Annotated in this window: 109 protein-coding genes, 4 tRNA genes and 1 pseudogene (2 of these 114 cut by a window edge); 56 read left to right on the top strand and 58 right to left on the bottom strand. The window is 41.0% G+C overall.

Annotated features, from left to right (window positions below):
- Both QDI94_RS08595 and QDI94_RS08590 read left to right on the top strand, forming a co-directional pair.
- Positions 1-670 carry the 3' end of a restriction endonuclease subunit S domain-containing protein gene (locus QDI94_RS08595; protein WP_278868319.1) on the top strand. It extends 806 nt beyond the left edge of the window, so the window shows 670 of its 1,476 coding nt (coding positions 807-1,476); its start codon lies beyond the left edge, outside the window; it ends in the stop codon at positions 668-670.
- Positions 671-680: 10 nt separating this feature from the next.
- Positions 681-1,478 (top strand): hypothetical protein, encoded by a 798-nt coding sequence (locus tag QDI94_RS08590; RefSeq protein ID WP_278868318.1) that lies wholly within the window; start codon positions 681-683, stop codon positions 1,476-1,478.
- 46 nt (positions 1,479-1,524) lie between these two features.
- On the opposite strand, the gene QDI94_RS08585 is transcribed toward QDI94_RS08590, so the two are convergent.
- Positions 1,525-1,767, bottom strand: a complete 243-nt coding sequence (locus QDI94_RS08585; RefSeq protein ID WP_278868317.1) for a helix-turn-helix domain-containing protein — start codon at positions 1,765-1,767, stop codon at positions 1,525-1,527.
- Positions 1,768-1,893: 126 nt separating this feature from the next.
- On the opposite strand from QDI94_RS08585, the gene QDI94_RS08580 reads away from it, so the two are divergent.
- Together QDI94_RS08580 and QDI94_RS09865 are read left to right on the top strand one after the other, a co-directional pair.
- Complete coding sequence (locus QDI94_RS08580; RefSeq protein ID WP_101029712.1) at positions 1,894-2,361, top strand: hypothetical protein; 468 nt, start codon at positions 1,894-1,896, stop codon at positions 2,359-2,361.
- A gap of 93 nt (positions 2,362-2,454) precedes the next feature.
- Positions 2,455-2,694 (top strand): helix-turn-helix domain-containing protein, encoded by a 240-nt coding sequence (locus tag QDI94_RS09865; protein WP_341460967.1) that lies wholly within the window; start codon positions 2,455-2,457, stop codon positions 2,692-2,694.
- A 69-nt stretch (positions 2,695-2,763) separates the two neighbouring features.
- On the opposite strand, the gene QDI94_RS08575 is transcribed toward QDI94_RS09865, so the two are convergent.
- The 10 genes from QDI94_RS08575 to QDI94_RS08530 all read right to left on the bottom strand — a co-directional run bounded on the left by QDI94_RS08575 (position 2,764) and on the right by QDI94_RS08530 (position 13,789).
- Positions 2,764-3,879 (bottom strand): hypothetical protein, encoded by a 1,116-nt coding sequence (locus QDI94_RS08575; protein WP_278868316.1) that lies wholly within the window; start codon positions 3,877-3,879, stop codon positions 2,764-2,766.
- Entirely contained in the window at positions 3,869-5,341 is a 1,473-nt protein-coding gene (locus tag QDI94_RS08570) for a hypothetical protein (protein ID WP_278868315.1), read from the bottom strand. The genes QDI94_RS08575 and QDI94_RS08570 overlap by 11 nt, the downstream gene beginning before the upstream one ends.
- 221 nt (positions 5,342-5,562) lie before the next feature.
- Positions 5,563-5,913: a TnpV protein gene (locus QDI94_RS08565; RefSeq protein ID WP_278868314.1), complete on the bottom strand. Its 351-nt coding sequence runs from the start codon at positions 5,911-5,913 to the stop codon at positions 5,563-5,565.
- Between the two features lie 2 nt (positions 5,914-5,915).
- On the bottom strand, positions 5,916-6,083 hold the full coding sequence (locus QDI94_RS08560) for a hypothetical protein (RefSeq protein WP_278868313.1): 168 nt from the start codon (positions 6,081-6,083) through the stop codon (positions 5,916-5,918).
- A 935-nt stretch (positions 6,084-7,018) separates the two neighbouring features.
- Positions 7,019-8,275, bottom strand: a complete 1,257-nt coding sequence (glyA, locus tag QDI94_RS08555; protein ID WP_278868312.1) for a serine hydroxymethyltransferase — start codon at positions 8,273-8,275, stop codon at positions 7,019-7,021.
- Positions 8,276-8,333: 58 nt separating this feature from the next.
- Positions 8,334-9,326: a tRNA dihydrouridine synthase DusB gene (dusB, locus tag QDI94_RS08550; RefSeq protein ID WP_278868311.1), complete on the bottom strand. Its 993-nt coding sequence runs from the start codon at positions 9,324-9,326 to the stop codon at positions 8,334-8,336.
- A 9-nt stretch (positions 9,327-9,335) separates the two neighbouring features.
- The gene (locus QDI94_RS08545) at positions 9,336-9,857 is read right to left on the bottom strand and encodes a hypothetical protein (RefSeq protein ID WP_278868310.1); all 522 of its coding nucleotides are present in this window, start codon (positions 9,855-9,857) and stop codon (positions 9,336-9,338) included.
- 175 nt (positions 9,858-10,032) lie between these two features.
- Positions 10,033-10,434 (bottom strand): MmcQ/YjbR family DNA-binding protein, encoded by a 402-nt coding sequence (locus QDI94_RS08540; RefSeq protein WP_278868309.1) that lies wholly within the window; start codon positions 10,432-10,434, stop codon positions 10,033-10,035.
- Positions 10,435-10,535: 101 nt separating this feature from the next.
- Entirely contained in the window at positions 10,536-11,612 is a 1,077-nt protein-coding gene (locus tag QDI94_RS08535) for a 6-phosphofructokinase (protein ID WP_101029703.1), read from the bottom strand.
- On the bottom strand, positions 11,609-13,789 hold the full coding sequence (locus tag QDI94_RS08530) for an RNA degradosome polyphosphate kinase (protein WP_101029702.1): 2,181 nt from the start codon (positions 13,787-13,789) through the stop codon (positions 11,609-11,611). Before QDI94_RS08530 ends, QDI94_RS08535 begins: the two co-directional genes overlap by 4 nt.
- Positions 13,790-14,115: 326 nt before the next feature.
- On the opposite strand from QDI94_RS08530, the gene QDI94_RS08525 reads away from it, so the two are divergent.
- The 3 genes from QDI94_RS08525 (at position 14,116) to QDI94_RS08515 (ending at position 18,793) form a co-directional block, all read left to right on the top strand.
- Positions 14,116-15,471, top strand: a complete 1,356-nt coding sequence (locus tag QDI94_RS08525; RefSeq protein ID WP_101029701.1) for a sodium-dependent transporter — start codon at positions 14,116-14,118, stop codon at positions 15,469-15,471.
- Between the two features lie 195 nt (positions 15,472-15,666).
- A complete protein-coding gene (gene metG / locus QDI94_RS08520; RefSeq protein ID WP_278868307.1) occupies positions 15,667-17,613 on the top strand; it encodes a methionine--tRNA ligase in 1,947 nt (648 codons plus the stop codon).
- 406 nt (positions 17,614-18,019) lie between these two features.
- Positions 18,020-18,793: a TatD family hydrolase gene (locus QDI94_RS08515; protein WP_278868306.1), complete on the top strand. Its 774-nt coding sequence runs from the start codon at positions 18,020-18,022 to the stop codon at positions 18,791-18,793.
- A 208-nt stretch (positions 18,794-19,001) separates the two neighbouring features.
- Here the strand turns inward: QDI94_RS08515 and QDI94_RS08510 are convergent, their stop codons facing one another.
- Genes QDI94_RS08510 through QDI94_RS08500 form a run of 3 tightly spaced genes read right to left on the bottom strand, consistent with a single transcriptional unit; the run spans position 19,002 to position 21,155 of the window.
- On the bottom strand, positions 19,002-19,832 hold the full coding sequence (locus QDI94_RS08510; protein ID WP_278474578.1) for a hypothetical protein: 831 nt from the start codon (positions 19,830-19,832) through the stop codon (positions 19,002-19,004).
- 1 nt (position 19,833) lies between these two features.
- On the bottom strand, positions 19,834-20,559 hold the full coding sequence (locus QDI94_RS08505; RefSeq protein WP_278868305.1) for a class D sortase: 726 nt from the start codon (positions 20,557-20,559) through the stop codon (positions 19,834-19,836).
- A gap of 5 nt (positions 20,560-20,564) precedes the next feature.
- Positions 20,565-21,155, bottom strand: a complete 591-nt coding sequence (locus QDI94_RS08500; protein WP_278474581.1) for a hypothetical protein — start codon at positions 21,153-21,155, stop codon at positions 20,565-20,567.
- A gap of 839 nt (positions 21,156-21,994) precedes the next feature.
- Here QDI94_RS08500 and QDI94_RS08495 point away from each other — a divergent pair.
- The 18 genes and pseudogenes from QDI94_RS08495 to QDI94_RS08415 all read left to right on the top strand — a co-directional run bounded on the left by QDI94_RS08495 (position 21,995) and on the right by QDI94_RS08415 (position 39,385).
- Positions 21,995-22,717 carry a YveK family protein gene (locus tag QDI94_RS08495; RefSeq protein ID WP_101029695.1) on the top strand — a complete coding sequence of 241 codons (723 nt, stop codon included), beginning with the start codon at positions 21,995-21,997 and terminating at the stop codon, positions 22,715-22,717.
- Positions 22,718-22,738: 21 nt separating this feature from the next.
- Positions 22,739-23,452: a CpsD/CapB family tyrosine-protein kinase gene (locus QDI94_RS08490; RefSeq protein ID WP_101029694.1), complete on the top strand. Its 714-nt coding sequence runs from the start codon at positions 22,739-22,741 to the stop codon at positions 23,450-23,452.
- Positions 23,453-23,510: 58 nt separating this feature from the next.
- Positions 23,511-24,185, top strand: coding sequence for a sugar transferase (locus QDI94_RS08485; protein WP_278474247.1), 675 nt, complete (start codon positions 23,511-23,513; stop codon positions 24,183-24,185).
- 12 nt (positions 24,186-24,197) lie between these two features.
- On the top strand, positions 24,198-24,974 hold the full coding sequence (gene rfbF, locus QDI94_RS08480; RefSeq protein WP_101029692.1) for a glucose-1-phosphate cytidylyltransferase: 777 nt from the start codon (positions 24,198-24,200) through the stop codon (positions 24,972-24,974).
- Entirely contained in the window at positions 24,974-26,029 is a 1,056-nt protein-coding gene (rfbG, locus tag QDI94_RS08475) for a CDP-glucose 4,6-dehydratase (protein ID WP_187128358.1), read from the top strand. The genes rfbF and rfbG overlap by 1 nt, the downstream gene beginning before the upstream one ends.
- Positions 26,030-26,062: 33 nt before the next feature.
- The gene (locus QDI94_RS08470) at positions 26,063-26,983 is read left to right on the top strand and encodes an NAD-dependent epimerase/dehydratase family protein (protein WP_178586287.1); all 921 of its coding nucleotides are present in this window, start codon (positions 26,063-26,065) and stop codon (positions 26,981-26,983) included.
- A 91-nt stretch (positions 26,984-27,074) separates the two neighbouring features.
- Positions 27,075-27,647, top strand: a complete 573-nt coding sequence (gene rfbC / locus QDI94_RS08465; RefSeq protein ID WP_101029689.1) for a dTDP-4-dehydrorhamnose 3,5-epimerase — start codon at positions 27,075-27,077, stop codon at positions 27,645-27,647.
- 36 nt (positions 27,648-27,683) lie between these two features.
- Positions 27,684-28,694, top strand: a complete 1,011-nt coding sequence (locus QDI94_RS08460; RefSeq protein ID WP_278868304.1) for a glycosyltransferase family 8 protein — start codon at positions 27,684-27,686, stop codon at positions 28,692-28,694.
- Complete coding sequence (locus tag QDI94_RS08455; RefSeq protein ID WP_278868303.1) at positions 28,694-29,947, top strand: glycosyltransferase family 4 protein; 1,254 nt, start codon at positions 28,694-28,696, stop codon at positions 29,945-29,947. The genes QDI94_RS08460 and QDI94_RS08455 overlap by 1 nt, the downstream gene beginning before the upstream one ends.
- Positions 29,944-30,429, top strand: coding sequence for an acyltransferase (locus tag QDI94_RS08450; RefSeq protein WP_178586291.1), 486 nt, complete (start codon positions 29,944-29,946; stop codon positions 30,427-30,429). Before QDI94_RS08455 ends, QDI94_RS08450 begins: the two co-directional genes overlap by 4 nt.
- 2 nt (positions 30,430-30,431) lie before the next feature.
- Positions 30,432-31,550: a polysaccharide pyruvyl transferase family protein gene (locus QDI94_RS08445; RefSeq protein ID WP_101029685.1), complete on the top strand. Its 1,119-nt coding sequence runs from the start codon at positions 30,432-30,434 to the stop codon at positions 31,548-31,550.
- A gap of 14 nt (positions 31,551-31,564) precedes the next feature.
- Positions 31,565-32,716 carry a Coenzyme F420 hydrogenase/dehydrogenase, beta subunit C-terminal domain gene (locus QDI94_RS08440; protein ID WP_341460972.1) on the top strand — a complete coding sequence of 384 codons (1,152 nt, stop codon included), beginning with the start codon at positions 31,565-31,567 and terminating at the stop codon, positions 32,714-32,716.
- A gap of 20 nt (positions 32,717-32,736) precedes the next feature.
- Positions 32,737-33,873 carry a glycosyltransferase gene (locus QDI94_RS08435; RefSeq protein WP_278868299.1) on the top strand — a complete coding sequence of 379 codons (1,137 nt, stop codon included), beginning with the start codon at positions 32,737-32,739 and terminating at the stop codon, positions 33,871-33,873.
- Positions 33,874-33,892: 19 nt separating this feature from the next.
- A complete protein-coding gene (locus tag QDI94_RS08430; RefSeq protein WP_278868297.1) occupies positions 33,893-36,238 on the top strand; it encodes a polysaccharide pyruvyl transferase family protein in 2,346 nt (781 codons plus the stop codon).
- 13 nt (positions 36,239-36,251) lie between these two features.
- Positions 36,252-37,475 (top strand): O-antigen ligase family protein, encoded by a 1,224-nt coding sequence (locus tag QDI94_RS08425; RefSeq protein WP_278868295.1) that lies wholly within the window; start codon positions 36,252-36,254, stop codon positions 37,473-37,475.
- A 15-nt stretch (positions 37,476-37,490) separates the two neighbouring features.
- The gene (locus QDI94_RS08420; protein ID WP_278868293.1) at positions 37,491-38,891 is read left to right on the top strand and encodes a lipopolysaccharide biosynthesis protein; all 1,401 of its coding nucleotides are present in this window, start codon (positions 37,491-37,493) and stop codon (positions 38,889-38,891) included.
- Positions 38,892-38,988: 97 nt separating this feature from the next.
- A pseudogene (locus QDI94_RS09915) lies at positions 38,989-39,129 on the top strand (hypothetical protein); the annotation flags it as partial.
- 73 nt (positions 39,130-39,202) lie between these two features.
- Positions 39,203-39,385, top strand: a complete 183-nt coding sequence (locus QDI94_RS08415) for a hypothetical protein (protein ID WP_278868291.1) — start codon at positions 39,203-39,205, stop codon at positions 39,383-39,385.
- A gap of 151 nt (positions 39,386-39,536) precedes the next feature.
- Here the strand turns inward: QDI94_RS08415 and QDI94_RS08410 are convergent, their stop codons facing one another.
- From QDI94_RS08410 to QDI94_RS08380, 7 genes are all read right to left on the bottom strand, one after another.
- Positions 39,537-41,684 carry a hypothetical protein gene (locus tag QDI94_RS08410; RefSeq protein WP_278868289.1) on the bottom strand — a complete coding sequence of 716 codons (2,148 nt, stop codon included), beginning with the start codon at positions 41,682-41,684 and terminating at the stop codon, positions 39,537-39,539.
- 389 nt (positions 41,685-42,073) lie between these two features.
- Positions 42,074-42,721 carry a ribulose-phosphate 3-epimerase gene (rpe, locus tag QDI94_RS08405; protein ID WP_101029677.1) on the bottom strand — a complete coding sequence of 216 codons (648 nt, stop codon included), beginning with the start codon at positions 42,719-42,721 and terminating at the stop codon, positions 42,074-42,076.
- Positions 42,722-42,735: 14 nt separating this feature from the next.
- Complete coding sequence (locus QDI94_RS08400) at positions 42,736-45,399, bottom strand: hypothetical protein (RefSeq protein WP_278868287.1); 2,664 nt, start codon at positions 45,397-45,399, stop codon at positions 42,736-42,738.
- Positions 45,400-45,696: 297 nt separating this feature from the next.
- Positions 45,697-46,455 carry a 23S rRNA (guanosine(2251)-2'-O)-methyltransferase RlmB gene (rlmB, locus tag QDI94_RS08395; protein ID WP_101029675.1) on the bottom strand — a complete coding sequence of 253 codons (759 nt, stop codon included), beginning with the start codon at positions 46,453-46,455 and terminating at the stop codon, positions 45,697-45,699.
- 118 nt (positions 46,456-46,573) lie between these two features.
- Positions 46,574-47,155, bottom strand: a complete 582-nt coding sequence (locus QDI94_RS08390; protein WP_278868284.1) for a DUF6512 family protein — start codon at positions 47,153-47,155, stop codon at positions 46,574-46,576.
- A gap of 442 nt (positions 47,156-47,597) precedes the next feature.
- Positions 47,598-48,293: a bis(5'-nucleosyl)-tetraphosphatase gene (locus tag QDI94_RS08385; protein WP_278868282.1), complete on the bottom strand. Its 696-nt coding sequence runs from the start codon at positions 48,291-48,293 to the stop codon at positions 47,598-47,600.
- Between the two features lie 37 nt (positions 48,294-48,330).
- Complete coding sequence (locus QDI94_RS08380) at positions 48,331-49,632, bottom strand: DHHW family protein (RefSeq protein ID WP_278868280.1); 1,302 nt, start codon at positions 49,630-49,632, stop codon at positions 48,331-48,333.
- A gap of 349 nt (positions 49,633-49,981) precedes the next feature.
- Between QDI94_RS08380 and QDI94_RS08375 the strand changes: the two genes are divergently transcribed.
- From QDI94_RS08375 to QDI94_RS08365, 3 genes are read left to right on the top strand one after another with little or no spacing between them, the layout of a single operon-like run.
- Complete coding sequence (locus QDI94_RS08375) at positions 49,982-51,166, top strand: aminotransferase-like domain-containing protein (protein WP_278868279.1); 1,185 nt, start codon at positions 49,982-49,984, stop codon at positions 51,164-51,166.
- A gap of 15 nt (positions 51,167-51,181) precedes the next feature.
- Complete coding sequence (gene trpS / locus QDI94_RS08370) at positions 51,182-52,180, top strand: tryptophan--tRNA ligase (protein WP_278868277.1); 999 nt, start codon at positions 51,182-51,184, stop codon at positions 52,178-52,180.
- An 18-nt stretch (positions 52,181-52,198) separates the two neighbouring features.
- Positions 52,199-53,401: a hypothetical protein gene (locus QDI94_RS08365; RefSeq protein ID WP_278868275.1), complete on the top strand. Its 1,203-nt coding sequence runs from the start codon at positions 52,199-52,201 to the stop codon at positions 53,399-53,401.
- A 77-nt stretch (positions 53,402-53,478) separates the two neighbouring features.
- Here the strand turns inward: QDI94_RS08365 and QDI94_RS08360 are convergent, their stop codons facing one another.
- The 3 genes from QDI94_RS08360 to QDI94_RS08350 all read right to left on the bottom strand — a co-directional run bounded on the left by QDI94_RS08360 (position 53,479) and on the right by QDI94_RS08350 (position 57,137).
- Positions 53,479-54,810 carry an MATE family efflux transporter gene (locus tag QDI94_RS08360; RefSeq protein WP_278868273.1) on the bottom strand — a complete coding sequence of 444 codons (1,332 nt, stop codon included), beginning with the start codon at positions 54,808-54,810 and terminating at the stop codon, positions 53,479-53,481.
- A 164-nt stretch (positions 54,811-54,974) separates the two neighbouring features.
- Positions 54,975-56,768 carry a DUF885 domain-containing protein gene (locus tag QDI94_RS08355; RefSeq protein WP_278868272.1) on the bottom strand — a complete coding sequence of 598 codons (1,794 nt, stop codon included), beginning with the start codon at positions 56,766-56,768 and terminating at the stop codon, positions 54,975-54,977.
- Positions 56,769-56,990: 222 nt separating this feature from the next.
- Entirely contained in the window at positions 56,991-57,137 is a 147-nt protein-coding gene (locus QDI94_RS08350) for a DNA cytosine methyltransferase (protein WP_341458205.1), read from the bottom strand.
- Positions 57,138-57,430: 293 nt separating this feature from the next.
- Here QDI94_RS08350 and QDI94_RS08345 point away from each other — a divergent pair, with 293 nt between their 5' ends.
- A complete protein-coding gene (locus QDI94_RS08345; RefSeq protein WP_278419031.1) occupies positions 57,431-58,915 on the top strand; it encodes a uracil-xanthine permease family protein in 1,485 nt (494 codons plus the stop codon).
- A gap of 296 nt (positions 58,916-59,211) precedes the next feature.
- Here the strand turns inward: QDI94_RS08345 and ilvB are convergent, their stop codons facing one another.
- The 3 genes from ilvB to QDI94_RS08330 all read right to left on the bottom strand — a co-directional run bounded on the left by ilvB (position 59,212) and on the right by QDI94_RS08330 (position 62,735).
- A complete protein-coding gene (gene ilvB / locus QDI94_RS08340) occupies positions 59,212-60,879 on the bottom strand; it encodes a biosynthetic-type acetolactate synthase large subunit (protein WP_278868271.1) in 1,668 nt (555 codons plus the stop codon).
- Between the two features lie 160 nt (positions 60,880-61,039).
- Entirely contained in the window at positions 61,040-61,735 is a 696-nt protein-coding gene (locus tag QDI94_RS08335; RefSeq protein WP_046432355.1) for a 5'-methylthioadenosine/adenosylhomocysteine nucleosidase, read from the bottom strand.
- Positions 61,736-62,006: 271 nt separating this feature from the next.
- Positions 62,007-62,735 carry a 16S rRNA (uracil(1498)-N(3))-methyltransferase gene (locus QDI94_RS08330; protein ID WP_278868268.1) on the bottom strand — a complete coding sequence of 243 codons (729 nt, stop codon included), beginning with the start codon at positions 62,733-62,735 and terminating at the stop codon, positions 62,007-62,009.
- A 139-nt stretch (positions 62,736-62,874) separates the two neighbouring features.
- On the opposite strand from QDI94_RS08330, the gene QDI94_RS08325 reads away from it, so the two are divergent.
- The 7 genes from QDI94_RS08325 (at position 62,875) to QDI94_RS08295 (ending at position 72,130) form a co-directional block, all read left to right on the top strand.
- On the top strand, positions 62,875-63,420 hold the full coding sequence (locus QDI94_RS08325) for a CinA family protein (protein WP_015522981.1): 546 nt from the start codon (positions 62,875-62,877) through the stop codon (positions 63,418-63,420).
- A 141-nt stretch (positions 63,421-63,561) separates the two neighbouring features.
- Positions 63,562-65,049 carry a 4-alpha-glucanotransferase gene (malQ, locus tag QDI94_RS08320; protein WP_015522980.1) on the top strand — a complete coding sequence of 496 codons (1,488 nt, stop codon included), beginning with the start codon at positions 63,562-63,564 and terminating at the stop codon, positions 65,047-65,049.
- Positions 65,050-65,053: 4 nt separating this feature from the next.
- The gene (locus QDI94_RS08315; RefSeq protein ID WP_015522979.1) at positions 65,054-67,420 is read left to right on the top strand and encodes a glycogen/starch/alpha-glucan phosphorylase; all 2,367 of its coding nucleotides are present in this window, start codon (positions 65,054-65,056) and stop codon (positions 67,418-67,420) included.
- Positions 67,421-67,710: 290 nt separating this feature from the next.
- Positions 67,711-68,571, top strand: coding sequence for a methylenetetrahydrofolate reductase [NAD(P)H] (gene metF / locus QDI94_RS08310; RefSeq protein ID WP_278475380.1), 861 nt, complete (start codon positions 67,711-67,713; stop codon positions 68,569-68,571).
- Positions 68,568-69,212, top strand: a complete 645-nt coding sequence (locus QDI94_RS08305) for a vitamin B12 dependent-methionine synthase activation domain-containing protein (protein ID WP_015523117.1) — start codon at positions 68,568-68,570, stop codon at positions 69,210-69,212. The genes metF and QDI94_RS08305 overlap by 4 nt, the downstream gene beginning before the upstream one ends.
- Positions 69,190-71,604: a homocysteine S-methyltransferase family protein gene (locus QDI94_RS08300; protein ID WP_412567491.1), complete on the top strand. Its 2,415-nt coding sequence runs from the start codon at positions 69,190-69,192 to the stop codon at positions 71,602-71,604. The genes QDI94_RS08305 and QDI94_RS08300 overlap by 23 nt, the downstream gene beginning before the upstream one ends.
- Before the next feature lie 109 nt (positions 71,605-71,713).
- A complete protein-coding gene (locus tag QDI94_RS08295) occupies positions 71,714-72,130 on the top strand; it encodes an MJ0042-type zinc finger domain-containing protein (protein WP_278475378.1) in 417 nt (138 codons plus the stop codon).
- Between the two features lie 314 nt (positions 72,131-72,444).
- Here the strand turns inward: QDI94_RS08295 and QDI94_RS08290 are convergent, their stop codons facing one another.
- The 6 genes from QDI94_RS08290 to QDI94_RS08265 form a co-directional block, all read right to left on the bottom strand.
- Positions 72,445-73,449, bottom strand: coding sequence for a GGGtGRT protein (locus tag QDI94_RS08290; RefSeq protein ID WP_015523101.1), 1,005 nt, complete (start codon positions 73,447-73,449; stop codon positions 72,445-72,447).
- 21 nt (positions 73,450-73,470) lie between these two features.
- Complete coding sequence (locus tag QDI94_RS08285; RefSeq protein ID WP_015523100.1) at positions 73,471-74,163, bottom strand: iron-sulfur cluster assembly scaffold protein; 693 nt, start codon at positions 74,161-74,163, stop codon at positions 73,471-73,473.
- A gap of 213 nt (positions 74,164-74,376) precedes the next feature.
- Complete coding sequence (locus QDI94_RS08280; RefSeq protein WP_015523099.1) at positions 74,377-74,571, bottom strand: helix-turn-helix transcriptional regulator; 195 nt, start codon at positions 74,569-74,571, stop codon at positions 74,377-74,379.
- Complete coding sequence (locus QDI94_RS08275) at positions 74,568-75,089, bottom strand: hypothetical protein (RefSeq protein ID WP_278868262.1); 522 nt, start codon at positions 75,087-75,089, stop codon at positions 74,568-74,570. The genes QDI94_RS08280 and QDI94_RS08275 overlap by 4 nt, the downstream gene beginning before the upstream one ends.
- Before the next feature lie 295 nt (positions 75,090-75,384).
- Positions 75,385-75,582, bottom strand: coding sequence for a hypothetical protein (locus tag QDI94_RS08270; RefSeq protein ID WP_015523097.1), 198 nt, complete (start codon positions 75,580-75,582; stop codon positions 75,385-75,387).
- Between the two features lie 721 nt (positions 75,583-76,303).
- A tRNA-Thr gene (locus QDI94_RS08265) sits at positions 76,304-76,379 on the bottom strand.
- 446 nt (positions 76,380-76,825) lie between these two features.
- Between QDI94_RS08265 and rimP the strand changes: the two genes are divergently transcribed.
- From rimP to truB, 8 genes are all read left to right on the top strand, one after another.
- Positions 76,826-77,305, top strand: a complete 480-nt coding sequence (rimP, locus tag QDI94_RS08260) for a ribosome maturation factor RimP (RefSeq protein WP_015523094.1) — start codon at positions 76,826-76,828, stop codon at positions 77,303-77,305.
- A gap of 85 nt (positions 77,306-77,390) precedes the next feature.
- Entirely contained in the window at positions 77,391-78,551 is a 1,161-nt protein-coding gene (gene nusA / locus QDI94_RS08255) for a transcription termination factor NusA (protein ID WP_278868259.1), read from the top strand.
- A 24-nt stretch (positions 78,552-78,575) separates the two neighbouring features.
- A complete protein-coding gene (gene rnpM / locus QDI94_RS08250) occupies positions 78,576-78,884 on the top strand; it encodes an RNase P modulator RnpM (RefSeq protein WP_015523092.1) in 309 nt (102 codons plus the stop codon).
- 15 nt (positions 78,885-78,899) lie between these two features.
- Entirely contained in the window at positions 78,900-79,232 is a 333-nt protein-coding gene (locus QDI94_RS08245; RefSeq protein ID WP_278419364.1) for a L7Ae/L30e/S12e/Gadd45 family ribosomal protein, read from the top strand.
- Positions 79,219-81,582, top strand: a complete 2,364-nt coding sequence (gene infB / locus QDI94_RS08240) for a translation initiation factor IF-2 (RefSeq protein ID WP_101029652.1) — start codon at positions 79,219-79,221, stop codon at positions 81,580-81,582. The genes QDI94_RS08245 and infB overlap by 14 nt, the downstream gene beginning before the upstream one ends.
- A gap of 212 nt (positions 81,583-81,794) precedes the next feature.
- Positions 81,795-82,172, top strand: coding sequence for a 30S ribosome-binding factor RbfA (gene rbfA, locus QDI94_RS08235; RefSeq protein ID WP_101029651.1), 378 nt, complete (start codon positions 81,795-81,797; stop codon positions 82,170-82,172).
- Positions 82,156-83,097, top strand: coding sequence for a DHH family phosphoesterase (locus QDI94_RS08230; protein ID WP_278868256.1), 942 nt, complete (start codon positions 82,156-82,158; stop codon positions 83,095-83,097). The genes rbfA and QDI94_RS08230 overlap by 17 nt, the downstream gene beginning before the upstream one ends.
- Positions 83,094-84,011: a tRNA pseudouridine(55) synthase TruB gene (truB, locus tag QDI94_RS08225; RefSeq protein ID WP_278868254.1), complete on the top strand. Its 918-nt coding sequence runs from the start codon at positions 83,094-83,096 to the stop codon at positions 84,009-84,011. The genes QDI94_RS08230 and truB overlap by 4 nt, the downstream gene beginning before the upstream one ends.
- A gap of 185 nt (positions 84,012-84,196) precedes the next feature.
- Here truB and QDI94_RS08220 read toward each other — a convergent pair whose 3' ends face one another.
- From QDI94_RS08220 to QDI94_RS08205, 4 genes are all read right to left on the bottom strand, one after another.
- A complete protein-coding gene (locus tag QDI94_RS08220; protein ID WP_278868253.1) occupies positions 84,197-85,249 on the bottom strand; it encodes a leucine-rich repeat protein in 1,053 nt (350 codons plus the stop codon).
- Positions 85,250-85,325: 76 nt separating this feature from the next.
- On the bottom strand, positions 85,326-86,150 hold the full coding sequence (locus QDI94_RS08215; RefSeq protein ID WP_278476006.1) for an Mrp/NBP35 family ATP-binding protein: 825 nt from the start codon (positions 86,148-86,150) through the stop codon (positions 85,326-85,328).
- Positions 86,151-86,210: 60 nt separating this feature from the next.
- Positions 86,211-87,032, bottom strand: a complete 822-nt coding sequence (locus QDI94_RS08210) for a hypothetical protein (RefSeq protein ID WP_278868250.1) — start codon at positions 87,030-87,032, stop codon at positions 86,211-86,213.
- A gap of 223 nt (positions 87,033-87,255) precedes the next feature.
- On the bottom strand, positions 87,256-87,834 hold the full coding sequence (locus QDI94_RS08205; protein ID WP_278419357.1) for a hypothetical protein: 579 nt from the start codon (positions 87,832-87,834) through the stop codon (positions 87,256-87,258).
- A 257-nt stretch (positions 87,835-88,091) separates the two neighbouring features.
- Between QDI94_RS08205 and QDI94_RS08200 the strand changes: the two genes are divergently transcribed.
- From QDI94_RS08200 to QDI94_RS08185, 4 genes are read left to right on the top strand one after another with little or no spacing between them, the layout of a single operon-like run.
- Entirely contained in the window at positions 88,092-88,511 is a 420-nt protein-coding gene (locus tag QDI94_RS08200) for a helix-turn-helix domain-containing protein (protein ID WP_242958630.1), read from the top strand.
- A gap of 42 nt (positions 88,512-88,553) precedes the next feature.
- Complete coding sequence (locus QDI94_RS08195) at positions 88,554-89,282, top strand: ABC transporter ATP-binding protein (protein ID WP_278868248.1); 729 nt, start codon at positions 88,554-88,556, stop codon at positions 89,280-89,282.
- On the top strand, positions 89,282-90,028 hold the full coding sequence (locus tag QDI94_RS08190) for an ABC transporter permease (RefSeq protein WP_278868247.1): 747 nt from the start codon (positions 89,282-89,284) through the stop codon (positions 90,026-90,028). The genes QDI94_RS08195 and QDI94_RS08190 overlap by 1 nt, the downstream gene beginning before the upstream one ends.
- Positions 90,029-90,031: 3 nt before the next feature.
- A complete protein-coding gene (locus QDI94_RS08185) occupies positions 90,032-90,799 on the top strand; it encodes a heparan-alpha-glucosaminide N-acetyltransferase (RefSeq protein ID WP_278868725.1) in 768 nt (255 codons plus the stop codon).
- An 815-nt stretch (positions 90,800-91,614) separates the two neighbouring features.
- On the opposite strand, the gene QDI94_RS08180 is transcribed toward QDI94_RS08185, so the two are convergent.
- Positions 91,615-92,763 carry a tyrosine-type recombinase/integrase gene (locus tag QDI94_RS08180; RefSeq protein WP_278868245.1) on the bottom strand — a complete coding sequence of 383 codons (1,149 nt, stop codon included), beginning with the start codon at positions 92,761-92,763 and terminating at the stop codon, positions 91,615-91,617.
- A gap of 23 nt (positions 92,764-92,786) precedes the next feature.
- A complete protein-coding gene (locus QDI94_RS08175; RefSeq protein WP_278868243.1) occupies positions 92,787-93,302 on the bottom strand; it encodes a helix-turn-helix domain-containing protein in 516 nt (171 codons plus the stop codon).
- Between the two features lie 313 nt (positions 93,303-93,615).
- On the opposite strand from QDI94_RS08175, the gene QDI94_RS08170 reads away from it, so the two are divergent.
- The 5 genes from QDI94_RS08170 to QDI94_RS08150 all read left to right on the top strand — a co-directional run bounded on the left by QDI94_RS08170 (position 93,616) and on the right by QDI94_RS08150 (position 95,790).
- Positions 93,616-94,110 carry a hypothetical protein gene (locus tag QDI94_RS08170; RefSeq protein WP_278868241.1) on the top strand — a complete coding sequence of 165 codons (495 nt, stop codon included), beginning with the start codon at positions 93,616-93,618 and terminating at the stop codon, positions 94,108-94,110.
- Between the two features lie 145 nt (positions 94,111-94,255).
- A complete protein-coding gene (locus QDI94_RS08165) occupies positions 94,256-94,549 on the top strand; it encodes a hypothetical protein (RefSeq protein ID WP_278868239.1) in 294 nt (97 codons plus the stop codon).
- The gene (locus tag QDI94_RS08160; RefSeq protein WP_278868237.1) at positions 94,549-94,908 is read left to right on the top strand and encodes a hypothetical protein; all 360 of its coding nucleotides are present in this window, start codon (positions 94,549-94,551) and stop codon (positions 94,906-94,908) included. Before QDI94_RS08165 ends, QDI94_RS08160 begins: the two co-directional genes overlap by 1 nt.
- Before the next feature lie 38 nt (positions 94,909-94,946).
- Entirely contained in the window at positions 94,947-95,105 is a 159-nt protein-coding gene (locus QDI94_RS08155) for a hypothetical protein (protein ID WP_278868236.1), read from the top strand.
- Between the two features lie 4 nt (positions 95,106-95,109).
- On the top strand, positions 95,110-95,790 hold the full coding sequence (locus QDI94_RS08150) for a hypothetical protein (RefSeq protein ID WP_278868235.1): 681 nt from the start codon (positions 95,110-95,112) through the stop codon (positions 95,788-95,790).
- Positions 95,791-96,198: 408 nt separating this feature from the next.
- Here the strand turns inward: QDI94_RS08150 and QDI94_RS08145 are convergent, their stop codons facing one another.
- The 8 genes from QDI94_RS08145 to QDI94_RS08110 form a co-directional block, all read right to left on the bottom strand.
- Positions 96,199-96,861, bottom strand: a complete 663-nt coding sequence (locus QDI94_RS08145; protein ID WP_278868234.1) for an MAE_28990/MAE_18760 family HEPN-like nuclease — start codon at positions 96,859-96,861, stop codon at positions 96,199-96,201.
- The gene (locus QDI94_RS08140; protein WP_215639279.1) at positions 96,858-97,958 is read right to left on the bottom strand and encodes a DUF262 domain-containing protein; all 1,101 of its coding nucleotides are present in this window, start codon (positions 97,956-97,958) and stop codon (positions 96,858-96,860) included. The genes QDI94_RS08145 and QDI94_RS08140 overlap by 4 nt, the downstream gene beginning before the upstream one ends.
- A gap of 28 nt (positions 97,959-97,986) precedes the next feature.
- Positions 97,987-99,609: an Eco57I restriction-modification methylase domain-containing protein gene (locus QDI94_RS08135; RefSeq protein ID WP_215639278.1), complete on the bottom strand. Its 1,623-nt coding sequence runs from the start codon at positions 99,607-99,609 to the stop codon at positions 97,987-97,989.
- A gap of 11 nt (positions 99,610-99,620) precedes the next feature.
- Positions 99,621-102,611, bottom strand: coding sequence for an Eco57I restriction-modification methylase domain-containing protein (locus QDI94_RS08130; RefSeq protein ID WP_278868233.1), 2,991 nt, complete (start codon positions 102,609-102,611; stop codon positions 99,621-99,623).
- 110 nt (positions 102,612-102,721) lie between these two features.
- Positions 102,722-103,099, bottom strand: coding sequence for a TnpV protein (locus QDI94_RS08125; RefSeq protein ID WP_215639276.1), 378 nt, complete (start codon positions 103,097-103,099; stop codon positions 102,722-102,724).
- A 24-nt stretch (positions 103,100-103,123) separates the two neighbouring features.
- Positions 103,124-104,257 carry a plasmid recombination protein gene (locus QDI94_RS08120; RefSeq protein ID WP_215639303.1) on the bottom strand — a complete coding sequence of 378 codons (1,134 nt, stop codon included), beginning with the start codon at positions 104,255-104,257 and terminating at the stop codon, positions 103,124-103,126.
- 221 nt (positions 104,258-104,478) lie between these two features.
- Positions 104,479-105,567 (bottom strand): helicase RepA family protein, encoded by a 1,089-nt coding sequence (locus tag QDI94_RS08115; protein WP_215639275.1) that lies wholly within the window; start codon positions 105,565-105,567, stop codon positions 104,479-104,481.
- A gap of 15 nt (positions 105,568-105,582) precedes the next feature.
- Complete coding sequence (locus QDI94_RS08110; protein ID WP_215639274.1) at positions 105,583-105,819, bottom strand: hypothetical protein; 237 nt, start codon at positions 105,817-105,819, stop codon at positions 105,583-105,585.
- A gap of 168 nt (positions 105,820-105,987) precedes the next feature.
- Here QDI94_RS08110 and QDI94_RS08105 point away from each other — a divergent pair, with 168 nt between their 5' ends.
- Both QDI94_RS08105 and QDI94_RS08100 read left to right on the top strand, forming a co-directional pair.
- Positions 105,988-106,596 (top strand): helix-turn-helix domain-containing protein, encoded by a 609-nt coding sequence (locus QDI94_RS08105; RefSeq protein ID WP_215639273.1) that lies wholly within the window; start codon positions 105,988-105,990, stop codon positions 106,594-106,596.
- Between the two features lie 42 nt (positions 106,597-106,638).
- On the top strand, positions 106,639-107,691 hold the full coding sequence (locus QDI94_RS08100; RefSeq protein WP_215639272.1) for a tyrosine-type recombinase/integrase: 1,053 nt from the start codon (positions 106,639-106,641) through the stop codon (positions 107,689-107,691).
- A gap of 197 nt (positions 107,692-107,888) precedes the next feature.
- Here the strand turns inward: QDI94_RS08100 and rpsI are convergent, their stop codons facing one another.
- Both rpsI and rplM read right to left on the bottom strand, forming a co-directional pair.
- Positions 107,889-108,290 (bottom strand): 30S ribosomal protein S9, encoded by a 402-nt coding sequence (rpsI, locus tag QDI94_RS08095; RefSeq protein ID WP_015522999.1) that lies wholly within the window; start codon positions 108,288-108,290, stop codon positions 107,889-107,891.
- Between the two features lie 19 nt (positions 108,291-108,309).
- The gene (gene rplM / locus QDI94_RS08090; RefSeq protein ID WP_015523000.1) at positions 108,310-108,738 is read right to left on the bottom strand and encodes a 50S ribosomal protein L13; all 429 of its coding nucleotides are present in this window, start codon (positions 108,736-108,738) and stop codon (positions 108,310-108,312) included.
- Positions 108,739-109,056: 318 nt separating this feature from the next.
- Between rplM and QDI94_RS08085 the strand changes: the two genes are divergently transcribed.
- Positions 109,057-109,470, top strand: coding sequence for an adenine nucleotide alpha hydrolase family protein (locus QDI94_RS08085; protein ID WP_278475272.1), 414 nt, complete (start codon positions 109,057-109,059; stop codon positions 109,468-109,470).
- 270 nt (positions 109,471-109,740) lie between these two features.
- Here the strand turns inward: QDI94_RS08085 and QDI94_RS08080 are convergent, their stop codons facing one another.
- From QDI94_RS08080 to hydG, 9 genes are all read right to left on the bottom strand, one after another.
- Positions 109,741-110,265 (bottom strand): GNAT family N-acetyltransferase, encoded by a 525-nt coding sequence (locus tag QDI94_RS08080; RefSeq protein ID WP_215639261.1) that lies wholly within the window; start codon positions 110,263-110,265, stop codon positions 109,741-109,743.
- A complete protein-coding gene (locus tag QDI94_RS08075; RefSeq protein WP_021883900.1) occupies positions 110,247-110,408 on the bottom strand; it encodes a hypothetical protein in 162 nt (53 codons plus the stop codon). The genes QDI94_RS08080 and QDI94_RS08075 overlap by 19 nt, the downstream gene beginning before the upstream one ends.
- A 245-nt stretch (positions 110,409-110,653) precedes the next feature.
- Positions 110,654-110,741: transfer RNA gene (locus QDI94_RS08070), tRNA-Leu, on the bottom strand.
- 9 nt (positions 110,742-110,750) lie between these two features.
- Positions 110,751-110,825: transfer RNA gene (locus QDI94_RS08065), tRNA-Glu, on the bottom strand.
- A gap of 5 nt (positions 110,826-110,830) precedes the next feature.
- Positions 110,831-110,907 (bottom strand) — tRNA-Met (locus QDI94_RS08060).
- 182 nt (positions 110,908-111,089) lie between these two features.
- A complete protein-coding gene (locus QDI94_RS08055; protein ID WP_015523003.1) occupies positions 111,090-112,040 on the bottom strand; it encodes an ROK family protein in 951 nt (316 codons plus the stop codon).
- 55 nt (positions 112,041-112,095) lie between these two features.
- Positions 112,096-113,574, bottom strand: coding sequence for an IMP dehydrogenase (gene guaB, locus QDI94_RS08050; protein WP_181980540.1), 1,479 nt, complete (start codon positions 113,572-113,574; stop codon positions 112,096-112,098).
- A gap of 90 nt (positions 113,575-113,664) precedes the next feature.
- Complete coding sequence (hydF, locus tag QDI94_RS08045) at positions 113,665-114,861, bottom strand: [FeFe] hydrogenase H-cluster maturation GTPase HydF (RefSeq protein ID WP_278868225.1); 1,197 nt, start codon at positions 114,859-114,861, stop codon at positions 113,665-113,667.
- An 11-nt stretch (positions 114,862-114,872) separates the two neighbouring features.
- Positions 114,873-115,343, bottom strand: the final stretch of a protein-coding gene (gene hydG / locus QDI94_RS08040; protein WP_278868223.1) for a [FeFe] hydrogenase H-cluster radical SAM maturase HydG. It continues 957 nt past the right edge of the window; 471 of the gene's 1,428 nt are visible here — the last part of the coding sequence; its start codon lies off the right edge, out of view — the gene reads right to left on this strand; it ends in the stop codon at positions 114,873-114,875.

Here is a 115,343-nt window from a genome sequence, read left to right as displayed (position 1 = left end):
CGTTAAACTGAGTAATTTAGCCGGTCGTGTAGACGCTTCTTATCACTTACCTATCGTGGATGCGATTGTTAATCATCTACGCAAATATGCCGAAGAAGTTACAACAGTTGGTGATGAACGAATTAGTTCTGATATTATTCTTCCGGGCAGATTCAAAAGAGTTTATGTTGATGAGGGATTTGGTAGAGTGTTTATTGGCGGAAAACAGTTATGGGAGTTGGATCCAACTAACAAGAAATACCTGTCATTAACTCATCACGGCGATCGTATTTCCAAACAGTTGGAATTACACGAGAATATGACACTCATAACTTGTAGCGGTACCATTGGCAAGGTTGCGCTTGTTGGAAAGCATTGGGAAAATTGGACTGCAAATCAGCATATTATCAGAGTTGTGCCTGCTGATTTAAATATTGCAGGATATCTTAATATCTTTCTATCATCTGATTACGGAAATGTTTTAATTAGACGATTTACATATGGCTCTGTAGTAGACGAAATAGATAATAACCACGTTAGTCAAATTGCTATTCCTTTGCTCAAAAACAAAGATGTACAAAAACAAATCAATGATTTTGCTCTGGAAGCGAATCAGAAACGCTATAAAGCTTACAAATTAGAACAGCAAGCTCTTGATATAATGGACAATGAAGTGATTTTTGCAAAGTGAGGTGTATAAAATGCCCGGCTATAAAGATTGGATCGAACAAGCAGATATAAAAGTTGATTACTATTCAGCATTTATGAAGGCTTGGATAGCATTTAATGCCTGGTATAATTTCAGCGGTGAAATCCCATTGGGTACTGATAGAAAATGTATTGAGTATATCATTGAACACACCAACCGCTTTAAGACATACATAAATAATCTTTTGGCTAATACCGGCACAGAAAGTGATTCATTTAAAAGTAGCTTAGCCAAACTACACGAATCATTATTGGCGTCTTCGATAACTTCTCAAGAATACTTTGGTGTAGCTCAGATTATCTCATTTGCAGAAGTGCCAATAAAGAACACTAATAATCTGCACCAGTTTGATTACTATACTTATCACTATGTATGTAAGAGAGAGCACGGAAAACTAATAACTATTATTCAAAAATTGTCAGATCAGAGTGAAGTGTTTCGATATGAACAAGTAGGCTTTGATGAAAAGGAATTATCACAACAATCATCTTATAATTCATTAACCTTTACACAAAAACAAACTGTTCTTAGTTGCTACAGACAGTTAATTCCTTATCATAGGAAAAATGTCTTATGCATACATCCTAACCCAAACAACTCAAATGTTATAAAAATAGGCAATTATGATTTTATTAAAGATATTGAAGAGATAAGCAGAGCTATCATTACCGTATTGTATATGCTTCGCTGTTGCCTTGCACACGGCGATTTTACTCCGGATGCTCTTTCCCAAAATGTATATAGATATGCTTATGAAGTATTATTAGCCCCATTGAAAAAGTTAAAATAACACAACAAGCGTGTAAGCAGAATCAACTCCTGCTTACACGCTCATTTCATTTTATCTCTTGTTCAGTTTCATCAAACAGCGGACTGTCAAAGAATTGTCGAACGGTGATTTCAAAACCGTCGCAGAGTTTCTTGATCGACACCACGCCCGGATTCTGGCTCTTTTGGTTGAGCATACTGTAGATGGTTGACGGCGAAACGCCTGAAATATTTGCAAGGGCATTGACAGCAATGTTTCTCTCACGGCACAGCTCCAAAATGCGCTGCGCAACAGCTTCTTTTGTTCTCATAGCCTTCTCCTTTGCGATTTATCGTAATTCAATTCTACAAAAATGTGCGATAAATCGTGTGGGATATATCGCAATTATAAAGATTATGTGTTATAATTTACGATATATCCCACAAAGGAGATTATTATGTTTTCAGTTTATACGGTTTGCTTTTTCGGGCATCGTCAGATAGATGATTTTAGGATAGTTGAACAAAGGATTGAACGGCTAATAGATAAGTTGCTTAATGAACACGAATATGTCGAATTTCTCGTCGGACGTGACGGCGAGTTTGACCAACTTGTTACCTCTGCAATTCGACGTTGCAGAAAGCACTTGGATACAGCCAACTGCTCTGTCACTTGGGTTATGCCTTATCTGAAATCGGATTATATCAAGAACAGGAAATGCTATGATAACTACTACGATTCTGTTGAGGTCTGCGAGCAATCCGCTAATGCTCACCCGAAATCTGCTATTCAAATCCGAAACAGAGCAATGGTTGACCGTTCCGATTTGTGCGTTTTCTGCGTTACGCATAAGAGCGGCGGTGCTTATCAAACGCTTCGATACGCAAAAAAGTCAAGTTCAAATATCGTCAATCTTTTTGAATGATTCTACTTTTCGGTTACAGTTTTGTATTTCTGTATGAAGAAAGTTTGTGTTTAACCATTATGCTGTTATCATATATGATAATAAATCAGTGAGGTGATTTATATCAAAGTAAGTGATGATGTTGTTAAAAAGCGTCAAGCGATAATATCAAATATAGTTGAAATAAGGCTCGAAAAAGGGCTTTCTCAAACGCAATTGGCTAAACTCACCGGTATACACCGATCAAATATCTGTCGAATTGAAAGCGGACGTCAAAATATTTCGATTGATACTTTGATAAGAATATTTGATGCACTTGGCAAAAGTATTTTGATTGAAGTAATAGACAAATGAGATATGCTTTGCTATTCTGATAAGCAAAAAGCTGATGTAATCCAATACGGACTGCATCAGCTAAATTAATCACTCACATATATCGTATTTGTGATTCAACGCATCCATAACAACATCAATTAAATCAGATTTGACATCCTTCTTTTTAATATCTAGTTGTTTCAGCCAATCTTTATTCTTTTTGATTGACTTCCTTAACAGTTTTTTATCTCTCTCATTTAGATCAATTTTATATAACAAATTGCAAAGACATACTACCAGTTTTTTAGTATTATCATCTTTTGATTCTTTCAGTGGTTTTTCTCTCCAAGAAAGATATGCATTATAATCTTCTTCCGTATATTTTGCCTGTATTCCTATAATTGGGTTAACCAACAATTGAGTTGCTGACGACATTAAATTAACATATGCGCCCAACTCATACTGTTGTGCTTCTGTCATATTATTATAATCCAAGCCAAAAGAATTGATTCTATCAGTTGCTTTATGTAATTTTCCTGTTTCATCATCTATACGAACAATTCTCTCGTTTATCTCAACAATAGCTAAATCAAATGATTTGGTATCTCGCTCGCTAATCAGTGTAAAAATATCATTTAAATGATTTTTGTCAACTACCCTTTTCCAAATTAACAATCCGCTTGCAACAAGCGATGCAGCAGCTATTGCCCATCCAATTGGTCCTGCTAAAGCTAAAATTGCTTCACCGGCAGCCATTCCGCCACCACCTGCTGCAATAGCGCCACCGCCTAGCCAAGCTAAAGCTGCATTCGTTGCTGCGGCGCCACTCAAAGATGAAATAGCTGTTCCTGTAGAAGCTACACCAAATGTTGTTGCTACTCCCATAGCAGCTGTAGGTCCCAATGCAACAACTGCAACACCGAGTCCTGCACCGGCTACACCTACACTGGCTTGTTTTACCTGAGCTGCATTATAATCCTTTTCGATTTTTTCAGCCTGCTGCTTCCAATTTAGTCTAATCTTTTTGAGTTCATCATATTCTAACTTTTTATCCGAAGGAACATTTCTTATTCTATCAAATGCCTCTTGAATACCACTCAACTCAATATACAAGTTATTAGTGTATTTTCCTAACTCATCTATCCGTTCATTAGTTTTTTTAATAGCCTCTTCAGTTGTTTGTTGCGCAAGTTCTAGTTTTGACTGTTTTCTCTTATTCTTCATCTTTCATCACCATAAAATAATTATCAATATCTTCTTTTGTTTTTAAAATCTCACCATCCGGCACATTTCTCTTTTTTGCTAACTTGACAGACTTTTCAAATGCTTGCATATATAAATCACTATACTCAAAATCATCAACGAAGCTTAGCAAACTACTATCATCATATATTTCCGATAAAAGCTTTAATCCGTCAATATAATAATTAATTATTTCAGCTTTTCTTTCTAACAGATATGCTTCGTTTTCCAAACCTGATTTCTTTATTGTTCTTGTCATTTCACCATATAAAGAAATAGTAAGACGACCAATTCCAACAATATTTAATCGAAGGAAAAACTCTACCACATTAAAATAGCCGCCACCTGTGATAACTCCACGAATCACGGCATCACCTGCATCTATTAGACAAAATGTTCCGTGTGCAACTGTCAGCATTCGTTTTACCGTCACATTCGAAAACGGTTCACAAGTTTTCCAAAGAAGCGAAAAAGATCGTTCTTCTGCTTTAGTGGTCGAAATATACTTAACAAATCTGCGAATTGAATACATTAAGCGCACCATCAATTCATTTATAAGCACTGGAATTCCTTGTGTAGTTTGAAAACGTGAATCAAATCCTTTTTCGTATATTTGCAAAGCAAGATCGTTGACTGACTTATCAAATTCTGAGACAGGAATTTTCAGTTTTGTTTTGATTGCAATTATATCATTTGTCCAACACCATAACGGTGAGGGTATTCCCATTCCCCTGCCTTTGCTTCCGGAGGAACCTGATATATCAGATAATAAATGTCCCATCCAATTAGCAAATCCGCAAAACAACTTGCTAATATTGCTATTACCACGCAATTCAAAATTTCCGTCTGCTTCTTGTAATGAAATCAATTGTCCTTCCGAAACAAAATGGGATGTGTTAGCAAATTGATCAAGAATTGAAAAAAACAATCCTAATAAACTCGGATTATGAGCTAATGACTTAAAGTGATGGTTTCTCGGGCTTAGATTAAATATTTCACTTGCCGCATCACCAGCACCCCTTTGATCATATGGTATCTTAAACTTCTTCTCAAGGAACTTTATTGCTGATGAAGCAGAAGAATTATCTTTAGAATCCCAACCACACAATTTAGCAAAATCCCTTGTTCTATTTTCAATCCATTTGTCAGTAATATTGCCAAGTGGGGACTCACCCGGTTTTCCTACCAGAAACACGTCGATAACGCCACAAATCACGCCGCTCGATGCTGCCAATGCGTAATCAAGCTTATCACATTCAGGAGTCAAATTATTGACTGTTTCTATAGTTTCAGAAATAAATCTTTTGGTCTCCTGTAATTCCATTTCTGCATTCGATAAAGCATCAAATATTCTTGACAAAAAATCATATTTATTATCATCCACGGATAAATCCATTTCTACGTATATATCTTTTGCTTTATCTATAGTATTGTTATCATTCATAATATGCAAGACCTTATTATATAAAATTATCAAGTGCCAATATATAAAGTATTATACGTTAATTCAAAACGTCTTTCAATACGTTTGTTATCTTTTAATCATCTTTTCTATGGAAAGATAATTTATCCTTTTACCGACACAACATTAGGCTATAATGTTATACGGTATTGGCATATAGAAAAGCTGATGTAATTCAATTAAGAACTACATCAGCCTTCGTGTTAGTTATAGATTATTTCTGCATTGACGACTTCTCTCGCTCTTTGAGTGACATTGTTCATCTTGCGTACCCATCGTATTTGATTGGTGGCTTTTAACTGTTCGGTGCAGCTTTCCTCTTTTGCGAAAGCCTTTACAAGCTCGTCGTACATCTTCTGCGCCTGTTCATCAATGTCGGCAAGATATTCATTCAGTTTACATTTTGTGAGCAGGTTGGTGTAAAGAATCGGGCGGCTTCGTTTGATATAGCGAAGGCGTTGTTGTCCCCACAAACCGATTGGTCGCTTATCCTGTTCGGGCAGTGTTAAGTTCGGCAGCAAATAATCTCCTTGACGTGTATATGTAATCTCCATTATTAGACCTCCTTAATCTTGATTTTAGCTTTAGTGAACTTGATTATGAGTTCATCTATGATGTCGGTGTACTTACCTCGTGAAATGAGATCGTTTCTCAAATCAATCAGGCTGTTGATAACGGCTCTGCGTTCCTCTGATGTGAGGTAAATATGATATTTATCTCTCATAATTCAAACTCCGGTTTCAGAAAAAATTCAGCGGGCAATTCTTCTACCATTTTTCTACCAAAATTATACCAAAATGATTTTACATTATCATTTAAACTGTTATGCAGGGGTATCTGATTTCCAATCCAAAAACAGAATATAAAACTATATAACAGTGTGGGTGATTAAATAACATTTGATTAAATCCCCATTCCGCTTCAAGTCCTTCTGCCCCTGCCAATCAAAAACGGCTTAAACACTGCGTTTAAGCCGTTTTTTGATACATTTATAGTGTAGCAATATATTATGGCTTATAAAACATAGGAAATTGAGTATAATTTAAATTTCGCCTACTGAATTATTGTAATATTATTTATGATTAGGAGTTCAATTTATGATTTTTAAAACTTACGCACTTTTCTTGACAAAGGCGGACAAAAACGCTGTACCATAGAACTGCTTTTTTGCACAAATTGGGTCACATCTATTTACAACGCAGATGTCCGTTTTCATAAATGCATACACTGCCTCCGCAATAAGGGCACCGGACTGTCTGCGTTGATCTTAAGCTCTCCAGAAACAGTACGCTTTTATCTTTATTAGGGCTGATTCCTATATGTGTTCCTTTAAATCCTTGATTTTCAAATTCAACTTTGATATCATCTAAAGAGAGCATAGGTTTCTCTCCTCCATTGTTTGTTTCTTCAAATACAATTTTGGAGCTTCCTATGCTCTTTTTCAATATTTATTTTTGATTATCCCACATTTTTCCGTGATGGGGGAATTTTATACTCATATGCTTTAGCATAATAAAATCCGTGCAAAAGGCACATAACCGTCATCGTTCTCGGTTATGTGCCTTCCTGTTTTTGTAAGGCTGTTTTTTTCACAGCCACATAATTTTTATTAAAATCCGCAGAAAAACGGTTACGGTATTACTGCGCTATTGAAAAAAATTACTCGTAGAGCGGATATTTTTTGCAGATTTCTTCAACGCCTGCTCTAACCTTTTCCTTGCTGTTTTCATAGTCGTTAAGAACGAGGGTGATGTACTCGGCAATCTTGTCCATATCTTCCTCGTTAAGACCTCTTGTAGTAACAGCGGCAGTACCGATTCTTACACCGCTTGTTACGAACGGTGAACGGGGTTCGCCCGGAATTGTGTTCTTATTTACTGTGATGTAGCAATCGTCAAGACGAGCCTCAAGCTCCTTGCCGGTTACATCTGTGTCACGGAGATCCATAAGAAGAACGTGGTTGTCCGTACCGCCTGAAACAAGCTTGTTGCCTCTTTTGAGAAGTCCGTCTGCAAGAGCCTTACAGTTAGAAACAATCTTTTTGCCGTACTCCTTGAACTCAGGCTTTAATGCCTCGCCGAAGCAAACAGCCTTTGCGGCGATGATGTGCATAAGAGGACCGCCCTGTGTACCGGGGAAGATAGCCTTGTCAATCTGCTTTGCAAATTCTTCACGGCAGAGGATAAGACCGCCGCGAGGACCACGGAGAGTTTTGTGTGTTGTTGTTGTAACGAACTCACAATACGGAACAGGGTTCGGATGAACACCTGCGGCAACAAGACCTGCGATGTGAGCCATATCAACCATAAGATATGCACCTACTGCGTCGGCAATCTCACGGAGCTTTGCAAAATCGATGATTCTTGGGTAAGCAGACGCACCTGCAACAATCATCTTAGGCTTGCATTCCTTTGCAATTTCAAGAACCTTATCATAATCAATTCTGTGCGTTACGGGATCAACACCGTATGGAACAAAATTGAAGTATTTACCTGAAATATTAACAGGTGAACCGTGTGTAAGGTGACCGCCTTCGTTAAGGTTCATACCCATTACCGTATCACCGGGATTAAGCATTGCAAAATATACCGCTGTGTTAGCCTGAGCGCCTGAGTGAGGCTGAACATTTGCATGTTCGGCACCAAAAAGCTCACACGCACGCTGACGGGCAATTTCTTCAACTACATCAACGCACTGACAACCGCCGTAGTATCTCTTTCCCGGATAACCCTCGGCATATTTGTTTGTGAGCAGGCTGCCCATTGCAGCCATAACTGCCGGAGAAACGATGTTTTCACTTGCGATAAGTTCAAGGTTTCTGCGCTGTCTTTTAAGCTCGTCTGTCATTGCGTTACCGATTGCGGGATCGTACTCGTTGAGGTAATCAAGAGTAGCGATATTTGTTTTTTCACTCATTGTTACATTCCCCTTATATTTTTATTTTAGAATACTGTGTATCCTGTTTAAATTTATGTCATTGCAACGAAAGGGCTTTTTGCCTTAATTCGTACAAATCATCAAGCGTTTTAATTTTTCCTGCTTCGTTTCTCAAAGCTGCCGCACCCTTTATGCCCTTGAAATAGCCGACTACAAGCTTTCTTGCCTGAAGCATTGCCATATGCTCACCCTTGTATTCAACCATTTTGCCGATATGTTCAATCATTACACCGAGCCTTTCTTCAAGGTCGGGAGTGTGAATTTTAACATTCGGGTTTTCAAGGTATGCGTTAATCTGCGAGAAAATCCACGGATTCCCGAGCGTTGCCCTGCCGATCATAACAAGGTCACAGCTCGTGATGTCCATAACCTCCTTTGCCTTTTCGGCACTGTCGATGTCGCCGTTTGCTATTACTGGAACGCTGACGGATTCTCTTACAGCCCTTATGATACCGTAATCAACGGGAGGCTTGTAATACTGCTGTCTTGTTCTGCCGTGAACGGTGATTGCCGCCGCACCTGCCGATTCGCAGATTTTTGCAACTTCAACGGCATTTACGCTGTCATCGTCCCAACCCTTGCGGATTTTTACGGTTACGGGGGTGTCGGTAACGGCTGTCACAGCCTTGACGATTTCTCCGCAAAGCCAAGGATTTTTCATCAATGCACTTCCGCTGCCGTTTGAGCTTATCTTCGGAGCGGGGCATCCCATATTGATGTCAATTATATCGGGTTTGTTTTCAAGTGCGTGCTTTGCGGCATTAGCCATACATTTCGGGTCATCACCGAAAATCTGAATTCCGCAAGGACGCTCCAAGTCTGAAATTTCCATCAGCTCCTCGCTCTTTTTACTGTTGAAAGAAAGCGCCTTTGAGCTGACCATTTCGCTTACGCAGTATGCCGCACCGAATCTTACGCAAAGCTCACGGTAAGCCCTGTCGCTTACACCTGCCATAGGAGCAAGAACTGCGTGGGATTTCAGCGAAACGCCGCCGATGTTGAGATTGTTCATATTTTTATTTTTACACATTTAATGCTGTTACCTTATTCTTTTTCTTGCACCGACTTTTGTGCTGATCATCACAACCGCAATTACAACTATCCCAAGACCTACGCAAATCCACGAAACAATTCCCGCCGTGTAGCTTGTGGAATACTTTTTTTCGCTGACTGTTTTTGCGATTGTCGGCGCCTGAAATTCCGTTGAATCGGTCGCCTGAGTTTCAACATACTGATTCTGATACTGCGTTTCTTCCTGTACCGGAGCTTCTGTTGTTTCAGGCTGAACATACTCAGTTGTGGGTTCTTCCGTTTCGGGCGCAACATACTCGGTCGTAGGCGCTTCGGTATACACAGGCTCGGTATAAATCGGCTCTGTGTATTGCGGTTCGGTTTCATCGGGAACATACTCCGTCACAACAGGCTCTGGCTGTGAGTCGGGAACCTGCGGATCGTCCTCTCCTACCGCAAAGGCTGTTATTGAACAAACCGACAGTGCAAGAACCGCAAGCAAGGTCGGAAGTATTCTTTTCCTAAAAATTTTCTTAAAATCTGACTTCATATTTAATACCCCGTTCGTTTTGCGTGGCACACATTTTCATACATATACTACGATTATAGCAAAAGCAAGCGTTCATTGCAAGATTTCAGACAATTTTTCTGCACACATTTAATGCTCAAACAACAAAAAGTCGGAAAACCGATTGCAAAACCGATTTTCCGACTTGATTATTATGTCAAATTTTTGAGCGTTTTTTAGCCTTTGGCATAACAAGGCTGTAGCTTTCGTCAATCAGCGGAAAGATTTCTTCCTTGCTCACAGAGCCGTCAAGCAAAATACTTATCCACTTGTCCTTGTTCATATGATAGGCAGGCAGAAATCCGTTTTTTAATCTGAGTGAGCCGACAAGAATCGGGTCGCACTTGACATTCATCACATCAATAAAGCCCTCACCGTCAAGCCCTAAAATCTGCCTTTTGACACGCATAACTATTGCGTACCATTTGCCCGACATCATATTCCGCAGAACCGCATTATCGGGACTGTTCTCCCACGGATATTCGGGTTCTGTTCCGTATGTGCTAAGGGCATAGTTTAAAATTACATCTCTGTTAATAGAATTATCATCGTATGCCATTAAGCCTTAACTCCTGTTTTTTCTTGATAAGTAAAATATATTCCTGCATTGTGATTTCATTTTTATCATAACAAAGGCATATGTCAACCAAAAGGTGAAAATCATTCGCCAAAGCTGATGCCCATTTTTCTTGCTGTTTCAACAACCTCGCTGTCTTTCGGAACGCTCTTGAGCTTGCCTGCGATGTCCTTAAGAGGAACGGCAACTACCTTATTATTTACAAGGGCAACCATTTTGCCGTAGTCTTTATTGATAATAAGCTCTGCGGCTTTAACGCCGAAACGAGTTGAAATCACTCGGTCATAGGCATCGGGACTGCCGCCTCTCTGGAAGTGACCCGGTACTGTAACCCTTGTTTCCTGACCTGTTGCCTCCTCAATATCGTGGGCAATCTGATAGGAAATTGACGGATATTTCATCTCTGCAACAGCAGCTTTTCTCTGCTTTTTAGGCAAAGCTGCAATTTCTTTTGAAATTGCACCCTCGGCAACTGCAAGAATTGAAAAGTTCTTACCGCCTGCGGTTCTTGACTTGATTGTCTTTACAACCGAGTTGATGTCGTACGGAATTTCGGGGATAAGGATAATATCCGCACCGCCTGCAATACCTGCATAAAGGGTGAGCCAGCCAACCTTATGTCCCATAACCTCAATAATGAAAACTCTGCCGTGAGATGTTGCGGTTGAATGGATACAGTCGATTACATTTGTTGCAATGTCAACGGCACTCTGAAAGCCGAATGTCTTGTCTGTACCCCAAAGGTCGTTGTCGATTGTCTTAGGAAGTGAAACCACATTGAGTCCCTCTTCACGAAGAAGATTTGCGGTTTTTTGAGTTCCGTTGCCACCGAGTACAACAAGACAGTCAAGACCAAGCTTTTTGTAGTTCTTCTTCATAGCCTCAACCTTGTCAACGCTGTTCTCGTCAACAACACGCATAAGCTTGAACGGCTGTCTTGATGTGCCGAGAATCGTACCGCCCATTGTGAGAATACCCGAAAAATTCTCGGGTTTCATCTTTCTTGTTTCGCCGTAGATAAGACCTCTGTAGCCGTCAATAATGCCGATGATTTCAACATCATTGCCAAGCTGATTATAAAGTGTTTTTGCAACGGCACGGATTGTTGCGTTAAGTCCCTGACAATCACCGCCGCTTGTTAAAATGCCTACTCTTTTCATTGTTCGGAGTCCTCCTTTTTCACTTCAACGGGTACAATCGGAGTTCCGACAGTGCTCGCATATGTTTTTTTCATTGCCTGCTTTTGAGCCTTTAACGCAAGCTTTGAAAAGAATTTCTGACAATTCATCTTATGCTTGCCGCGCTTGTCAACAGACTTATATACACCTGTTGAAAGCTGTTGGCGTGCATTTACGGTATCCTTAAATGAAACCGTGATAACCTCCTGCACACGCTTTTTGATATCCTCGTCCTCAACAGGGAACACAAGCTCAACTCGTCTGTCGAGGTTTCTCGGCATCCAGTCGGCACTTCCCATATAATAAAGCGGATTTGAATTGTTTTCAAATATGAATATTCGGCTATGCTCCAAAAGCTGACCGACAATTGAAACTACTCTGATGTTCTCGCTGAATCCATGGACTCCCGGAACAAGACAGCAGATACCTCTTACGATGAGGTCAATTTTTACGCCTGCATTTGACGCATCGTACAAAAGGCTGATGATTTCAGGATCAACAAGCGAGTTCACCTTTGCGGTAATTTTGGCCGGAAGTCCGAGCTTTGCGTTCTCGGTTTCCTGAATAATCATAGCCTCAAAGAACGGACGCATTCCGTGAGGTGCAACGATAAATTTGTTGTATTCAGGCGGAGTTGAGTAACCTGTCAATACATTAAAGAGTGATGATGCGTCAACACCGTATTCTTCACGGCAGGTGAACATACCGATATCGGTATAGAATCTCGCCGTACTGTCGTTATAGTTACCCGTACCCATATGCAAATATCTTCTGATTCCGTCCTTGTCTTTTCTTACTACAAGACAGATTTTGCAGTGAGTTTTAAGTCCTGTAAGACCGTAAATTACATGACAGCCCGCCTTTTCAAGCTTTGTTGCCCACTGAATGTTGTTTTCCTCGTCAAATCTCGCCTTGAGTTCAACAAGAACAGTTACCTGCTTGCCGTTTTCAGCCGCCTTGATAAGAGCCGCAACAATCGGTGAATTTCCGCTGACACGGTACAAGGTTTGCTTGATGGCAAGAACATTCGGATCGGTTGCCGCCTTTTTGACAAAATCAACCACAACATCAAAGCTTTCATAAGGATGATGCACAAGTCTGTCCTTTTCACGGATAGCCTCAAAAATATCGTCATAACCGCAGAATTCCGCAGGCGGATTTACGGGAACGATTGGTTCAAAGCACATATCCTCACAGCCCTTAATATGAGCAAATTTTGAAAGGAATGTAAGGTCAAGAGGACCTCTCTGAAAGTAGATTTCACGCTCCGTAACATCGAGAGCGTCAACAAGAAATTCACGAATTTCTCGGTTGCATTTCTTGCCGAATTCAAGACGAACAGGTTCTCCTCTCTTACGCTTTCTGATTGACTTTTTAATTTCAGCCATAAGATCCTCGGTATCCTCGTCAATGTCAAGGTCGGAATCTCGGGTGATTCTGAAAGGATCGTACTGCTTAATGTTGTAAAGCTCAAAAAGCTCGCCGAGGTGCATTGCGATTATTTTTTCAAGCAGAATAAACGCTCTGCCCTCGTGAGTCGGAAGCTCAAGAAATCTCGGAAGAATTGACGGAACCTGAACCAATGCGAAAAATTCTTCATTCTCGGCATTTGTAAGGCGAACAGCAATGTTAAGGCTTTTGTTTGCAAGCATCGGAAACGGACGGCTTGTATCGACAGCCATAGGCGTCAATACGGGGAAAACTACTTTTTCAAAGTATTCCTCAACAAACGCTTTCTGGTCGCCGTCAAGCTCGTCAGCCTCTTTGAACACAATGCCTGCCGAACGAAGTGACGGAATTATTGAACGGTTGTAACAGCTGTACTGCTTTTTGGCAAACTCGTGAATTTTTTCAACAAGTCCGTCCATAACCTCTGTAGGAGTCATGCCCGATGCGTCACGGCTTGTTCTGCCGTGATGAATCTGGTCAAGCACACCTGCAACACGAACCATAAAAAATTCGTCAAGGTTCGACGCCGTAATTGAAAGGAAGTTGCATCTTTCCATAATTGGGTTGGTCTTTTTGAACGCCTCTTCAAGCACTCTTGCATTAAAGTCAACCCAGCTTAATTCTCTGTTAGTATAAGGCATCTTTTGCCATTTTGACATAAGCTTTGCTTTTTCGGATGCTTTTTTATTGTTGTTTTTTGAATTTGACATATAATTCACCACCATAAAAACTGATATATAACCCAATTTAATATATCTGATTAAGTATAAAATACGAAACGGATTATTTCAAGCGAATTGCACTAAATTTTACCTTTGGCAACGCATTCTTTACATATATTTTACAATAACACAAATAAAATTGATTTGCAATAGATTTGACAAAATTCGCAAAGATAAAACCAAAATTTTCTTTTTGCAAAATATTCAAAAAATCTCAAAAAATATTGTTTTAATCTCTGTATTATGTTATACTTGCGTTGATTGTTTTATTTACAGATTTTAAAAAATTCTAAAGAAAATGAGAGGTAATTATCATGAGTAAAAAAAGAGGAAGCTTTTCCGGCGGACTCGGATTTGTATTTGCCGCTGCGGGAAGTGCAGTAGGCTTGGGAAATCTCTGGAGATTTCCGTATTATGCAGCTAAGTACGGCGGCGGAACATTTATCTTTATCTACATAATCCTTGCGCTTACATTCGGCTTTTCACTTTTGACTGCCGAAATCGCAATTGGCAGAAAAACAAAGCTAAGTCCGATTCTCGCCTACAAAAAGCTATGCAGCAAATTTTCGTTTTTAGGCTACCTTGCAACGCTTGTTCCTATAATCATTATTCCGTACTACTGCGTTATCGGCGGTTGGGTTACAAAATATATGTGCGTTTATGCACAGGGACTTGTTGCCCCTGCGGCACAGGACAACTTTTTCTCGGACTTTATTTCCGACCCGTTGTCACCCATTGTGTTTTTCTTAATATTTATGCTGTTGAGTGCAGTGGTAATTATGCTCGGAGTAAACAAGGGCATTGAGCGACTGAGCAAATTTTTGATGCCTGTTCTGCTTGTTCTGACAGTCGGAATTTCAATCTACACACTCACGCTCCCGAACGCAATGGAGGGTGTTTCGTACTACCTCATTCCCGATTTCAGCAAACTGTCAATTTGGACATTTGCGGCAGCACTCGGTCAGCTGTTCTTCTCAATGAGCATTGCAATGGGAATTATGGTAACCTACGGTTCATACACAAAGGATGAGGTAAACCTCACAAAGTCGGTTAACCAGATTGAGATTTTCGACACAGCCGTTGCACTTCTCGCAGGTCTTATGGTAGTTCCTGCGGTTTATGTATTCAGCGGTGAAGAAGGTCTTGGTGCAAGCGGTCCCGGACTTATGTTCATCACACTTCCAAAGGTATTCAACGAAATGCCTGCCGGCGTAATCATAGGATTTTTGTTCTTTATTCTTGTATTCTTTGCAGCTATCACAAGCTCAATCTCCGTAATGGAAGCAATTGTTTCTTCGCTTATGGACAAGTTCAAGCTCACACGAATCAAGTCCTGTCTTATCGTTATAGGCATCTGCCTTATTATGGGTATTCCGTCGTCACTCGGCAACGGTATATGGTCAAATGTTAAGATTCTCGGAATGGACTTCCTTACATTCTTTGACTTCTTGAGCAACAGCATTATTATGCCGATTGTCGCACTTTGCACTTGTATTCTCATCGGCTGGGTTATCAAGCCAAAGACTATTGCAGACGAAGTCACAAGGAACGGCGAGCGTTTCAGCAGAAGGGCTTTGTTTGATGTTATGATTAAATATATAGCTCCAATCTGCCTTGTGTTCATCTTAATTTCCTACACACTTGCGCAGTTCGGCATTATTTCACTTTAACCCGACACTTTAACACGATTATTTATGAATTCAGGCAGTAATATCACCGAAATGAATCATAAGTAATTGTCTTTAAATTAAGCATACAACAATTAACTATTCTCCGTTTATCCCATAAACTCTTGAAATTATATGCAATAATTGGTATAATTACAGTTACAGCTCATTTGCTGAATTTTAGGGAGGACAAATACTATGTGTCAGAAAAAACCATTTTACATTACAACACCTATTTATTATCCGTCAGGCAATCCCCACATCGGTCATTGCTACACCACCGTTGCGTGCGATTCTATCGCCCGTTACAGACGAATGCAGGGATACGATGTTATGTTCCTTACGGGTACGGATGAACACGGTCTTAAAATTGAACAGAAGGCTGCCGAAAAGGGTGTTACTCCCAAAGAGTATGTTGACGAAATTGTAAAAACCTTTAAGGGCTTATGGAAATTTATGAACATAAGCTATGACAGATATATCCGCACAACAGACGATTACCACATTGAAACAGTTCAGAAGATTTTCAAGGAGCTGTATGACAAGGGCTACATCTACAAGGGCGAATACAAGGGCAAATACTGCACCCCCTGTGAAAGCTTCTGGACAGAAAGTCAGCTTATTGACGGCAAATGTCCCGAATGCGGACGAGAGGTTACAGAGGCAAAGGAAGAGGCATACTTCTTTAAGATGTCACCTTTTGCCGACAGAATTGAAAAGCTCCTCACGGAGACAGACTATTTACAGCCAAAGACAAGAGCGGTTGAGCTTGTAAACAACTTTATCAAGCCGGGACTTGAAGACCTTTGCGTATCGAGAACAACCTTCAAATGGGGCATTCCGGTTACATTTGACGAAAAGCATATTGTTTATGTTTGGATTGACGCACTTTCAAACTATATCTCCGCTCTCGGCTACAAGAATGAAAAATTTGACGAATTTGACAAATACTGGCCTGCCGATGTTCATATGGTAGCAAAGGACATCATGCGTTTTCACGCTATCATCTGGCCTGCAATGCTTATGGCTCTTGACCTTCCGCTTCCAAAGCATCTTGCCGTTCACGGCTGGATTACTTTCAACGGACAGAAGATGTCAAAGTCACTCGGCAATGTTGTTGATCCGTTTGTACTCGGCGAGCGTTACGGCGCTGACGCAATCCGTTACCACATTTTGCGTGAAATGGCTCTCGGTGCAGACAGCTCGTTTTCAAACGAAATTATGATTAACCGTATCAATTCCGACCTTGCAAACGGTCTTGGCAACCTTGTTTCAAGAACAGTTGCAATGGTTCAGAAATATTTTGGCGGCACACTTCCCACAGAGCGCGAGAGCGGCGAATTTGACGATGACCTTATCGAAACCGCAACATCGCTCCGTGCAAAGGTTGACGATTTCATGGACAAGACTCAGCTCCAGAACGCACTTGCCGAAATATTCAAGCTTGTTTCCCGTGCAAATAAATACATTGACGAAACCGCTCCGTGGGTTATTGCCAAGGACGAAACAAAGAAAGCAAGACTCGCAACGGTTCTCTACAACCTTCTTGAGGCAATCCGTATTGCCTGCACCCTCCTTTCGGCATTTATGCCAACAACAATGCCAAAGGCTCTTGAGCAGATCGGTGCTTGTGAAAAATGTGCCGGCTACGAAAACTGCGACAAGTTCGGTGTACTTCCTGCTGATGTCACGGTTCACAAGGGAGATGCACTCTTCCCACGAATTGATGTTGAAAAGGAAATTGAAGAACTCAACAGCATTATCAAGAACAACGAGGGTGAAAGTGAAGAAACAAAGGCACTCCGTGAAGAGCTTGAGGGTGTTGCACAGATTGGCATTGATGATTTTGCAAAGGTTGACCTCCGTGTGTGCGAGGTTAAGACCTGCGAACCCGTTAAAAAGAGCAAAAAGCTTTTGCAGTTCACAATTTTTGACGGTGTAAAGGACAGGACCGTTGTCAGCGGTATTGCAAACTACTATAAGCCCGAAGAGCTTATTGGCAAGAAGATTATTCTTGTTCAGAACCTCAAACCTGCAAAGCTTTGCGGTGTTGAAAGCTGCGGTATGATTCTTTCTGCAGTTCACGGCGATGATTTAAAGGTTGTCTTTGTTGACGATATGCCTGTCGGCTCAAAAATCTGTTGATTTATGTTCGTGTAGACAGTTTAATAAATTAAAAACTATCAATGCCCGAGCGTAACTGTAGGAGCGGATGTCATCTGCTCGCACGGCGAGCCGCCGGCAGCGTGTCGCTGCACCCAATTCGTGAAGACAGTTTGCAATATAAAAATATATTATGCCCGCACGGCGAGCCGCCGTTCCCCTTTCGTGTAGACAGTTTGATAAATTAAAAACTATTTATGCCCGAGCGTAACTGTAGGGGCGGATATTATCCGCCCGCAAGCAACGGCAGAAATCATATGATAAATAAAACTGTATAAATGTGAAAAGTTAATTTTTACTGAAAACTGAAATTGAATTTTCACCTATATAAAACCATTATTTAATGTGGGCGGTCAATGACCGCCCATACTTTTAGGGAGATACACCGATGTCACTTTACAACAACATTTTCGATGCGCACGCACATTATGACGACAAATGGTTTGACGATGACCGTTTTGAACTTTTGGAAAACATTCACACAAAGGGTGTGTGCGGAATTGTCAACAATGCGGTTGACCTTGAAACGGCAAAAACCTGCATTGAATATGCCGAAAAATATGATTTTATGTATGCCGCAGTCGGATTTCATCCCGAAAATCTCGAAAATATTCCGGATAATTATCTTGAACAGCTTGCACAGCTTTCAAAACATAAAAAGGTTGTCGCAATCGGCGAAACAGGGCTTGATTATCATTGGAACATTCCGAAAGACTTGCAAAAGCGTGTTTTTGAGGAACAGATCAGGCTTTCTCTTGACCTTGAAATGCCGCTTATAGTTCACGATCGTGAGGCTCACGGTGATGTGTACGATCTTCTGAGAAAATACAAACCAAATGCGCTGGTTCATTGCTTTTCTGGTAGTGTTGAGCTTATGCGTGAGGCGGTTCGCATGGGAATGTACATCAGCCTTGGCGGTGTTGTTACATTCAAAAATGCCCGTCACAGCCTTGAGGTCGCTTCGGAAATTCCGCTTGACAGGCTTCTGCTTGAAACCGACGCTCCGTATATGGCGCCCGTGCCGTTCCGCGGCAAGCGTTGCGACAGCTCTATGATTGTCTATGCCGCTGAAAAAATCGCATCTCTGCGTAATATAAGCATCTCAGAGCTTCTGCAAATCACCTGCGACAATGCAAAACGATTTTACAATATTGACGATTGATTCATAAAAAACACGGTCGGAATCCTCGTTTGGAAATCCGATCGTGTTATTTTTTCATTATTTTAGTAGTGGCGAACCGTGTTTGCCACTACTAACAGACAACTACTTTTATATAAAAAACGGTCGGGAAGACAGTGTTTTGCATTTGCAAACTATCTTCTCGACCGTAATTTTACATTTTCAATTTTTAATTTTCCATTTACTTACATCATTCTTCACTTGCGTGTTTGCGCATATTCTTGTGCAGGAAGAAAAGTCCGATAGAAATTATAAGAAAGACTGCCGAACAGATTGCAAGTGCGATAAGCACGCTGTTCATACTCTGAACAAAGAGGTTGTAGAAAGCTCTTGATTCAATATTGATTTTGCTCACATAGCCTGTTGAAAACAAAACAGCAGGGATAATTCCCACCGTAATAAATGTTCCGGATGTTGCGTAACAGATATATCTGACCGCCCTGTGCTTCCAACGGTTTGCAAAGATGATAATCACACAAAGGATTGCGGCAAAAACTACCAGACCGCCTATTAGAAGCGGCATCATATCTTTCAAGGTCGTGAGATACGGCGAAAGCATTGAAAACATCGGTATTCTGAGATTCGCCTCATAAACAGACGCAGCTTTATTTATAAGATATTCCCTGCTGTCACTGCTTGCAACCTTAACATTATTTTTCTTTATGTAGCTGTCAAGCTCTGAATTAAAACGCTGACGAAAGGCAACCGTGCTGATTTTTGCCGAGCCGCCGTTATAATAGCTTTCAAGGTAATCCTCTGTATCGTCATGAATTGTTACAGTTTCAACCACATTACCAAAAAAGCTTTCTTCAAGACCCGAAGCGTAACCGAGGTCAACAAGCTCTCTTGTTATTTCGTCCTTTTTGTCGGTAAAATAATTGGTTGTGTTCATATTGTCGAGAATATATGAGGGATTCAGAATCGTGGCTTCAAGCATCACCGAAATTGAAAGCAGAAGCAACACAAATGACAAAACAAACGAAAGCAAGCAGAAAACAATACCTCTTATCTTAGAATGCATATCAGTTGCCCCCCTTATCTATCTGGGTTCCCGACACAAGCTTTGCATACACGAAAAATCTTTTTGATGTGAGTCCCAATTCATCAAAGGGATAACAGGTGTACATTATCAGATTTTCGTAATCAGCAGAAAGGTCGTAGGCGCTGCTGTCGTTAGCACTTTTTACGGCTGTATCGGTAATTTCATACACATAGTTACCGTAGCTTGTCTTAATTTCAACCCTTTGACCAACCTGAGCATTTTTCAAACCGTTAAAATAGATATTGTTATGACCTGCAACAAGAATTGTTCCTCCGTAACCGGGTACAAAACTGCCTGCGTAAATGCCTACGCCGTTTCTCAAAGCAACATCACCGTCGCCAAAAAACAGATTTGCATCAACATTGCAGTCACTTATTATGAGTTCACCGAACAGATTGCCATAACCTGGGTACTGAACGGAATCTTTTTTTACATATGATTTTTCCTTACCGTCAGAATCTTTCTTGGTCACGGTAGGAACAGTTGCGTTTTCTGACACGGGCACAAAAATATTATCGTACTCTGTCGAATAATCCTTTTCATTATCCGAAAAGAACATACCCATAGCCGAAATTATCGGAGAAAATGACGGAACAAACGCCAAATACAGCACCAGATATGTTACCAGACAAAATATAATGGGAAGAATTATAAAACCCTTCCCATTCTTTGATCTATGACCGTGTCTGACTTTTTTATCAGACATTTAAATCAAGCTCTTTCTTTCTTAGTTTTTACAAGGTAGAAAGCTCCGCCTGCTACCATAATGAGTGCTACTGCAGAAACTGCTGCAACACCGCTGAAATCAGCTGCAACACCTGTTGTCTTGATTGCGCTGCCGTCTTTAACCTGTCCAACCTTTGAAAGAGTAGGAACAGCTGAGAATGCAACCTTGCCGTTTGCGTCATAAATTGTAAGAGTCTTTGTTGATGTGTCATATGACATTGTCATACCAAGAACACCTACGCCCTCCTTACCGTAAGCAAGAAGTGTCTGCTTCTGAGCAAATGTGAGATCTGCGATGTTAGATGCGCCTGAGTTCTCAAGGAAGCTCTCGCCCTTCTTGAGTACAGCGAGAATCTGTGATGACTCATCTGCTGTCATGTCAATTGTGTTAAAGTAGTTCTCAGCCTGGTTTACAAACTCGCTCGGAATAACCATCTCTGAGCCGTTCATCTTAACAGATGTTTTGAGTTCGTCAAGAACAGCCTGCTCACTGTCATTGATGCCTGCTGCAAAAGCAGTGAAAGCCGTTGCTGCAACAAGGATGAGTGCTACTAACATTGCTGATAATTTTTTCATAGTTCATACCACCTTGTATTATATTTTGTTTTCATCAGCAAGAAGCTTTACGGATTCATCGGCACAATACGCATCTGCAAGCCAAAAGCCGCAGGGAGTACAATGGAAAACTTCACCATCTAACTTCTTTGTACAGTATTATACACCACACCTCGGATTTTGTAAAGTGTTTTGTTATAAATATTTGTTATATTTTAAGAAACGACAATCCTGTTGTCAAAATAGATGATTTCATTGTGCATTATGTCGTTCCGATTGTGCATTATGCCGTTCCGAATCAATTAAATACTTTGTCACACCATGTCGGTTTCGTCTGGACTTTGTATTTTTATCCGTCTTTGCACATCATTTTTGCATAAAATATACATACTGGTTTGTAAATTACTCCTTGAACAAATATCCGTGCAGCGGCTCTGCCTGCATATTTACAGTAATTGCTTTCTTATCATGACATATTGTGACATATTAATATATGAGTAGAAATTTTATCGGTTATTTACCTTATTTTTGTTTATTTTTTTAGCGAATTTAGCTGAAATTGTCTTTAAAACTGCTTTTTCGTGTGCTTATTAACCATTTTCAGACGAATAGTTATATATTTTATGTAAGTTTTGTACATACAGAAAATTTGTCCAACCCGAAAATCCGCAAAATAAACTAATTTTTTCCTATAATAGATTCCTTTGTCATATTGATTTTTTTACTGATTTCACATATAATGGAAGTGTCATGTTTTAAAGATTTTTGTGCTTTTGTACCGTTTTCGCCTGTAACACTTTTGTTTCGGCTGCGGCATTGTCTTGCCATATGTGAGCAAAAGCCGGGAGGAGTATTATTTAATGGAAATATCATTTAAGGACATAACGAGAATAATAAAGAAAAACTTGGTTTTTATTGCAGTGCTTTCTCTTTTGTGCGCTACAGTATCTTTCTTTATTACTACCTTTTTTATTCCGAAAACCTACACCTCAAGTGTAAAGCTATATGTTGAAACCAACTACAAGAGCCAGTCGGCATACGAGGATTACCAGAGTGTAAACTATGCAAAAAATCTTGTGCTTACATATATTGAGCTTCTTGATTCAAACTCATTCTACAATCAGATTTCCGAAGCGCTCAACGAAAAGTACACAGCGTCACAGCTTAAATCTATGATTAAGTTCGAGAGCATTGAAGATACCGAGGTATTTAAGGCTCTTGTAAATTCGAGCAGTCCTACCGAATCAAAAAGAATAGGCGACGCAATTGCGAAGATTGCACCAAAGACGATTGCAAATGTAAAGGACAACGCAAAACTTAAAATTGTTGACAAGGCAACTCTTCCAAAAGCTCCTGCTTCACCGAGTGTATCCAAAAATGTGATTATCGCATTTGCGGCAGGTCTTATCATTGCTTTGATTGTTTCATTCGTCCGTGACTTCCTTGATGTCAAAATCAAGTACAACGAAGAGATGACAACCGTTCTTGACCTTCCGCTGCTTGCCGCTATTCCCGACTTTGAATATTTTTCGAATCAAAAGGCAGCCGAAAAGAAGTACGGCAACTATGAATCGGGTTATTAATGTTAAAGGAGTGAAGCTGCAATGAAAAAGACTAAAATAGATCGTTCAATTGACACCGAGGCACTCGGCTTTCAGGTTCGTGAATCATACAAAACAGCCAGAACAAACATCGCATACTCAATCTTTAAAAAGGGCTGCAAAAAGGTAGCGTTTACCTCGTCAACAAAGGGCGAGGGCAAAACGGTAACATCAATCAATGTTGCGTCTGCACTTGCTCAGCAGGTTGGCACAAAGGTTATCGTTGTTGAATGTGACCTTCGCCGTCCGAGAGTCAACACCGCACTCAAAATCTCACCTACCCCCGGCATTACAAATTACCTTAACGAGGAATGTTCTCTTAAAGAGGTCACCAAGGATACAAAGATTGAAAACCTCAAGGCTATTACCTACGGAGCTATTCCGCCAAACCCGTCGGAGCTTCTTGCAAGTGAAGCTATGGCAGAGCTTATAAAAACCCTTGAAAAGGATTATGACTATATTATTTTTGACACACCGCCAATCGGCGTTGTTATTGACGCTCTTCCCATTATGAAGGCATCTGACGGTGTTGTTATTGTTGCAAGAAACAATTCAACGACATACCCCGAGCTTGAAAGGACGGTTGAGGTTATTAAAAGAACCGACGCAAAAATTCTCGGTGTTATTCTTAACCGTGTAAAGCCTCACGAAACCCGCAAGGGCAAGGGCTACTACTCAAGATACGGCGGATATTACAAAACAGAAACAAAAGACTGATAACAAGCCGCCTGCGTAAGCATAAACTAACAGGCTCGTCCTGTCCACGGAGGGGAAAATGGAATCCGCAAAAAGCAAAAGTATAAATAAAATTGCGTCACCAAGCGGACACGCAATTAAAAAAAAGCCTGTTTATGATTTTTTCAAACGGATTTTTGACATTGTATGTTCACTCGTCGCTTTAATAATCCTTTCACCTGTATTTCTCATTCTGGCAATTCTTGTTAAAGCAACAAGCGAAGGACCTGTATTCTTTGTTCACCAGCGTGTAGGAAAAGGCGGAAAAACCTTAAATATATATAAATTCAGAAGTATGGTGACAAATGCCGAGGAGCTTATCAGGCAGTTCACTCCCGAGCAGAAGGCTGAGTATGAAAGAAATTTCAAGCTTGAAAACGATCCCAGAGTCACAAGGGTCGGCAAATTTATGAGAAAAACAAGCCTTGACGAGCTTCCTCAGCTTTTCAATATTTTAAAAGGCGATATCTCTGTTGTGGGACCAAGACCCGTTATGGAGGTTGAAACTGAAATTTACGGCAACTACCGTGATATGCTTTTGAGCGTTAAGCCGGGGCTTACGGGTTTCTGGGCGGCAAACGGCAGAAGCTGTACTACATACACACGCAGAAGAGCAATGGAAATTTGCTATATCAAAAACCGCTCTGTCTGCTTTGACCTGAAAATCATTCTCAAAACTATCACCTCTGTTTTCAAGGGTGAGGGTGCTGTTTAAGGAGGCAGAGTTTTGAAAGCTGTTATACTTGCGGGAGGGTACGGAACAAGAATTTCCGAGGAATCCCAGTTCAAACCTAAACCAATGATTGAAATCGGCGGAATGCCGATTATGTGGCACATTATGAAGCTGTACACTCACTACGGCATAAACGAGTTCATCATCTGTGCAGGTTACAAACAGCATGTAATCAAGGAATGGTTTGCCGACTATTTTCTTCACACATCCGACATCACCTTTGATTTTACTCAGGATGATAAGATTATTGTACATAACAAAAGAGCCGAAAAATGGAAGGTTACTGTTGTTGACACAGGTCTTGACACGATGACAGGCGGCAGACTTAAAAGGGTTCGCAATTTTATCGGAGATGAGCCGTTTTTTATGACCTATGGCGACGGTGTTTCCGATATTGACATAAACGCTCTGCTCGATTTTCACAAAAAACACGGTAAGCTTGCAACTATGTCAGCCGTAAAGCCCGAAAGCAGGTTCGGTGTGCTTGATTTGTCGGAGGACAGCAAAGTCAGGGCGTTCCGTGAAAAGAGCGATATCGACTCAGGCTGGATTAACGCAGGCTTTATGGTGCTTGACCCAAGGGTTCTTGACTATATAAAGGACGACACAATAATGTTTGAACGCGAGCCTATGGAACAGCTTGCGGGAGAGGGTCAGCTTATGTGCTTCAAGCACAACGGTTTTTGGCAATGTATGGACACATTGCGTGACAAGGAAAGACTTGAAAAACTATGGAACGAATGCAAAGCTCCGTGGAAAGTGTGGTCATAATGACGCTTGATTTTTATAAAGGTAAAAAAGTGTTCGTTACGGGACACACGGGATTCAAGGGCAGCTGGCTGTGCAGACTGCTTGCGAATGCAGGCGCAGAGGTAACGGGTTATTCACTTAATCCGCCGACCTCACCGTCACTTTTTGAAATTGCAGATATTGAAAGCGATGTGAAATCGGTTATCGGAGATATCCGCAATTTTGACTCTCTGAAAAAGGCATTTGATGAGGCACAGCCTGAGATTGTACTTCATCTTGCAGCTCAGCCGATTGTGCGCGACAGCTACAAAATGCCTGCGTACACATATGAAACAAATGTTATGGGAACGGTAAATATTCTTGAGTGCGTAAGGCAGTCAAGCTGTGTAAAATCGTTTCTCAATGTAACAACCGACAAGGTTTATGAAAACAGGGAATGGCAGTGGGGATACCGTGAAAACGAACCGCTTGACGGCTTTGATCCGTATTCAAACAGCAAAAGCTGCTCGGAACTTGTAACCCACAGCTACAAAAATTCTTTCTTTGCAGACGGAAGAACGGCAATTTCCACAGCGAGGGCAGGCAATGTTATCGGCGGCGGAGATTTTGCAAACGACAGAATCATTCCCGACTGCGTGAGAGCCTTGGAAAAGGGCGAGGATATTATTGTAAGGAATCCGTTTTCAACAAGACCGTATCAGCATGTTCTCGAACCGCTTTTTGCCTATCTTATGATTGCAAGGGCGCAGTACGGTGATATTAAGCTTGCCGACTGCTATAATGTTGGTCCCGATGAATGCGACTGCGTAACGACAGGCGAACTCGTTGATTTGTTTGTAAAGTATGCGGGAAATATAAAATGGGTCAACAAAAGTGAAAAGAATGCAGTCCACGAGGCAAGCTTTCTCAAGCTCGACTGTTCAAAGCTAAAGGCTGTTTTTGGCTGGAAACCCCATTGGCATGTTGATGAAGCAGTGAAGAAAACGGTTGAATGGTCGCGCTGTTATATGAACGGCGGTGATGTTCGCCGCTGTATGGACGAACAAATAAACGATTTTCTTAAAAGCAGAATCTAAGACTCCTGCGGATGATATAAAAGAGGTTAATTTATGAAAAAAGCAATTGTAACAGGCTCAAACGGCTTTGTCGGTTCAAATGTCTGCAAAAGACTTTGTGCCAAGGGTGTAAAGGTTTTTGCAGTTGTAAAAGACGAAAACGAAAAAATTGAAAATATAAAAGACCTTAACGGCATTGAAATCGTGTATTGCGAGCTTGATGAGATTGAAACCTTGGCTGACAGAATTTCCGACAGAGATATTGATGTTTTCTACCACTTTGCATGGGTAGGTTCGGCAGGACCGCTCAGATGTGATGAAAATGTTCAGCTTAAAAATGCACTCTGGACAGCAAGAGCGCTCAGAACGGCAGACGGTATGCAGTGTAAAAAATTTGTCAATGCCGGTTCTATTATGGAAAAGGAAACCTACACCGCTGTTTACACTCAGGAAAGCAAGCCGGGACTTCCGTACATTTACGGTGCAGGCAAGCTGATTGCAAGGGCAATTTGCAAGCCGATTGCAAACAGCCTTTCAATTGACCTCTGTTGGGCAGTTATTACAAACGCGTACGGCGTCGGTGAGCTTTCGCCCCGTTTTGTCAATTCTACAATCCGCAAAATTATTGCAGGCGAACCGCTGCAGTTTACTGCCGCAACACAGAACTATGACTTCATCTATATTGACGATGTTGCAAGAGCGTTTGAGGCAATCGGAGAATACGGCAAAGCAAATAAAGAATATACTATCGGCAGCGGAAACGCAAAACCGCTCAAGGAATTTATCCTTGAAATGCAGCAGGAGCTTGCCCCCGAAGCAAAGCCGATTTTCGGCGATGTTCCTTTTACGGGAGTAAATATGCCGCTTGAGGCATTTGATACAGCCGATATTGAAGCCGACTGTTATTTCAAGCCCGAAATCTCATTTGCAGAAGGCACAAGAATGACTATGGACTGGATTAAGTCGGTTGACTAAGAAAATACAGAGGGCGAAATGTAACTTTCGCCCTTTCTATGTGTAAAGGGTACTGCTTACATAGAAAAACATTATAAAAGGGAGAATAACGATGATTCAGAAGTTTGAATTTTGTAATACAGATTTTGAAGGCGCGTATCTTATCAAGCCGTTTTGTGCAACAGATGTAAGAGGTGCATTTATAAAGGATTATTCAAAGGAAGTTTTCGAGGCAAACGGACTTGAACACAACCTTGCGGAGGTTTTCTACACAGTATCTCACAAGGGCGTAATTCGTGCGCTTCATTTTCAGAGAGTTCACGAACAGGCAAAGCTGGTACGGTGCATTAAAGGCAAGGTTTTTGATGTTATCGTTGACCTCCGCCCCGAATCACCTACATTCAAAAAATGGCAGGGCTTCTGTCTTTCCGAAGAAAATATGAATGAACTCTATGTTCCCGAACATTTTGCACACGGCTATCTTGTGCTTGAACCGTCTGTTGTTTCATACAAATGCGGTGAAAAATTCTACGGCGAATATGATGACGGCATTATGTACAACGATCCAGATTTGGGAGTTGAATGGCCGTTTGATGAAATCGGCGGTATTGAAAATCTTATTATTGCCGACAAAGATAAAAATCTTCAGACTTTTAAGGAATACGAGGATAAGTATCTTAAGTAATTTTTATGTTACGACTACTTTTTCACGGAGGGTAAAATGAACATAGTATATTCAAGCTCCGACAGCTATGCCCCTATTGCCGGTGTGTCAATAATGTCACTCTTACACAACAATACCGATGCCGATGAAATCAACATTTATATGATTGACAACAATATCTCAGATGAAAACAAAAAGAGATTTGAGAATATGGTTGACAAATTCGGCAGAAATATTGTTTTTATTCCCCGCCCTGATCTTAACAAAATGTCAGGTGTTGATATAGAAGTCGGAAGATGGAACATCAGCACATTTTTCAGACTGTTTCTCTGCACGATACTGCCTGATAATCTCGACCGCTGTATTTATCTTGACTGTGACACGGTTGTGCGTCACTCTTTGAGAGAATTTTGGGAAACAGATCTGGAAGATAAGATCGTTGCGGCAGTTGACGATTGCCGAAGTGACCGTTATAAAACCGAACTGAATCTTCCGTGCGACAGCACTTATACAAATAACGGTGTTTTGCTGATTGACCTTAAAAGCTGGAGAGAGATGAATGTGGAAAAAGACTTTCTCGATTTTATTATTGCTCACAACGGCAACATCACCTATGTTGATCAAGGGGTTCTTAACGGTGTTCTTGCCAAAAAGAATCTTGTAAAGGTTATCCATACCAAATACGACGCTATGACTGTTTTCTTTGATTTTAATTTTAAAGATCTTATGAAGGTGCGTCGTCCCGAGCATCATCTGAGTGAAGAAGAATACATTGAGGCGGTAACCGATCCTTATATAATTCACTACACCTCGTGTTTCCTTTCGGGAACACGCCCGTGGAACGAAAATAACAATCATCCCTTTGTCGGGGATTATCTCAAATATAAATCAATGTCACCGTGGAAAGATTTTCCGCAATATCCCGATGTCAGAAAGAAATCCAAAAAAATGATGACGAGTGTATGCAATGCCATGCCGAAAAGAATGATGATTGCAGGTATCTCACTTGTTCACTCAAAGTTGTACCCAATGGTACGCTCACTTAAAGGAAAAAGGCGGGGCCGATAATGAAAATTCTGCTTGTTAATAAATACCACTATGTAAAAGGCGGAAGTGAAACCTACTATTTCGGTCTTGCAAAACTTCTTGAGGAACACGGTAACGAGGTTATTTATTTTGCAATGCAGGACGAAAAAAATTACGCTTGTCCGCAATCCGAATATTTCTCAAAAAATGTTGATTTCAATAAAAGTATGTCTGCCGTTCAAAAATTAAGTGCGGGTTTTCATGCACTCTACTCATTTGACGCTAAAAAAAAGATTGAGAAACTTATCAAAGATGAAAAACCCGACATTGTACATATCAATCTTGTTCACCGTCACATAACGCTCTCAATACTCAATGCTATTCAAAAGTTCAATATACCCGTTGTGCTGACTGCACATGATTTAAACTGTGTGTGTCCGACACACACCATGCTCTGTGACGGAAAGGTTTGCGACCGTTGCGTAAGGGAACACAGTTATAAACCGGCAATCGAACAAAAATGTGTAAAGAATTCGGCTATGCAAACATATCTTGCTGTATTTGAAGCGAAAAATTACGAGCGGATGCATATGTACGATAAGATAGATTTCTATATTTGTCCTTCCGATTTCTACCGCAGACAATTTGTTGAATCACACATAACCAAAAATCCAATCGTTCATTGGGTAAATTTTTTGCCGTCAGGTACTCAATATCACCTTTGTAAGGATATTGACGATTACTTTCTGTTTTTCGGCAGATTATCAGTTGAAAAGGGGCTTATGTCGCTTGTAAAAGCTTATCATAAGGGAAATTTTGAAAACAAGTTGTATCTTGTGGGTGACGGTCCTCTTAGGAAAGAGCTTGAAACCTATGTAAAAGAAAACAATTTGACCGACAAGGTTATCTTTACAGGTTTTCAGAGCGGTGACGAATTAAAGAAGTATGTTGAACACGCAAAGTGTGTAATCCTGCCGAGTGAATGGTATGAAAACGGTCCGTATTCAATTCTTGAGGCAATTGCGGTCGGCAAGCCTGCAATCGTAAGCAATTACGGAGGACTTCCGGAAATTGTTGATGACGGCATTACGGGTTTTATCTGTGAACCCAATAATCCTGACAGCCTTTGTGAATGTCTGAAGAAAATGAACAGTCTCTCGGATGACGAATACAGCAGAATGTCAGAGTCTGCACTTAAAAAAGCCAAAGACAGCTGCGACTGCGAAGCATACTATAATAAGCTTATGAAATGCTACAAGGAACTGATAAAGGCTAAGGGCGGTAATAAAATATGATCTTATTAAAAATATACTGGCGAACAAAAGCCGCAATAAAAAAACTATGCTTTAAAATTATGTTTGGAAAGAGATTTTCGGTCGGAAAAAATACGACCTTTCGCAAAAATTTCGGCCTTTACCTTGAAAAAGGTGCATCAATAAAAATCGGACATGATTGTTTCTTCAACCGTGGCTGTTCCGTTAATTGCCTCGAAAGTGTCGAAATCGGCAATCATACCATTTTCGGAGAAAATGTTAAAATTTATGACCAGAATCATAAATTCAGGGACAGAACTAAGCTTATCCGTGAACAGGGATATTCAACAGGTCGTGTAAAAATCGGAAACAACTGTTGGATTTGCACCAATGCAGTCATTCTCAAAGGCGTTGAAATCGGGGATAACAGCGTTATCGGTGCAGGTTGTGTTATTCATCATGACATTCCCGCAAATTCTGTTGTAAAAAGCAACGGCGGTATTACTATTGAAAGTTTGGACTGATTATGGACAATAAAAAAACAGTTGCATATCTGACAAGACACACAGTTTCAAACTACGGCTCTGTTTTGCAGGCATATGCAACACAAACAGCACTCGAAAAACTCGGCTGTAATGCTGTATGCATTAATTATTACAGAACCGATGAAAAAACAGAGAATATAGTTGATACGAGGCTTAAAAGCGTAAGTGCAAAATGGAATAAAAACGCACTCACCAGACTTTTTTTTAAGGCGACCCAAAAGCCCGTCTATAAATTTGCTGACAAACGCTTTGAAGAATACAGAAAAATTGTCAAGGTAACGGACAAAGAATATAACAGCGAAGCAGAGCTTAAAAGCGATATTCCAAAAGCTGACATATATATGACAGGAAGTGATCAGGTGTGGAATACCGTTGTCTGTGGAGAAATTGATCCTGTTTACTTTCTGTCCTTTTTGCCAAAAAAAGTAAAAAAGATTGCATATGCCGCAAGTTTTGGCGGTGCGAGTGTTGAAGAAAAAAACAAAACAAGAATAAAAAGTTGGCTTAAAGAATACAACAAAATCACTATCCGTGAAAACAGCGGAATTAAAATTGCATCAGAACTGGGAATTCACGCAGAGCAGGTTCTTGATCCGACATTTTTGCTTGATAAAAACGAATGGGAAAAGCTTATTCCGAATCGCAAATGCGATGAAAAGTATGTGCTTGTATATCAGCTTCACCCAAATAAGCAGTTTGATGCATACGCAAAAGAGTTTGCAAAGAGAAAAGGGTTAAAACTTTACAGGGTAAGCCATTGTTTTCATCATATTGTCCGCAGCGGAAAATTTATCTGTTGTCCGCCTGTCGGTGAATTTTTATGGTATATAAAGAATGCAGAATACTTTCTTACCGATTCATTTCACGGTACAGCTTTTTCGATAGGACTTAACACTCAATTTGCAGATGTTCTGCCCAAGAGCTACAGCGAAAGAATTTCGAGTATTCTGGAACTGATAGGATATGAGAATCGAATTTTAAAGAGCTATGATGACTTTAAAATTGCAGAGGAAAAAATTGATTTTAATAGGGTAAACGAGATAATCTCAACCGAAAGAAAAAAATCGTTTGATATTCTGAAGGATATGATAGGTGATTAATTGTGAACAATATAATGCAACTTGGAAAAAGCTGCTGCGGTTGCTCCGGATGTGAGCAGATATGCCCTAAAAATTGTATATCTATGAAACCGGATTCCGAAGGATTTTTATATCCCGAGGTTGATGAAAGTATCTGCATTGAATGCGGAATTTGTATTAAACATTGCCCTATTTTGACCGATGTATCAAGATGCAATATTCCAAAAGTATATGCTGCAAAATACAAAGACCGTGGAAGTACATTCAAAAGTACTTCCGGCGGACTTTTTATACCTATCGCAAAATCCGTTCTATCTATGGGCGGTGTTGTTTTCGGCTGTGCATATGATGAAAACCTTGTTGCAAAACATATTAAGGTTGAAACCGAAGATGAGCTTTACCGACTGCAAAGTTCCAAATATGTTCAAAGCGACACAAGAGGAATTTATAAACAGGTTAAAACCGAACTTGAGAACGGCAAAGAAGTTCTTTTCAGCGGCACAGGCTGTCAAGCAGCGGGACTGCGTTCTTTTCTCGGCAAAGATTATGGTAATCTGCTGATTACAGATATTGTATGTCACGGTGTGCCGAGCCCAAAACTTTTCAAAAATTATATTGACTATATGGGCAAAAAGCTCGGCGGCACATTAACCTCATATAACTTTAGAAGCAAAGAAAAGCGTGGTTGGGATCTGTACTATAAAGCTGAAAACGGTCAAAAAAGCAAATCTGATTATGGCTTTTTTGACCCATACTACAGTGCTTTTCTGTACTGTAAAACCTACCGCGAAAGTTGTTACGAATGTAAATTTGCCAACAAAAATCGCGTAAGTGACATTACCCTTGCCGACTACTGGGGAATACAAAAATTTCATCCCGAATTTTTTGATGAAAACGGTGTTTCCCTCGTCCTTGTAAATACCGAGAAGGGCAAAAAATACCTTGAAAAGATAAAAGACAAGCTTGAAATAATTGAGTCTGATTATAACAAAGCCTCTGTTATGAACGCAAATCTTGTACATCCCTCAAAACGACCAAGTTGCAGGGATTCAATTTATGACGGTTTTGACTGCGGCAACTTTGAAACATATGCCAAAACTAAGCTTGCTTTTAAAATAAATCCAAAAACCAAAATCAAAAAAATGATTCCTCTCGGAGTAAAAAGGTTTCTGAGAAAATTACGCTGATAAAGGAAGGAAAACCGATAATGAGGGTACTGCAAATTGCTGTTGGAATAAACGGCGGAGGTGTCGGCGCTGTATTATTAAACTACTACAGCCATATGGATCATAATGATGTAAAATTTGATATTGTCATTGATGATCTTCCATCGGTAAAAAACGGCAGTCTTAATGAAGCCACTTTTAAACAGATGGGTTGCAATATTTTTCGTGTCACACCAAAATCAGTTAATCTGAGAGAAAATATCCGACAGGTAAGCGAGATAATGAAAAACGGCAACTATGATGTGTTACATTCTAATATGGAGGAATGGTCGGCACTGTACTGTTGTATAGCAAAAAAATACGGTATAAATACACGCATTGCTCATGCACATCTTGCGTATGTAAACACACCGAGCCTGATTAAAAAAATGTACAACCGTGTTTTGAAAACAGGTTTAAAACACTATGCGACTGATTTTTTTGCTTGCAGTCGTGATGCGGGAAAATACCTTTTTGGTGATTCTATTCTTAAAAAAGATAATTTTAAGGTTCTTCCAAACGCAATAGAAACAAACAAATACATTTATAATTGCGAAACAAGGAACAGAATAAGAAAAGAATTTGGAATCAGCAATAATACATTTGTGGTAGGATTTGTCGGAAGATTATATTATCAAAAAAACCCCGAGCGTATGATCAGAATTTTTAATGAAATCTGCAAAAAGCACACTGATTCTCAACTTGTCATTGTAGGTGATTATAAAAGCTATTCCAAATTCTCAGAACTTACGGATTATGCTAAAAAAAACGGCATTTACAACCAAATCATCTACACAGGTCTGCGTCAGGATGTACCCGATGTTATGCAGGCATTTGACGCATTTGTTCTTCCCTCTCGTTACGAAGGTTTCGGAATAGTATACATAGAAGCGCAAACCGCCGGTCTTATGACATTCGGAACAGCAAAGGTAGTACCCGAAGAAGTCAACTGCACAAAACTTATGAACTTTATTGATTCAAAGAAAACTGACAAAGAATGGGCAGAAATTATTCTGAATAAAAGCTTAAACTATACAAGGGAAGATCTGTCAACTGAAATTCGAAATTGTGGTTTTGAAATAGCCGTTGAAGCAAAGAAATTGCAAAGATTTTATATTGAAAAAGCAAGCAAATATTAACTACCGGAGGCGGTATAAAATGATAGGTCTGGCAACTCCATACAAAACTCAAAATTACGGTACAAAATTGCAGGCCTATGCCATGCAAACAATTTTTTCTGAAATAGGATACGACACTGAAATTATCAACTATACACATATTTCAAGTAAAAAAGACAAAATTCTAACTCTGCTTTCACCCAAGAAGCTCAGAGAAAAAGCCAAGTATAAAAAAGCAACAAAAAAAGCTGTCAGCAATGCCGTTTATGCGGAGTGCATTTCTCTCAGAAACAACCAATTTAATAAATTTGTCAACAACAATCTGCATACAACGCGTAACTTTGTAAATCTTGATTCATTGAGGGAATATTCTAAAAGATACGATGCGGTTATATGCGGAAGCGATCAGATATGGCTGCCTGTACATATAAGACAGAATTATTATACACTTTCATTTGTTCCTGAGGGAACACGGAAAATTGCCTATGCCCCAAGTTTTGGCATAAGCACTGTTGAAAATTCTGACAAAAAACTCTACCAAAATTCAATCAATAATTTTGACTTTCTCTCATGCAGAGAAGAAAGCGGTTGCAAGCTCGTACATAATCTTACCGGTCGTGATGCTCAGCTTGTTCTTGATCCTACCCTTATGGTAAACAAAAAAAGTTGGGATAAGATGAGCGGTGACACACCAATCGTGGATGGAAAATATATATTCTGCTATTTTCTTGGACAGAACCCTGAACACAGAAAGGCTGTAAGGAAACTTTCTGAACAGACAGGCTTTAAAGTTGTTTGTATTCCGTATATTGAAGGATATACGGAAAGTGATGATAATTATGCAGATATTTCACTATATGATATAGGACCCGACGGTTTTATCAACTTGATAAAGAATGCTCAGTTTGTATGTACGGATTCATTTCACGGCAGTGTTTTTTCAACTATATTTGAGCGTCAGTATTTTGTTTTTGAGCGTTTTGCAAGCGGAATGAAAGGCTCAACCAACACCCGACTTGAATCACTTTTAAAAAGTCTTAAGCTTGAGTACAGACACATAAAATGCAGTGATATTTTACCGGATTGGGACAAAAAGATTGCTAAATCTATTGACTATAATAAAACCAATGCACTTCTTGACAATCTCAAAAACGAGTCATTCAACTACATTTTAAAAGCACTTGACGGAATCCCCCCGAAAAAATCAAAGCATATTGAATTATTTGACAAGTATGATTGTTGCGGATGTTCTGCATGTGCAGATAAGTGTCCAACAAACAGTATTTCTATGAAGCCCGATAAAGAAGGATTTTTATATCCTGAAATTGACGAATCAAAATGCGTAGAATGTTCGGCCTGCCTTAAAGTCTGCCCAATAAAGCAGTTTCGCAAAGGCGAAAATGATTTTACTGCTTTTGCCGCTAAAAGTAACGACAAAGAAATCAGACACGAAAGCACATCAGGCGGTATATTTACCCACCTTGCAAAAGCAATCATATCAAATGGCGGTGTAGTTGTAGGAGCTGCATTTGACGAAGAATTTAATGTAAAACACATTGTAATCGAAAATGATAAAGACATAAAAAAAATCAGCGGTTCAAAATATGTGCAAAGCAGTACTCAAGGCATCTATAAAAAAATCAAAGAACTTCTTAATACAGGGAAAACAGTTATGTTTTCCGGCACGCCTTGTCAAATAAGAGCATTGAAAAGCTATCTTGACAAAAATTACGATAATCTTATTTTGATAGATCTTTTCTGCCATGGAGTACCTTCTCCCAAAATATGGCAAAGGTATCTTGAATTTATAAATCCTGAAAAAAAATGTATACAATCTGTTTCATTCAGAGATAAACGAATCAGTTGGGAAGACTATTCGCTAACCGTCAAATATGATGAAACTGAAAAAAGTACATTTTGGAAAGATGACAGCTATGCCCGTGGATTTGGTTTTTCATTATTTAACCGTCCGTCATGCAGCAAATGCCGTCTTAAATCATTCCCGAGAGTAAGCGACATTACTCTTGGCGACTTGTGGCTTATCGGACAGATTTTCCCTGATTTTGATGACCACAAAGGAACTTCTTTTGTTATTCTAAACAGTGATAAAGGCTGTAAGCTTTTTGAAAAAATAAAGAATGAAATAACATTCAAAGAAATTCCAAAAGATATGCTCAATCTCACCTACCCTGTAATGGGTTCTCCAACCAAAGCACATCAGAATCGAAGCAAGTTTTTTGAACAGCTTGACACAATCCCATTTGATGTACTTGTTAAAAGATACGCAACAATAGACAGAAAACGGGAGTATAAAATAAAACGAAATAAAATTCTTAATAAAATTGGAGTTCTTCCATTACTTAAAAAGATAAAAAGAAAATTATGACGGGAGAGTACTGATGAAAAAACTAATGAATCAAAACTGGTTTATCGCCATAGTATTTATGGTTCTGTATAAACCTGCAATATTTTCACAAATGCCTCAATATCAGACATTTGATAAAATTTCAAATGTGCTGAAGGTACTCATCATTGCCGTCCTTCTGGTGTGGTTTTGCCTCTTTTATCAAAAATTTTCAATGTACTTTGTAATATTTTTGTTTTTTGAAGTTTGGAGGATACTGGCAACGATTTATTGTGACGGAAACTATTCTTCCTTGTTTCTGACAATATTCAATTCTCTTGCAATTGTATTAGTTGTTGAAATGGGACTAAAAACTGACCCTGATGCACTGCTTGACGGTGCGACCTTTGTTTTGGGAATATTCGTGTTAATTAACTTTATCACTGTACTTTTGTTTCCACAAGGAATGTATGAGTTTAACACATTCACAAATAACTACTTCCTTGGTTATAGAAATAATTCGATTATGCTTATTTTTCCTGCAATGATTTTTTCGGTTGTTCGATCCCTCAGATTATATGACAGACTGACTGTGTCTTCTTTTCTAATTTGCGTCATATCAACCGCAACAGTAATATTAGCATTTTCCGCAACCAGTGTTATCGGTATTATGATATTTATACTGTTCCTTTTTCTGGCTCTCATCAACTGGATGCCAAAATTTCTTAACATTGTTACTTATATTGTGATAAATATCATTTACTTCTTTGGAGTAATTATCCTGCGAGTACAGGAAGCATTTTCGTTTATAATTGTTAATGTGCTTGGAAGGGATCTATCTTTCACAGGTCGCACCAACATATGGGACAGTGCTCTTGAGGCATTTTATAAATCACCTATTTTCGGTGTCGGAGAAATCGATAATCAGGCTTCAAGAGATCTAATAGGCGCTACACATGCCCATAACTATTACCTGAATCTTTTGTACAAAAGCGGAGTCCCCGGATTTCTGCTTTTCTTTACCATACTTATTATTTGTGGTATTGCATTATACAAAAATCGCAAAAACGGCAAGATTCCGTTTGTTGTGTCAGGTGCTCTTTGTGCATTTATGATTATGCTTCAAAGCGAGGCTTATTACAACATATACTACTTCTTTTCAATTCTCACCTTATCAACTTTTATATCGTATGCTCTTCCCAAAAGAGATAGTGACGGTAACTTTATATATAAAAATAACAAACGAATTAAATCCAAAAAAGCAACGATTAAATTTTAGGGATGTGATTCATACTTGAACAATACAAGTAAGAAAAACGATAAAAATATAAAGGCAAGTGCTTTTTATATGGTTGGCAACCTATTTAACAAAGCTCTTGCATTTTTTACCATACCAATATTTACAAGACTTCTTACAACTTCTGAGTACGGAATTGCTCAAACCTATTTGTCATGGGTCAGCATATTAACTCTTATTGTCGGACTTTCACTAGGTAACTCAATCCGAACAGCATATGTTGATTTTCACGATGACATTGAAGGTTATATGTCATCAATTTTTGGTCTGTCATTACTCAGTTTTCTTGTATCATCAGCTTTAATCATTGCCGGAATGTTTATTTTTGGTAACATTGATATAATTCTCGTCATATGCTGTCTTATACAGTCATATTTTCAATTTGTAGCAACTGCTATGACAACAAAATATATGATGAAAGTTGACTATATAAGAAAAACTCTTTTGCTGGCACTTCCAAATTTGACGATTCAGGTTATTGCAATATTCACCATTATGAATATGCACGGCGATAAAAAATACTTCGGATATATTATCCCATACGCCGCAGTATATATGGTGGTCGGAATATATTTTGTAATTTCGTCATTTATCCGAGGAAAAAAGCCTTTAAACAAATTATATTGGAAATATGCACTCACATATTCCCTGCCACTTATATTCCATGGTCTTTCACTTGTTCTTCTGTCAAGTTCCGACAGAATTATGATTACAAACCTGTATAACTCATCTGAAGCCGGAGTTTATAGTCTGATTTATAATTTAAGTATGGTTGCCATGGCAGTCACCGCATCTCTTGAGGCTGTGTGGGTCCCGTGGTTCACCCGAAAACTTTTGACAGGTGAGAAATCAACCATTAACAAAAACATCACAAAATACCTTGAAATTGCCCTTGTAGTCATGCTGTGCCTTATGTTTGTTGCTCCGGAAATAGTAAAAATTATGGCGACAAAACAGTACTACAGTGGTATATATATGATTCCCCCTCTTGTATTTGCCTCCTATGAGATGTATATGTACACTGTATATGTAAATGTAGAATACTACTATAAGTCAACAAAATACATTGCGTTTAACACCATCGTTGCCGCAATCACAAACATTGTGCTTAATTTCATTTTTGTTCCCTTATACGGAGGAATGGCAGCCTGCTTTACTACGGTGATCTCCTATATGGTTTCATTCTTAATGCACTCAAAGCATTCACGCAAGCTTGACAGAGAATTGTTTCCCCTTAAACAGTTTGCAGTTCCAACCTTAATTTTTATTATTGCAATCATTATTGCCTATCTTTTGATGGAGTTTTGGATAGTACGATGGATAATTGCAATTGTTGGATTTATCTTTTATGCGGCATATGCACTTTTAACAAAGAGGTTTTCAAACTTTCTAAAATAATAGATCATAAGCGAATAAATTCTTTTTCTACATTAACCACCAATGGCTTTATTGAATCCTGCAACAATAAAATCAAAGTGAACGATAATCCTGCTGAATGAATGCGTTCTTTGCGCGGGCAAAATCACACAGAAACATCGCGCTGAAGAGTAAACTCGGCAAGGCGGTCAATTATCTGATTGAGAAAGAACCGTATCTGAGAAGGAACATCGAAGACGGCAGACTGCAAATTGACCACAACCGTGCCGAACTAAAACAACAAAAACAAGTGATTAGTATTTCAGCCACCGTGAATTTACACGGTGGCTGTTTTGACTGTTACATTCTCAAAAGAAATGCTTACAGCAGCAGAAATTTCAAGCGTTTCCGTAACCGCATCTTACATATGTTTTCCAACAAACATATCAGTTCTGCAACAAAACAAGCGACAGCTTAATTCGCCGCCGCTTGTAATTCTCATATATTCTGTTTTTTCGGGTTACCCCAACTATTGACATTGAGACTTCGTTGGCAACTACCTCTCAGTGAACTTTCAACTTAGAGCATTGATATATAATCCGCCATACTAATAAAAGATCCGATGTCACCAAAGACATCGGATCTTCTTTTATGCACTAATATTTGTTATCAATTGCAATTTAGCAATTATTTCTCACCGAGATTCCAATAGCCAAGGAACATACCGTAACCATCAGTACTAGAACCTGTTACCTTTGAGTCGCATACAACAAATGTTTCACCATTGTGGTCTGCTGTTGTAAATGTACCCTTATTGTATGTTGCGCTATAACTACCGCTCTTAGCATTTAATACATTGTATCCGGGTGAAAGGAGCGTTCTGAAATTACCTTTACTGTTGCAGAATACAACATTCTTAGCATTATCAATTGCCTCAATCTGATCACTGTTAAGTGTTACCGAGTATACAGAATACTTACCACCTACGAGAGCCTTAGTTTTTAACGATGGAGTATACTTATCGGCTGTCTTCTTCATTTCAATCTTAGTAAGATCAGCCGGTGAATTACTTGAACCATACGCAAGATATACTCCCTTGTCCATTGCTGTCTTGCCCTTTACAGGTGCCGGGAATACGCAGTAGAGTGTTGCTGTGCTTTCTACGATTTTAACTTCTGATGTTGACCAATATCCTGTGAATGTGCCGTAACCCTCAATACTTGAACCGGTGCTAATACCGTCACAGATTACAAATGTGTTCTTTGCTCTGTCGGCAAGCTTAGCTTTTGTTTTTGTGTATTCTGATGAATACTCTTTTCCGGCAGGAGCTTTCATTACGCTGTACTTGCCGTTGATGTAAGTTCTGTATGTACCTGAAGCATTCTCAAAGATTACATATGTTGATGCATCAATTGCAGCCACCTGATCCTCTGTAAGAGTCACAGTATATACCGGATATGTACCTGATACAAGCTGACTAGTCTTTGAATCTACATCTGCATATGTGCTTGTTCTTGTCATCTTAATCTTATTGAATGAACCAATCTTGTAATCATTGCTGTATCCAATATATACACCCTGATTCCAACAGTTCTTCCACTTTGTTGATGCCGGTGCCACTGCGTATACTGTAGTACACTTTGTCCAGTATCCTGTATATGTGCCGTAACCGTCTATGCTTGTTCCTGTTGTTACTTCACCATTCATAATGAATGTGCAATCATTAAGATTTGCAAGAGATGTTTTAGCTGTGTTGTAATCTGCACTATATGTTCCTGTCGGAGCTTTAAGAAGATTGTACTTTGAACTTACATAAGTCTTGTATGTATTCGATTTGTTTACAAGTACTACATAAATTGCCTTGCTAACAGCCTCTGCCTGCTCTTTTGAAAGTGTTACAGTGTAGAGAGAATATGTACCTGCTGTAAGCTTGTCTGTCTTTAAATCAGGTGTAAGGAAATCTGTTGTCTTTGTAAGCTGAATCTTTGTAAATGTGTTAATGGCATACTTATTGCTGTATGCAAGATAGATACCGTCATCCCAACATTTCGGGCTGGATACTGTCTTTGGTACAACAAAGTTAAGTGTCGTTTCACCAACCGGCTTTGTCGGCTCTGTTGCAGGCTGAGTCGGCTGTGTTGCAGGCTGAGTCGGCTTTGTTGCGGGAGCTGTTGTGGGCTGTGTTACAGTTGTAGGCTGTGTTGCTGTTGTGGGCTGAGGAGCTGTTGTTGGCTCTTCGCCCTGAACGAGAACTGCCTCAGCAGTAAATACAGCGCCGTCTGCCTTTTCGCTGCCATACTTATTGATATATGTGATATCAACATCCTTACCGTTAAAAAGATCTTCATATGAGTCAGCCATTGTACCTGTAAGAACCTCAACATCGAGGTCAACTGTTGTGTCGCCGCTGCCTACAACATCAAATGTGAATGTACAATAAACACTCTTCTGTTTGAAGTTGTAAAGATCAAGGCTTGAGCAGTTGAAGAGCACTTCATTCTTAAGAGTTTTGTTCCAAACGATTGTGTCCTTGAATACAGGGAAATCAGTGTTTCTTGTGTTTGTTGAAGCAAGCTTAAGTACAGAGCTGTCATATGAGAGTGTGCCCTGTGTGTTAAGAATCATATTCTTAGCCTGAAGATTGTATGTAACAACAACCTGTTTTGTATTTGCATTATACTCATACGAAACAGGATCTGTTACATTTGATGTAACACTGATTTTGTTTGTAGAAGTTTTTTCGGCAGCACTTGCAGAAAATGGGAGGGCGGTGAACATACACAGCACCATCATAACCGCAAGAACCACAGAAAGCTTTTTCTGGATTTTTTTCATGCTAATTACTCCTTAAAAATAAAATATACTTGTGTCACAAATTGTGACTAACTTCCAAACCTCGGTATTTCAATCGTTCCGAATTACCGAGCTCAATTAAAATTATAGCACAATGTTGTCGTTCATACAACAAAAGTGTTATTCTTTTAACGAAAATTTTTCGCCTTAAAATATGTGCAAAATAACGGTACATTTGCTATTATGCACAAATTTAATGTCTGATTATTGTGAACATCGTCTTCTTTTCGTTTCACAGTAAAGAAATAACCGATAATAATACTATATTTATCAGCAATTGTTTTGTAAGAAAAAGTCTGTGTCAAGAGCAATTTCGGTGCGGACAGTATTGCTGTCGGCAATTTAATCCGATTGTCCGTTTTATAAAAGCGTCAAAAAGTTTTAAACAGTTCAATTGCCTTTGCCGGATCTGCGGCTCTGAAAACAGCCGTTCCCGCAACGCACACATCAACGCCTGCGTCGGCAGCCTGTTCAATTGTATCTCTTCCGATTCCCCCGTCAGCCTCAATCAGGATATTGTCCAGACCTCTGCGGTGACATTCTCTCTTGATTTCCTTAACTTTCGGCATCATATTCGGCATAAAGCTTTGACCGCCGAATCCGGGTTCAACTGTCATAACAAGTACGACGTCAAGCTTTTCAAGATACGGGAACACTGTCCATGCAGGAGTGTTTGGCTTTAGCACAAGCCCCGGCTTTACTCCTCTTGACTTGATTTTATCAATCGTACTGTCAATATCGGAATCACACTCAACATGAAATGTGATGATATCAGCGCCTGCGTCGGCAAAATCATCAATATACTTAAGCGGCTCACTTATCATAAGATGAACATCAAACGGACGGTTTGAAAGCTTTCTTACCGCCTTGATAATCGGTGCGCCGAAGGTTATGTTGGGAACAAAGTGACCGTCCATAACATCAAGGTGCATCCAATCTGCACCGGCCTGATCCATTCTTTCTATTTCTTCACCCATTTTTGAAAAGTCACAAGATAAAAGTGACGGAGCTATTTTCATACTTTACATCCTTTCTACGGTTTTTGAAGTGCGGGGGCAAACACAGCGGCGGCACCCCAGAACAACGCATAAATCAAGACTTCAAGCGAACCCATAACGCTCACCCCGGCATACAGCGAAAGGGTTGACGCCACAAGCAATCCGAGAATTACGGCAATCAGCTGAATTATAATTGAAAGAGAAATATTATGCTTAATCTTCACACAGCCTGTTACGGCTCGGGCAAGCGAAGCGGCCTTGCCGTTTGTAATGAGGTAGGAACGGGAGGTTTCCTCAACCGTATCCTCCGCCTCCTTGAGAACATTTCCGAGTCCTGTCGGAAGCACCTTGATACTGCGGTAGAACAAATCGTAAAGATTTGCAATAAGGTCATTTGTAACATTATAATCGGTTGTTCTGATAAGAAAACTGACGCCGTTGGTTTCGGCTCTTTGCATTTCAGCCTTAAGCTGAGGGTCAGCGGTATATTTTGTAACGAACATTGCAACGAGTCTGCCCGCTCTCGAAAGATATGTAACCTGTCTGCCCTGAGAAGTATATTTCTCCTCGTATTCAATATTAGGAACTTCAACGCTGTATTTTTCCATAAGGGTGCGTGAGCCGACAAGGATTCTCTCACTGTTAATCCAGCCGACAAGACCGATTTCGTCCTCGTACAGCACACTTTCAACCTCGGGAAGAGTTTCGTTTGTTTCGGCAACAACCGAATCAAATGCATTTGCAATTGGGTTCTGAGCTTCTTTAAGAATTGCTATGCCGCACAAAAGCGACTCGTCAATTGCGTACTCCTCAAAGGTTTTAATTCCCTCAAGTGAGATTGACTCAGCAGGAAACAGCTCGGTTGCATCTATCATAACTGCAGTGCTGTCGCAGAACTGCTTTACCGACGGATAGCCCGAAAGCATTGCACCGTAAGAAAGCAAAGTTTTGCAAAGCTTTCTCACAGGCGCATTTACCGACAAAAGCGTTGCCACCGGAACAGATACCGCCGCTACAAGCGCAAATGCGTTCAACGCGTCTGCAAACGACATTTTAACAATACCGTATATAATCGCGATTATCACTGACGCAACCGTTGTTATCGGGGCAAGCTTTGACGCCAGATCCTCACTCGGGTCGGGCGCATAAGATATTTTCAGAAAGTTTGCCGGAAATTTGGTCTTATGCTGATAGGCAATAATGGGACGGTCGGCGGCGGTGCCGCTCATCATCTGTCTTGCAACAGATTCATTATTATAAATTTTTGAAGCATACTTCTGACCCTTTGACGACACAAAGCGGAAATTGTCCTTTACACGAAGAACCATCAGAAGCTTGCCGACATTGTTCGCAAAAAAAGCAATCAACGGAATTACCGTGTAATAATTTACATAGAAGCCGTTTAAATCGCCTAGGCAGAAAAACGACACTATTATCTGAATCATTCCTGCCGCACCGGCAACTGCAACAGCCGTGTCTGAATTGCCCTTTACACGGACAAGCGGTGAAAGTCCGCTCAGCATTGCAACACGGTTAAGCACAAGTGACGCCGCCATAAGAACAAACAGCAAAATTGCATATGCCGCAGGCGCAAACGGTATTGCGGAACAGATTCCACTCGGGAAAAGTCTTGTCACAACCGTAAGCACAACAACTATAGCCGCAATAATTCCCGAAAGCAGACTTCTCATAAACAGCTTTTTTATATTATGGTTAAGCTCATAAAATATGCTTCTTTCGTCCTCTTCGCCCGTATAATCCTCAACAGGCTCGGCATTTTCGTCTTTGACGGTATCGCTGTCATCCGACTCATCCTTTGAGAAAATTCCTACAAGTGCAGAAATCACTTTTTCGCCCAAAGGACGGCTGTCCTTGTGATTTTGCTCGGCAGGGGCAGCTCCTTCATCGGCAACAGCTGTTTCGGGACGAAGCACATGAGCAATTACCGAAGGATTTTTGGAACGGACATATTCCTCATACTCGTTAGCTACGGCATCGGAAAATCTGCCTGCCTTGACATTGAGAATGTTCCTCGGTTCATCGGGACGGTAAACAGGAACCTTTGCAACCACCTTGCGCGGCGGCTTTTCGGGGGGTTGAAGCTGATGGACAGGAGTATTAAGCGCCTCGGCGGAGTCCTCTTTTTTTTCTTCCTTTTTTTCAGTCTTACCGTCGGGAATATCAATATCAATTGTATGGTAGCTTTTGATTTCGGCATCCTCGCGAAACTGCTCAACCTCGCCGAGTACTTCACCCGAAAACTCTGTGTTTTCATCATATTCGGGGGTGAGGGTCACTATCTTATTTTCTTCCTCTGCGGCTTTTTTCTTTGCCTCTTCGTACTCACGCTTAGCCTTTTCGGCTCTTTCTGCCGCCTTTTTTTCGGCTTCTGCTTTGAGCTGTTCGGGAGTTACAAGTTCATCGTCATTTCCGTCCATTATCAGCTCTGCCTGCATCGTGGCGGCTGTTTTATCTCCGACTATTGAATTTGAGGTGTCGGGTTCGGACTCATCGAGCGGACTTACATTTTTCAATCTTGGCTTTTTATCTGCATTGCTGAAAATTTCCTCAACCTTTGGTTTTACACGGTACTTTTCAGCCGTTTGCTCCATTCGCTCCTGATCGGCAAGATAGTGGGTTTCTTCGAGTATGCTCTCAATTTCAAGCTCTTTGAGCCTGTCCTTATCCATATCAGCCAAAGCATTCACTCCTTTTTATTTTAGTTCGAGTAGATAGTTTAGATTTATCTGAAACTATGCCGCCCGAGCTGTACTCTCTGTTTTTACAATCTTTGACATTTAAACACACAACTTTGATAACATCAAATGATTTTATTTAAACATTAAATTTCTTCAAAACGGGCGGATAATATCCGCCCCTACAGAATCGTGCAAACAGTTGCAATTTTACGCTCGGGCATAATATGCTTTTTCGCTTTGCAAACTGTCTTCCCGACCTCAATTTTCCATTTTCAATTTTCAACTTTCAATTTGACATCAGCGGTTTTTCATCGCTTTGTACATCAAAATTCCTGCGGCAACCGACGCGTTGAGGGAATTTATCTGACCTTTCATCGGCAACGACACGATTACATCACACTTTTCACGAACAAGCCTTGAAATGCCCTTGCCCTCGTTGCCGATAACAATTGCGCACGCACCCGAAAAATCACACTTGTCATAATCCGTGCCGTCCATATCTGCGCCGTAGACCCACACGCCTTTTTCTTTGAGTTCATCAAGCGTAACTGCGATATTGGTCACCCTTGCAACACGCATATATTCAATTGCCCCTGCCGACGCCTTGGCAACCGTGTAGCTTAAGCCGGCACTTCTGCGTTTGGGAATAATAATTCCGTGAACTCCGGCACATTCCGCAGTTCTTATTATTGCACCGAGGTTGTGAGGGTCTTCAACCTCATCAAGCACAACAACAAACGGTGCTTCGCCTCTGCTTTCGGCATATTCAAGGATATCTTCAACCGTTGAATAATCCTTTGCCGCCGCAAATGCGACAATGCCCTGATGAGTTGCTCCGCCGCTGACATAGTCAAGCTTTGTGCGGTCAACTTCTTTAACGGGTATTTTTTTGTCACGGGCTTTTGCAAGTATTCCCACAATCGCACCGCTCTTTTCGCCCCTTGCAACAAGAATTTTGTCAATCGGGCGGTTGCTGCGAACAGCCTCGCTTACAGGATTTCGTCCTGCAATTACATCGGGCTTTTGCTCTGTATTTTCAATTTTTTCGTTTTTCATCATAAATCAGCCTTGTTAAGATTTTTCGTGTCCGCATCGGACACACTCTTTCATTTTCTTTATAGCGTTAATTATAACACAAAACAAAAAATTGTAAAATACCTTTTATCTTAAAAAATCAAACTCTGTACAATGTATCAAGAGCAATCGCTCCGGAGTCGATGTATTCGGGAATAATGCCGTACATTCCCATAGCCGTATCCTCAAAAATCACCATATGCGGCGGAAACACCGTAAAGCTGCAGTACACGGCAATCAACAGCAGAGTCAAAAATATACACGGCACAAACAGACATTCCGTTTTTTTATCTCCATACTCAAGCCATGTACCGAATGCAAACGCACACAGGCACGCTGTAACCGCACAGATAAACCTTGGCAGATTTGCGTTTTCAATTCCGAGGGCATAGATTAAGAGATATGACAAAATACAAAACGCACCGACAAGCCAAATTGATATCATTCGCGACACGGCAAAGCGGTGGAATCCCGACCTTTTGCCCACAGCCTCAACAAGACTCCAAATAAAATATGACAGCATTACAACCTTGGTCTGTTCCCACATACTGTTGTTTACCGAGCCGAAGAAAATCCCAAGCAAAGCGCCGTTTGTGAGCGAATACAGATTTTTAAACAAAATTATCATCAGCGGCACAACGATAATTCCCCATATCTGCATTTTTACGGTTTCTTTTTTCATAAAACACACCTCGCCGTTGTATTCTATGAGCCGCAATTGTCAAATATTACCCTTTAAGGTTTTCAAAAACAGTAATCCCTGTTATTTCTGTTTGCAAATTTGCGATTTATTTTTCCAAATCGGCACATTTACATTCTGTATAATTCAACATTTTCAACAACAATGTGGAAAACTATGTTGAAAGTGTTAAAAGTCGTGTTATGAAAAGCTGATATTACACGAAGTTTACAAACCTGTAACTTTTAACATCCAAAAACCGAGTTTTCCACATTTCTCATAAAGAAATTTAACATTACAGCTCTATTACTAACTGTATAATATGTGTGTCAAGGGTTATTTTTTATGTTTTTTCAACATTTTTATTCCACAGAAAATACCCGTAAAAATCAAAAAACAGGTACACAGCCGTGTACCTGCAAATTTCAAGGTTATTTATCAATTTTTAGTTTCTGAGCAGATGAATAGCCGTTTCGGCTTTATCAATAATTCTCAAATCGTTATCGTATGAGCACATTTTCCGTGCCTGCTGCAAGTCAACCCAAATATAACTGTCAATTTCCTCTTCCTGAATCGTCACATTATCCGTAAATGCCTGTGCAAGAAAAAAGACAACTCTTTTGCGGATTTTGCCGAAAGGACAGTACTCGCTGATTTCACGAAAGTCCTTTTCAATCACAACATCAAGCCCTGTTTCCTCTTTAATTTCACGGATAGCTGTCTGATGTTCGTTTTCGCCCTCTTCGATATGCCCCTTCGGAAAGCTCCAATACCTGCCGTTGCTGTTCTTTACAAGCAAAATTTTCGTATTCTGTCTGCTCTTATAAAAGATAACAGCGCCGCAGGACTTTTCGTAAAGGCAAACAATGCTTTTCAGCTTAATATTTTTCAGCCTTGAAAGCACCTGTCGAAGCTCCGGTTCGTAAAACACCTCGCCGAACTGTGAAACAATCGGGCGCTCGCCGTCCAAACCGTCAAATTCAGCCACCGCAACAACAACGCCTTCAAAATACTCTGTAACAGGCTTGTGCGAAATGACATACGCACTCCTGCTCGTCACAGAGCCGGAGGTAATCTGTGCCGAATAAAGCCTGTCACTGATTTTTCCGAAAACATTCACTTTTACATTGTCCGCTATCATCGGCATACACCTCCTTTTCTGCGATAAATTTGAACTGTCAGTTAAAAAGATTGCTCATACTGTCAAGCTGAACCTGAGTATTTGCACTCATTACGCCGTTAATAAACAGCACCTCGTTAATACCGTTCGTTTTGCAGTAATTAACAAGATTTTGATTGAAATATCTAAAATCGACAACATGAACCTCTTCATAGTTATTTGTAAGATACGGAACAAGGGCGTTGCCGTAGCTTTCTTTTACAACGGCAATTTTCTTGCCTGCCTCAGCATTTTCAGAGCCGGACTTGAGAACGGTAAGAGCGTTGTCGCCCATAATAAACACACCGTAGGTATTTGCACCGCCTTCTGCGGCTTCATAGTAAGGGCTGTCATAGCTTGCCGAAGAACCGTCGGCCTGAGTAATATCCATTGTCACATTGTATGGTAGTTTCCAGTAACTTACCGTGTCGCTGTCAAGTCCGTCTGCCGAGTTTGTAAACGAGCCGGTAAAGCCGTTAATCTTCTGTTCCTCACAGTCGTCAAGTGAAAGAACAGGCAAATCATTTGTATTGGCAAACGCTGTGTAGGCATAGTAAGAACCAAGACCTGTCCAGTGATGATCGCTCTTGAAGTAGATGTAATCCGTGTTATGTTCTGCAAGACGGTTGTAGCAGTTAATCGGAGTCACCTTGTCCGAAAGAGCCGCATAAGCAGCCTTGATGTTGTCTGCCTGTGAGGTTGACGGAGCGTCGCTGTCCTTAAGTCTTTGCGGAAGCCCCATTTCCGTATGGTTGGGAACAATCATATCGTAAACCTTTACGGAACTGCCGAACTTGTCGGCAAAGCCGTTGATTGTCTTCGCATAGTTCTGCGCTCTTGCGTTATCGCTTGAGAACAGTTCATAGCCGGTCTTGTTCCACACATAAATGCTATAGGCAAGAGTACCGTTAGTATTGTCGTCCTTTATGTTAGGCGTCATAAAATAGGTTGGCGAAAGCTCATCTGCGGCGCCGCCGGATTTATCGGCGGTTGTTGCAGTCTGAACGGCAGGTGCTGTTGTTCCGACTGTTCCTGTCGGAATTTTTGAAAGCGAGTCGTCCTTTGAACAGCCCTTTATAATAGATGACAAAATCAATATGATAACAAGCAAAATTACAATTGCGCTTGTAACAATGATAATTCTGTTTCTTGTTCTTCTCTTATTTTTTCTTCTGACAGGTCTTCTTGAGGAACGCTGAGAAGACGGCCTTGCGGCATAGCTTGCAGGACGGCGCTGCTGTCTGCGGCGATATTCGCGGCTGTCTATGCTGTCATCAAAATTATCAAGATCAAAATAATCGTAATCGTTTCGTCTGCTCATAGTGTTCTCTCCCAACTCTCCCGAATGAAGAATAATTATATAAAGCTGCCGGTTACTCACGGCAAATATTGTATTTAAGTCTGCCTCAGCCACGCTTTGGATGCACAAGGACATTATCACTTAGATTATACAACAGAAAGTCATTAAAAACAATACAAAAAGCACAAAAAATACAATTTTCGAGGAGGATAATTCTCTCACATCAAAAAATCCTTTAAAAAAGTTTATCGGAACAAATAAAACAAAATTGCAAATATGCCGTTAAATTTCTTGAATATATAGGCAATTCGTGATAAAATTGTGTGGTATGAAGTTTTTAAAGCCTTATCATTTTAAAAGGAGATACACTATGGAATACAAATTTTCCGACAGGGTTTCAAACCTCAAGCCGAGTGCAATAAGAGAAATCTTTAAATATGCGGCTGACCCAAGCGTTGTTTCGCTTTCGGCAGGCAACCCTTCTCCCGATGCTTTTCCGACAAAGGAGATTGCGGAAATATCGGCAAAGGTTCTTGCGGAAGACCCTATTTCGGTTTTGCAGTACAGCGTTTCGGAGGGTTACGCGCCGCTGAGAAAGCACCTTGCGGAATATATGAAAAAAGAGCATAACACAGGCTCTGACAATGACGACATTCTCATCACAACAGGCGCACAGCAGATTATGGATTTATGCTCAAAGGCTCTTGTGAATGAGGGCGAGGTTGTAATCTGTGAGGCACCGTCATTCATCGGTTCACTCAACACATTCAGAAGCTATAACGCAAAGCTCGTGGGCGTTCCGGTTGAGCCTGACGGTATGAGTACCGAAAAGCTTGAAGAGGCTTTAAAAGCCAATCCGAACGCAAAGCTTATTTACACAATTCCGAATTTTCAAAATCCTTCGGGTGTTACAATGAGCCTTGAAAAGCGTAAGAAAGTTTATGAGCTTGCCAAAAAATACGGTGTTCTCATCATTGAGGACAACCCGTACGGCGATTTGCGTTACAGCGGCGAATATGTTCCGAACATAAAAAGCCTTGATACTGACGGCATTGTAATCTATGCAGGCTCGTTCTCAAAGGTAATTTCACCGGGTATGCGTGTTGCCTACACAATTGCACCAAAGCCGATTTTCCAAAAGCTTGTTGTGTGCAAGCAGGGCAACGATGTTCACACTAATATTTGGTCGCAGTATGTATGCGATGAATTTATCACAAAGTACGACTTCAACGCTCACCTTGCAAGGCTGCGTGAAATCTACACAAAGAAAGCAAGCTTCTGTATGGAGCTTCTTGACAAATACTGCGCACCGAAAATAACCTATCATAAAATTGACGGCGGTCTTTTCATATGGTGCGACCTGCCCGAGGATATTGATATGCCGAAATTCTGCAGGGAACTCGTTCTCAAAAAGGTTTGCGTAGTTCCGGGCAACGCATTTTTAACTGACGAAAACGAAACCTGTCACAGTTTCAGAATAAACTTTTCAACACCGACTGACGAACAGCTTGAAAGAGGAATTAAAATCCTCGGCGAGTATGCAAACAGTCTTTAATCATGGAGAACAATTATGGAAAATCAGACAAAAAAAGAGGTTGTATTCAGCGCAATACAGCCCAGCGGAACAATTACACTCGGCAACTATCTCGGTGCGGTTCGCAACTGGGTTACAATGCAGAACGAATACGACTGTATTTACGCTCTTGCAGACCTGCACACAATCACGGTAAGACAGACTCCTGCCGTTATGCGCAAAAACATAATTGACGCTTATGCTTCAATTATGGCTTGCGGCATTGATGTTGAAAAAAGTCTTTTCTTCATTCAGAGTCATGTCCACACCCACGCAGAGCTTGCATGGGCGCTCAGCTGCTACACTCAGTTCGGTGAGCTTTCAAGAATGACCCAGTTCAAGGACAAGTCCGCAAAGCACGCCGACAACATCAACGCAGGTCTTTTCACATATCCCGTACTTATGGCTGCCGACATTCTTCTCTATCAGGCTGACAAAGTGCCTGTCGGTGCAGACCAGAAACAGCACATTGAGATTACAAGAAACATTGCGGAGCGTTTTAACGGTCTTTACGGCAATGTGTTCAAGATTCCGGACGGTTTCATTCCGAAGAACGGCGCAAGGGTTATGAGTCTTCAGGACCCGACAAGAAAGATGAGCAAGTCCGATGAAAATGTAAACGGCTGTGTACATCTTCTTGATGCACCCGAGGTTATAATGAAGAAGTTCAAGAGAGCCATTACGGACAGCGAGGCAAAGGTTCGCTATGCTGAGGGCAAAGACGGCGTAAATAACCTTATGGCAATTTACAGCGCAGTTACAGGTCTTTCATACGAGCAGATTGAAAGGGATTTTGACGGCAAGGGCTACGGCGACTTCAAGACTGCGGTAGGCGAGGCAGTTGTTGAAGAACTCCGTCCGATTCGCGAACGCTACGAAAAGCTTGTTGCAGACAAGGCATACCTTGAAAGCTGCTACAGAAAAGCCGATGAAATCGCTCTTAAAATCAGCAGCCGCACAATGGGCAAGGTTATGAAGAAAATCGGATTTATTTAATCGGGAGAAGTTATATTAATGACAAAAATCGAAAGTAAGGCAATCGGCTTTATCAAGAAATATATTCTTTTATTCCTGCTCGGTGCAATTACAATTTTGGCTGTTTTTATCAGAATTTGCGGAATGGATTTTCAAAGCGATGATTTTAACAGCTTTCTGAATCCTTGGTGGGGCATTATCAAGTATAATGATTTTACGGGGCTTGCAGCTCAGGTGGGCAACTACAACATTCCGTATCAAGTCATAATCTATCTTATGACACTTTTGCCGCTAAATGCTCTGTATGCGTACAAAATCGTATCAATAATATTCGATTTTGTACTTGCAATTTCAACCGCAATGCTTGTTTATTCGTTTGCAAAGAATAACCGACGGCTCAAAGCGATACTCACCTACTCAGCCGTACTTCTTTCGGCAACCGTTATTTTTAACTCATCGTTTTGGGCGCAATGCGATTCAATTTACACCTCGTTTATAATCCTTGCAATCCTGTTTTTGCACAAAGACAAGCCGATTGCATCGTTTGTGTTCATCGGCATTGCGTTTGCATTCAAGCTGCAAACCGTATTCATCATCCCTGTTCTGCTTTATTACTGGATTTCGACAAAGAAAATTTCAATTCTGCATTTCTTTATAATTCCTGCGGTTGATGTGATAATGTGCCTGCCTGCAATTATTATGGGTAGACCGTTTATCGATATTATCACAATCTACGCTGAACAGACCGACTACGGAAAGCTTATTCAGATGAACTGTCCGAACTTTTATGCACTCATATGTGACGGAAACGATATGACATATTATTATCTGTTCAAGCAGTTTTCGGTCTTTCTCACAATTGCCGTACTCGGAATTATGATGTGCATTATCATCTATAAAAAGGTTGATTTGAAGAACATTGAAGTTTTTCTTCTGACAACAGCGTGGACTGTATTCACCTGCATTATGTTCCTTTCGTCAATGCACGAACGCTACGGTTATCTGCTTGACATTATTTTAATTGTCTATGCGGCGGTAAGTGCAAAGCATTTGTGGATTCCGATTGTGTCAACGCTTATAAGCCTGAGAGGCTACTGTTACTACCTGTTCTCCTATGAGCTTGTAAGCCTCAAGGTGACCGCAATCATCTGCACCGCACTTTATGTTTATATAACATTCCTGCTCGTAAAAACAATTTTCAGAGCAAAATCATCTGATAATGTTTTTGCAAAAACAATTTAAAATTAAACATATTTTAAATAACAAACAACCGCCAAAATCCATTATATCGGGTTTTGGCGGTTGTTATTTTTATTTATTCAATGATTTTTAATTTTTGCAAATACAACAGCAACAAGAAATGTGACAAATTCTGTAATTGGGAACGCAAGCCATATGCCTGTCATTTGAACAGTGCTGTTTAAAAGCCAAATTACGGGGACTAACAGCACGCCCTGTCGCAACAGTTGAACTACAACGCCGGGCATAATACTGTCTGTTGCCTGTTCATAGGTTGCAATCATTGCAGAAAAGCCGCTGAACACAAATCCGAGTGACATAATTCTCATTGCCAGCACTCCAAAAGCACACATTTCTTCCGATGCCGAAAACAAAAACAATATCTCTTTCGGGAAAATCAGCACCAAGAGCATACCGACAATCATCATAACAGTCGCGATAATTGTTCCGCTCTTATTTGCTTGTTTAAGGCGACCGTACTCTTTTGCTCTGTAATTAAACCGCATTATAGGCAAACAGCCTTGAATTAGTCCGTTCACCGTCATAAAAATCAACTGCTGAACCTTGAAATATGCTCCGAAAAATGCAACCGCCGTGTCCGAATATCGCACCAAAAACATATTTGCAAAATTCACGGTGAATGCTCCCAACGCATTCATAACAAACGAGGGCAATCCGTAGGAAAATATCAGCTTTATCATCTGCGGTTCAAGGCAGTTTTTAAACGCCGGTTTAACCTTTTGTTTTGTAAGAAACAGCTGTATCAACGCAATGATTGTTGAAACAACATAGCCTAAAACCGTGGCAACTGCAGCTCCGACCACACCCATTTTCGGAAACGGACCTATGCCGAAAATGAGCAAAGGGTCAAACACAAAATTGAATACAACACCTGCAATTTGAAACCACATCGGAGCAATCATATTGCCTGTTGCCTGAAGTATTTTTTGAATTACAATATGCACCATATTTGGTATCTGCATAAAAACGCAGACGCTCATATACGCAATTCCGTATTCAAAAATCTCTTTGTTTTGCGTAAAAGCCGAATAATAGGGATTTATTATGAAAAGCGAAAGGAAATTTATCAGCACTCCGACAACTACCGAAATTACCACTCCGAGAGCCGCTGCAGAATTTGCCTTTTGCTGATTTTTCTGTCCCAAATAACCTGCAATCAAAACATTAACACCCACACCTATCCACACGGACAACGCATTCATAAGCGTTGTAATCGGGAATGCAAGCGATACTGCCGCAAGTGCCTGTTCATTTATCCCCGCAACAAACATACTGTCAACAAGGTTGTATGAATACTGAAAGAACATTGAAATCAGCGGCGGTGCCGACATTTGAATTATAAGTTTGTTGACAGGTTCATAAGCCATTTTGTTTTCCGTTTTAACGCCCATATTAACACCCCTTGCGTAAAATAAAAATCGCCATACACCCATAATGAGTGTATGGCGAAAATAAGAATCACATCTTAGAAAAATCCATACCAATTTATATTTATCATATCAATGAGTTAATTATATCATACCTGTAAAAAATATTCAAGATTATCACCAAAAATTTACTTTTTGCTTTCAAGCCACATATCAAGGGCTTTTTCATAGACATCAATGCTTGTGATTCCGAGATTCATAATGAAGGTGTGATAATCCTTTGCGTCAAAGCTTGAGCCAAGCTCGCTTTCGGCTGTTTCACGCATATCAATCATCTTGAGGTATCCTACGGTATAGGGGAGAAAATAACCCGGATTTGAACGGGCAAGGTCATACGCCTCTTTTGTTGCGGCTGTAACACTCTCATCGTCAGCCGAACCGAGTGCCGTTGACATATACTCCTTGACTTTTTCATAATCCCAGCCGTTGTAGTTCACACCGACATCGACCATGGAGTAAAGAATATAGCCGAGAATATCATTTGCGTAGATAAGTTTCTTAATGCCTTCGCTTGTATCAAGGTAATCAAGCGTACATTTCGAGGCATACTGCGCCCAACCCTCGGTTGCGCCCATAAAGCTTAAAATCTTGCGTACATTCGGGATATCCTTGTTTGCATTTGATGCGGTAAGCTGATAAAGATGACCCGGATAGCCTTCATGGGCAAGGGTTGTGTACACCTTAGTCATACCCTTATTTGCAAAGTCGGGGTTGATTTTGATGATATTAACGCTTGTATCGTCAATTCGTCCCTGAACATAGTACGCTACCACATTGTCGCTCTTTGCGGAATCGCTCATATAATCTGCCGTGTAAGAGGTTGTAACGGGAGTCGGAAAGTCCTCCTCGATATTCTCAATCAAAAATTCAAGCACCTCGTCGGCATCCTTAAAGTCGGGATTGTAGTCCTGAAATTTGCTCAAGTCATCCTGTGAAACATTGCTCATGCTCATTCCGACCTTTGTAAAGCTGTTTGTAAGATATGAAGTAAGCTCTTTCGGAGTCATACTGCTGCTTGTTTTGTCCCTGACAATTGCCTCATAATATTTTTTGCCGATTTTGCCATAACCGCAAAGACCTTCTTCGTTTTTGCCTGATTTTTTGAGACTTTCAAGTGCTGAATTTGCTGATTTCAAAGCAGGAATGTAGTATTCTTCAAAATACTTTTTGTTGGTTTCGACAACAGTATTTTTCTCGGAATTGCTAAGACCGAGTGACTTTATTCTCGACTCGAACTCATCAACAAGCACGGACTTGTCGTTCTTGATATGCTTTTCACACTCATCAATTGACTGCTTCGCAATTTCTTCTGTCATAAAGTAGCCGTCCTCAGCCTGTTTCTTTGTGAACGCAATGCACTCGTCCATATAGCGTTTTGTATCCTTCAAAACAGCGAGGTAGAGGTCTGTATCGTCCTTTTCATAGAAAGTAAACTCTGACAAAGTTGTAAAGAGGCTTGCAACAATTCCCGACTGCGGTGCAAAAATGCTCTGCAATTCTGTTGTTCCCTCATATGAAAGCTGAATTTCAAAGTAGCTTGCAAGTGTGTCATAGGTTTGCTTTTGAGAGGAAGTAAGTCCCGAACGGTCAAACTCCTCCAAATCCTTTTTTGCCTGTTTCAGCTCATCAAAGGATTCCTTTGTATCTTCATCGGACACATGACCGAGGGTATAGTCCTCCTCGTCATATTTCAGACCGTAGTCCGACGGATTTGAAATGTCAAAATGTGCGGTAAGAGCGTCATCCTCAAGTTCTTCCGAAAACAAATCGTCACAATATTTATCAAACTGAATTTGTGCATCCGTTTTGGTTGGTTCTGTGTCAGAGTCAAAGTCACAGGCACAGACAGAAAACGCCATAACGGCACACAGCATAACAGCAAGCATACCCTTGAGCGACTTTTTATTTATAATTTTATTCATTTTATCCTCCGTAAAAGTTATTGTTTACCAAAGTATAACATATTATCGTGCTGTTATTCAATGATTATTTTTCTTTTTGTTCTTTTTCACAGTGACTGCGGCAGTCGTTGCCGTTCTGTTTTCAATAATTGTTGAAAACTATGTTGAAAATGTGTATAATAATCAGCCCTGCTCAATTGTATTTTTGTAAATTGTAACCATTTGTAATTATTTGTAATTTTTTCAGATAACCAAGTCTGCGGCATCTTTATTTAATTCAACAAGTCCTAAGGTATTAAATCCCGCTTTTGATATTCCCAAAGCAAGTCCGCCTGCACCTGCGAACAATTCAATTGCAGAAAAGTTTTTGTTTTTTTCTTTATAATTCACTTCAATAATATCTCCTGAAACATAGTTGTTCAAAACAATGTAATGAATATTACAGGTATTAAAAATACAACTAATATTACAAATTATTTTACTTATGCATTTAAAAGCAGTATTCATTATATCAAAAATTCATCCGAAAAGCAATGACAGAAAAGCGGATAAGGATGTAAACAGAGAGAAGAAATTCGTTTTTGTAAAAATAAGTTATTGCTTTTATATCTGTGTAAAGGTATAATTAACAGGAATGGGTTTTTACAGATTTTAAACCCGAAAATGAGAAAGAGGGAATTCTAATGGACAAAAACAACGGCGCAATTTATGATGCCCGCAAGCTCGGAAAACCGAAGATGATAATTCTCGGTGTTCAGCATATGTTTGCAATGTTCGGCGCAACAATCCTTGTTCCGATTTTAACGGGACTTGACATTTCAACAACTTTGCTTATGGCAGGTTTGGGAACACTTTTGTTCCACTGCATTACAAAGTTTAAAGTACCTGCCTTCCTCGGCTCGTCATTTGCTTTTTTGGGCGGCTATGCCGCAATCAAGGCGCTTTCACCCAATGACCCTAACAGTATGCTCCCGTATGCGTGCCTTGGCGTTGCGTGTGCAGGTCTTATCTACTTCATCCTTGCCGCAGTTATCAAGGCGGTGGGCATTGAAAAGGTAATGAGATTTTTTCCGCCTGTTGTAACTGGACCTATCATCATTGCAATCGGTCTTGGACTTGCTCCGTCGGCTGTTTCAAACTGCACAACAAACTGGTTCTTGGCTGTAGTTGCTCTTGCTGTAATTGTTGTTTTCAACATCTGGGGCAAGGGAATGGCTAAAATCATTCCGATTATCCTCGGTTTGCTTATCTCCTACGGCACAGGTCTTGTGCTTTACTTCATTTCACAGGCAAATCCTGACCTTATTCAGAATGTTCCGTGGCTTTTCTCGGGCGGTGCTGATGCAAACGGTGTTTATCAGCCGATTTTCGACTTTACAAGCCTGAACACAATTTGTGACAACATCTCAAAAGGTCACATTTTCGGCAGTGAGGGACTTATCGGAATTCCGATTCACTGGGATAAAACGGTATTCGGCGGTATTGATTACTCAAACGGTGCGCTTATCGCATCTTCAATCATTGCCATTGTTCCGATTGCTTTTGCTACAATGATGGAGCATATCGGCGATATTTGCGCCATCAGTTCAACAACAGGCAATAACTACATCAAAGATCCGGGACTCCACAGAACTCTTGTCGGTGACGGTCTTGCAACAACACTTGCATCACTTTTCGGCGGTCCTGCAAACACAACATACGGTGAAAACACAGGCGTTCTCGCTCTTACGAGAGTTTATGACCCGAGAGTAATAAGAATTGCCGCTTACTTTGCCGTTGCAGTATCATTCTTCCCGATTGTTTCGGTAATTATCGGTTCAATTCCAAGCTGTATCATCGGCGGTATTTCGTTTGTTCTTTACGGTATGATTTCTGCTATCGGCGTCAGAAATGTTGTTGAAAACAAGGTTGACTTCACAAAGAGCCGTAACCTTATCGTTGCCGCAGTTATTCTTGTTTGTGCGCTCGGTCTTTCAAGCAACACGGTAAGCTTTGCAATCGGCAGTGCTGAAATAACACTTTCACCGCTTGCAGTTGCTTCAATCGCAGGTATCGTTCTCAACGCAGTTTTCCCCGGTAAGGATTATAAGTTTGATACGGAAGATGTTGCCGATGCCGTAAATTTTGAAAAAGAAGTTAAACCAAAAGAGAAGAAAGAAAAGAAGTAATTTTACTTTAATAGTCGTAACAGAAAACAGCCGTAAAAATACGGCTGTTTTTTTACGCTTTGTTTAAAGCTATGTATTCAAAGTTGAACGCCGCTACTGAATGGCATAAAAAAACAGGGTACTCGAACGAGTACCCTATATATGTTTAATTATTAAGTTAGCAGTGTTCGGAAATATGCAGATGTTATTTAATCAAACTACCTACACGAACAAGGAACAGCAGTTTGCCGTGCTCGGGAACTGAAAGCTGTTCCAAACACAAACTGCCTACACGAACATGCCACGGGGCAGCCCCGTTACATTTCGGTGATGATTTCGTTGATTGTCTTTCCCGGAGGAATCATCGGGAGAACATTTGCATCGGGACTGATGCGACAGTCAACAACAACGGGCTTGTTCATCTCAAAAGCCTTTGTGAGAATCGGCTTGATTTCCTCGGGCTTTGTGATTCTTAAACCGTCAACGCCGAAAGCGTTTGCAAGCTTTACAAAGTCGGTTGCTCTGTGCGGATCGGTCTGTGAAAAACGACTGCCGTAGAAAAGCTTCTGCCACTGACGAACCATACCGAGAACCGTGTTGTTCATAACAACTACAACAATGGGGAGTTCATAGGACTTCATTGTTACGAGTTCGTTTAAGTTCATGTGGAAACTGCCGTCACCTGTGATGAGGCAAACCCTGTCATTGGGACGGGCACACTGTGCACCGATTGCGGCACCCATGCCGTAACCCATAGTACCCATACCGCCTGATGTGAGGAGCGTTCTGCTTTCCATAATCTTGCTGAACTGTGCAACCCACATTTGGTGCTGACCTACATCTGTTGCGATGATGTCCGACGGACACTTGATTTCGTTGATTACATCAAGAACCTGCTGTGGGAGCGGAAGGTCGCACTCGGGAAGCTTTTTATCATCAAAATGATGCTTCCATTCTTCAATCTTTGCGAGCCAGTCGGGATGATCCTGTCGGTCAAGACCGATTGTGAGTGCAATGAGAATTTCTTTTATATCGCCGAGAATGTACTCGTCAACCTTTACATTCTTGTTGATTTCTTTTTCGTCAATTTCAAGCTGGACAATTTTTGCCTGTTCGCCGAACCTTTCACGGTCGCCTGCAACACGGTCGGAGAATCTTGCACCGCACGCAATCATAAGGTCACATTCGGCTGTTGCCATACCTGTTTCGTAACCGCCGTGCATACCGATGTTGCCGACGCAGAGCGGGTGGTCGGCAGGAATACAGCCGAGTCCCATAAGTGAACAGCAAACCGGAGCGTCAATAAGCTCTGCAAATGCTTTAAATTCTTCGCTCGCATCTGCGCTTATGATACCGCCGCCTGCGTAAATCATAGGACGCTTTGCATTCTTAATCATTTCCTGAACAACACGAATTTTTTCGGGATTCTTAATTTCAAATATCTTCGGTCTTTCGGGGATTGTCTGTACAAATTCCGTCTTGTTGGCTGTAACATCCTTAGGAACATCAACAAGAACAGGACCTTTTCTGCCGTGCTGTGCAAGTGCAAATGCCTTGCGTATCGTGTCGGCAAGATCCTCAACCTTTTCAACAAGGAAGCTTGCCTTTGTAACAGGCTTTACGATGTTTACAATGTCAACTTCCTGAAAGCTGTCTCTGCCAAGCTGATCGGTTGTTACATTGCCTGTAATTGCAACAAGCGGAATGCTGTCGATATTGGCTGTGGCAAGACCTGTTACGATGTTTGTTGCACCGGGACCCGATGTTGTCATAACAACGCCTGTTTTGCCTGTTGCTCTTGCGTAACCGTCAGCCGCATGAGAAGCGCCCTGTTCGTGTGCTGTGAGAATGTGACGGATTTTGTCGCTGTATTTATAGAGTGCGTCATATGTGTTGAGCGCCGCACCGCCCGGATAACCGAAAACCGTGTCAACACCCTGTTCAAGAAGACACTCGCAAATGATTTCTGCACCTGTAAGCTGCATATAAATCTCTCCCTTATATATGTAGTGTTATTCCATAAAATAATGCTACCTTTTATTTTATCCAAATGTGATTATATTGTCAATAGAAATCGAAAAAGACAACTCATTACAAAAGAAAAAACGAGAAACAAAAGCATTCCCCGTTTTGAGTCTGTCATAATTATTCATTTTTGAGATATTCACATATTGCGCCTACGGTTTTTTTGCTTGCAAGTTTGCAGAATTTTTCATAGTCAACACCCTTGTTTTCGTCAAGGTCATCGGAGATTGCCCTGATGATTCCGTAAGGAGTTTTGAGTGCGTAGCAAACATAACCGATTGCCGCACCCTCCATTTCACAGACAAGAGCACCAAATGTGTCGGCAATTCTTTTGCGTTTTTTGCGGTCGGAAACGAATATGTCGCCGCTTGCGATAATGCCCTGCTCAACCTTGGTGTCGGGGAGTGTCCTGCACGCCTGCGTGAGCTTTTCAACTACTGTTTTGTCGCAGTCAAAAAAGATCTTTGTACCGTCGGGAAATGAAACCTCGCCCTGTCTGTCACCGAGAGCAGTTGTGTTCATATCGTGCTGAACGGATTTTGTTGCAACAACAATATCTCCGATTGATACAAGAGGGGAGAGTGAACCGCCCACACCGCTGTTGATTACAACATCGGGATTGAACTTTTCAATAAGCACAACGGCACACATGGCGGCATTGACCTTGCCGACTCCGCAGACTACAACGGCTATGTCCTTGCCGTTAAGAGTACCTGTGGTGAATTTCATTCCTGCGATTTCTTCGGTTTGTGTGTTCTGAGAAAGGGCGATAATTCCGTCGGCCTCAATCTGCATGGCACATATAATTCCTGTCATAAATTTTCCTCCGATTTTGGTGTTGAAATGTAGCGGCGTTCAGCGAACGCCAATCGTTTTGGTTGCAAAACCAAAACGAACAAGCGATAAATTTATGTTGTATCATTGTCGGTTAAAAATCATTTGTAATGTCGAACCGATTTTGTAATCGGTTCGATTGGCGGTCACTGACCGCCGCTACTGTTTGCATAAATCCATACAATATTGTGCTCGGGTGACAATTGTTATTATATATAAAACTGTCTTCACGAGAGGGGTACGAGGCACTCACCTAAAAATTGTCGGTTTCGTACATAATAATGGATAGGGCGGCGAGGGGGGCGGTTTCTGCACGGAGAATTCGTTTGCCGAGGGTTGCCGCCTGACCGCCGATTGCGGTTACGCTGTCAACCTCCGATTGTTCAAATCCGCCTTCACTGCCGATGAACATTCCGACGGTTTTAGGCTTTGTGCCATTCAGAATTTTTCTGACGGATTCTCCGCCCATTTCGTAAAAAAATACGGTCTTTTCGTTCTGCTTTGTCTGTTCTGCCGCCTCTTTAAACGAAATGCACGGAGTTACTTCGGGGATAATGCCCCTGCGACTCTGCATTGCCGCCTGAAGAGCAATTTTCTGCCAGCGTTCACACTTCTTTTTCAGCGACTTTTCATCGGGACGGGAAACACATCTTGCCGAAATCATCGGCACAATTCTGCTGATTCCGAGTTCCGTGCATTTCTGAACGATGAAATCCATTTTATCACCCTTTGGCAGAGCCTGATAGAGGGTTACAAAAACATCGGGTTCGTTTTCACACGGCTTTTGTGAGATGATGTCAACCGTGACTTCACCCTGTGTGATGAGCGAAATTTTACATTCATACTGCGTTTTGTTCGGAGAAACAAGGGTGATGTCATCGCCTGTACGCATACGCAGCACCTTAGAAATATGCTTTGCGTTTTCTCCGACAAGGGTGTAGTTGTTGCCGAATATATTTTTTTCGGTAAAAAACCAAGCCATAAAATTACCTCTTTTTTAAGCGTTTTTGCGTGAGCGCTTTCCTTTTCTATTTAATATATCAAAAAATAAAAATAATTGCAATATTCATATGCCGGTGCTAAAATATGGATATACGAAAAATTTTCGGAGATGATTATTAATGATAACTCTGACAGATACAGATGTGGTTCGGCTTTTGAGAAAAAACAATCTCAATTCCGACACGCTCCAGGAAAATGTTGTTGCAAAGCTCCGCGAAAAGGGCGTAAAGCTTGCAACCGCAGAAAGCTGTACGGGCGGTCTTTTAAGCGAAAGAATTACCGCAGTAAGCGGTGCAAGCGAGGTATTTGATTTTGGCGTATGCACATATGCAAATGAAATGAAACATAAGGTGCTTGGAGTTTCAAACGAAACGCTGTCTGTGCTTGGCGCAGTTTCGGCTGAAACTGCAATGCAGATGGCAGAGGGTGCAAGAAATGTTTCGGGTGCGGATTTAGCCGTAAGTACAACGGGAATTGCAGGTCCTACGGGCGGAACTCCCGAAAAGCCTGTCGGTCTTGTTTATTGCGGAATCAGCACAAAAGACAAAAGTTATGCAATAAAGCTTATGCTTGGCGGCAGTATTAACATGGTAAATTCAAGAGGCTATATAAGAAAACTAACTTCTGACGCTGTTTTACTGACTATTTTGAGTATATTGCAATAACTTGTCGTTGTTAAAAAAATAACTTGTAAAAATTTAGATTATGTGCTAAAATTATCTTGATACTGTGGGTTCAGGGGCGAATTGCGCCCGAATTCGCAGATTTAAAAAATTTAACAGTCCGTCAGAATGGAGTTGATTTTTATGGCTAGAAGCGCAGGTGTTCTCCTTTCGATTACTTCGCTTCCATCCCCCTACGGTATCGGCACCATCGGCAAAGAGGCTCGCAAGTTTGCTGACTTTCTGAAAAAATCAGGTCAGACAATCTGGCAGATTCTCCCCGTTGGACCGACAAGTTACGGTGATTCACCGTATCAGTCTTTTTCAACCTATGCAGGCAATCCTTACCTCATTGACCTTGACACTCTTTGTGAAGAAGGTCTTTTGACTAAGGAAGAGGTCATGAGCCGTGACTGGGGCTCAGATGACGCCGAGGTTGACTATGAGAAAATCTACAACAACCGTTTTGAAGTTTTGAAGATTGCTTACGATAACTTCAAAAAGGGTGACCAGAAGGCATTTACATCCTTCAAGCGTAAAAACAGTTCATGGCTCAAAAACTATGCACTTTATATGGCAGTTAAAAAGAGCTTTGACATGGTTTCCTGGACAGAATGGCCGGATGAGGAAATCAAAATGCGTGATGAGGCTGCCGTGAAGCGTTATGAACGCAAGCTCAAGGATGATGTTGATTTCTGGAAGTTTGTACAGTTCAAATTCTATGAGCAGTGGGAATCCTTCCGTGCGTATGTAAACGGTCTCGGCATCAAGATTTTGGGCGATATGCCAATCTATGTTGCCATGGACAGCGCAGACACATGGGCAAATCCCGAGCTGTTTCAGCTTTATGACGACGGTGATCCTATCGCAGTTGCAGGCTGTCCGCCGGATTACTTCTCGGCAACAGGTCAGCTTTGGGGCAATCCTCTCTATGATTGGGATTACCTTGAGGCTACCGACTATGAGTGGTGGTTTGAGCGTATCAAAGCCGCATCAAAGCTTTATGACATCACCCGTATTGACCATTTCAGAGCTTTTGCAAGCTACTATTCAATTCCTTATCCTGCCGAAAACGCAATCAACGGTGAATGGGTTGAAGGTCCGCGCATTAAGTTCTTTAATATGATGGAAGAGGCACTCGGCAAGATTGATATTGTTGCCGAAGACCTCGGAACACTCACTCCCGATGTAACCGAGCTTATGGAGCAGACAGGCTATCCGGGAATGAAGGTTCTTGAATTCGCTTTCGACAGTGGTGAAGAGAACGACTATCTTCCCCATAAATACACCGAAAACTGTGTTGTTTACACAGGTACTCACGATAACGATACTGTTATGGGCTGGCTTGAAACAGCTAAACCCGAGGACGTTAACTATGCAAGAAGTTATTGTCAGATGCCTGATGACGAACCGTTCAACTGGGGACTCATCCGTGTTGCTTATGAAAGCAAGGCAGATACAGCAATCGTACCAATGCAGGACATTCTCGGCCTTGGCAAGGAGGCAAGAATGAACATTCCGTCAACACTCGGCGGAAACTGGGTATGGAGACTCGATGGCGCAGCTCTTACTGATGAGCTTGCAGATAAATTAAAAACTATGTCTGAAAAAAGCGGACGACTGGAGGACTAAACAAATGGGTAATATTATGGAAAAGCTTGAACTCACAGCTCAGTCTATGTACTGCAAAAAGATTGAAGAGCTCACACCCGCTGAGCTTCACTACTCACTCGGCAAAGCAGTAATGGGCGAAATCGCAGGCAACTGGGAAGCAAGCAAGATTAAACATGACAGCGAACGCAGAGCTTACTATTTCTCTGCAGAATTCCTCATGGGCAGAATGATGTACAACAACCTCTACTGTCTCGGCATTCTTGAAGATGTTACAAAGCTCCTCAAAAAGAAGGGTATTGACATCAATGTATTTGAGGATATCGATGATGCTGCTCTCGGTAACGGCGGTCTCGGCAGACTTGCCGCTTGTTTCCTCGACAGTGCTGCTACACAGGAAGTACCGCTTGACGGCTACGGAATCCGTTACAAGTACGGCCTTTTCAAGCAGCTTATCGAAAACGGTTATCAGGTTGAAACAGCTGATAACTGGCAGAGATTTGAAGATCCGTGGTGCAACCGTGTTGAAGATGAGGCTGTTACAGTATCATTCAAGGGTCAGACAGTTAAGGCTGTTCCTTACGATATGGCTGTTATCGGCTGTAAGACAACAAACATCAACACACTTCGTCTTTGGCAGGCTGAGGCAGTAAACGATTTTGATTTTACTGCTTTCAACAACACAGAATACAACAATGCCGTTCAGGAAAAGAACGATGCCGAAAACATCACAAAGGTTCTTTATCCTAACGATAACAAGTATGAGGGCAAGGTTCTCAGACTTAAACAGCAGTATTTCTTCTGTTCTGCATCACTTCAGGACATTATGCGCCGTTATAAGAAGAAGCACGGCAATGATTTCAGCTTCTTTGCTAAGGAAAACACAATTCAGCTTAACGATACACATCCTGTATCATGTGTTCCCGAGCTTGTAAGACTTCTTATGAACGAAGGCTTCAACTTTGACGACGCTTTTGAAATTGCAAGAAAGACATTTAACTATACAAACCACACAGTTCTCGGCGAGGCTCTCGAGAAGTGGCCTGCTGACCTTATGACACAGGTTATTCCTGAGATTTATCACATTATCTGCCTTATCGCCAACAAGTGCCAGGAAGAGCTTACTGCTAAGGGCGTGCATGAGGATACAAAGGCTAAGATGCGCATTATCGACGGTAATGTTGTTCATATGGCAAGACTTGCAACATACGCATCAACATATGTAAACGGTGTTGCTGAGCTTCACACAGAAATCCTCAAGGCTGATGTACTCAAAGAGTGGTATCAGGTATATCCCGAGAGATTCCAGAACAAGACAAACGGTATTACACAGCGCCGTTGGCTCGGCCTTTGCAACCCTGAGCTTTCTGCTCTTATCACAGAGAAGGTTGGCTCAGATGCATGGCTTACAGACCTTTCACTTCTTGAAAAGCTCAATGACTGCATTGACACAAGAACAATCACAAAGTTCAACAATATCAAGAAGAAGAAGAAACAGCAGCTCGCAGACTACATCAAGAAGATGGACGGCTACGATGTAAATCCCGATTCAATCTATGATATTCAGGTTAAGAGACTTCACGAGTACAAGAGACAGCTCCTCAACGCTTTCTCAATCATGACAATCTACTTCAGATTGAAGGATAAGAAGCTTAAAAACTGGACTCCTACAACATTTATCTTCGGTGCAAAGGCTGCTCCGGGTTATGCAAGAGCAAAGGCAATCATCAAGTACATCAACGAGATTGCTAAGCTTGTAAACAACGATCCCGAAACAAAGGATCTCCTTCAGGTTTACTTCATTTCTAACTACAATGTATCTTACGCTGAGAAGATTGTTGTTGCTGCTGACCTTTCTGAGCAGACATCAACAGCAGGTCTTGAGGCATCGGGTACAGGTAACATGAAGTTCATGCTCAACGGTGCTCCTACACTCGGTACACTTGACGGCGCTAATGTTGAAATCGCTGAGTGCGCAGGAATTGAGAACGAGTACATCTTCGGCGCAAAGGTCGAGGATATCGAGAGAATGAAGAAGGAAGGCTATCATCCAAAGGCTCTTTATGACGCTAATCCGGAAATTAAGAGAGTTGTTGATACTCTTATTGACGGCACATTTGATGACGGCGGCGCTCAGGGCGAAGGCAGCTTCAAGGAGCTTCATGATTCACTCCTTAAGGATTCTTCATGGCAGAAGGCTGATAACTACTTCCTCATCTATGACCTTCCCGATTATGTTGATACAAAGATCAGAGCTAACACAGAGTATGCTAACCGTAAGGAATTCGGTAAGAAGTGCCTTATCAACATTGCAAATGCAGGTAAGTTCTCATCTGACCGTACAATCCTCCAGTATGCTAAGGAAATCTGGCACACATCTTACAAGAAGTAATTTGTTAAAAGGTTTTACTTTAAATATTTGTGCGTAAAACATCCGAGGGGCTGTTGCAGAATGCAAAATTCTGTAACAGCCCCTTTATTGTTAAGGCTTATAAATGTGAACTCACCCGAAAAAACTGCGAATATAACTTTTATTTATACTGCAACCCCCGAAAAAATGATAGCACCAAAGGACAAACTCTGACAAAACAGTATTGTGTGCTAAATTTATTTGTGTTATAATTAACGCAGTTTAACGGTTGTTAATCAATTTTAACAAGTACTTACCGAGGTGTTTTATATATGAAAATCAGCAGTCTGTTTAACAGCGGAAAAACAGTTTTTTCTTTTGAAGTATTTCCGCCTAAAAAGACCTCTCCGATTGAATCGGTTTACGGCAGGCTTGAAGAAATTTCGGCTTTAAAGCCTGACTTCATCAGCGTAACATACAGCGCAGGCGGCAGCGGTTCAAAGAGCCGTACCTGCGAAATCGCAACAAAAATCAAGAGAGATTTCGGAGTTGAATCCGTGGCACACCTCACCTGCATTAACAGCACAAAGGCTGATATTGACCGCAACCTTGCGCTTTTTAAAGATAACGGCATTGAGAATATTCTTGCACTCCGCGGTGACAGGGTTGAAGGTGTTGAACCGCAGAAGGATTTCACTTATGCAAGCGATTTGTGCAGATATATTGCGTCACAGGGTGATTTTGACATTGCCGGTGCTTGTTATCCCGAGGTTCACAGCGAGGCAACCGATGAGGTTGAGGACATTCACAACCTTCGCAAAAAGGTTGAGTCGGGTGCAAGCCACCTTATTTCTCAGCTTTTCTTTGACAACTCCGTTTACTATCGTTTTCTTGAAAGAGCGAAGATTGCAGGCGTGAATGTTCCGATTGAGGCAGGTATTATGCCTGTAACAAGCAAAAGTCAGATTGAAAGAATGGTTTCAATGTGCGGTGCAAGCCTTCCTGCAAAATTTGCAAAGATTATGCAGAAGTATGATACAAGACCAGAGGCTTTGCGTGACGCAGGCATTGCATATGCGGTTGACCAGATTGTTGACCTTATCGCACACGGTGTTGACGGCATCCACCTCTACACAATGAACAACCCGTATGTTGCAAGAAAAATTACGGAGGCGGTGTCAAGTCTTTTATGATAACGCTTGACAGATTAAACCGCAAAGAGGCTATACGCTACCTCGGCGGTGCAGGAATCAGCCTTAATTACCGCATGGATGTGCTGATGGATGAATGCGAAAAAGAAATATTGAAAACAGCAGAACCGAGATTTCTCTATGTTGAACGCAAAGCTCCGTTTGACGATATTTTACTCGGCAATGATATAAAAAAGCACCTTGAGGGCTGCCATACAGCCGTTATGATGTGTGCGACAATCGGTTCGGAAATTGACAAGCTTATCCGTATAAGTCAGATTTCCGATATGGCAAGGGCGGTTGTGCTTGACAGCTTTGCAAGCGTTGCCGTTGAACAGGTGTGTCAAAAGGTTGACGAAATCCTTGCCGAAAAATACAGCGGAAAGTATATGACCTTCCGTTTCAGCCCCGGCTACGGGGACTATCCTATTGAGATGCAGAAGGAGTATCTGAGAATACTTGACGCTCCGAGAAAAATAGGTCTTACAACAGGCGACAGTTGTCTGCTTGTGCCGTCAAAGTCGGTTACGGCGGTTCTCGGAATTTCAGACAATCCGATTGAACGAAGAAAACGAGGGTGTGCAATTTGCAGTATGAAAGGCAAATGTCGCTTCAGAAGAAATGGGGAACATTGTGGTGTTTAAGAATTTTTCAAACTTTAGTGAATATCTCAACCAAAAGAATTTTATTCTGCTTGACGGTGCAACAGGAACTCTCATTCAGAAAAGCGGTGTAAAGTACGACCATGTGCCTGAGGTTCTGAACATTACTCACCCCGAGCTTATCGAGAGCTTTCACAGGAGGTATATTGATGCCGGATCTGACATTGTGTACGCAAACACCTTCGGTGCAAATGCCTACAAGCTTCAGGACAGCGGTTACAGCGTTGAAGAAATCATCGGCGCCGGTGTTAAGATTGCAAGAAAAGCCGTTGAGGGTACAGACACCCTCGTTGCCCTTGATATCGGTCCGATAGGTCAGTTGCTTGAACCTGCCGGTTCAATGAAATTTGACGAAGCTTATGAGTATTACAAACAGCAGATTCTTGCCGGTAAAGATGCCGATGTCATAGTTTTTGAAACAATGACCGACCTTTACGAGCTTAAAGCCGCAGTCCTTGCCGCAAAGGAAAACTGCGACAAACCTATCCTCACAACAATGACCTTTGAGAGAAACGGACGAACATTTACGGGTGTATCCCCTGCCTGTGCGGCTGTCACTCTTACGGGACTCGGTGTTGACGCTCTCGGTGTCAACTGTTCACTCGGTCCGGATGAGCTTGAACCCGTTGTTTCCGAGATGTCGAAATACACAAATCTTCCCCTTGTAATCAAGGCTAACGCAGGTTTGCCCGATCCTAACAGCAACGAGTACAACATTATGCCCGATAAATTTGCCGAGTGCGTTTGTTCACTCCTCAAATACGGTGTTAAGATTATCGGCGGATGCTGCGGAACGAATCCCGATTATATTGCAAAAATTAAGTCGGAGGTTGCCGACAGAGAATATCAGCCTCAGACAAAAAGCGTTGACACAACCGTTTGCAGTTCAACGACGGTTGTCGAAATCAACGGTCCGAGAATTATCGGCGAAAGAATTAACCCCACAGGTAAAAAGCTGTTCAAGCAGGCGCTTGTTGAAAATAATATTGACTATATTCTCACTCAGGCTCTCAGTCAGGTTCAGGGCGGTGCGGAAATTCTTGATGTCAATGTAGGTCATCCCGAAATTGACGAAAAAAAGATGATGGTGCGTGTTCTCAAGGCTATTCAGAGTGTGTGTGATGTTCCGCTCCAGATTGACTCCACAAAGCCCGAGGTTATTGAGGCAGGACTCCGCTACTACAACGGCAAACCGATTCTGAACTCCGTAAACGGTGAGGAACAGAGCCTTGCAACGGTTCTTCCTCTTGTCAAAAAATACGGTGCGTCTGTTGTCGGACTTGCACTTGACGAAAACGGTATCCCGAAAACCGCCGAGGGCAGATTTGAGATTGCAAAACGAATTGTTGAAAGAGCCGAGGCTGTCGGCATTGACAGAAAAGATGTATATATCGATTGTCTTACTCTTACGGTTTCCGCAGAACAGGCGGCTTGCCGTCAGACTCTTGAGGCCTTGCACAGAGTAAAAACAGAGCTTGGCTGTAAAACCTGTCTCGGTGTATCAAACATTTCGTTCGGACTTCCGAACCGTGAGCTTGTCAACAGAACTTTCCTTACAATGGCTATGGAACAGGGACTTGATTTGCCGATTATCAACCCAAATGTTGAGTCGATGACAGGCGCTGTAAGAGCATTCCGTGTGCTTAACGGCATTGACAAGAACTCGCTTGAATTTATCAACGCATATAACGACGCTGTTCCTGCCGCTCCCGTTAAAAAGGCAGACAGCAATGTTGATATTTTTGCGGCTGTTTATAACGGACTTAAAAACGAAGGTGCAGCCGCAACCGCAAAGCTTCTTGAAACAACCGATGCAATGCAGGTTGTAAACGAAATGCTTATCCCTGCACTTGACAGGGTGGGCGAAGATTTTGAAAAGAATAAAATCTTCCTTCCACAGCTTATCCAAAGCGCAAACACAGCTCAGGAGTGCTTTGATGTAATTAAAAAGCACCTTACAAAGACAAGCGGAACTCCCGTAAGCAAGGGCAAAATTATTGTGGCAACCGTAAAGGGTGACATTCACGATATCGGCAAGAACATTGTAAAGGTTCTTCTTGATAACTACGGCTACACAGTTGTTGACCTCGGTCGTGATGTTGATCCTCAGCTTATTGTTGATACTGCCGTTGAACAGAATATTACAATGATAGGACTTTCAGCTCTTATGACAACAACTCTCAAGAGTATGGAAGACACAATAAGGCTTGTAAGAGAATGTAAGGAACTTCAGAATCCCGATGGCTCAAGCAAATGCACAATATTTGTCGGCGGTGCGGTTCTTACAAAGGACTACGCTATGAAAATCGGCGCTGACTACTACTGCCGTGACGCAAAAGAAAGCGTTGACACGGCAAAGCTCGTTCTCGGCTGATTTAGTGACATATATCGTCAAATGTTTATTGAATGTATGCCCTGCCTGTGATAAAATGGTGGAAGGATGATTTTTGTAATTACCGCTTTTTGCGGAAAGGATGAACTTTATGCGAGGATTATTTAACAGATTCGCCAATTTTATGCAGGGCAGATACGGCACGGATAAGCTCAACAATACACTCTGGGTGCTGTTGCTCATACTTTGGTTCGTGAATATTTTTGTGTGGAACCGTGTTGCAAGATACATCATTGACGGAATAATGCTCTTGATTATCGTGCTTATCTGTTTTCGTATGTTCTCACGCAACATTGTTGCAAGAAGTGCCGAAAACAGAAAATTTCTTCCGATTTACAATGCGGTAACAGGTTGGTTCAAACTGACCTTCAAGAAAATTCGTGACCGCAAGGACTACCGTTATATCAAGTGTCCCGTGTGCAAGGCGCAGCTTCGTGTCCGCAACAAAAAAGGCAATCACACTGTTCGCTGTCCGAAATGCGGAAGTGAATTTAACAAAAAAATATGACCGCAGTTTTCAATACAATTTCAAACAAAATTCACACAGTTTTCATATTTAGGTTGTTTAATATAGGTGTACTCAGAAAGACGGATCCGCAACCGTCAGAGTATAATTGTTCTACCCTCCTCAATACGGGTCTATTCAGAGACTCGTAATTGTACCCCTCATTTTTTAAAGAACATAAGAAAACACCGGGTTGCCGCAAGCCTGGTGTTTTCGTCGTTTAAGAACAAATCACTTGCTGTCTGTGCAGGCACGCAAAAAATCAGGGACCGACTCAAAGAGCCGATCCCTTTTTAATTTATTGAAAAGATTGGTAATTACTTGTTAACAGCTTCATAAACTGCAACTGCGCAAGCAACTGTAGCACCAACCATCGGGTTGTTACCCATACCGATAAGGCCCATCATTTCAACATGAGCAGGAACAGAAGATGAACCTGCGAACTGAGCGTCACCGTGCATTCTGCCCATTGAGTCTGTAAGACCGTATGAAGCAGGACCTGCACCCATGTTATCGGGGTGAAGTGTACGGCCTGTACCGCCGCCTGATGCAACCGAGAAATACTTAACGCCGTTCTCATTTGCCCACTTCTTGTATGTACCTGCAACGAGGTGCTGGAAACGAGTCGGGTTAGTAGAGTTACCTGTGATAGATACACCTACATTTTCATGCTGCATGATTGCAACACCTTCACGAACATCGTCAGCGCCGTAGCAGCGAACTGCAGCTCTTTCACCGTCTGAGAAAGCTCTCTCTTCAACGATTTTAAGCTCTGATGTGAAATAGTCAAACTGAGTCTTTACATATGTAAAGCCGTTGATTCTTGAAATAATGTAAGCAGCATCCTTGCCAAGACCGTTAAGGATAACACGGAGCGGCTCTTTTCTTGCTTTGTTAGCGTTACGAGCGATACCGATAGCACCCTCTGCTGCTGCAAAGCTTTCGTGACCTGCGAGGAATGCAAAGCACTTTGTTTCATCTCTGAGGAGCATTGCGCCGAGGTTACCGTGACCACGGCCAACATTTCTCTGCTCAGCTACTGAGCCGGGAATACAGAAAGCCTCAAGACCGATACCGATAGCTTCTGCTGCCTCTGAAGCAGTCTTTGCGCCCTTCTTAACTGCAACTGCACAACCGAGTGTGTAAGCCCAGCCTGCGTTTTCAAATGCGATCGGCTGAACGCCCTTTACGATGTCATAGGGATCAAAACCGAGATCGTTACAAATTTTTCTTGCCTCTTCAAGATTTGCAATACCGTATTCGGCAAGGCACTTCTCAATTTTAGGCATTCTTCTTTCCATACCTTCAAATGTTACTGCCATTATGGTGTCCTCCTTACCGAATTATTCTTCACGAGGGTCAATGTACTTAGCTGCGCCGTCAAAACGACCGTACTGACCGATGTTGTTCTTGTATGCTTCGTTTGGCTCAACGCCGTGACGAATGTCCTCAAGCATTTTGCCGAGCTTTACGAACTGATAGCCGATAACTTCATCGTTCTCGTCAAGTGCTGTCTTGAGAACATAGCCTTCAGCCATTTCCATGTAACGAACGCCCTTAGCGTTTGTGCTGTACATTGTACCAACCTGGCTGCGAAGACCCTTACCGAGATCCTCCATACCTGCGCCGATCGGAAGACCGCCCTCTGAGAAAGCTGTCTGGCTTCTGCCGTAAACGAGCTGCTCGAAGATGTTCTTCATAGCTGTGTTGATAGCGTCACAAACGAGGTCTGTGTTAAGACACTCAAGGAGTGTTTTGTTAGGAAGAATTTCTGCTGCCATAGCTGCAGAGTGAGTCATACCCGAACAACCGATTGTTTCAACAAGAGCCTCTTCAACGATACCGTCTTTAACATTAAGTGTAAGCTTGCAGGCACCCTGCTGAGGAGCACACCAGCCAATGCCGTGTGAAAGACCTGAAATGTCTTTAATGTCATAAGATTTTACCCATTTGCCCTCTTCGGGAATAGGTGCAGGACCGTGCTTAGGTCCCTTTGCTACAGTGCACATATTTTCAACTTCTTTTGAATAAATCATGTGTACTTCTCCTTTCAATAAATTGTATGAGTCCGAAATCCTCAAACACCTATATTATACGGCTTAACCCGACATTTTTCAAGCATTTTTCGTTAATTTTTACAATTCCCCCACATTGTAATACTCCCCGTGGCAATTTGCCGTTTGATTTTTTAGCGGTAAAAACAAAAACGGCAACAGCGAAATAAATCACCGATTGCCGTTAAAGTTTGCTTATTCTTCCCAAAACAATTCGTCAAGGGTTTTGTCAAGCGCTTTACATATTGCTATGCAAAGGTTAATTGTGGGATTGTAGTCGCCCTTTTCAATTGCGCTTATTGTCTGTCTTGACACCTTTACAAGTTCCGCAAGCTGTTGCTGTGACAAATCCTTTGCGGCACGGGCGCTTTTTAATCTTAAATTCTTCATTCTTCAGCTGCCTTTTTGTCAATTATTGCTTTGATGACAACCATCAAAAAAATACTTATTGTCCAAATCGTTACAATGATAGGAATAATGTCAAGATTCGCTATTCCGTTTGTAACAAAGGTTTTGTTGTCGAAAGCAATTCCCAAACATTCTGCTCCCGCAACAAATGCCAAAGAGCCTAAAAGACTCTTTCTGCCTTTATTCGATGTGAAATATGCGTCATTGAAAATGCTTATTCCAACGAATACGGCAGTTGAAAGAAACAGTCCTATGAACATTTGAACGCTGAGTTCAGCCCAATTAATCTCCAAAACATTAACTAAAGCGCAGGCAATTATGTACCCGATAAGCACAAAAAATGCCGATTTATAAGCCTTGCCCCGTGCAAGAACCTGTCGTTCATCGTATTCTGTGTAAGTGTTCTTTTTCCTTTTAATGTTTGCGATAATGAGCGTTACGATAACTATGGCAATAAAACCGCAACAAAAACCAAACACCCAATAGTATTTTTCTCCCATAATAACATCTCCCAAATAAATCAGACAATTTGCAGATTTATTCGTCCAACCGATAATCCGCAAATAATATTAAAAAATTTTATGTGTTTAGATGTGAATACTTAAAAAATCCACAATGCGTACAAAAAGCTTTCTGTACCATTATAGTACATTAAAAGCTACTTATTGTCAAGTATATTTTACATAATCTCAAAAATACTTTCATTTGGCTGTTTTGGAAAATTAAATCCGTTAAGAAACCTGTCAACTAAAACAAAACAAGACAAACCCATATTTCAGAGCTTGCCTTGTGGAATTACTCACCGTCACGCTGTATTGTTTCATTAATAGCACGATTAACAAAGCCGTTCACGCTTTCGCCGTTCTTTTCTGCGTGGGCTTTGATAATATCCTTTCGACCTTTCGGCACAGCAACATTGATACGGTCATATGCTTTAGCGTTATATCGGTTGTTTGCCTCAATTCTTGCCCTACTGTTCTTATTTTCTGCCATTTCTTCACCGCCTAAAATCTATTGACATCAAATTGTTGTTGTTGTATAATATAGGTGAAAAGGAACGGCTTTAGCTGTTTCGCTTGCAACTAGATTAAATTTTTCAACTTAACCGTCTTGTGCTGCTACACAGGGCGGTTATTTCTTTATATTCTTAATGACTTCATTAAAAGCCACGAAAACAATTGCGAGAACAAATAAGTATGTAATCTCTGCCATTGGAATACACCCCCTTTCGCAAGGGAGTCGAAACAGCCGCCACCGTTCCTTTACAAATATTATTATAACATACCTCTTTACACTTAACAAGTACCAATATGCACAAATTATACGCTTAAACATTGTAGTATAATATAGTCACAGGATAAGGAAAGGGGAAAGCGATAATCAGTATGACCGCAACGCAATTGCAATATATGCAAGATAGATTGTACAAGAATAATATTAATCAGTTTGGATTTGGCAACGGTATTGTTTTCTAAACAACAATAAAAGGTATCGGTCTTTTTAACCAATACCTTTTTATGGAGCTGATAACTATTCTGTGCATTGCGAGAGTACATACCTCGCTTGTTGTTTGCGGTGCAAATTCTGAACACTCATCAACGCTACGCCCTAAAAACGCTTTACTAAAGCGTTTTCTAAACGGGCTTTCGAATCCCTTATCTTAATCTGAAACAACAATAAAAAGGTATCGGTCTTTTTAACCAATACCTTTTTATGGAGCTGATAACGGGATTCGAACCCGTGACCTCGTCCTTACCAAGGACGCACTCTGCCTACTGAGCTATATCAGCATATTTAATTGTAAAGTTGCAACCTTTATAATGTTAATCTCGCAAAATTTCGGACATTAACAGCCAAATCATTGCTGTAAAAAACAGTAAAAATACGGCAATAACAAAATCAAAAACTAATTTTAATTTTTTACACGGTTGCAAAACCACGGTGATTATATCACAAAAACATCGTGATGTAAAGTGCCCACGAAGTATAATAACACATTTGCACGGTGATTTCAAATGTTTTTTTAAACTTTTTTGTAAAAAATACGAAAAGATTTGAAAAACACTTGATTATAAGCCGTTTTGGTGCTATAATTTTCTTGTAAATAATGAAAGCTAAAGGAGTGGGCAACAAACCCGCTCCTTATTTATTAGTTTTCACTTTGTTCCTCGGTGCGGTTTATCTGTCTGCAATATTTCGCACAGGGTATTTTTGCAGACAGGAAGGCAGTGAATTTATGGCAAAAAGCAAAGGCGGTGTAACCGTATCAAAAGTATGGGAGCTTTGTCAGCCGATTGTTGAAGGCTTCGGACTTTCACTTTGGGATGTGCGTTATGTCAAGGAAGGTGCAGACCGTTTTCTGCGTGTTTACATTGACAAGCCCGAAGGCATTGACATTAACGATTGCGAAAATGTTTCCCGTGCAATCAACGGACCTCTTGATGAGCTTGATCCGATTGAAGAGGCGTACTGTCTTGAGGTCTGCTCTCCCGGAATTGAGCGTGAGCTTATCCGTGACGAACATTTTATGCAGTTCATCGGTGCGGATATTATGGTTAAGATGCTCCGCCCCATTGACGGCATAGGCAGAGAATTTAAAGGGGTTTTAAAGGATTATTCCGACGGTAAGGTCACAATTGAGGATCATAGCGGTGAGAATGAAATCACAATCAGCAAAAAGGACGCCGCATGGATTAAGCTTGACGATTTTGATTAAAAATTGCAGTTTGAACACTACGGATACACATAACAGCATAACAATTTGTATATAACCGAAAAATAAGAAAAGGATGATTTGGAAAATGACTAACAAAGATTTATTTGAGGCATTGAGAACATTTGAAAAGGAAAAGGGCATTCCTATGGACTATATGCTTCAGAACATTGAAAAGGCAATTTCCGTTGCCTGCAAGAACTACTACGGCGGCAATGAAAATGTTGTATTCAAGGTTGATCCGGAAAAGAACAGCTTTGACGCAAAGCTTGTCAAAACAGTAGTTGACGAGGTTTTTGATCCTAACTTTGAGGTTACTGTTGAGGAGGCTCAGCAGATTAACAAGAGAAAGAAATTTGTTGTAGGCGATGAGATTGAAATTCCGATTGATCCCAAGCACCTCGGCTGGACATCTGTTTCTTCTGCAAGAAATGTTATCCGTCAGGGCATTCGTCAGGGCGAAAAGGGTCAGTCCCTTATTGAGTTTCAGAACAAGCTCGGCGAGATTGTTACGGCAACTGTTGAAAGAATCGATCCTAAGTCAGGCGTTGCAACAATTAAAATCGGCAAGAGCGAGGCTACTCTGCCAAAGAGCGAACAGCTCGGACATGACGACCTTAAAGAAGGCGACCACATTAAGGTTTACATTGCAGATGTCAAGGACAACGAAAGAGGTCCTCACGCAATCATCTCAAGAACTCATCCCGGTCTTGTAAAGCGTTTGTTTGAGCAGGAGGTTCCTGAAATCTATGACGGCGTTGTTGAAATAAAGTCAATCTCCCGTGAGGCAGGTAGTCGTACAAAGATGGCTGTTTACAGCTCAAATCCCGATGTTGACGCAATCGGTTCATGTATCGGCAACAAGGGCAGTCGTGTAAACAAAATTGTTGAGGAGCTTGGCGGTGAGAAAATCGACATTGTTCTTTACAGCGAAGATCCCGAAAAGTATATTTCAGCGGCTCTCTCTCCTGCAAGCGTTTGCAAGGTTGAAATTACGGATGAAGAAACAAAGAGCTGCCGTGTAACAGTTCCCGACGGTCAGCTTTCACTTGCTATCGGCAACAAGGGACAGAATGCCCGTCTTGCCGCAAGACTTACAGGCTGGAGAATTGACATCCGCCCCGAAAGCGGTTTCTACGGCGAGGATGAGGACGATGAACCAAAGACAGAAGAAAAGTCCGAAGATGTTCTCGACCTTGACGAAAGCACAGAAGGCGAAACAGTTGTTTCGGATGAAACAGAGGAATAATCAGATTAAACAGAGAGGGATTTTATGAAGCAAAGAAAAATGCCGCTGCGTAAATGTACGGGTTGCGGAGAGATGAAAGAAAAGCGTGAGCTTATCCGTGTTGTCAAAGCACCCGACACCAAAGATGAAAACGGTGAAATCATTGCAAAAGGCGAAATTTCGCTTGACCTAACAGGGCGCAAGGCAGGCAGAGGCGCATATGTGTGCAGAAATCTTGCCTGCTTTGAAAAGGCTCGCAAGGCACGCCGCTTTGAACGCTCGTTAAGCTGTAAAATCCCCGATGAAGTATATGAGCAGATGCAAAGTGAACTTGCCGCAGCAGACAGCAAGTAGGCGAAAGGATTTTTTATGAACGACAGGATTTTGTCGCTGCTTGGCATTTGCAAAAGGGCAGGCAAGCTGATTACAGGTGCCGACACGACGATTGACTCAATACGAAAAAATAAGGCAAAGCTTGTTATTTTTGCAAATGATTTTTCAAAGAGCAGTAAGAAAAGCGTGCAGACAGCCGCTGATGAATGCAATGTGAAAACATTGACAATGAACCGAAGCAAAGAAGAAATCGGATTTGCTCTCGGAAAAATCTGCGGAGTTATGACAACCGAAGACAAAGGCTTTGCAGATAAGCTTGAACAGCTTATTGAAAACGAATTGGGAGGAGAATTGTATGATAAAATATAAGGTAAAGGACGCAGCAGCAGATCTCGGAGTTTCAAACAAGGAAATTATTGAGATTCTCGAAAAACATTGCGGTGTTACAAAGAAAACAATGACAACACTCGAGGAAAGCGAACTCGATGTGATTTTTGATGTAATCACAAAGAAGAACAAGGTTGAAAACTTTGACGAATACTTTGCGGCACGCAACAACAAGCTTGACAACGAAAGCAAGCCGCAGCAGGAAGATAAGCCCGCAAAGCAGAATGCAAAGGCTGACAATCAGAAGAAAAAGACCGATAAAAACGACAAAAAGCCTAACAACAAGGATGCAAAGCCTGCATCAAAACAGGAAAAGGTTGAAGTTACTCAGGAAAAGAGCGTTGAGGAGTCTGCTCCCCGCAAGCGCAGAGTAATTGACACCCGTGCAACAAATGTTGATGTTGAGCGTTACAACCAGAAGTATGATGACCTTGCAAGCGACAGCTCAAAGGGCAGAAGCACGGACAACATTGTTAAAAAGCAGAAGTTCACAAACCGTACCCAGCGTCAGAAGGGCAGACGGCAGAAGCGTGAAACAGAGCAGGAGCGTCTGAACCGTATTGCTCTTGAGCGTAAGCAGAAACCGATTACAGTTCAGATTCCTGACGAAATCGTAGTTTCGGAGCTTGCTCTCAGACTCAAGGCTACCGTTGCCGAGGTTGTTAAAAAGGCATTCCTTATGGGTACAATGGTAACGGCAACAGATACAATCGACTTTGACACAGCGTCACTTATCGCCATGGAATTTCATGCAAAGGTTGAAAAAGAAGTTGTTGTTACAATCGAAGAACAGATTATTGATGACAGCGAGGACGATGAGGCAAATCTCGTTGAGAGAGCTCCGGTTGTTGTTGTTATGGGTCATGTTGACCACGGTAAAACCTCAATCCTCGACGCTATCCGTCACTCAAATGTAACAGCAGGCGAGGCAGGCGGTATTACACAGCATATCGGTGCTTACAGAGTTATGGTAAACGGCAAGCCTGTTACATTCCTCGACACACCCGGACATGAGGCATTCACAACAATGCGTGCAAGAGGTGCTCAGGTTACTGATATCGCAATCCTCGTTGTAGCCGCCGATGACGGTATCATGCCGCAGACAGTTGAGGCTATCCACCATGCAAAAGCCGCAGGCGTATCTGTTATTGTTGCCATCAACAAAATGGATAAGGTCGGCGCAAATCCCGAAAATGTTAAACAGCAGCTCACAGAGTATGAGCTTATTCCGGAGGAGTGGGGCGGCGATACACCGTGTATTCCTGTTTCCGCAAAGACAAAGGAAGGTCTTGACGATCTTCTTGAAATGGTTACTCTTGTTGCAGAGATGAAAGAACTCAAGGCTAACCCCGACAGAGCCGCAAAGGGTACTGTTATCGAGGCAAGACTTGACAAGGGCAGAGGTCCTATCGCAACCGTACTCGTTCAGAACGGTACACTTCACAAGGGCGATACAATCATCGCAGGCACAAGCGTCGGTCGTGTAAGAGTTATGACAAACGATAAGGGCGAAAGAGTTACCGAGGCAGGTCCTTCTGTTCCTGTTGAAATCACAGGTCTTGACGAAGTTCCGGTTGGCGGCGATATCTTTGACGCAGTTTCCGACGAGCGTCTTGCAAGAACGCTTGTTGACCAGAGAAAGGCCGCTAAGAAGGAAGAAATCTTCAACGCACAGACTAAGGTTACTCTTGACAATCTCTTTGACCAGATGAAACTCGGTGAAATCAAGGAACTTCAGATTATCGTTAAAGCCGATGTACAGGGTTCTGCCGAGGCTGTTAAGCAGTCACTTGAAAAGCTTTCAAATGACGAGGTAAGAGTAAATGTAATTCACAGCGCAGTAGGTGCAATCAACGAGTCCGATGTAATGCTTGCAGAGGCATCTAACGCAATCATCGTAGGATTCAATGTTCGTCCCGATGCAGTTGCCGCAGAAAATGCAGAGCGTTCGGGTGTAGATATGCGTCTTTACAGCATTATCTACGATTGTATCAACGAAATCGAATCTGCTATGAAGGGTATGCTTGCTCCTAAGACAAGAGAAGTTGTTCTCGGTATGGCAGAGTGCCGTAATGTTATCAAGATTAAGTCAGTAGGCACAATCGCAGGTTCATATGTTAAGAGCGGTAAGATTCAGCGTGGCGCAAGCGTAAGAGTTATCCGTGACGGTATCGTTATTGCAGATGACGCAATTGCATCTCTCCAGAGATTCAAGGACGCTGTCAAGGAAGTTAGCGAAGGCTACGAATGCGGTATCGGTCTTGAAAGATTCAACGACCTCAAAGAGGGCGATATGTTCGAGGTTTATACAATCGAAGAATACAGAGATTAAAGCTTGTATGTTAAACCAAATTTTATAAATAACACAAATTCGCCGTTATTTGGTAGGGGCGGTCATTGGGCGCCCGCAGGTAACGGCAGAAATTTTCTGTTTAAATAAATACTGTATAGTTCAAGTCAGTAGCTGTAAAATAACAAAATATTTCATCAAAGCGGGCGGCCGATGACCGCCCCTACGGAAATAAGATAAAAGGATGTGATAGCATGGGAAGCCATAGAATTGAAAGAACAACAGAGGACATCAAAAGAGAGCTTACTGCTATTTTCAGAGAATTAAAAGACCCACGGGTTCAGCAGGCGTTTATCTCTATCGTAAGAGTTGAGGTTACAAACGACCTTTCATACTGCACGGTACAGGTCAGCGCAATTGAAGGTCTTGACAGAGCCAAAGAGGCTGTCAAGGGCTTAAAGTCTGCATCGGGCTTTATCAGACGAGAGCTTGGACACAGACTTCATCTTCGCCATGTTCCCGAACTCATTTTCCACGCAACAGACAGCATAGAATACAGCGCAAACATCAGCCGTATTCTCAACAGCCTTGACATTAAGGAAGACGAGGAAGAAAATGATGAATCTGTATGAGGTTGCCCGTTTTCTTGAGGCACACGATAATTATGATATTCTGACTCACGCTTATCCTGACGGTGACACCATCGGCAGCGGATTTGCGCTCTGCCTTGCACTCCGGCAAATCGGCAAAAAAGCAAGAGTTATCACAACAGGTGTTCCGACAAAATTTGCCTATCTTCAGAAAAACATAGAGGAAGAAGATTTTACAACCGAAACGGTTGTCAGCGTTGATGTTGCGGCTGACAGCCTTCTCGGTTCAAATATGGACAAATATATCGGCAAGGTTGATTTGTGCATTGACCACCACGGTTCAAACACATTTACCGCTAAGGAAAAGTTTGTTGACAAATATGCGGCGGCAAACTGCGAAATTCTCTACAAGCTGTTCCTCAGAATGCACATCAACTTTACAAAGGACATTGCAGACTGCCTCTACACAGGCATTTCAACCGACACCGGCTGTTTCAGATACACAAACACAACCGCCGAAACCATGCGTGTTGCCGCAAGCCTTATGGACTTTGGCTGTAATACCGCATACATAAACAAGGCGATGTTTGAAACAAAGTCGAAAAACAAAATTCAGCTTGAAAGAGCCGTTTATGACTCAATGACCTATTGTGCAGACGGCAGGTGCGCAATAATTTACACAACGCTTGATATGCTCAAAAAGCTCAACACGGGTGATGACGAAATGGAGGGACTTGCCTCTATTCCCCGTCAGATTGAGGGTGTTCTCATCGGAATTACAATGCGTGAAAAAGAGGGCGGATTCTTCAAGATTTCCGTTCGTACAAACAATAATATCAATGCCTCGGATTTCTGTTCGCAGTTCGGAGGCGGCGGTCATCCTGCGGCGGCAGGCTGCTCAATTGAGGGCGACCTTAAAACCGTAAAGACAACGCTTGAAAAAGCTGCGGAGAAGTTTTTATCATGAGCAATCTTAACGGTGTTCTGCTGATTGACAAGCCGAAGGAATTCACCTCGTTTGATGTTATTGCCGTTGTCCGCAGACTGACAGGGCAGAAAAAGCTCGGTCACACGGGAACACTTGATCCGAACGCAACGGGCGTTCTGCCTGTTTTGCTCGGAACTGCAACGAAAACACAGGATTTGATTCTCAATCACGACAAGTCATACACGGCAGAATTTCAGCTTGGCAAAACCACCGACACCCTCGACATCTGGGGTACGGTGACGGGAGAATGCGAATCTTCGGTTACAGAGGAGCAGATCCGCAGAGTAATTCCCAATTTCACGGGCGAAATTGAGCAGATTCCGCCGATGTACTCTGCCGTGCAAAAGAACGGTCAAAGGCTTTATGACCTTGCAAGACAGGGAATTGAAGTTGAGCGTGAGAGCCGAAAGGTTACTGTCTATTCTCTTTCGCTTGCGAATTTTGACGAAAAAGCACAGACAGGCACGCTTGAAATTTCCTGTTCAAAGGGTACTTATGTACGCACGATAATTGATGACATCGGCAAGGTTCTCGGTGTCGGTGCGGTTATGACGGCACTTTGCAGAACCTCGGCATGCGGATTTTCGCTTGACGAGTGCATAACGCTTGACGAGCTGAAAAGCATTTGCGAAAACGGAAATGTTGAAGAAAAACTGCGTTCCGTTGAAAGTCTGTTTATGAGTTTGGGCTATCTTGCCGTATCACCTGCGCAGGCAAAACGATTTGCAAACGGCGGTGCGTTGAGTGCCGACAGAACATATCTTGCCAAGTCGGGGTACGAGAACGGTCAGCTTTTCAGAATGAAAACCCATGATGGTGATTTTTTAGGCATAGGCATTGCCGACAAGCCGAATAATCTCATCAAAATATATTTTCAAAACTGCAGGCGGTGAGCCGTGTCCTTCCGTCTGAAATACAGCCGCCATTTCCTTACCGAATGGTTATAACAAAAACATTTCTTGTGTTAAAACCCATAAATAATTACACAAATCTTTTACAAACAAATACATATCCGAAAAAAATGAAACAGCCTTCCGAAATAAACTCGGAAAGCTGTTTTTTTAATCTACATTAACTTTTATCTAATTATCTCATACGAAAAGCCGTTATCTTTTGCGTAATTTTCGGCGGCAGAACCCTTTTTGCAATACATTTTAAAGTCTTGAATCTTAACTTTTTTATAATTATCGTCAGTATTAAAGCCAAGACCGCAATCGTCCATTTCCTTTACGGAATCGGGAACGGTTATCTTTTTAAGCTTTGGATCGCCTACAAAAGCATCGCTGCCGATTACTTCTACGCTGTTCGGAATTTCTACTGCAACAACATCATCGCTGTAGCAGAAAGCGTAACTTCCGATAATCTTAACGGTATCCGGAATTACAATCGTAATCTCTTTGTCCGGAACATAAACTGTTATATATTCAACTTCAACAACCTTTTTGCCGTTCAGCTCCGACGGAATGTTGATTGTAAATTTCTTTTCGTCACTGTTTATGTAGCTTTCATAGAACTCATACTCTGCGCCCGTAATTACGATGCCGTCATAATTATCGCTCTCTCTGTATCTCAGATGAGTATTTTCATCTACCTTATCGTAAGCGTCAGGATCTTCTGTCGGGGCGATAGTATCTTGTTGAAATTCATCAGAAATATAGCTTGACGCTGCGTCAAAAGCACTGTCGGCATATTCATTCGCCATATCCATAAACTTTGGCAGTAAATTGCAAATCAAAATAGCTGTGACAACTATTATAAGTATAATTATACCGCTGATAACGCTTATTATTATAGCGGCGGTTTTTTTGCTGTTCGGAGCACTTGAGAACTGCTGACCGCTGCCATTATGTGAATTTGTGAACTGCTGACCGCCGCCCGCACAGTTTTGATTTTGACCGAATCCGCCGTGGCTCTGCTGACCGTACTGCTGATTATTCGGATACGACTGACCGCAGGTTCGGTTCTCTGTGTTATAATCATATCTCGGCTGTTCGGGCACCGCGTTGTGATTATCTTGCTCAAAGCTGTTTACACCTTCCGTGTTATTCCGTGAGCTGTTTTGGGCAAGCGGTGAACCGCAATTTTCACAAAATTTTCCGTTTGCCTCAAAGCCGCAATTAGGGCATTTCATATTGCTTACTCCTCCTGTTTGCAGTTGTGAAATTATGCTTGTTAATTACAGCAAAAAAGCATAATATTGCAAATGCTTATTTGCTAAGCTCTTTTTCAATTATTTCTGCCGCATCATCAAGATAATCTCCGCTGAAAAGTTCAATTTTTCCCTCATCAACACATTTTGCAAGCTCGGGATCAATCGGAAGCTTTGCAAGTACCTGAGTATCATATTCCTTTGCAATCCCGTCAATATGGCTGTCACCGAAAATGCTGTGTTTCTTTCCGCAATCGGGACACATAAACCAGCTCATATTTTCAACAAGACCTAAAATCGGCACATTCATCATCTTTGCCATTTTAACCGCCTTTTGAACTATCATTGAAACGAGTTCCTGCGGCGATGCAACAATAACAATGCCGTCAATCGGCAAGCTTTGGAACACAGTGAGCGGAACATCTCCTGTTCCCGGAGGCATATCAACAAACATATAATCGACATCCTCCCAGATAACATCCTTCCAAAACTGCTTTACCGTGCCTGTAATAACAGGCGAACGCCAAACTACGGGGTCGGTTTCGTGTTCAAGAAGAAGGTTTACGGAAATCATCTTAATTCCCGTTTCGGTAACAACAGGAAAAATCCCCTCACCGTTGCCTCTGCATCTCTCATGTACTCCGAATGCCTTTGGAATTGACGGACCTGTTATATCGGCGTCAAGAACAGCCGTCTTTTTGCCGAGTCTGTTAAATGTTACGGCAAGCATTGAGGTTACAAGGCTCTTGCCAACTCCGCCCTTGCCCGACACAACGCCGATTACTTTTTTTACACTGCTGTATTTATTGAGTTCCTCGTGCAAATCCTGAGCTTTACTTTTGCAGTCCGAAGAACAGCTTGAACAATCGTGGGTACAACCCATTCAAAACATCTCCAATTTCATAATCTATAATTTCATTTTTAAGTTATTAAAAGAAAACAATCAGTTTTCTTCAACATACGGCTCATCGCCGTTATCGCCCTGTGCCTGAGTCGGCTGTAGGTCTTCGGATGCCTGTGACGATTCGGAGGTGCTGATATCACTGCTCTGCGGCGGCTCTGTTTCAGGCACATACTCCGTCTGCGGTTCTGTCGTCTGCACGGGGGCTTCTGTTTCAGGCACATACTCCGTTTCGGGTTCGTATGTCGGCTCTTCCGTGTAAACGGGAACATAGTTATCGTCACCGTATTCGGTTGTCGGCTGTTCCGTTGTCACCTGCTCTGTTGACGGTGATGTTGTGGCTTTTTCGTCTTTTTTTTGCGAGCTGCACTGCGTAAACGCAAAAACAACAGCAATTATAAGGCAGATTACCGCCGCAATCGTAAGGATAACAGCCATATTACGGCTTGTTCTCTTCTTCTTTTTCACAACCTTTTTACGCTCCGGGCGGATTGTTGACTTGGTATAGTAGTTGCCCCTGTCGTCAGCCGAAAGGTCATACTGAAAATCCATTGTTGCCTTTGACACCTGTTCTCCGGTCTGTGAATCAAAATTGTCACCGTAATCGGGAGCCTGTGCAATGTCATCTCTTTCCGACGGCATTTTTACAGGTGTTTCCATATCGTCATCAAAGTCAATCTCAGGCATATGAACGGCGTCTTCGTCATAATCCGACGGAAACATTATATCCTCGCCAAAGCTGTCGCCGTAATCCTCAACAGGCTTTTTTGCAGGGTTGCTTCTCCTTGTTGGAAAAGCGACCTCGTCATCAAAGTTGTCAGGCTCATAATCCTTGCTTTTATTATATTTATTGTTATCGTCCATTATGTAATTCTCCCTTAAAAGAAAATTTTTCAAACAGAAAAACGGCACTTTTCATTACACGCACCCTGTACCAAAATAATAAAACAGCCGTGGGATTTTGTCAACTGAATATTAGCACTATTAGCTTAAGAGCGTATTTTTCCGTTACACAGACTTTTGGCACATACAAAAAGTACCCGCACAAGCCGTGTGGGTACCTGTTGTTTAAAATTTGTTTTACAGATCAAGCCTCTTCGCCGTTGTCGGTTTCATCGGTTGATTCGCTTTCGGAAGCGTCTTCCGATGCTTCATCTGTTTCCTCAAAGCTTGTGTCCTCGGCATTTTCATCATCTGCAAGATCAGCCTCAATACCGCCCTGAACATGCTCGCTTGTTTCATCCTCGACAGCATCTTCTCTCGCAAGCTCAAAACCGCTTAAGAATGAATAGGGAATACCATAGCCGAGTGCGATACTTGCAAGCGTTACGATAACACTAAGACCCGAACCGCTTGCGTTTGCAAACACGCTGTTAAGCGGAAGTCCGGGAGCAAGCGACGCAATGATTATGTAGAGTGAAGGAAGTACCATTACAATGAGAGTTACAAGTGAAAAACGCTTTACCGCTTTGCCGTCACCGACGCGGGTTGCATAGAATACAAGCAGACCGAACACAGCGTAAACGAGAATCGGGATAATTGAACCGATCGGCTGTGAAAGAGCTGACGCGTACTGTGAAAAGAAATGTGCGCAAACGATAAATGCAACAATCAGGAATGCTGAGAAAAACAGATTGACTGTATCTCTTTTAGTAGGTTTTTTCATAATATGTCCTCCGTACATACGATATTAGTTTGATTTTAACATTGCAATGTGACAGTTTTGTGAACAAAACCATGATATATATATTTAAATAACACGAACATAGTGTTAAAACGGCAAAATCCAATTTTGTTTGACAAAATCTGCAAGGAAGTCTATCATAAATCATATAAGGGATTATGCAACCGATTTTTACATAAAGTGTAAAATCAGGTTGGTAGAAATTGCGTTACATATGAAATATACTTAAATCAGGAGGTATGAAAAGTATGATTGGTATGAATTTGAAGTATCTTCGGAAAAAGTACGGCTATTCACAAGAAGACCTTGCCGAAAAGCTTGAGGTTTCAAGACAGTCTGTTGCAAAATGGGAAAATGAAGAATCTATTCCCGATGTTGAAAAATGCGTGACGATGGCACAGATTTTTGAAACTACGGTAGAAATGCTTCTTGTGTGTCCTTTTTACGAGGAAGAATCTGACGCACTTACTCCCGACGGTGACGGAAAGTACATTTTCGGCATTGTTAAGGTCAGCGAAAGAGGACAGATTACGCTTCCGAAACACGCAAGAAAAGTTTTCGGAATTGAAGCAGGCGACAGGCTTCTGGTTCTCGGTGACGAGAAAAAGGGCATGGCACTTGCAAAGATAAAAAATCCCTTTGATAAGTTAATGAAGTAAAATTTGACTTGAATCCCTTTTATCCTGAATTGAGGAGAAAATATGTACGCAATAAAAACAGAAAAACTCACAAAAAAATATAAGGAAAAAACGGCTGTATCAAACCTTGACCTAAAAATTAACGAGGGCGAAATGTATGGCTTGCTCGGAGTCAACGGTGCAGGAAAAACAACAACAATGAAAATGCTCACAACGCTTATTATGCCGACATCGGGTGACGCCGAACTTCTCGGTCACCGCATAAAAACCGACAGGGCGGCTGTTAAGCAGATTATCGGAATTTCACCGCAGGAAAGTGCGGCGGCAATGAACCTTACCGCAAGAGAAAATCTTGAACTTATGGCAGAGGTTTACGGCTTTTCAAAGAAAGCTGCCAAAGCCAAGGCAAGCGATATTATTGAACGCTTTTCCATGCAGGAATTTGAAAACCGCAAGGCTAAAAAGCTGTCGGGCGGTGAGGTGAGAAGACTGAGCATTGCAATGGCACTTATCTCAGAGCCGAAAATTCTCTTTCTTGACGAACCCACGCTCGGACTTGATGTAATTGCAAGACACAGCCTTTGGGCCGAGATTGAAAAGCTCAAGGGTAAAATCACCGTTATTCTCACAACGCACTATCTTGAAGAGGCTGTTACACTCTGCGACAGAATCGGAATTATGGCTCACAGCAAATTTATGGCAGAGGGTACTGCCGATGAGCTTGTTGCCCTTTCGGGTGAAAAAGATTTTGAGTCGGCTTTTGTTAAGCTGACAAACGGAGGTGCGTTGTAATGAGATTGACTGTGTTCGCCTCACGAAACACAAAGGAAATTCTCCGTGATCCGCTGACATTCTGTTTCGGACTCGGATTTCCCGTTGTACTTCTTCTTTTGTTGTCGGCAATCAATTCGGCAATCCCCGAACAGGCTCAGATGACAATGTTCAACATCGACAAGCTGACGCCCGGTATTACGGTTTTCGGAATGAGCTTTATCTCGCTGTTCTCGTCAATGCTCATTGCAAAGGACAGAACTACAAGCTTTATGATGAGATTGTTCACATCTCCGCTCAAGGCTCATGAATTTATTATCGGCTACACACTTCCGCTTTTGCCAATGGCAATTTTGCAGAGTGCCGTATGCGTTGTTGTTGCGTTCTTCCTCGGGCTTGATGTCAGCGTAAACATTTTACTTATGCTTGCGGTCAACATTCCGATTGCAGTTGTGTTTATCTCGCTCGGACTTCTGCTCGGCACGCTTCTGAATGAAAAGGCTGTCGGCGGAATCTGCGGTGCATTGCTCACAAACCTTTCTGCGTGGTTCTCAAACATTTGGTTTGACACCGCAATGATCGGAGGTTGGTTCAAAAGCTTTGCAAACGCACTCCCGTTTGCTCATGCAGTTAATGCGGCAAGAGATACAATTTCGGGCAATTATTCTGATATTATGCCCGAGCTTCTCCCCGTCTGCGGATATGCGGTTGTGTTGCTTGTTTTAGCTGCGGTCGTCTTTTCCGTTATGATGAAAAGGAATAAATAATTGATGAATCCAAACGGTAAAGCCTTGTTAAAAGAAAACAAAAGATATTATCTTCTCGACTCCCTGCGTGGAATTTCAATAATCAGTATGATTGCGTTTCACCTGTGTTACGACCTGTTTATGATATACGGCATTAACACAAGCTGGTATTTTTATCCCATAACTGCGGTCTGGGAACGCAGTATCTGCGTGATGTTCATACTTGTTTCGGGAATGTGCCTTAACTTTTCGGGAAACGGCATAAAAAGAGGTATTCTTTTGAATCTTGCAGGCTTTGCCGTTACCTGCGTTACTGTGATTGCCGAACCGAATCAGGCGGTGTGGTTCGGTGTGCTGAATCTGATAGGCTGTTCAATGATGATTGTTTCCGTTCTGTCGGATAATCTCAAAAAAATTCGCCCCCTGTCGGGAGCGTTGATTTCATTTTTGCTGTATGCGGTTTCGTATGATGTGCCAAAAGGCTATGTCGGACTTTTCGGGCTGGATATCGTAAAATTGCCCGATTTTCTCTATTCGTGCAAGTACCTTGCGTTTCTGGGATTTCCTTCTTCGGACTTTTTTTCAACAGACTTTTTTCCGCTCATTCCGTGGATTTTCCTCTTTGCGGCAGGCTTTTATCTCTGGAATTTCATTGTTGAAAAAAATCTTACGAAATACTTTGAATTAAAAATCCCCGTGCTTGATAAAATCGGCAGATACAGCCTGTGGATTTATTTAGCACACCAACCGATTATTATGGGCATTTTGATGTTGGCAATGCAACCGCGTTAATTGAAAATTGAAAATTTCTGTAGCGGTAAACTCCGTTCGCCAATCACTTTGATTGCAAATCCACACTTTTTACCATATTATGATGTATCAACAAACAACTAATCTGCACAAAATAAAACGGTGCGTAAATACTACACACTGAAAACAATTGACATATTTAAAATTAGATGTTAATATATAGGTAAGGAAACGGCTTTAGCTGTTTCGCTAACATTTTGGTTTATTTTCATTTAACCGCTCTGTCGCTACACAGGGCGGTTATTTCTTTATATTCTTAATGACTTCATTAAAAGCCACGAAAACAATTGCGAGAACAAATAAATATGTAATCTCTGCCATTGGAATACACCCCCTTTCACAAGGGAGTCGAAACAGCCGCCACCGTTTCCTTACGAGGCTTATTATATCAAAGATGGTTTTTATATTCAAGCAGAAATGTAAACCGCCGCATACAAATAAATCCCCAAAGCCATAACTGACTTTGGGGTTGATAATAGCAAATATACAATTATCTTTTTGAAAACTGTAGCAGCGTTAAGAAAACGGTCCTGCGGACTGTTTTTAGCTGCGCCGCAGAGGCTTTGCCTCGAGGACCCGAAGTCAGCACAAAAAAACTCCGAAGTCGAAACTTCGGAGCTGATAAACAATATAAACTTGATTATCTCTTTGAGACTTAAATGAATCATTTCGTATCTTTGAATAATGTTTAATTTATTCAGTATTTATGCGGTTTTTCAGACTTTGATAATAATTATCATTTCGTATTTTTTAGTATCTTTAAGCATTAATAAACACCAAATAAACACCCAAAAGCATTATTTATTTGATAATGTCAAAGATACCAAATCAGCCATTTTGCGTTTTGACTCAAGGAGTACATCAGCATAAATATCCGCTGTTGTTGATATGTTACTATGTCCGAGATTTTCAGAAACAAGTTTAATATCACAACCGCTATTCAGCAACAGGGTTGCATTTGCGTGTCTGAGCATATGAAGTGTTGCAAAGCTGAAATCCGTGTCCTTGATGAATCTTTTAAATTCACGGAGCAGTCCTGAACGGTCTTTGAAACTGCCTGTTTGACTTGTGAACACCATATCAAGCGGGTTAAAATCATATTTTACCGAATCTTTAATAATCTGCTGTCTTGTATAGTGATTTTTTAGCAATTCAGCAAGTTCCGCCGACATAGCAATAACTCGGCGGGATTTTTTTGTTTTCGGTGTATCGAGCCAAGTTTTTTTGCCGTCATAACAGAGGTTGTGTCTGATACTTATAACGGAATTCTCAAAATCAATGTCACTCCATTGCAAAGCAAGACATTCACCCGACCTCATACCTGTTAAAATCAGGGTTCTTATGATTACCGAAAACTGTGAGCTTGCGACATCTTCATCTGTCAACATCTTCATCAGAGTTTTGACCTGTTCTGAATTTAGCATTTTTTTATCGTCATTGCTTTTTGCTTTCGGTAAAATAACGCCGATACACGGATTTTCCAAAATGAACCTTTGACGAACTGCAAAGCTGAAAATTGATTCGAGAACCGTGAATAGCTTTTTGCAAGTTTGCGGTTGAAGTTTTAATTTTTCAAAAAAGACTGAAATTCTGTTTGCATTAAAGTTCTTTAACCGCAGATTTCCGAATTCAGGTAGCAAATGATTCTTGACCTGTCCTTGATATGTATAGGCTGTTACTCCTTTTAATTCGTTTTTCGCATAAAGATTGAAATATTGTTTACATAATTCTGAAAATTTCATATTATCGGCAAACTCAACATTTCCCCGAACTTTCCGTTCGAAATCAACAGCAAATTCATTTGCAAGTTTTTCAGCTTTTTTCGGAGTTGTACCCTCGGGAGCCTTAAATGTTGTAGTTTTCCGAATCTGCCTACCATCTGCCCCATATCCTAAAGAACAAACGATTCTGAAACGGTTGTTGTCTTTTTTTATGACCTGTGACATATAAATTCCACCTTTCGATACAGTTATTTTGAATTTTTGATTTTCTCGACAATTCTAACGAAATTGTTCTGTATTCTGAATAGTTTGAAATCCTCATCTTTCAATGAACCATTGGATTTTGTATAACAATAATCAAATACTGAATCAATCAAATCTTTAAAATTATCATTCTCAAGAATTTTGCTTAAAATTTTCGGTTTTGCATTATAGCTACCGTCATTGAATAATCGTTTTGGCTCTTGATTTAAAGCGATTATGTGATTTACCGCAGATTCAGAAAGTCCTGTAATTTTGCAAATATCAGCATTTAAACGGGTTTTTTCGTTATGCTCACAAAGTAAATATCCGAGTTCACAATCAAACACCCGACATAATTCGACTAAAACCCACAATGGAGTTTCGCTTGTTCCACTTTCAAAGCGTCCGAGTGTCGCCCTTTGTGATAAATTGATTTTGTCGCACAGCTCTTGCTGTGATAATCCCAACTTTTTTCGCTCCGCTCGAATTCTTGCACCGATTTCTTTAAAATTGTATTTCATTTCGTACATTGTCTCCTTTCTATTTTTGTGAATGTATGAAATTGTGTGTTTACAATTACATTATAATTGATTATAATAAAAATTGCAAGGGGAAATCACAATTTCCTAAAAAAATTTTTACAAAGGAGAATTTTTATGAACAATTCCACACAATTTCAAACGATTCGACAGGTTGCAAAATTGTTTAATTTATCTGAATACTTAATTCGCCGACTTGTCAAGACTGGACGAGCTCCAGGATTTTATTCAGGAAACCGATTTTATCTGAATGTTCCCGAATTTGAAAGTCAGTTAAACAGTTGCGGAGGCTGTATTGAAAATGTCAAAAATACCACTTGATAAAATAACTTTTGACACCGAATTTCCAAGCACCCTATATAGCCTTGAAGTCTATTTAGAACTTTCGCCTGCGGATTTTGAAAAGCTGTTTCAGAAATTTAGGTATCATTGCCAAAAGGGAAACTGCTCATTTTTGTTAGTTTACAGCACCACCGAGAGCAAAACCGCTAAACAGCAAAAAATTAAGTCTTGCAAGCGTGGCAGACCTCGGCACATTGTGACGGGAACACCTGTGGCAGGTCATTGTCATTCGGCAGTTGTTAAATCTGACGGCTCAGCTCGGCAATGTTGCTTGGCACTTAAACAATCGCTTGACCGAAAGTATCAAAAACCGATTGCTCGAATAGTTTCAAAAGGTTCAGGAATACACGCACAAAATTTTGTAGCGTACTCATTGCGACAGGCGGATTCTATTCGACAGGGCGGAGATTTTTCTTTTACAGAATTTTGCAAAAGAAATTTATTCTGAATTATTTTGTTAAAAATTCAGAGAGCTAAAACATCAAAAACGCAGTATTTATCAGCATTTTAAGCGTTTTTAACATTTTAAAAGCCGATATTATTAAACAGTATATTAGAGCATATGCCCTATGTCAGAAAGGAGAGTATTCACAATGACAGAATTTTACAAAAATTTAAGGCTTGAATCTATCGAGTCGTTACGATATTCAAAACTTGTAGCAGAAATGCTTATAAATAATCTAAGTATTGAGAAAATCACAAATATTCAGAATCCAAAAAATGATATTTTTATAATTCTTTTGATTGACCGAAAGAATCGTATCAGAACAAGAATTTTCGATTTTCAGCCTGAGGACGCCGTATTTTTTAGAGCGTGGCTTGCTGAGGATTTCAATAATTGTGAATTTGAGGTTTTCGACAAGCGACACCCCGAGGTGACTGCTTAATGACTAAAATCGACAATCAAAAATTACTAATTTCATATTTAGAAAATGGATTCAATTTATCCGAAACAGCAAAAGCTCTTGGAGTATGCCGTCAGACTGTTGCAAAAAAGGTTCAGACACCCGAATTTCAAGCGTTGCTGACCGAGTATCGGAAAAACTTATTTCAGCAGTCAAGTCAAATCCTTCTTGAAAACACCTTGCGAGCAAGCAAGACACTTGTAAAATTGCTTGCTTCATCAAGCGAAAATATTCGCTTGCAATCAGCAGTAAAAATTCTGAATATCGCAAATGACACTACTGTTATTGATGATTTACAGCAGGAACTTAATTCTTTAAAAGAAATTATTAACAAAGAATAACAGATTTTAACACTTTAACGCGCTAAAGGGAGGCTTTTATGAACAAGCGTTTGCGTGAAATATCAGTTTCAATTAAAGATTTAAAGGAAAAAATCCCGACAGCTGATGACGATTTAAACATTCGGATTCACTGGGATAACGATTTTACATTTGAGGTAAAAATTCCTCTTAATAAGAAATACAACAAAAGGAGATAATTTTATGAAAAATATTTACATTAACAAATTCAAGGCAATTGCAGAAAACTATTTTAATGATGTTTCAGCTCTTCGTGAAAAGGCGAAATACAACAGCGTGACTTATAATCAGCAGGTCGCAAAGGATTACAACGAGAAAATCGAATCAGAAATTACCGACAAAGGCAATCAGGCAATATCTGAAATCAATTCCGTTTTCAATGAGCTTAAAGCAAAAATCTCAATTCGGAATTTTATATGCACCGAAAATTTCAGTTCTAATATTGCTGTTTTTGAAAGTGGCATTATTAATCAGGAAGAGTTTAATATTCTTTTACAGAAATATTATAATGATTATGCTTTTGTGTCAGTTCGCAGACTTGTTTCGGCTTATCCCGAACTCGCAAAATCGACAGGCACTATCAAAACGGCAAGCGATTATGTTTCAGCTTATCGTGATTTTGCAGTCGGTGCGGTCAAGCTGATTCACTCAATGCAAGAAAACCCCCGATTTTCAAAGATTGAGCTTGATTGTTTCGCAGATGAAGATTTTTCAAGCAATTTGTATAGCATTATCGGAACAGGCTCACCCTTGCAGACGGTATTTGTCAATTCCGAAAATGAATTTATGGCTCATACTTTTGATAGCGTTACTCTTGAAGTGCCGTCAGATTCATTTACATTCGCTTTCAAAGGTGTTCGATAACGCTAATTTGCTTGTATTTGCCTTCTGAGCGACTTTTATATACAGATGATATAATTTCATTGTCAAATCAAAAAAGTTGCTTAGAACGCATTTAAAGCTATACTACAAGTATATTATGATTATACTATTTGTATAATCATAGATAAAACAAAAGGCAAGCCCAAATAAAAATGGACTTGCCTTTGTAAATTTAAAATTTAGATTTTTTCGTAAATAAACACACAATAAACACTTTTTCCAGATTTCAAACTCTGAAAAGTGCGATAAATACTGAGGTTTTTCAAGATACGAATTATCTCTTTGAGAACTTTTCACACGCAAAGATTGGCTTGTTTACAGGGCTTTTGCGTTTATTTGTTGCTTGTGTGTTGTGTACGGAGAACAATCCACTACTACTCAAGCAAAGTATCAATATGATTCATTCGTTTTTAAGTATTGCTTAAGTGACGCAGCATTTGAAATTTGTGTAGAAAAGTACTCAATTAATCTAAATATTTTGCTATAGATTTCGTTAAAACGATCCTCATCTAAACTTAATGATTCTAAATTATCGCCGTGGGCAATTTTGTTTCTCATTTTTAAAAGAACTTCGTCGATTAAAACATAATCTTTCTCATACTCATCAGTCGGTAAACCTATTGCACTCATTATCTCAGTAAATATAGTTGAATTTAAATTGCTATTCGCTGAAATAATATTCTCTGTAGGAATGTTAGAACCTTGGTTATATCTACATAACAATTTATTGACAATTTCTGTTTGAAAAGTAACCTTTTGGGTTTCATCGAAGTGTCTAATATCATTCTTCAGTGTAATTGCTAAAAAATTTGGTTTAAGTCTATTATAAGGGATTTTTAAACTGGAAACATAAACCAAATAATAATAAGCTAAATTTTTTATCGCACCTTCCCAATGTGCATAAAGCAAAGTAATTCCAGCACGCAACGCTGTATTCTTTGCAAAGTTGCGTGCTGTATTTATATTTGCTTTAACGGCAGAGAGTTCTTTTTTTCTCCAAGCAATTTCAGAATCAATTACATCTTGAAGTTCATCCTCTGTTCTTATTTTCATACTTTAAAGTACTCCATACTAAACAAAGAAAGGTCTTTGTATCTTGGTATTGATTTAATTCCTGGTGTCGTATTTCTTTTATACTCATCTGTTTCAAAAACGCTATTTGCTTTTTCTAAAAGCCATTCATCACGATTTGGTAGTGAAATAATATCATTGATGTTTTTGAAAACACCTGTTGCTATAATCTGAAATACAGCTGCCATAACTGGACCTAAACGCTTTTGTCCACTATATTTTTTAAAGGAATCTTCACCTAATACACCATATAACAATTGAAATGTTGAAACAAATCTTTCCCTAATATCGTCAGTATCTAAATCAGCTCTACACAAACATATGGTTTCCTTGTCTAAAAGCTCAGAAAAATCCGAGTAATTATTTATACTATCCCAATCAACGCTTTGAGTAATCAGCAACCTCAATAATAATTCTACTCTATATTGTTCATCTGCTTTTCTATCAGTTATAGGCAAACACCTTTGAAAATTAGCATCTCTGTTTAATTCCATTACAAATTCATAGAATGCCTTGTTTGTCATTATCATCAAACAGTTTCTTACTTCTTGATCACTCAACAGAGAACCACCAGTATTTAATCTTTGGAATAGTTCATATTTAGTGTTTGGATCACTCTCTTTCTTCATAATAATAATATCTATCCTAGAACGCTTAAAAAACAATTGTTGTTCCTTGGTAAAACTTAATTCCGAATTTTCGCAATTCCATTGCATTCCAGCGAACGAAGGTAAATAATCAGTCTTTTGTAGAGTTAGTGGCGGCAGTTGATTATCATCTTCATCTTTAAATACACCAACAAATTGAAAAATAGTAGATAATCTCTGAACACCATCAATAACATCCCATACGCCATCATCGTTTTGACTTACAAAAATAGAAGGAATCGGAATATTTAGCATAATTGACTCTATCAGCTTAGTCTTTTGGTATTCACTCCATCTGAAAACTCGTTGGAATTCAGGATGTATATCCATTTCACCATCTCTATATAGATTTATTAACTCTCCAATTGACATCTGATAAGATTCTCTGAATATTTTGCTTGATCGCTCTTTTAATTCATCTTGTAAAGACATAGTGTTTCCTCCTCGTATAATATCTATATTAGCTTCTCTTTAATCTTCTATGTTGTAGTTTTTTCCAAATCTTTCTGCATTGCTTGCACCAGTCAGAATCAATACCAAGCAAATCAATAATTGTTTGATCTCCAATATCAAGTGCAAGTTCAATATCCAGATTATTGCGTACAATGTTATCTATCCGATTGATAATGTCGTTTTTCTTTTCGGGAGGTAAATCCTGTATCTTGGGCAACATAATGTTTCCAACCTCACCCGGCAAGATTTCTAAGACACCGCCGCCATAGCTTCTGCCGCAAATCTCAGTAAAAGCAAAGGAAATACTGTTGTAGTACGAGATCAGAACCAGTTCTGGATCTACTCCTTCGTAAAATTTGATTCTATGTGTTGTATCGGTTGAAACCGCATTGCATCGGTTCAATACAAACTTTGGATAAAGATTATTACGACGCAAGAAGAAAGCATCAGGAACCCACACAGACGGAACAATGTACCACCTATCACGGATAGAACACTTATATCCTTTGTCCTCTCCTGAATCCTCACCAAGTTTGATATACTCTTTATGTTTTTCAGAGTATTGCTCTAAAGGAGTATCAGGGAAGTATATGAGCCTAGCTCGTTTTCCGTCTTTACGGTTTTCGTCCCAATCTTGGCTTGTAAAATAAACGCCGTGAAGGTGAGAACTTCTTCCTATTAACGGTAAAGTTACATCTTCTAAATCGTACATTTCACAAACTTCGTCTGTTACCGAAAAGTAATTATTATTTCCGGTCGTAATACCTACATTAATCAAACCATAATCCGAAAACCTCGTGAAGCGTTTATCGGTTTTTATAGTATTGATGAGTTCCATTTCTTTTGCAGATACAAAATACTTTGTCCACTTTTCTTTAACATGTTGAAGTTTTTTAAATCCGTTTTGACTCAAGTCAAGAGTATCAAAATCATCAAGATTATTCATTTCGAAGATCCTGATACCCTTTTCTTCTCCGCCCTTTTCTCCGATAAAAACAACTACTTCTTGCTCAATGTTTGGAAACACCAATTCTTCAAATGTGATTAGTGTTATTTTTTGCAAGTGGTTGGATAGATAAAGCCGCAGATCTTCTGCATAAGCAACTTGAAGTATCTCAGCAGGTAAAACAAACGCTATTTTACCATTTTCGGAAAGCATTTGAACACAGGCAACTACAAAAGCAACCCAAGCATTAATCAGTTTGTTTGCTTTCATACCGTGGGTTGTAAGAATATTAGACTGAATTTTTCGTTGTTCTTCTGTCAAGTACTGATAACGGATATATGGAGGATTGCCGAGAATCAAATCGTACTGACTGGATTTGTAGTTCCTTTGATAAAAATCGAAGAAATCCTCGCAAATGACATCAACATTTTTCGTTTCTTTGTAGCGCTCAGCAACCTTGTTTGCTTCCTCGCTCTCAATCTCAATAGCTTGTATCATCGATATTTGTTCCATTAATCCAACAGAGAATAAGCTATCAAGGAAAACGCCATCGCCACAACTTGGTTCTAATACAGTTTGGATGTTTTCAGGCGCAAAAAGGCTAACCATTGCATTTGCTAAACGCAGTGGCGTATAATATGCCCCTCTTAATTTTTGTTCAGAGCTGTCCTTTTTGAGCTTCATAAACTACCTTCTTAAAAATCCAATCGATATACACGAGAAACCAAACCGTCTATTTCCTTAATTAGTGTATCTTTCTGACGAACAAGCGTTGTCTCAATCTGCTTAGGCGGGCATTGATCTAACATATCGTTAATAGAATACACCTCACGACTTGCCTCTACAACTCTATCATATAATGCTTTCTGTTTAGAATCATTAAAATCAAGCTGTACAAAAGGAAGTGAAGACAGCACAAATGTCCCCCTTGAAACAAATCCACCTTCAAAATCACTACCAACTATTTGAATGATTCTCTCAGTGTAAGAATTTGCAAGCCACGCTTGAATGTATTCCAATTCATAAGAACTATCATTCTTTTTGGCAACAGCACAATAACCTGCTGTACCGCCCGAAGCAATCAACATATCCTCATTATCTAAAGCATACATCGGATTATCTTTAGCCATAACTTTTACAATAAGTTTTGGTGTATTAATAAATGCCGTTAATGCTTGTGTTCTGCCATACTGATACCAAGTATCTGCGGTAGCATTCGGAACATCTCTTTTTCCTGAACTTGATACACTTTTCGGAACCAATCTATCATAGTAATCTGACAGGTAAGCAAATGCGCCGGGATAATCCGACTGCATTCTTTCTATTGAAATCAAATGTCCGCTTTTATCATATGGGAAAATAATTCTTTTGTCGGTTGAAAGCTTTGTATATGTTGTTAAACCTTTTTCTGTTGCTTTAGTAGGTTTGAAATACGGTTTCAATATTGACTTCTCTATTTCGTATTTCTTGTTGCCTTTTTGAATAGTAACAGTAGTATCATTTTCATTGATTATTTCATCCCCGGAAAACCAATAAATCGGTTTAGGTCTTTCAGCACTTGTTTGAATACCATTAAAAATCTCTGCAACCTTTTCTAATGAAACACATACAGATTCAATATTTTTAATGGTAGCTAAAAATTCAAAGTCCGGTGAAAGTTTCCACGGAAGGTCATTCAAGGAAGAATTATTAAGTTCAATACTATCTGTCGGTTTTCCCAACCACAAATCATTAGCGGAATCAACATTTGTATATGTAAATCTTTCTTGAACTCGTTTTTGAAGTAACACAATGGAACTATATATTGTCTTATCTTCAAATAGCTGCGCTGCTCCAAAGTCATCAAGGCTAATTAAATGATTGGATAACATACCACGCAATTTAGCGCCAGCACTAATCTTAAAGAATTTGTTTGGAACGATATAACAAACATATCCTTCGTTTTTTACTTTTTGCAGAGCACGCTCAAGAAATATAAAGTACTTGTCGAACTGTTTGTGGGATGATTTATACTTGTTTTTATAAATTGTGAACTCAGCATCGGACAAGAGTTGATGCATATCTTCTGTTGTTACATACGGCGGATTTCCCAAAATCACATCAAAGCCATCAGCCGGCATTTCGTCCCAATCATACGGAACCAGTGAAATAATTGTATCTGTTGAGTAACGCTTACCCGCAAGCTCTTGGTTACCAACCAAAGCGTTACCATGAAGAATGTTACTACTTAATTCCGGCAGTATAGGCGTAGTATCACGCACAGAAGGCTCAGTTTCATTTTCAATAAGTTTAATCAATAACGAGAATTTAGCAACTTCTACAGCGTGAATATCAATATCAATTCCGAAAATGCAGGAACAAAGTATTTGTTTCTTTTCATCTAAAGGAAGCTTATACTTACCGTTCCCGATTTCAATCAAATGATCTGGTTCATTTGTCAAGTACCACTCTACACAATAAGCTTGCAAATATTGAAACGCTTCTTCAAGATAAACACCAGAACCGCAGGCTATATCAGCTATACGCAAATTGCAGATCTCTGCCGGTGATTTACCTTTGCAAACATTCGACAGCGATTTCTCAACCATATATTTTACAATCTCAGTTGGAGTTGTAACGACAGATCGATTGGCGCAATCTTTCTTTTTAGCTAAACCCATCCGACCATTTTCAAGCAAGATAAGTTGTTCTGTTAAGAACAGCTCATAAATCTTACCTAACATATTCGGCTCAATAATGTTAAACATATATGGGCTTTGCGGATAGTATAACCCTTCGATCATTTCAACAATTACATTGTTATTCAAATCAAAGATAATATTTTCGCCGGAAAACATACCTGAATTATAACGTTTATCTGCTTCTCTAAACAGTTCCTCCAGCTTAGTGTGCAACGCATCCCTATCCGATATAGTTTCATTCAGTTTATGATAAAGCGGAAGATTTCTATCTTCGCAGATTCGTAAAAATACGATTTGGTTAATAAACTCTTGAACAACATCATTAAGCTTCTCTAAAGATGTGTATTGATTCCCTTTAGAATAAAGTTCGTTACTAAGTTTAACTCTCCAGTCATTGATTTGATTTAAAAATAGATTATCTACTTGTTGCTTTTGGCTGCCTTCGCCTTTAAATGTGTCGTTAAAAAACTTGTCAAACTCTCCGGAATATACCGAATCTTTTGAAACAAGGTGAAATATCTCGTCAAACTTATCAATATAATCCTTGTAATGATAGCAACGGTATCTTGAAACTCGACAATCATCAGTCCCTTTTGGTACAGTTGTAGTATCATAAATAATGAAATATTCAAAATTCGTTAGTATGGAAATCTTGTGCTTTGCATTCCATCCGTATTTTCTTGCCTGCATAGCTGGAGCAGATTCAGTATCAATGTCAACAGAAGGCTTTTTCGCTTCTACAAATAGCTTTGTTACACCACGAAGTGTTAATGAATAATCCGGACGATCTGTTTTATTTGAATAGTTTTCTGCAATAACTTCTCGGTATTGTGGAGCTAATCCAGCTTTATTAGGAACATCCCAACCCAACAATTGTAAAAACGGATCTATATACTCAATCCTGCAAGAGTGTTCGTTATAAGCGTTTTTCCCGTCCTTGTATGCAGTAATGTTATTATCAAATCTGGTAACTAAATCTTTGAGAGCATCTTTTCTAACATTCATTAAGAAATCACCTGTCTAATTGAGCATATACTTAGGGTTATTATATCATAGCTTTTCTCAAAATCCAATAGTTTAGCGCCCGAAATTTTATCTTTCGGGCGCTAAATCACTTATTTATAAATCAATTCTGTATTAACGATTTCCGTTGCACGATTACGGATATTGTTCATTCTCGCAACCCACATCATTTGGTTTTCCGCTTTGAGCTGTTCGGTTACGCCTTCTTTTTCGGAGAGTTGTTTTACTAACCGAAAGAACATATCCTCTGCCTGTTTGTCTATGTCGGCGAGGTAGGCGGTGAGCTTACAGCTTGCCATCAGATTGGTATAGCGGATTTTGTGGTACTGTTTGATGTACCTCAAATGCCGCTTGCCCCATATCCCGATTTCAACCTTTGGCTGTTCGGGCAGCTCCAAACACGGCAGATAATAATCACCTTGCAGTTCGTAGTGGATACCCGTTTTCTTGTCGTAAATTCTCTTTTCCATTGTTCATCAACCTTTCATAATATATTAGCGTGCGTCACGCTGTTTTGACTTTTTGTATCCTCTCGCCTGCTCGATAATCTCATTGAGCTTGCGCTTACCGAAAATCTTTTCCAACAGACGATAGGCTTTGTTTTGCTCTCGGAGTTGATTATTCAATTCCTTCAACCTTGAATTTTCGTGTTTCAGACTTTTGTTTTCGCTGTATAATCTGCCGTTCAGATTGTTGATGCGGTGATAGTTTTCCCAACCCAAATAGCTTTTTGCTACCGCAGATCGAACAAGATTTTTCAGCCGCTGGATTAACGGATCTACAAACTTTTTCTTGTAACTCTTTGCCGACATCAAGCCCTGCGGTTCCGGGAGTTGCAGCTCTGGATTATTGTCAAGCTGATGTTCTATGCTGTCGAGTGAATCCGTTGCTTCCTTGATTTTTTCAGCCGTCGCTTTCAGACCTTTGACCTCCAACTGCTTTCCCTCAATCTCCCGGTCGAGCTCGGCGACCTCTTTGGCTCGCTCCTGTTTTTTGTAATCAAGGGCGGATAGGTGCTGCTCGTGCGTGCCCTTCTGTTCCCACTCGATACCGTGCCGCTCCATAATCTGAGCAAGGACTTTCTTTTCGGAAAGTATCCAGCGATTCAGTTCGTTGTCGCTTCTGCCCTCGCCTTTGAAACCCATATTGAGCAGAGCCTGTTTCAGCGAAACTCGTGTTTCCAAACCTCGATTGCTCCCGGTGGTGAACGGTATAAAGTCGATATGGATATGCGGCGTTGCTTCGTCCATATGAAGGTGCGCCGAGAACACTCGCAGATATGGATTGCGTTCTTGGAAGCCCTGATAGTATTCGTCGAGGACTGTCCTCGCAAGCTTGGCGTGCTCTCCTGTTGCCGACATATCTTCCATGTTGCCAATTTGGAAGATGATCTCGTGGAACAGCTTTTCCTGCTTTCCGGACTCGATATGCTTGTAGTAATCGGAAATCTTTCTGTCCTTGCGTTTCTGTTTATCGTTGTACTGTTTCAGAGCTTCGTCAAACAGTTCGTGGTACACTTTCTTGATCGGCTCATTGCAGTAATCTATATTGAGGTGGGTACGCTCGCTGTCCACATTCTCTGCTGTGAAAGTGCGGCTGTTGTGCGTGACGGAGCCTTTACCCACCATTGCGCTAATCGTTCTCTTCATTTATCTACCTCAAATCTGTATTAAAATAATATTATCTCACTGAATTATCACTAACTCGGGTTCTGTTACTCTTGCCAAGAGTAACGCAAAAGCACTTTTGACAGCAGGGCTATCAAAAGTGCGACCTGCGAGCAGGTTTTGCGCTCTCCGAGGGGCAAGGGCAGCCCTTTGAAAAGGGCTCCCTGCACCCCGCCTAAACTTTAGTGCGTGTCAGTCCGTGTCAGCTGTGTCGGTGTTTCACACACCCCACAATCGCTGTCACAGCTGTCACGCTTTGACACGCCGCCCTCAAAGATAAGCGTTATCTTTCGACCGTCGTGTGTCCGCTGATAGTGATAGGCGATCTTGTATTCGTCCATCAGACGGTTAACGTTGACGTTCAACTTTTGTGTAATAGCGTTTGGCTTGATGCCAACGGCGAGATACTCGCAGAGCTCCGTCGGTGTTCCGCTCCATTGCAGATTGTCAGCCTTTATCCTTTCGGCGATTCTGTCGAGCAACGGTTCAGGCGGTGCTTTCCACAATTCGGTTTCGATTTTGTCAAGCTCCCACACCAGCGTTTCCGTATTCTTCTTCAAGTACACACGCTGGTCTTGCTGATCTCTGCCAGATACCTCAAGCGTGGCATTATTGCTCGTACGCTTATCTTTGGAAAGAACGAATCCTCCGTCAGCAGCGCCGAGCAAACCGTTAGTGCCGGAAATCATATCGAATTTATCGTCCGCCGTTTGCTTGCGTGTATGATGGACAACCAACATACAAATGTTGTGGTTGTCGGTGAAGCTCTTTAGCTTCGTGATGATCTGATAGTCATTGGCGTAGCTGTAATTCTCGCCGCCGACTTCTCTGACCTTCTGCAAGGTGTCGATAATCACAAGCGAAGTATCTGGGTGCTTCTGTAAGAAGCCGTCCAGCTGCTCGTCCAAGCCATTGCCGAGCTGATGAGCTGATACCGAAAAGAACAGGTTTTCGTTTTCGGCTGTTCCGAACATACGATACAGCCGCTTTTGCAATCTCGGATAGTTGTCCTCCAGAGCGAGATACAATACCTTACCCTGCCGAACATCAAAGCCCCACAGGTTTGTGCCTGTGCTGACGTGATAGGCAAGCTGTGCCATCAAAAAACTCTTGCCGATCTTCGGAGAGCCGGCGAAAAGATATGTTCCCCGGTAGAGCAAGCCGTCGATGATCGGCGGCTTACTCTGATAGGCGCTGTCAAACAGCTCGGTCATCGAGACCGTGTGTAAATACGATTCGTCAATATCGCAAAGGTCGTATTTTTCATTCATAGTTCAATCCTCCTTTTAGCTGGCTTCTTTATCTCTAAAGTAGCCGGTTTCTTCCCAGACTTTTTTGTCGGGGCAGTAGTAGTTGTACTCGCTTGATTTGTCAAGCTTCATAGCATAGCCGAATTTCAAGATGCCCTGTTGCAAACCAACACGGACATATTGAGCGTCTTTGCCGATAGCCTTTGCGATCTCGGTAATAGGAACGTTCCTTCCTGTGAATTTCGGACAATCTATATATAGCTTATTCTCCATAGCATATCCTCCTGTTAATTATTTGCGCACTTTAAGTTCGCATATTCATTGTATACGCATTTATATGACTTGTCAATACCTAATTTCAAAAATTATGTATTTTAATTTCGCAAATGCACTTGCAATTCACAAAGAGGTGTGTTATTATTATAATGAGGTGATGACGAAATGGATAATTTGCAAACCTTAATCGGCGAAAGAATCGCCAAACAGCGCAAGCAGCTTCGGATTAGTCAGACCGAGCTTGCGGAACAATTGGGAAAATCACTCCGCACCGTGCAGAAGTACGAAAGTGGAGAAATAGATATGTCCGTCTCTGTATTAGAACAGATAGCGGACATATTAAAAATGCCCATCAATTACTTGATAGGCTACGATTCGTCGCATATTAAATTGGAAACATTGGGCGATGTGTATGCGTACTTGTTCGAGCTGGATCGAAAACAAGACCTTCGCTTTGAGGTCGAATTTACTAAAGGACCCGAAACAATCAGAAAGGTATCACTTGTATTCGATGTACACGAAGCTGATGGCAACAGTGCGCTTTATACAATGTTGAGGAACTTCGATTATAATCGTGAAAGTTTTGAAACCTATAAAATCGACTACGAGATGTTCCGTGATTGGGAAGAAAAAGAAATCAAATCCCGGAGCGATTACTTCCTGACGGACAGAGAATATGAGGTTTTAGATAACGAGGAACGGCTAAGAAAATTCAACGAATACTACATAAAGAAGTTCCAAGAACAAGCAAACAAAGGTGATACGGAGCAATAAGCTCTTATCATAAATAAAACTAAAACAAGGAGGTTTTGGAGAGTGAGGTTGCCAAACGGTTACGGCGGCGTCACAAAGCTATCGGGTAGGCGTAGAAAACCCTATATGGTCAGAAAAACTATCGGCTGGCACATTGATGAAAAGACAGACAAAAAGGTTCAGGACTATGTGGTCATAGGCTATGCAGCCACCAAATCTGAGGCACTGCAAATGCTGGCAGACTACAACAACAATCCCTTTGACGTTTCTGCTTCCAAGATCACATTCAAGGAAGTATATGAGCGTTGGTCTGCGGAGAAGTTTCCGACGGTATCGGATTCCAACGTAAAAGGTTACAAGGCTTCATATAAAGCCTGCGTACCGCTTTACGACAAGGTGTTCAAGGAAATCAAGCTTGCAGAGCTGCAAAACGTCGTGGACACCTGCGGCAAGAATTATCCCACGTTGCGAAAACTGAAAGTTCTTTTGAATCAGCTCTACGAATACGCTATGAAAAATGAGCTGTGCAACAAGGATTACTCCGAATATGTGGACATTGTAAAGCATAAAGGCCGCAACCCGAACAAAAGGGATAGGGAAAAGTTCACCAAAGCAGAAATCGACCGCTTATGGAAAGCGTCAGATGACAAGTATTATCAGATCGTCCTCATGCTGATTTATTCGGGTGTGAGGATTTCCGAAATACTGAATCTAAAACGAGAAGATGTAAACCTGAAAGAACAATATTTTGATATCAAGCTCAGCAAAACTGACAACGGAATCAGACGAGTACCGATCGCCGACAAGGTACTGCCGTTCTTTAAGAACTGGTACAACGACGGCGAGAGCGAATATCTGCTTCACACCGAAAATGGAAACAAGTTTGATTACCGCAATTACTACGATAGTTATTTTACGCCGCTTATGGTCAATCTGAATATGGATCATACACCGCATTGTACAAGACACACTTGTATCTCAATGCTGGCAGAAGCACAGGTTGACCAAACCACAATTAAAAAGATTGTAGGACACTCGGGCGCTATGACGATGACCGAAAGAGTGTACACACATTTAGACGTTGAGGTGCTAATCAATGCGATCAATAAAATCTAAAAGCAAAAAAAGAAAGAGATGTCTTTCTGAACTTAGAAAAACATCTCTTTTGATTGCTTATTGAGGTTGAGAACTGTTGCTACTTATGTGTTACTTGCTTGTTGCTTATCTAACACATTTAAGCACATCTCAAACCGTCTGAATACTCCAAAAGCCCTGTAAACAGTAGCCTTGAAGCGTGCTGGAAAGCACAAAGATTATCTTTTTGAGAACTGAGGAGCTCTACGAGCTGCTTTGAGGCCGTATTTCTTACGCTCTTTCATTCTCGGGTCACGAGTTAAGAAGCCTGCCTTCTTGAGCTTGCCACGGAGATTCTCTGTGTCATACTGAAGAAGTGCTCTTGAAATGCCGTGACGGATAGCACCGGCCTGGCCTGTTACGCCGCCGCCTGATACTCTGCAAACGATGTCAAACTTCTCGTCTGTTTCTGTAAGAGCGAGAGGCTGTCTTACGATGAGCTTGAGTGTTTCAAGACCAAAGTAATCGTCAATGTCACGATCGTTGATTGTGATTTTGCCTGTGCCCTGATAAAGTCTTACACGAGCAACAGAACTTTTTCTTCTGCCTGTACCGTAAAAATAAGGTGTCTTATCGTACATTATCTTTTGCCTCCTTCAATTAGTCTTCAATCATTGCAGGCTTCTGAGCCTGATGATTATGTTCTGCACCCTCAAAGAGTCTTAATCTTAAAAGAGCTGCTCTGCCGAGTGTGTTTTTAGGAAGCATACCCTTAACGGCAAGCTCCATAGCCTTTGTTGGCTTTGTTGCCATAAGTGTATCGTAACGAGTTTCCTTAAGATGGCCGATATAGCCTGTGTGGCGCTGCCACTTCTTCTGTGTGAGCTTGTTACCTGTAAGAACAGCGTCCTTGCAGTTGATGATGATTACATGATCACCACAGTCAACATTGGGAGTAAAAGTAGCCTTGTTCTTACCTCTGAGGAGAGTAGCTGCCTGAGCTGCTACACGACCGAGTGACTTGCCGGCTGCATCAATTACATACCAGTTGCGCTCAACTTCGTTTGGTTTAGCTAAAAAAGTTGACATAACAATATCCTCCTGTATTTTTTCACTGTGAGATTGATTATATTACAATTTATGCCCATTGTCAACACTTTTTTGAAAAAATTTAATTTAGCTTTGAACAATCTCTCAAATACGTTTGTTTACTCTCATATACTCTCGTATACTCACATACTATTTTTTAAAATAATTTTCTGAAAATGCTGATAAATACTGAATTTTTTGAATTTTGCGCACATTTATTAAAAAAGCAAAAATTCACAATAAATTCACAATATGAATATTTTTCCGTCAAAAACGCCTGTTATTATATAGGCACAGTAAACGAAGGAGGTGAAAAAATTGAAAAATAAAAAGTCGGCAGTTCTTGCCTGCGTCACAAGTCAGTATAACTGTGACAGAATTATCCGAATTGCCAAAGAAATTGCCGACAGCTCTGATTGCGAACTCAGAGTTATGAGCGTTTTAAAACCGATGTCAGACTATTCGGCAGTAAGTGATGAAATCGAGTATCTTTACCTTATTGCAAAGGAATCAGGTGCAGATATGACCGTAATGTTTTCGGATGACGCACCAAAGGTTACTGCCGAATTTGTAGGTGACAACAATGTTGAACGCATTGTAACGGGTATGCACGACGGAAAAGACAACAGCTTTCTTGTAAAGTTTAACGAGCTTTCTCCTACAACCCCCATAACCATGGTTTCAAAGGACAATATGGTTTACAGTATGGATTTGTGCAGATCCTATTCATAAACTTTTTGATAAAATTTTTTCTCTCCACCAAACATACACAAATACAATTTTATTAACACCGAAGAATCGTATAAATCTTTCTTCTTAAAATATACTCTCTCCGAAAATGACCTGCTGTTTTTCAGTAGGTCATTTTCATATATATCTGCCGTTGGCAAACTATGTTTGCTACGCAAGCTATACAGAAACTGTTTCAACATAAGTTTATGTTGCCAACCAAATTATAAAAGCCTTGCAATTTTTTTACTTGCAAGGCTTTGTTGTGTTTAATTATAATGTAAAAAACATCGGAATACACCCGTCAATATAGTTGTAAGAATCCTTTTTCATAAACTCTGTAAATTCACAAAATCCATTTCTTTTGTAAAAGTTTACAGCCTCGGGTACTGAATACAATAAGATATAATCAAAAGAAATTGCTTCTTCGGAAATCTCAATCAATTTTTTCAAAACCTCACACAACATTAAATCGCTGAATTTAAAATCATCGTCATAAGATTTATGCTGATAGGTTTTATCTATTGCAAAATATTTTATTTCGGCTGCAGGATAAGTTATTGAATCATTTTCATAAGCTTTTTTCAGTCCTGATGCACAATAGGTACAATATCCGATTATCTGACCATTTGTTTCATCCAGAAAAACAAATGTAGTTCCTTCGTCATTTTCTTTCATCTGTATAAGCTTTTTGTCAAGTTCTTCTAAACCACAAGAAAATTCCTCAATTAATTCAATGTTAATTGAGGAAATTCTCTTAAATTTATATTTAAACTTTTTTACTTCTTCAAATCCCACTCAACATCACCTTTGTTGTGCTTTTTCAACCTATCCTGAAGAAGATGTTTTCCGGAATGTTCTTTTGCTTTTTTATCGAAATTTTCAACCTTATCAACAGCAACTTCAAATGTTTTATCCATTGGTACTGCAAGAACAGCCATATTAGTTTCCTCCTTCGTATTATTAATAGCACACCACACCCTTTTCTTTAGCATACAAATATCTGTATGCAACAAAAAAGTATTTATACTATCTGCTTTAATTTTAAACTAATAAACATATCTTGTCAATGATATATTCACAAATAATCAAGAAAGACCATCCAAAACGGATGGTCCTTAAACAGCAACAACTATACAATTAAAAAATCACCGAAACGAAAAAAACAGCCCTTATGGCTGTTTTTTGGTGCCGGTGACCGGACTTGAACCGGTACGGTCGCAATGACCGAGGGATTTTAAGTCCCTTGTGTCTGCCTATTCCACCACACCGGCAAATATATTTGGTGACCCGGACGAGAATCGAACTCGTGTTACCGCCGTGAAAGGGCGGTGTCTTAACCGCTTGACCACCGGGCCAAATATGGTAGCGGAAATAGGACTTGAACCTACGACACTTCGGGTATGAACCGAATGCTCTAGCCAGCTGAGCTATTCCGCCATGTAATACATGAATGTTGCCAACCGAAATCAGCAAGATTTATTATAGGGCAAAAAGGACGATTTGTCAACACTTTTTTTAATTTTTTTCAAAAAAGTTTTTCTCGTTTTAAAATCCGCTTTTCGGGCAGAAAAACACATTTTCTGCCCGAAACCACGAAATAAAATTTAACGGTTTGCCAATTACTCAAGAAAAGCCGCACCGATAATGCCTGCATCATTGCCAAGACTTGCCTTGCAGATGACTGTCTGCTTATCATTATGCTTTGTATATCTTTCCTTTTCAACAATTGTGCGGAGCGGAGCAAGAAGATTCTCGCCCTGATTTGAAATACCGCCGCCGATACAAAGGATATCCGGCTGGAAAATATTAATAATATTCACAAGACCGCAAGCGAGATAACCGATATACTCGTCAATTACGGTTTTGGCATTTGCATCACCTGCAAGAACAGCATCAAACGCAGTCTTACCTGTAACCTTGTTAATATCACCGTCACATGACTTGAGCATATAGCTGAAGTCGAAGTTCTCCTTGAGGATTTCCTGCTTTGTGAGGTTAATAAGACCTGTTGCAGAAGCGTATGCCTCCCAACAGCCCTTTCTGCCGCACGCACATTCCTTACCGTCTTTAACGATAACCATATGTCCAAGCTCAGCGCCTGCATAGTTAGAACCGCTGTAAATCTTGCCGTTAATAATGATACCGCCGCCGATACCTGTGCCGAGTGTTATTGCAATCGCATTTTTTGCGCCCTTTGCACTGCCTGCAAGATACTCGCCGAGGGCAGCAGCGTTTGCATCGTTTTCAACGCAAATCTTTGTATTCAGTCTTTCCTCCATCATCTTGACAACCTGCCAGTTATGGAAGAAAAGGTTAGCCGAATACTCTATAACGCCTGTTTTCGGATTAACCGCACCGGGTACGCCGATACCGATTGACTCAATATCGTCAATTGTGAGTTTTGCTTTTTCAATTGCCTTTAATGCAACATCTGCCATACTGTCGCAGATTTCGCTTTCGGGGCGGGGGACATTTGTCTTACAGCTTGCCTTTGCGATAATTTCGTAATTTTCGTCAACGACACCGGCTACAATGTTTGTTCCGCCCAGATCAATTCCGAGTCTGTACATAAACTGTCGGCACATCCTTTTCTTTTATTTTATACAAATATTTATGATTTATCAATTATGAATGATAAGAGTAGTTCGGAGCTTCTTTTGTAATCTGAATATCATGCGGATGGCTTTCGCGAAGACCTGCGCCTGAAATCTGAACAAATCTTGCCTTTTCGTGAAGATCCTTGATTGTTGCACAGCCTGTGTAGCCCATACCTGCACGAAGTCCGCCGAGCATCTGATAAATTGTGTCTGAGAGCGGTCCCTTGTAAGGTACACGACCTTCAACACCTTCGGGAACAAACTTGTTGTTACTTGCCTGGAAGTATCTGTCTGCACTGCCTTTGCCCATTGCTCCGAGACTGCCCATGCCTCTGTAAACCTTAAACTGTCTGCCCTGATAGATTTCGTTGTCTCCGGGGCTTTCGGCACAACCTGCAACAAGTGAACCGACCATTACAACACTGCCGCCTGCGGCAAGTGCCTTAACAATATCACCGCTGTACTTGATACCGCCGTCTGCGATTACAGGAATACCGTACTTTGATGCTTCACAAGCAGCGTCATAGATAGCTGTAATCTGAGGAACACCGATACCTGCAACGATTCTTGTTGTACAGATAGAACCCGGACCGATACCAACCTTAATAGCGTCTGCGCCGGCGTCAATAAGAGCCTTTGCTGCTTCTGCCGTAGCAATGTTACCTGCGATAAGAGGAAGGTTCGGATATGCTTTCTTAACCTTTGCAACAGACTGAACAACATTTGAGTTGTGACCGTGTGCAGAGTCAAGAACAACAACATCAACCTGTGATTCAACAAGAGCCGCAACTCTGTCAAGAACATCCTTTGTGGCACCGATAGCGGCACCGCAGATGAGTCTGCCCTTGTCATCACGGGCAGAGTTGGGATACTGAACGCTTTTTTCAATATCCTTAATTGTGATAAGTCCCTTAAGACTGCCATCCTTGCCGACAATTGGGAGCTTTTCGATTCTGTGCTCACGGAGAATCTGCTGAGCCTGCTTAAGAGTTGTGCCGACAGGAGCGGTAACAAGGTTTTCGTGCGTCATAACAGCAGAAATCGGCTGTGCAAAATCGGCTCCTGTCATAAAACGCATATCTCGGTTAGTGATAATGCCGACAAGCTTGCCGTCACGGCAAATCGGAACACCCGAAATTTTGTACTTACCCATAAGTTCATCCGCATCTCTTACCGTGTTCTCAGGAGAAAGGAAGAACGGATTAACGATAACACCGTTTTCACTTCTCTTTACTCTGTCAACCTGATCTGCCTGCTTTTCAATTGACATATTCTTATGAATAATACCAACGCCGCCCTCACGAGCCATGGCAATTGCCATATCTGTTTCGGTAACGGTATCCATAGCGGCAGTCATAAGCGGAGTATTAAGCTTGATTGTTTTGGTAAGATGAGTTGACACATCAACATTCTTTGGCTCAACATCTGATTCGCCCGGAATAAGGAGAACATCGTCGAATGTAAGGCCCTTCTTGCCAAATTTTTCGTCATAACTTGTATTCAGCATATTATTCCTCCATACTACAAAATTCGATTTTTATTGTTACCTATTATTATAACAAATCGACCTGTGATTATCAAGACGGAAAAAGTTATTTTAAACGAAAATTTTTTCAAACATTTCAATCGAGCGTTCAAGGATTCCACGCATATAGGCTATGGCGATCCCGTAGTTTGTGAACGGAACTCCGCTTTCCACCGAACGGTTCATTCGGCTGATTATCTCTCTTGAATTGAGCATACACGCACCGCAATGGATTGCAAGTGAAAATTCCGACAAATTATTCGGGAAGCCTTTGCCTGAGCTTGTCACGATTTCAAAATTTTTACCCGTGTAACTTTTCAGCAATCGGGGAAGTTTTACCGTGCCGATGTCATCGCATTGCCTGTGATGAGTGCAGCCCTCGCTGATGAGAATTTTGTCACCGTCATTAAGCGACTCAATTGCCCTTGCACCGTTTACGGCAGTTTTCAGAAATCCCTTGTACCTCGCCATAAGAATTGAAAACGAGGTCAGTTTGATATCGTTCGGCACAATCTCCGAAACAGGCTTAAACACCTGACTGTCGGTTATGACGAGCTTTGGTTTTGTACCGAGATTTTTCAGAGTATCGGCAAGTTCGCTTTCACGCACACAAACAGGGATTGCTCCGCTATCGAGCAAATCACGGATAACCTGCTGCTGCGGAAGAATTATTCTCCCCTTGGGGGCGGCGGAGTCAATCGGGATTACAAGCACAACAAAGTCATTTTTATTAACAAGGTCGCTGCAAAGCCTTTTATCGGATTTTTGTGCGTTTACAGCTTTTGCGATTTTATCCTTTAAAAGTTCGATATTCGTGTTGTTTTTTGCACTTACAAAGATTTTACCGTCAGTTGTATTATCGAGTGTATTAACAAGCAAGTCGCATTTGTTGAACACAATAAGATACGGAATTTTCTTTTCCTCAAAAAGCGATACAAGTTCGTTTTCAACCGAGGTCATTCCGATTGTTCTGTCAACCACAAGCACGGCAATGTCAACACGGTTCAGCACGGCTTTTGTGCGTTCAACACGCATTGTGCCGAGAGTTCCTCCGTCATCAAAGCCTGCCGTGTCGATTATCACAACAGGACCGAGCGGAAGAAGCTCCATTGTCTTTTCCACAGGATCGGTTGTTGTGCCTTTTTTGTCCGATACAAGCGACATATTTTGATTTGTGACCGCATTCACAACGCTTGATTTTCCTGCATTTCGTCTGCCGAAAAATCCGATGTGCAGTCGTTCCGACGACGGTGTATCATTCATTCCCATTACGCCCTCCGTCAAAATCTGAAATCTCTTTTATTGTTGTTTCTTATGTCAAAGATATGTTCTTTTGCAATGGTGCGAACTTTTTCGTTGGGGATTTTTTCGAGTTCCTGCTCAATGAGTTTTTGACCGACATTCCTTGTATCGTTACTTGCATAATCAACAAGATATTCTTCAAGCGTCATAAGGGCGTTGGGGTGGCAACAGTTCTGAATCTGACCGCTCTTGCAAAGCGACATAAAGCGGTCACCCGTTCTGCCCTCACGGTAACAGGCGGTGCAGAATGACGGAATATAGCCGAGATTCATAAGCCACCTTACAACCTCATCAAGACTGCGGTTGTCGGAAACATCAAACTGAGCCGAATTTTCTTCTTCCGATTCGGGTTCGTCATATCCTCCTACGCTTGTTCGTGAGCCTCCGCTGATCTGAGAAATGCCGAGTTCAAGCACCTTTTTGCGAACGCTTTCGCTCTCTCGGGTTGA

The organism is Ruminococcus bromii, from assembly GCF_928721825.1.
Classification (GTDB): domain Bacteria; phylum Bacillota; class Clostridia; order Oscillospirales; family Acutalibacteraceae; genus Ruminococcoides; species Ruminococcoides bromii.
The sequence above is the reverse complement of the archived record's forward strand: the minus strand, read 5'-3'. Positions and strand labels throughout refer to the sequence as shown.

Bases quoted from the DNA above. Each gene is read 5' to 3' on its own strand.
- QDI94_RS08590 (WP_278868318.1), top strand. From the start codon at position 681: ATGCCCGGCTATAAAGATTGGATCGAACAAGCAGATATAAAAGTTGAT.
- QDI94_RS08585 (WP_278868317.1), bottom strand. From the start codon at position 1,767: ATGAGAACAAAAGAAGCTGTTGCGCAGCGCATTTTGGAGCTGTGCCGT.
- QDI94_RS08580 (WP_101029712.1), top strand. From the start codon at position 1,894: ATGTTTTCAGTTTATACGGTTTGCTTTTTCGGGCATCGTCAGATAGAT.
- QDI94_RS08575 (WP_278868316.1), bottom strand. From the start codon at position 3,879: ATGAAGAATAAGAGAAAACAGTCAAAACTAGAACTTGCGCAACAAACA.
- QDI94_RS08570 (WP_278868315.1), bottom strand. From the start codon at position 5,341: ATGAATGATAACAATACTATAGATAAAGCAAAAGATATATACGTAGAA.
- QDI94_RS08565 (WP_278868314.1), bottom strand. From the start codon at position 5,913: ATGGAGATTACATATACACGTCAAGGAGATTATTTGCTGCCGAACTTA.
- QDI94_RS08560 (WP_278868313.1), bottom strand. From the start codon at position 6,083: ATGAGAGATAAATATCATATTTACCTCACATCAGAGGAACGCAGAGCC.
- glyA (WP_278868312.1), bottom strand. From the start codon at position 8,275: ATGAGTGAAAAAACAAATATCGCTACTCTTGATTACCTCAACGAGTAC.
- dusB (WP_278868311.1), bottom strand. From the start codon at position 9,326: ATGTGTAAAAATAAAAATATGAACAATCTCAACATCGGCGGCGTTTCG.
- QDI94_RS08545 (WP_278868310.1), bottom strand. From the start codon at position 9,857: ATGAAGTCAGATTTTAAGAAAATTTTTAGGAAAAGAATACTTCCGACC.
- QDI94_RS08540 (WP_278868309.1), bottom strand. From the start codon at position 10,434: ATGGCATACGATGATAATTCTATTAACAGAGATGTAATTTTAAACTAT.
- QDI94_RS08535 (WP_101029703.1), bottom strand. From the start codon at position 11,612: ATGAAAAGAGTAGGCATTTTAACAAGCGGCGGTGATTGTCAGGGACTT.
- QDI94_RS08530 (WP_101029702.1), bottom strand. From the start codon at position 13,789: ATGTCAAATTCAAAAAACAACAATAAAAAAGCATCCGAAAAAGCAAAG.
- QDI94_RS08525 (WP_101029701.1), top strand. From the start codon at position 14,116: ATGAGTAAAAAAAGAGGAAGCTTTTCCGGCGGACTCGGATTTGTATTT.
- metG (WP_278868307.1), top strand. From the start codon at position 15,667: ATGTGTCAGAAAAAACCATTTTACATTACAACACCTATTTATTATCCG.
- QDI94_RS08515 (WP_278868306.1), top strand. From the start codon at position 18,020: ATGTCACTTTACAACAACATTTTCGATGCGCACGCACATTATGACGAC.
- QDI94_RS08510 (WP_278474578.1), bottom strand. From the start codon at position 19,832: ATGCATTCTAAGATAAGAGGTATTGTTTTCTGCTTGCTTTCGTTTGTT.
- QDI94_RS08505 (WP_278868305.1), bottom strand. From the start codon at position 20,559: ATGTCTGATAAAAAAGTCAGACACGGTCATAGATCAAAGAATGGGAAG.
- QDI94_RS08500 (WP_278474581.1), bottom strand. From the start codon at position 21,155: ATGAAAAAATTATCAGCAATGTTAGTAGCACTCATCCTTGTTGCAGCA.
- QDI94_RS08495 (WP_101029695.1), top strand. From the start codon at position 21,995: ATGGAAATATCATTTAAGGACATAACGAGAATAATAAAGAAAAACTTG.
- QDI94_RS08490 (WP_101029694.1), top strand. From the start codon at position 22,739: ATGAAAAAGACTAAAATAGATCGTTCAATTGACACCGAGGCACTCGGC.
- QDI94_RS08485 (WP_278474247.1), top strand. From the start codon at position 23,511: ATGGAATCCGCAAAAAGCAAAAGTATAAATAAAATTGCGTCACCAAGC.
- rfbG (WP_187128358.1), top strand. From the start codon at position 24,974: ATGACGCTTGATTTTTATAAAGGTAAAAAAGTGTTCGTTACGGGACAC.
- QDI94_RS08470 (WP_178586287.1), top strand. From the start codon at position 26,063: ATGAAAAAAGCAATTGTAACAGGCTCAAACGGCTTTGTCGGTTCAAAT.
- rfbC (WP_101029689.1), top strand. From the start codon at position 27,075: ATGATTCAGAAGTTTGAATTTTGTAATACAGATTTTGAAGGCGCGTAT.
- QDI94_RS08460 (WP_278868304.1), top strand. From the start codon at position 27,684: ATGAACATAGTATATTCAAGCTCCGACAGCTATGCCCCTATTGCCGGT.
- QDI94_RS08455 (WP_278868303.1), top strand. From the start codon at position 28,694: ATGAAAATTCTGCTTGTTAATAAATACCACTATGTAAAAGGCGGAAGT.
- QDI94_RS08450 (WP_178586291.1), top strand. From the start codon at position 29,944: ATGATCTTATTAAAAATATACTGGCGAACAAAAGCCGCAATAAAAAAA.
- QDI94_RS08445 (WP_101029685.1), top strand. From the start codon at position 30,432: ATGGACAATAAAAAAACAGTTGCATATCTGACAAGACACACAGTTTCA.
- QDI94_RS08440 (WP_341460972.1), top strand. From the start codon at position 31,565: ATGCAACTTGGAAAAAGCTGCTGCGGTTGCTCCGGATGTGAGCAGATA.
- QDI94_RS08435 (WP_278868299.1), top strand. From the start codon at position 32,737: ATGAGGGTACTGCAAATTGCTGTTGGAATAAACGGCGGAGGTGTCGGC.
- QDI94_RS08430 (WP_278868297.1), top strand. From the start codon at position 33,893: ATGATAGGTCTGGCAACTCCATACAAAACTCAAAATTACGGTACAAAA.
- QDI94_RS08425 (WP_278868295.1), top strand. From the start codon at position 36,252: ATGAAAAAACTAATGAATCAAAACTGGTTTATCGCCATAGTATTTATG.
- QDI94_RS08410 (WP_278868289.1), bottom strand. From the start codon at position 41,684: ATGAAAAAAATCCAGAAAAAGCTTTCTGTGGTTCTTGCGGTTATGATG.
- rpe (WP_101029677.1), bottom strand. From the start codon at position 42,721: ATGAAAATAGCTCCGTCACTTTTATCTTGTGACTTTTCAAAAATGGGT.
- rlmB (WP_101029675.1), bottom strand. From the start codon at position 46,455: ATGAAAAACGAAAAAATTGAAAATACAGAGCAAAAGCCCGATGTAATT.
- QDI94_RS08390 (WP_278868284.1), bottom strand. From the start codon at position 47,155: ATGAAAAAAGAAACCGTAAAAATGCAGATATGGGGAATTATCGTTGTG.
- QDI94_RS08385 (WP_278868282.1), bottom strand. From the start codon at position 48,293: ATGATAGCGGACAATGTAAAAGTGAATGTTTTCGGAAAAATCAGTGAC.
- QDI94_RS08380 (WP_278868280.1), bottom strand. From the start codon at position 49,632: ATGAGCAGACGAAACGATTACGATTATTTTGATCTTGATAATTTTGAT.
- QDI94_RS08375 (WP_278868279.1), top strand. From the start codon at position 49,982: ATGGAATACAAATTTTCCGACAGGGTTTCAAACCTCAAGCCGAGTGCA.
- trpS (WP_278868277.1), top strand. From the start codon at position 51,182: ATGGAAAATCAGACAAAAAAAGAGGTTGTATTCAGCGCAATACAGCCC.
- QDI94_RS08365 (WP_278868275.1), top strand. From the start codon at position 52,199: ATGACAAAAATCGAAAGTAAGGCAATCGGCTTTATCAAGAAATATATT.
- QDI94_RS08360 (WP_278868273.1), bottom strand. From the start codon at position 54,810: ATGGGCGTTAAAACGGAAAACAAAATGGCTTATGAACCTGTCAACAAA.
- QDI94_RS08355 (WP_278868272.1), bottom strand. From the start codon at position 56,768: ATGAATAAAATTATAAATAAAAAGTCGCTCAAGGGTATGCTTGCTGTT.
- QDI94_RS08345 (WP_278419031.1), top strand. From the start codon at position 57,431: ATGGACAAAAACAACGGCGCAATTTATGATGCCCGCAAGCTCGGAAAA.
- ilvB (WP_278868271.1), bottom strand. From the start codon at position 60,879: ATGCAGCTTACAGGTGCAGAAATCATTTGCGAGTGTCTTCTTGAACAG.
- QDI94_RS08335 (WP_046432355.1), bottom strand. From the start codon at position 61,735: ATGACAGGAATTATATGTGCCATGCAGATTGAGGCCGACGGAATTATC.
- QDI94_RS08330 (WP_278868268.1), bottom strand. From the start codon at position 62,735: ATGGCTTGGTTTTTTACCGAAAAAAATATATTCGGCAACAACTACACC.
- QDI94_RS08325 (WP_015522981.1), top strand. From the start codon at position 62,875: ATGATAACTCTGACAGATACAGATGTGGTTCGGCTTTTGAGAAAAAAC.
- malQ (WP_015522980.1), top strand. From the start codon at position 63,562: ATGGCTAGAAGCGCAGGTGTTCTCCTTTCGATTACTTCGCTTCCATCC.
- QDI94_RS08315 (WP_015522979.1), top strand. From the start codon at position 65,054: ATGGGTAATATTATGGAAAAGCTTGAACTCACAGCTCAGTCTATGTAC.
- metF (WP_278475380.1), top strand. From the start codon at position 67,711: ATGAAAATCAGCAGTCTGTTTAACAGCGGAAAAACAGTTTTTTCTTTT.
- QDI94_RS08305 (WP_015523117.1), top strand. From the start codon at position 68,568: ATGATAACGCTTGACAGATTAAACCGCAAAGAGGCTATACGCTACCTC.
- QDI94_RS08300 (WP_412567491.1), top strand. From the start codon at position 69,190: ATGGGGAACATTGTGGTGTTTAAGAATTTTTCAAACTTTAGTGAATAT.
- QDI94_RS08295 (WP_278475378.1), top strand. From the start codon at position 71,714: ATGCGAGGATTATTTAACAGATTCGCCAATTTTATGCAGGGCAGATAC.
- QDI94_RS08290 (WP_015523101.1), bottom strand. From the start codon at position 73,449: ATGGCAGTAACATTTGAAGGTATGGAAAGAAGAATGCCTAAAATTGAG.
- QDI94_RS08285 (WP_015523100.1), bottom strand. From the start codon at position 74,163: ATGATTTATTCAAAAGAAGTTGAAAATATGTGCACTGTAGCAAAGGGA.
- QDI94_RS08280 (WP_015523099.1), bottom strand. From the start codon at position 74,571: ATGAAGAATTTAAGATTAAAAAGCGCCCGTGCCGCAAAGGATTTGTCA.
- QDI94_RS08275 (WP_278868262.1), bottom strand. From the start codon at position 75,089: ATGGGAGAAAAATACTATTGGGTGTTTGGTTTTTGTTGCGGTTTTATT.
- QDI94_RS08270 (WP_015523097.1), bottom strand. From the start codon at position 75,582: ATGGCAGAAAATAAGAACAGTAGGGCAAGAATTGAGGCAAACAACCGA.
- rimP (WP_015523094.1), top strand. From the start codon at position 76,826: ATGGCAAAAAGCAAAGGCGGTGTAACCGTATCAAAAGTATGGGAGCTT.
- nusA (WP_278868259.1), top strand. From the start codon at position 77,391: ATGACTAACAAAGATTTATTTGAGGCATTGAGAACATTTGAAAAGGAA.
- rnpM (WP_015523092.1), top strand. From the start codon at position 78,576: ATGAAGCAAAGAAAAATGCCGCTGCGTAAATGTACGGGTTGCGGAGAG.
- QDI94_RS08245 (WP_278419364.1), top strand. From the start codon at position 78,900: ATGAACGACAGGATTTTGTCGCTGCTTGGCATTTGCAAAAGGGCAGGC.
- infB (WP_101029652.1), top strand. From the start codon at position 79,219: ATGATAAAATATAAGGTAAAGGACGCAGCAGCAGATCTCGGAGTTTCA.
- rbfA (WP_101029651.1), top strand. From the start codon at position 81,795: ATGGGAAGCCATAGAATTGAAAGAACAACAGAGGACATCAAAAGAGAG.
- QDI94_RS08230 (WP_278868256.1), top strand. From the start codon at position 82,156: ATGATGAATCTGTATGAGGTTGCCCGTTTTCTTGAGGCACACGATAAT.
- truB (WP_278868254.1), top strand. From the start codon at position 83,094: ATGAGCAATCTTAACGGTGTTCTGCTGATTGACAAGCCGAAGGAATTC.
- QDI94_RS08220 (WP_278868253.1), bottom strand. From the start codon at position 85,249: ATGAAATGCCCTAATTGCGGCTTTGAGGCAAACGGAAAATTTTGTGAA.
- QDI94_RS08215 (WP_278476006.1), bottom strand. From the start codon at position 86,150: ATGGGTTGTACCCACGATTGTTCAAGCTGTTCTTCGGACTGCAAAAGT.
- QDI94_RS08210 (WP_278868250.1), bottom strand. From the start codon at position 87,032: ATGGACGATAACAATAAATATAATAAAAGCAAGGATTATGAGCCTGAC.
- QDI94_RS08205 (WP_278419357.1), bottom strand. From the start codon at position 87,834: ATGAAAAAACCTACTAAAAGAGATACAGTCAATCTGTTTTTCTCAGCA.
- QDI94_RS08200 (WP_242958630.1), top strand. From the start codon at position 88,092: ATGAAAAGTATGATTGGTATGAATTTGAAGTATCTTCGGAAAAAGTAC.
- QDI94_RS08195 (WP_278868248.1), top strand. From the start codon at position 88,554: ATGTACGCAATAAAAACAGAAAAACTCACAAAAAAATATAAGGAAAAA.
- QDI94_RS08190 (WP_278868247.1), top strand. From the start codon at position 89,282: ATGAGATTGACTGTGTTCGCCTCACGAAACACAAAGGAAATTCTCCGT.
- QDI94_RS08185 (WP_278868725.1), top strand. From the start codon at position 90,032: ATGAATCCAAACGGTAAAGCCTTGTTAAAAGAAAACAAAAGATATTAT.
- QDI94_RS08180 (WP_278868245.1), bottom strand. From the start codon at position 92,763: ATGTCACAGGTCATAAAAAAAGACAACAACCGTTTCAGAATCGTTTGT.
- QDI94_RS08175 (WP_278868243.1), bottom strand. From the start codon at position 93,302: ATGAAATACAATTTTAAAGAAATCGGTGCAAGAATTCGAGCGGAGCGA.
- QDI94_RS08165 (WP_278868239.1), top strand. From the start codon at position 94,256: ATGACAGAATTTTACAAAAATTTAAGGCTTGAATCTATCGAGTCGTTA.
- QDI94_RS08160 (WP_278868237.1), top strand. From the start codon at position 94,549: ATGACTAAAATCGACAATCAAAAATTACTAATTTCATATTTAGAAAAT.
- QDI94_RS08155 (WP_278868236.1), top strand. From the start codon at position 94,947: ATGAACAAGCGTTTGCGTGAAATATCAGTTTCAATTAAAGATTTAAAG.
- QDI94_RS08150 (WP_278868235.1), top strand. From the start codon at position 95,110: ATGAAAAATATTTACATTAACAAATTCAAGGCAATTGCAGAAAACTAT.
- QDI94_RS08145 (WP_278868234.1), bottom strand. From the start codon at position 96,861: ATGAAAATAAGAACAGAGGATGAACTTCAAGATGTAATTGATTCTGAA.
- QDI94_RS08140 (WP_215639279.1), bottom strand. From the start codon at position 97,958: ATGTCTTTACAAGATGAATTAAAAGAGCGATCAAGCAAAATATTCAGA.
- QDI94_RS08135 (WP_215639278.1), bottom strand. From the start codon at position 99,609: ATGAAGCTCAAAAAGGACAGCTCTGAACAAAAATTAAGAGGGGCATAT.
- QDI94_RS08130 (WP_278868233.1), bottom strand. From the start codon at position 102,611: ATGAATGTTAGAAAAGATGCTCTCAAAGATTTAGTTACCAGATTTGAT.
- QDI94_RS08125 (WP_215639276.1), bottom strand. From the start codon at position 103,099: ATGGAAAAGAGAATTTACGACAAGAAAACGGGTATCCACTACGAACTG.
- QDI94_RS08120 (WP_215639303.1), bottom strand. From the start codon at position 104,257: ATGGTGGGTAAAGGCTCCGTCACGCACAACAGCCGCACTTTCACAGCA.
- QDI94_RS08115 (WP_215639275.1), bottom strand. From the start codon at position 105,567: ATGAATGAAAAATACGACCTTTGCGATATTGACGAATCGTATTTACAC.
- QDI94_RS08110 (WP_215639274.1), bottom strand. From the start codon at position 105,819: ATGGAGAATAAGCTATATATAGATTGTCCGAAATTCACAGGAAGGAAC.
- QDI94_RS08105 (WP_215639273.1), top strand. From the start codon at position 105,988: ATGGATAATTTGCAAACCTTAATCGGCGAAAGAATCGCCAAACAGCGC.
- rpsI (WP_015522999.1), bottom strand. From the start codon at position 108,290: ATGTACGATAAGACACCTTATTTTTACGGTACAGGCAGAAGAAAAAGT.
- rplM (WP_015523000.1), bottom strand. From the start codon at position 108,738: ATGTCAACTTTTTTAGCTAAACCAAACGAAGTTGAGCGCAACTGGTAT.
- QDI94_RS08075 (WP_021883900.1), bottom strand. From the start codon at position 110,408: ATGGCTGTTCTTGCAGTACCAATGGATAAAACATTTGAAGTTGCTGTT.
- QDI94_RS08055 (WP_015523003.1), bottom strand. From the start codon at position 112,040: ATGTACAGACTCGGAATTGATCTGGGCGGAACAAACATTGTAGCCGGT.
- guaB (WP_181980540.1), bottom strand. From the start codon at position 113,574: ATGCTGAATACAAGTTATGACGAAAAATTTGGCAAGAAGGGCCTTACA.
- hydF (WP_278868225.1), bottom strand. From the start codon at position 114,861: ATGGGAATGAATGATACACCGTCGTCGGAACGACTGCACATCGGATTT.